We start from the raw sequence: 112889 nt of genomic DNA on the forward strand, positions 1-112889 counted from the left end.
ACCGCACTATGCCGTCGACCGCACCGATCGACGACCTCCAACTTTCGATGGATCAGCGAACCCAACCAATGCGCGATGCCGGGAATGTTGCCTTGCACGACACTGAGATGCATGTTCCTCGCTTTCCGTGATCTCCGGTTCGCCAAAGGTCGCTTCACGCTGATGACCTCGGCCCTGTTCCTCATTTCGCTGATGGTGGTCACGCTGTCGGGGCTGACCTCCGGACTGGGTAATCGGTCTATCGCTGCGATCGAGAACATCGGCGCCGACCACTTCGCATTCGGTGCTCCCCCCGATGGCCGCTCGGTCTCGTTCGCCGAGTCGACCGTGACGACGCGGCAGTATGCGGAACTTGCGGAGGCCGACGGTGTCGATGCTGCGTCGATCATCGGGGTGGCACCCGCTCGGATCAGCGTCGACGGTCGAGAAGTTGCCGCTTCTGCGTTCGGCGTCGACGGGCATTCTTTCGCCGCTCCGGTCGTGCTCGGTGCCGGCTCGGTAGCCGTGGACGCCGACCTCGCCAATGACAACGGATGGACGAACGGAACCCGGATTTCGATGAGCGGAAAGGTATTCACCATCACCGCTCTGGTCGACGACTCGTTCTACAGTCATCAGCCCGTGGTCTGGATGGACCACGACGCATGGATGTCACTGCCGTCGGCCGGTGGCAGTGACGGCACCGTCGTTGCATTGCGGACCTCCGCAGGGTTCGACGCCGATTCTGTCGGTGAGGCGACCGGGACGGCCGTCACCGACGGCCGCGGTGCGCTGAACGCGATCGGGTCGTACACCTCCGAGCGTGGATCGCTGCTGTTGATGCAGACGATGCTGATGATCGTCAGCGCCTTGGTCGTCGGGGCCTTCTTCACGGTATGGACCATCCAGCGCGGCCAGGACCTCGCTGTGCTCAAGGCTGTCGGTGCCTCCACCCGCTATCTGCTCCAGGACGCACTCGGGCAGAGCTCGATCGTGCTGGTACTCGGATCCGGACTTGGAGCCCTGGCCGCAGCCGGTCTCGGAACGGCAGCCTCGCAGTCGGTTCCGTTCTCGCTCACGATGTCCACCACCGTGGTTCCGTTCCTCGCCCTCGTTGTGACGGGCATGATCGGCGCGGCTGCTTCCCTGGTCCGTATCGCCAAGGTCGACCCGCTCGCTGCCCTTGCAGCCGCTCGATGAGTCATCTACCGAGAACGAAGGACTTCGACATGAGTATCTGCTTACGCAACATCGTCCTCAGCTATCCCGACGGTGACGGGCATCGACGCGTCCTCGACGACGTGGATTTCGAGGTCCGACGCGGCGAATTCGTGGCTGTGACCGGTCCGTCCGGGTCCGGCAAATCGAGCCTGCTCGCTGTCGCCGGCCTTCTCATCACCCCCGATTCGGGTCGTGTCGTTATCGACGGCAGCGACATGACGGGACTGGACCGTGACGAGCGCACGACCGTGCGACGCGAGAAGCTCGGATTCGTGTTCCAGCAGTCGAACCTGCTGCCCTCGTTGACCGCAGTCGAACAACTGCAGATGATGTCCCATCTCGCGGGCGACTCGGTCCGCGAGAGTCGTGCCCGTGCCACGGACCTGTTGTGTTCATTGGGTCTCGACGGGCACCTGGACCGGCGTCCCCACCAACTGTCGGGAGGGCAACGGCAACGGGTTGCGATCGCGCGAGGACTGATGAACGACCCCTCGGTGTTGCTCGTCGACGAGCCCACCTCGGCCCTCGACGAGAACCGCAGCCGCGAGGTCGTGGCCCTGCTCGCCGATCTGAGCCGGGATCGGGATGTGGCGATCGTGATGGTCACTCACGACCTGAGCCGGCTGACTCTCGTCGACCGCGCCTGTGCCGTGCGCAACGGGACACTGATACCCCTGCCTGGCTCCGTGCCGAGCGCAATTCACTGAAACAGCGGCGAACTGTTGTCACGCGGTATCGGGAATCTTCCTGACCGGGCCATGGCTTGGGCTTCGGCGGAGTGGGGTCGATTTTCCGGACCGCGGGAGGCATCGTGAACGACCCAGCGCCTGTGTCCGGCGACGCGCGGCGGAGTCTGCGCACGTCGGAACCGATCGAGACCGGTGTTGTTGTCGATTTCTCGCGGAAACTCGACAACAACACCGGTCTCGATCTGCTGGGAATCGGAATCAGGCGGCGGGACGCCCCTGATCGCGCAGGGCGGAGAGGGCGTCGATGCGCTCGACTGCCTCGGCGACGATGCGGTCGATCAGTTCCTGGCAGCTCGGCAGGTCGTCGAGCATGCCGACGACCTGGCCCGAGGCGAGCACACCGGCTTCGGTGTTGCCTTCCACGAGACCGGCCTTGAGGAGCATGGGGGTGTTGGCGGCCATGATGATCTGCTGCCAGGTGCGGTCGCTCGCCTTCTTCATGGCGAGGCCGTCCTTGACGATGGTCGACCACTTCATGCCCGTCATCGACTTGAACTTCGTCGCGTTCCGCGCGGCCGCGAGCAGTCCCTTCGCGTAGGTGGACTTCTCGAGGCTGTTCACCAGGTCGGTGTTCAGGACCCGGTGCGGCATGCCGTCGACCTTGAGTGACACCGTGGTGTCCTGCAGTCCCCGCGAAAGGTACTGCTGCTTCACCGAATCGGGAACAGCACTGTCGCTCGTGAGCAGGAACCGAGTGCCCATCGCGATGCCGGCCGCGCCGTAGGACAGCGCGGCGGCGAGCCCACGACCGTCGAAGAAGCCACCGGCGGCGACGACGGGGATGTCGACGGCGTCGAGGACACTCGGCAGCAGCAGGGTTGTCGCGACGGGACCGGTGTGGCCACCGCCCTCGCCGCCCTGCACGATCACCGCGTCGGCGCCCCACGAGGCGACCTTCACGGCGTGCTTGGCAGCACCGATCGACGGCACGACGACGATGCCGTGATCCTTGAGCTTGGCGATCAGCTCCTTCTTCGGTGCGAGGGCGAACGACGCGACCTTGACCTTCTCGCGGATCAGCAGGTCGATGCGCTCACCGGCGTCCGAGGCGTCGGCGCGGATGTTGACGCCGAACGGCTTGCCGGTCAGCGACTTGGTCTTCGCGACCGCCGCTTCGAGTTCGGCGTAGGTCATCGTCGCCGAGGCGAGGATGCCGAGACCACCGGCGTTCGACGTCGCGGCGGTCAGGCGGGGACCGGAGACCCATCCCATGCCCGTCTGAACGATCGGGTGCTCGATCCCCACCAGGTCGGTCAGGGCGGTGCGCAGGACGGTCACAGCGAGACCTCGCGGTCGCGCAGACCCTTGGGGTCGATCACCTCGCGGATCAGACGCAGTTCCTCGAAGGTCGGCTCGCGGGTCACGCCCGCCTCGTCCAGGCCGGCGACCTCGAAGGAGGTGTTCTCCGCGACGGTGGACGCCTCGACACCCGGGTGCAACGAGAGCGCCCGGAAGGTGTGGTCGGGACCGCCGAAGTCGAAGACACCGAGGTTGGTGACGACCCGCGCGATGTCCAGGAAGCGGTACGCCGGGTTCTCGGGATCGACCTTGTCGTATCCGACACCCGAGACGATATCGACCGTGTCGACGAAGACGCGCGAGGAGTGCTTGCCGACCCAGTAGCTGGTCGCGTGGTTGATCGTGTTGCCGGGAGCGCCGCGCACACCGAACATCTGGCGTGTCGGCTGCTGGAGTGGACCGAAGGCCGACAGGTTCTGGTTGCCGTACCGGTCGATCTGGTTGGCGCCCATCACCACGTGGCGGCGGCCCGAGGCGACGACGTCGAACACCTTGCGGAAGGGCATCCAGCCCTCGATCGGTGCCTTCGCGCCGAGGGCCGGGACGTCGGCGAGGATGAGTGCTTCACCGTCGGTGATCAGCAGGTCGGGCTCGGTGGTGAGCTTGGCCAGGCGTGCACCGATCTGCGGCAGTGTCGCCATCGGGCTCGCCATGATCTCGCCGGCACCCGAGAAGATGTCGGCGCATGCGATGGCGCAGTACTCGGCGCGGGTCACGGTCTCGGTGGTGGTCATGCCTGCTCCTGTGCGAACTTCTGGACTGCGGCCTGGTAGTCGTCCTCGCTGCCCGAGAGGAAGCGGTCGACGAATGCCTGCCATGCCTCGGGGTCCTTGGCGGACTCGGCGTAGTGGCGCTGGAACTTCTCGTCGCGGCCGTAGCTGTCGCCCGCGAGGGTGAAGTGCGCCCCGTTCGGTGCTTCGACGATTCCGTCGACCATCATGCGGTTGAGCAGGAGCTGCTGCAGCGGAACCTCTTTCACGAGCTGCTCGGTCTCGACGATCTTCTCGACGGAGACGTAGCGACGTTCGGCGGCCATGCAGTAGAGGTCGTCGAAGTAGGGGTCCACGCCCTGGTAACCGGAGTTGCCGTGCTTGTCGCCGATGTTGAGGTGCACGAACGACGCGTCGAGGTTCAGCGCCGGCATGGCGATGAGGGTCTCGGTGCCGTCCGGTCCGGGATACGGCGAGGTGACGGTCTTCAGTTCACCCTCCCAGAAGTCGACCACGGCCGAACCCAGGCCCGCGCGGAGGGGCAGGAACGGCAGGCGCGCGGCGGCGGCTTCCAGGCCGCACTTGATCATGCCCTCGTCCATCTCACGGGCGATGATCTCGCCGCCCGTGCGGGCCTTGGAGAACCACGGGTCGTAGAACGGTGCCGAGTCGAGCGAGACGAATCCGTAGTACGCCTTCTTCACCTTGCCCGCCGAACACAGCAGGCCCAGATCGGGACCGCCGTAGGTGACGACGGTCAGATCCTTCACGTCCGAACGGAGGATGGCCCGCACGAGGGCCATGGGCTTGCGGCGCGATCCCCAGCCGCCGAGGCCGATGGTCATTCCGCTGCGCAGCTCGCCGACCACGTCGTCGAGCGACATTCTCTTGTCACGCATGGTGTTCCGAACTCCTGGTGGTGTGAGGCGTCAGCTGTTGCTGCGCGGCTTTCCTGTTGCGACGAACTCGTCGCGGTGCTCGTCGGCGATGCCGGCGAGATTCAACTCGAAGGTGAAGCCCTGCTCGAGGCGGTAGCTCGTCTTCACGTCGACGGGGTCGATGCGGTTGATGGCTTCCTTCGCACGGCGGATGACGCGGGTGTCCTTCGCGGCGATCATCTCGGCGACCTCGCGTGCGGCGGCGTCGAGTTCGCTGCGCGGCACGACCTTGTACACCGAGCCGAAGTGCTCGAGCTGCTGCGCGGTGACGTTCTGCGCCGTGTAGTAGAGGGTGCGCATCATGTGCTGGGGGACGAGGCGCGCGAGATGCGTTGCGGCGCCCAGTGCACCGCGGTCGACCTCGGGCAGGCCGAAGACGGCGTCGTCGGAGGCGACGATGACGTCCGCGTTGCCGACGAGGCCGATGCCGCCTCCGACGCAGAAGCCGTTGACGGCGACGATGACCGGTACCTCGCAGTCGTAGACGGCGGCGAATGCCGCGGCACACCCGTGGTTGGCGGCGATCAGGGCGTCGAACCTTTCGGTGGCCTGCATTTCCTTGATGTCCACACCCGCGTTGAAGCCTCTGCCCTCGGCGCGCAGGATCACCGCGTGGGTGTCGAGACTGCGCCCGGCCGTGGTCACGGCCTCGGCCAGGTCGAACCAGGCCTGTGAGGGGAGAGCGTTCACGGGCGGGAAGTCGACGGTGACCGTGGTGATACCGGCGCTGTCGGAGGTCGAGGTGATGCCCATGGCATGTTCCTAACGTCTGTACCGAACCAAGCGATTGCTTGGTAAGTTAGCACAGGATAGCCGCCGGACCCAGAGGGTCGAAGGGCCGTAGGGTCGAAGTACGACCGATCATCGAGGAGAGAAGATGCCCGAAGCAGTAATCGTGTCCGCAGTACGGTCGCCGATCGGGCGAGCACGCAAGGGCTCGCTCGCGTCGATCCGCCCGGACGACCTGGCGACCCAGATGGTCGCTGCAGCGCTCGCGAAGGTCCCCGATCTCGATCCCACCGAGATCGACGACCTCATGCTCGGCTGCGGCCAGCCCGCCGGACAGTCCGGCTTCAACATCGCCCGCGTGGTCGCGGTGCAACTCGGCTACGACTTCCTTCCCGGCGTGACCGTCAACCGGTACTGCTCGTCGTCGCTGCAGACCACCCGCATGGCGCTGCACGCCATCAAGGCCGGCGAGGGCGACGTGTTCGTCTCCGCCGGCGTCGAATCGGTGTCGAGCTTCGTGACCGGCAACGCCGACGGTCTGCCCGACACCAAGAACCCGCTGTTCGACGACGCCCAGGCGCGTACCGCCAAGCTCGCCGAAGGCGGAGTGCCGTGGACCGACCCGCGCACCGAGGGTCTGCTCCCCGACGTCTACGTCGCGATGGGACAGACCGCCGAGAACGTCGCGTCCCACACCGGCATCTCGCGCGAGGACCAGGACCGCTGGGGCGTGCGCTCGCACAACCGCGCCGAGGAAGCCATCAAGAGCGGCTTCTTCGAGCGGGAGATCACTCCGGTGACCCTCGCCGACGGCACGGTCGTCAGCACCGACGACGGTCCGCGTCCGGGCACCAACTACGAGGCCGTCAGTCAGCTCAAGCCGGTCTTCCGCCCGGACGGCACGGTGACCGCCGGCAACGCGTGCCCGCTCAACGACGGTGCGGCCGCTCTGGTGATCATGTCCGACACGAAGGCGAAGGAACTCGGACTGACCCCGCTCGCGCGCATCGTCTCCACCGGTGTCTCGGGCTTGTCGCCGGAGATCATGGGTCTCGGACCGATCGACGCGACCCGCAAGGCTCTCGCCAACGCGAACATGGGCATCGACGACATCGACCTGTTCGAGATCAACGAGGCGTTCGCCGTGCAGGTGCTCGGTTCGGCGCGTGAGCTGAAGATCGACGAGGACAAGCTCAACGTCTCGGGCGGTGCGATCGCGCTCGGTCACCCCTTCGGGATGACCGGTGCCCGCATCACCGCGACACTCATCAACAACCTGCAGACCCACGACAAGCAGTTCGGCGTCGAGACGATGTGCGTCGGTGGGGGTCAGGGCATGGCGATGGTGCTCGAACGCCTCAGCTGAGCTCAGTCCTCCGAGTCGGTCGGGGGGTCGTCGGTCTGCCGCTTGCGCTCGTCCTGGCGCCGGCGGCGCGCGACCTCCCGGTTCGCGAGGACGGCCGCGAGCACGACCGGCCAGACGTACTTCGCCTTGTCTGCGACGGCCTTCACCCACTCGGGCACGGTGAAGTCGAACAGGGAGAATTCCGGCAGGGAGATGGTCGGCCACGGAATGTCGGGCCACGGAATGTCCGGCCAGGAAATGTTGATATCCCAGTCGGGCCAATCGATTTCGGGGATCGGGATCTGTGCGAGCAGCCAGAGCACGATCAGCGGCACGGCGACCCCGGCTACGGCGACCGCCGTGCGCTGGGCGGCGTATTTCCGGGGGTGCGCCCGGATCCATTCCTCGCGAACAGCCGCCTTGGATCCGGGCTCGGGGTCGAGGTCGACCCCGCCGATGCCGGTGAGGGCGGCTGCTGCCGCACCGAGTTCGGTGTCGCCGTCCCACCAGGTGACTCGTCGGGCCGGTCCGATGAAGGTGGGGAGCCTGACGGCGATCGCGCCGCGTTCGTGCCCGTCGAGGACGACCTTGTCGTCGGAGGTCTTCTTCGTGGCGATCTCCTCGCCGTCGATCGTCCAGGTGATCCTGCGGCCCAGCCCGGCATCGTCGATTTCCACGGCGTGCTCGGCGCTCTCCCAGGTGAGCAGCCAGCGCTCCGAAGTCTTCGGCATACAGTAATAATAGAGCGGACACTCCATCAATGGCATCCAGGGAGCCGGGGACATGGCACGTACGGTCGATCCGGTCCGGCACGAGGCGCGCCGCCTCGGGATCATCGACGCAGCTCTGACCTGCTTCGCCCGACACGGCTACGACGGCACGACCACGGCCGCGATCTGCCGCGAGGCCCGCATCGGGTCCGGAACCTTCTTCCACTACTTCCCCACGAAACTGTCGCTGATGGTGGCCGTTCTCGAACTGGGCACAGCCGAAAGCGTGGCGTGGTTCGAGGCGCAGAGCGGGCGAACCGACGCCACCCGTGTACTCGACGAATACGCCGTTCGGGCAGCAGAGGATGCGTCGGATCCCCGTACGGCCGGCTTCGTCCGAGCGGTCGGGGCTGTGATGACCCGGCCGGAGATCGCGGCTGCTCTCGACCGCGACGCCCGCGCGCTGCGCGACGGATTGTTTCCCTGGGTGCGGCTCGCGCAGCAGGCCGGAGAGATCCGGACCGACCTGCCCGCGGATCGGCTCGTCACCTGGCTACAGGCTTTGCTCGACGGCTACCTCGGCGTCGTCGCCGCCGAGACGTCCTTCGACCCCGTGCTCGAACAGGAAACGCTCCGCGACGCCCTGCAGCGCCTGCTCCGGCCGTAGATGTGCAGATCCGTCGTCACCAGTGGCCGTGGGTGTCGCGCCAGCCCTTGCGGATGATCTTCCCGGTGGCGTTGCGCGGCAACAGGTTGCACGTCAGCGTCCATTGCGTCGGCACCTTGAAGTAGGCGAGACGCTCGGATGCGAAGGTCGTCAATTCCTCGACGGTGACCGTGGAGCCTTCGACGAGCACGACCACCGCAGCCACCTCCTGGCCCCATTCCGGGTGGGGCGCGCCGGTCACCATGCATTCGCGGACCGCCGGGTGCAGGGCCAGGACGCGCTCGACCTCCGACGGGTAGACGTTCTCGCCGTTCTGGTGGATGAGGTCGGCGCGCCGGCCCACCAGACGCAGACGGCCGTTCTCGACCACGCCGAAATCACCTGTGCGCAACCAGCGGTCGGGAGTGATCGCCTCGGCGGTCGCCGCCTCGTCGTCCCAGTAGCCGAGCATGACGAAGGGGCTGCGCACACACACCTCGCCCACGCGGCCGTCGGGCAGCCAGGCGCCGCTCTGATCCCGGATCTCGAGGCTCACCGTGATGATCGGCGCGCCCACCGTGCCGGGGAACTCCTCGAGTTCGGCGGCGGAGGCCACAGCGATCGACGTGCTGCACTCGGTGATGGTGTAACTGTCGACCATGGCGTGCTTGCCGAACGGAAGCCCTTCGCGCAGAAGTTGTTTGAACTCCGGCGTCGAAGGTTCCGAGGACAGGGTGAACCGGCTCAGCGAGGTGAGGTCGTATCTGTCGAGATCTTCGTCCTCGAGCATCCGCGCCGCCATCGACGGCACGGCCATCCAGTGGGTGACCTGTTCCGCCTCGATGAGTTCGAGCACGGGACGCACGCCGTACCAGCCCTGGTTCATCACCACGGTGCTGCCGGTGGCCAGGCGCGGCACGATCGTGTTGTGCAGGCTCGTGATGTGGAACAGTGAGGACGTCAGCAGATAGCGGGAGTCCGATGGTGCGGACCGGTCGTATGTGCCGCCGGTCCAGATCGTCGCGATCGCGTCGAGGTACCGGTGGTAGTCGACCACTGCCAGCAGATTCCGCTGCGAGTGCAACGCACCCTTCGGATCCCCGCTCGTGCCCGAGGTGTACAGGAGGACGGCCGGATCGTCCTCGGCGACTCTCGGGGACGGCGGCTGCGCGCCGTCGAATTCGGCGATGAGGCGCGGTAGATCCTCCTCGATCGACAGCACCACCGTCTGCGCACGGTCGATGCCGGCCACGGCCGCAGCGCGCGGACCGTCGACGAAGAGCACCCGGGGTCGCGAATGACGGATACCGAATTCGAGTTCCGGTTGCACCCACCACGCGTTCAGGCCCACCGAGATCGCACCGAGGGCCTGCGTCGCCCAGAAGGCGGTGACCCACTCGGGCCGGTTCGCCGACAGGATCGCGACCCGGTCGCCCACGCCAACCCCGTACCGCTCGTGGAGCGCCGCGGCGAGGGCGTACGACATGCGCGCGTTCCGGGCGAAGGTGATCCGCTGATCGGTCGTGACCAGATACTCGCGGTCGCCCCAGGCGAGGGACTGCGAGAGCAGATCCGCCACGGCGACGTCGCGTCTGCGCATGACGGGTATCTCGGTGCCCAGGACGTCCTGCACGACGATCTCGAACTCGCCACCCGGACCGGTGAGTCGCGATACCAGCTGATCGAGGAAATGGGAGGGATCGGAGGGGATGGTCATCGCCTGTATCCCACCGGTGCCCCTGCACGCTTCACGGACGTCCCCTCCTCCATCGAGTGCGTACCGCCAGAATCTCACGACGGGTCACCCCGACTTCGAATGTACCGGTGAGTGGGACGGGCGGTGACGGTCACCATCGCTCTCCCTAGCCTGTGACCTGGGCGTCTGTGGAAAAGCGAGGTCCTGTCTCCGTCGGGCCGCCGCCCGGCGCCCCTGTGAGAAAGGACCGAAGACGAATGACCGCAACGACGCCGACGCCCGCGCAGTGGCGAGGCCACGACCTGGGTGCCCGCACGATCCGCTACGACGAGCGGGACGCGATCCTGTACGCGCTCGCGGTGGGCGCCGGCGCGGCGGACCTCGATCTCGTGTTCGAGGACCGGCTGCGGGTGTTGCCGACGTTCGCCCTGACGCTGGCCCAGTGGGCACCGGATGCGCTCGGTGCGCTCGGTGCCTTCGACACGGCCACCGCGCTCCACGGTTCCCAGAGCCTCGAGGTGCTCGCACCGTTGCCACGCTCCGGGGAGATCGCGATGTCGGCGCGCGTCGGTGAGGTCTGGGACAAGGGCCGGGCAGCGGTGTTCGAGGTCGTCGTCGAGAGCGAGTTCTTCATCGCGACGTGGTCGTTGTTCGCACCGGGAGCGGGAGGTTTCGGCGGCGAGCGCGGACCGTCGGCGCCGTCCGCGCCGGAGGGGGATGCCGACGTGGTCGGCACGCTCGCCACACGCGCCGACCAGGCGGCGCTTTACCGGCTGACCGGCGACCGGCACCACATCCACATCGATCCCGAGGCTGCGGCGCGCATCGGACAACCCCGCCCCATCCTGCACGGCCTGTGCACGCTGGCGGCCGCGACCCTGCCTCTGGCCGACATGCTCGGAGGGCACCCCGCCGACCTGAAGACGCTGTTCGGGCGCTTCGCGGCCCCCGTCTTCCCCGGCGATGCGGCACAGGTCCGCGCCTGGGGTGACGCAGTGGACGTCCGGTTCGACGTCGTCACGGCGACCGGCGCCGTCCTGTCCGGCGGTCGCGCCGTTTTTGCTTGATCGCCACAACCGTCTGGAGGAAAGACTTGGACACGTTCGCAGAAGTAGTGCGCGCTCGTCACGGTGACCCGAAGGTAGGGTTGCGTTTCGAGGACCAGCAGTGGACCTGGGGCGAGGTGGTTCAGGAAAGCGCCGATCGTGCCGCCGCGATCGTCGCGACCGTGCCTGCTCCCGCAGATCGGCAGCGCCACATCGGGGTGCTGCTCGAGAACGTCCCGGACTTCGTCTTCTGGATCGGCGCCGGTGCCCTGGCCGGAGCAGCCGTCGTGGGCATCAACGCCAGCCGCAGCGGCCCCGAGATCGCCCGCGACATCGCGCACGCGGACATCGACCTCGTCGTCACCGAATCCCGCCTCGCCCATCTGCTCGAGGACACCGGCCACGGACTGCCGGCCGACCGCATCCTCGACATCGACGACGATCGCTACGCGGAGTTCCTCGCGCCGTTCCGCGGTGCGGATCTGCCGGAGACGATCCCGTCCACCGACGACATCGCATTGTTGCTGTTCAGTTCCGGTTCCACCGGCGCTCCGAAGGCCGTGATCGTCGGCCAGGGCCGGCTCGCACGCCTCCTCGGTCCGCTCACCGAACGTGTTGGCATGCGCGAGGATTCGGTCGCCTATCTGTGCATGCCGCTCTTCCACGGAAACGCACTCATGCTCAACCTCGGCACGGCCATGCGGGCCGGCGCGACCGTCTGCATGATCCGGAGGTTCTCCGCGAGCCGGTTCTCCGACGACATCCACCGCTACGGCGCCACTTTCGTCAACTACGTGGGCCGGGCCCTGTCGTACATCCTCAGCCGGCCGGAAGACCCCCGCGACCGCGCGAGCACCCTCGAACTCGCGTTCGGCACCGAGGCATCCGAAGCCGACGTGGCCCGCTTTTCCGAACGCTTCGGCTGCACGGTCGTCGAAGGCTACGGGATGAGCGAAGGCGTCTTCCGCATCAACCGCACCCCCGACACCCCGACCGGATCGCTCGGGGTCGCCGTCGGAGGCGTCGATGTCCGGATCTTCGACGAGGACACCGGGCAGGAGTGCCCCCGCGCCCGTTTCGACGAGACCGGTCGCCTCCTCAACAGTGACGCCGTCGGACAGATCGTCGCGTGCGGTGCCGCCCACACCTTCGAGGGCTACTACAAGAATCCCGAGGCGATGGCCGATCGGGTCAAGGGCGACGACTTCTGGTCGGGGGACCTCGGGTACCGCGACGAGAACGGCTTCTTCTACTTCGCCGGAAGATCCTCCGACTGGCTTCGCGTCGACAGCGAGAACTTCTCCGCCACTCCCGTCGAGCGCATCATCCTGCGGGTGCCGGGCATCCTGTCCGCCCCGGTCTTCGCCGTGCCCGATCCCACGACCGGGGATCAGGTCATGTGCGCCGTCGAACTCGAGCCCGGCGCGGAGTTCGACCCGGCGGTGTTCGGGGCGACCCTCGCCGAGCAGCCCGACATGGGAGACAAGTGGTGGCCGCGATTCGTGCGCGTCACCGCGCAGATCCCGCTGACGGGCAGCAACAAGGTGAACAAAGCCCCGCTGCGGGCGGTCGCGTGGAACACCCCAGACACGGTCTACGTGCGTGTCCGACGGACCTCCGAGTACGTCCTGCTCGGCGACGCGGAACGCACACGCATCGAGCGGGAGTTCGTGGCCAACGGCCGGGCGGCCCTGTTGCCGACCCCCGAACCTGCGCCGGTCGCATGATCGCGGTCCGGCCCGGTCTCACGACATCGGAAGGTCTCGACCAGTGAGATGGCCTCATCAGGGGTGATACCGATCACCTAGCGTTTCGGTCGTATCGCGACGGAATGCTCCAGCGGACTCCGCCGCCTGACCTCCTCAACGCTTCCCTCCCGAAAGGACGGACGACCGTGAGCATCGGCACTTCCGAACAATCCGAGATCCGCGAGATCGTCGCCGGGTCGGCTCCCGCCCGCTTCGCCCGGGGCTGGCACTGCCTCGGCCTGTCGAAGGACTTCAAGGACGGCAAGCCGCACTCGATCGAGGCATTCGGGACCAAGCTCGTGGTGTGGGCCGACAGCAACGACGAGATCAAGATCCTCGACGCGTACTGCCGGCACATGGGTGGGGATCTCAGCCAGGGCACGGTCAAGGGCGACGAGATCGCGTGTCCGTTCCACGACTGGCGCTGGGGCGGCAACGGGCGCTGCAAGAACATCCCGTACGCGCGGCGTGTTCCTCCGATCGCCAAGACCCGCGCGTGGCACACTCTCGACCAGGACGGCATGCTCTTCGTGTGGCACGACCCCCAGGGGAACCCGCCGCCCGCGGACGTGACCATCCCGCACATCGAGGGCGCCACGAGCGACGAGTGGACCGACTGGGTCTGGTACACCACCGAGGTCGATACGAACTGCCGCGAGATCATCGACAACATCGTCGACATGGCGCACTTCTTCTACGTGCACTACTCCTTCCCGGTCTACTTCAAGAACGTCTTCGAAGGCCACGTGGCCAGCCAGTTCATGCGGGGTCAGGCTCGTATGGACGCTCGTCCGCACGCGGACGGACAGCCGAAGATGCTCGGAAGCCGCTCCGACGCGAGCTACTTCGGACCGTCCTTCATGATCGACGATCTCGTTTACCAGTACGAGGGTTACGACGTCGAGTCGGTCCTCATCAACTGCCACTACCCGGTGTCCCAGGACAAGTTCGTCCTGATGTACGGCATGATCGTCAAGAAGTCCGACCGCCTCGAGGGGGAGGAGGCGCTGCAGACCGCCCAGCAGTTCGGGAACTTCATCGCGAAGGGCTTCGAGCAGGACATCGAAATCTGGCGCAACAAGACCCGCATCGACAACCCGCTCCTGTGCGAGGAGGACGGCCCCGTCTACCAGCTGCGGCGCTGGTACGAGCAGTTCTATGTCGATGTCGAGGACGTTGCGCAGGAGATGACCGACCGCTTCGAGTTCGAGATGGACACCACTCGCCCGGTGGCCGCGTGGATGAAGGAGGTCGAGGAGAACCTTGCCCGCAAGGCAGCCCTCGACGAGCAGGCAGGCGCGCAGCAGTCCACCACGACGGGCTAGGAGCCAAAGACATGCAGAACCGGATGGAACCGTTGCGCTGCGGCGAATGCGCCGCGCAGGTGCTCGTCCAGAAGAACAGCTGGGAGCACACGTCCATCCAGTGGAACACCGATGCGCGCCGTCGTTGCCCTGTCGTGCAGGACGACGACGGGCGCGACGGGCGACCCGGCGCGCCCTGGATGTCGTGTTCGCATCTCGACGCCGCGATCGCCAAGGCGGCTGCTTCCGGGGTCATCGAGGTCTTCGACGACACTCCGATCCGAGCCCCCATCGTGCAGTGACCTCTTCAGCTTCCGACTACCTCCCGAAGGACCAGTGATGGCCGAAACCCTCGATCTCGACCGCTCGTACTATGGCCCGTGGGCCGTCATCGCCGGTGGCTCCGAAGGCGTCGGCGCGGCATTCGCCGACGAATTGAGCCGCGCGGGTTTCGATCTCGTGCTCATCGCGCGTAAGCCGGGCCCACTGCAGGAGACGGCGGACAAGGCACGGAGCAACGGGGTGCAGGTGCGCACCCTCGCGCTGGATCTGCTCGACGACGATGCCGTGGAAGAGATCCGCAAGGCGACCGAGGACATCGAGGTCGGCCTGTTCATCTTCAACGCCGGCGCGAACAGCTACGGCCACGAGTTCGTCACCGGCGACCTCGATGGGTTCCGCGGCGTGATCGAACTCAACGTCCACCGGCAGATCGAGTTGTCGCACCTGTTCGGTGGACCGATGAAAGAGCGCGGGCGCGGTGGCATCATGCTGCTCGGGTCGCTCTCCGGCTACATGGGTGCCGAACACCAGAGCATCTACGCGGCCTCGAAGGCGTTCAGCCGCGTCTTCGCCGAAAGTCTGTGGCTCGAGCTCGCACCGCACGGCGTGCACGTGGTCGAACTGGTACTCGGTGTCACCCGCACCCCGGCGATGGTGCGCGCGGGCCTGAACTTCGACATCCCGGGGATGCTCGTCGCCGAGCCGGAAGACGTTGCGCGTGAAGGTCTCGAACGCCTCCAGGACGGTCCCGTGTGGGTCGCCGGCGGCAACTACGAGGCTGCGGTCAAGCGCAGCGGATTCCCGCGCGACAAGCTCGTCCGAGGCGCGGCTGCCGCGATGCGAGCGCTCCTGAACCGCTGAGCTCTGCCGCTTCCTCTACGACTCGTCCCCGGCTGCGGAACGGCAGCCGGGGACGCTTCATTGTCGGGGGTCAGAAGTCGATGCGCACGTGCTTGCTTTTCGGCTTGGCCTGGCACGCGAGGACGTATCCGTTGGCGATGTCCTCCTCGTCGAGGATCGCGGACGGCGGGGTGTCGACGTCGCCTTCGACGACGGTGCACGCGCACGACCCGCACTCGCCTTCCCGGCACGAGTAGGGCACGTCCAGGCCCTTCGAGAGCATGATGTCCACGAGAGTCGCGCTGCGCGGCCAGACGAGGTCGTGTTCCTCGCCGTCGAGCTGCACCGTCACGGAGGCGGCGTCGGTGTCCGACTCGTCGATCTCGACGGCAGGTACGTCGGCGAACGGATCGCCGGACAGGGAGGTGAAGACCTCGGCGTGGATGCGGTCCTTCGGGACGCCGGCCAGCAGCAGGCCTTCGCGGACGGTATCCATGAACGGCCCGGGTCCGCACATGTACGCGCGGTGATCGGCGAAGGTAGAGACCAGGGTCGCGAGCTGCTGCGGCGTCGGCAGGCCCTGCACGCTCTCGAGCCAGTGCACGACGGTGAGGGCAGTGGCGTGCCGGGCGGCGAGTTCGCGCAGCCTCTCGGCGAAGATGACGGACTTCTCGTCGCGGTTGCCGTAGACGAGCACCACGTTGCGATTGCCGCTGTGGAGAGCCGACTCGAGGATGGACAACACCGGCGTGATACCGCTGCCTCCGGCGAACAGTGCGAGTTTCTCGGTGAGATCGACCGGAGTGAACACGCCCGCCGGGGGCAGCACCTCGAGGGTTTGCCCTGCAGTGATGTTGTCGCACAGCCAGTTCGATCCGTATCCGTCGGCGGTGCGCTTGACGGTGACCTTGAGAGGCTCGCCGGTGTGGGGGGAGCTCGCGAGCGAGTAGCACCGTGCCACGGAACCGGTCCGATCGCTCGGGATGCGCAGGGTGAGGAACTGTCCCGGTTTGTAGGCGAAGCCCGCGCGGCGCTCTTCTGGCACGTCGAAAACCAGCGAAACGGCGTCGGCGGTTTCCTGGACGACTGCACCGACGGTCAGTACGACGGAGCGTGAACCGACCGGTGTCTCAACGGCTGTCATCGCAGTGGTTCCCTTCGATACGAATACTTCTCGATCGGATCACCGTAGAACGCCGACGGACGCCGACGCCCGTCTCCTCCCGGTAATCGGGACACGGGAGGAGACGGGCGTTCGGATCAGGCGGTGCGCACGCTGCGTGGGATCAGCAAGGTGATCCCGATGGTCACCACGGAGAGCGCGATGAGCATGCCGCCGACCATGTTGATTCCCGCGAGTGGGGTCGCAGCGAACGCGAGCAGCATGGTCGCGATCGACGTTCCGACACCCTGACCCGCGGTACGCAGCACGGCGTTCGTGCCGGTCGTCTCGCTGGTGTTGTGCTCGGGCACGGACTCGACGATCAGGTTCGGAATCGCCGTGTAGGCGAAGGCGGTCGCGACCGACACCACGACGACCATCGCGGTCATGGCCACCACGGAGTGGTGCGCGGTGAGCATGACGACGACGCCGACGATGAACAGGGCGGTACCGAGCAGCATCGACGCGCGTGAACCCACCGCGGCGGAGATCCGGCCGCTCAGCGGAGTGCAGACGAATCCGAACAGGGAGCCGATGAACGAGAGCCAACCCGCGTGCGTCGCGCTCAGGCCCAGGCCGAAGTCGCCGGTGGACGGCGTCTGCATGATGATCGGAATGATCATGGTGACCACGCCCAGCGGTCCCACCGCGATCGCGACGGTGGCCAGCATCGTGAGCGAGAACTTGCGGTCGGCGAACAGGCGCACGTTGATGATGGGGGAGGGTGTGCGCAGTTCCCACCGCACGAGCAGGACCAGAGCGACGACCCCGCCCAGGATGAGACCGAGGGTCCGCGGGTCCGACCAGCCCCATGACTGGGACTTGTTGACGCCGAGCAGGATCGCGGCGACCGCGCCGGCGAAGGTGACCGCACCGATGTAGTCGATCTTCTCGGAGGTCCCGGTGGGCCGGCGCCACGGGAGGACGAACCAGACGAGCAGCAGGGCGAAGATCGCGTACACGGCGGCGACGACGAAGATCATGTGCCAGCTGGCGTTGTCGATCAGCAGACCGGCGACGAGCAGCGACGCCGAACCGGCGGCGACCGCCGAGCCGGAGATCAGTGCGACGGCAACGGGAACGCGGGAAGCGGGAAGATGCTCGCGCGCCAGCCCGATGCACAGCGGCAGGATCGCAGCGGCCACACCTTGGATCGCGCGGCCGATGATGATGCTGGTGAGGCTGTCACCGAGGGCGCTGACCATCGAGCCGAGCGCCGCGACGGCGAGCAGGACCATCAGGATCCGTTCCCGGCCGTACATGTCGCCGAGCCGGCCGCACACGGCGGCCGAGGCGGCCGAGACGAGGAGGAAGGCCGTCACCGCCCATCCGACCGTCGATGCGTTGCTGTCGAATTCGACGATCAACGTCGGGATCGCGGCGAACATCATCGATGTTTCGAACGCACTGATGATCTCGACGGCGATCAGGACCGACACGATCACCCATACCGGCTGCTGCCGGTCGAACCGGCTCCGCCCCTTCGGCGTTGCGGATTCCGGCTGGGAGAAGTCATTGGCGTAGGACGTCAAAGCGCATTCCAGACTCTCGGCGGCCCGATCGCGGGCCGTGTTTCCTGCCCCACGAATGGGAGTGGCTCGGATCACTTGGTATCGCAGGTGAGGGCTGTCACGCTGTTCTATCTCGCTGAGCGAGAACGATTTTGATGCGTCAGATGAGCGCGGCCTCGTGTACTGCGCGGTCGAACTCGGGCAGTTCCGCGCCGTTGCGAAGGGTCGTCGCGAGCGACGGGTCGGCGAGATGGAGCCGACCGATAGCGATCAGATCGAACTCGTCGTCGCCCAGGCGTCGTTCGAGTTCGGGAACGTTGTTGCGCACAGGTGCGCTGCCCTGGAGGCGGCTCTCCCGCAACGTCGTTGCGATTCCGACGCTGCCTACGGCCATCGAATGTGCGCCGGTGACCTTCTTGGCCCAGCCTGCGAGTGTCAGGTCGCTGCCTTCGAAGGCCGGCATGTCGAAGCGGCGGATGCTCGCGTCGAAGACGTCGACGCCGGCTTCCTTCAATGGGGTGAGGACGGCTTTCAGTTCGTCCGGGGTGTGGGCGATCCGGGCTTCGTAGTTCTGTTGCTTGTGCTGCGAGAACCGGTAGAAAATCGGCAGGTCGTCGCCGATGCGCGCGCGGATGGCGGCGACCACCGCGGCGGGGAAACGGGTGCGGCGCTCGAGGTCGCCGCCCCATTCGTCGTCGCGGAGATTCGTTCCCTCCCAGAGGAACGCGTCGAGCAGATAGCCGTGCCCACCGTGCAGTGCGATGCCGTCGAATCCGACTCGGGCAGCGGCGGCCGCCGCGTCGGTATAGGCCGCGACGACCTGCTCGATGTCCTCCACGGTCATGGCCCGCGTGGGCGCTGAGGCCCGGGAGATGTAGTCCTCGCCGTAGGACGTCACGCCGAGCTCGCCCCAGACTCCCGACGGCCGCATGGGGACGAGGTCGGGGTCGACATCTGCGGTCATCGCGCCCCAGAGGGGGCCGACGTGCCAGAGCTGGGGGACGATGCGTCCACCCTCGGCGTGAACCGCGTCGACGACGCGACGCCAGCCGTCGAGGGCTTCTTCGCCGTGCATGTGTGGCACGCGGGGATTGTCGACTGCTGTCGGGTGATCGATCGCGACGCCCTCGGTGAGGATCAGGGCCGTGCCGCCCGCGGCGCGTCGCCGGTAGTACTCCACGACATCCCGGCCGGGCACGCCACCCGGCGAGTGCGAGCGGGTCATCGGCGACATCACGATGCGGTTGCGGAGCTCGAGGGAACGGACCGTCAGGGGACGGAAGAGGGGGGACTCGGTATCCGGCATCGTGGTCTCGACTCTTTCGGCTCGTGCGGGCGACGGGTGCAGGCGGGTTCGGCCCACATCCGAGGTTGTACCCACCGCCCGGTCCGCGGGACAGGGACCTCCTGCTCAGTGAGACGTGCCGGCGGAAGCGCGAGGGGAGGGACGTAGATCGCGGGAGCATCGAGTCCGCTGATCGGGAATTGTGCGACAGGTCACTCGCCTTGTACTCTGGGCATCACTCACAAGAATCAATTTCAATTCTTGCTTTCGTGGGTGATCGGATTCCGGAGAAAGGGTGACGATGTCCGAGGCGCAACGTACGCAGGTCTCCCAGGCACCGAAGCGCGAACTGCCTGCATCGATGGTCGAGCGAATGACCCTCATCCTCGATGCCTTCGACGATCTCTCGTCGCGGCTCACCCTGGAAGAAGTCGCGTGCCGCACCCGGCTTCCGCGCTCGACGGTCCACCGCATCCTCGACCAGATGGTGCGACTCGACTGGATCGACCACGCGTCGTTCGGGTATTGCCTCGGCCGTCGTGCGAAGTCCATGGGAGAGGGCGACAGTGGGCACATCCGCGTCCGTGAGGCCGCGGCGCCGCTCCTCCACGAACTGCACATGACCACCGGGATGGTCGCGCACCTGTCTGTGCTCGACGGGCCCGACTGCGTCTACCTCGACAAGATCGGCGGCCAGCTCGCCGCGGCACTGCCGTCGCGGGTCGGCGGACGTGTCCCCGCCTACGCCACCGCCGGCGGCAAGGCGCTGCTCGCCGGACTCGAGCCGGAGCAGGTCGATGCCCTCTACCCCGGCCCGCAACTGCTGCGTCGCACCGAGCGGACCATCACCGATCTGTCGACCCTGCACCTCGAACTCAACCGCATCCGCCGTCGCCACGGTCTGGCCTTCGAGACCGGAGAGGCCACCGCCGGTATGTCCTGTGCGGGCGCCGCGATCCGCAGCCCTGCATCGCCGGTCGCCGCGATCTCCCTGTGCGGTCCCACCCGCCCCGGCCACCTCGAACGCATCGCGCCGCTGGTCGCCGATGCGGTCCGCACGATCTCGCGCGCGCTCTATCCCGAACTCGACACCCCTCGACGCAATCGCGCCGCACGCACGTCCGGAGCGTCGTGGTCGCCGCAGGTCATGGAGCGAATGCTCGCCACGCAGTCGAACGGCTGGATCTGACGGCCGGAGCCGGCAACATCACGCACCGCCCCGCGGCGGGCGGAACATCCCGGTGATCGGGAACGTTCGAGCCGCGTGAGGTGGATCACTGGAAACCTTCTCGTCATGACGACGGAATCGACTTTCGAGAACACGGCGAGAGAACTCGCGACCGACCGCGGCACCCTCCGCTACCACGAAGCCGGTCAGGGTGAACCACTCCTGCTGCTCCACGGCTCCGGACCGGGCGTCACCGGCTGGCGGAACTACCGCGGTGTGCTCGCCGATCTCGCCGAGCACTACCGGTGCCTCGTCCTGGAGTTCCCCGGCTTCGGCGTGAGCGACCCGTGCGAAGGACACCCGATGGCGATGGCCTCGGTCGCGGTGACCGACTTCCTCGACGGACTCGGCCTCGACCGCGTGTCGATCATCGGGAACTCGATGGGCGGCATCGTCGGGACGCAGTTCGCGATCGCGCAGCCCGAGCGGGTGAAGAAGCTCGTCACCATCGGAGGCGCCGGCCGTTCGGTCTTCGCGCCGTCGCCGGGCGAGGGCATCCGGCTGCTCATGGAGTTCACGGACGACCCCACGCGCGACAAGCTCGTCCGTTGGCTGCGGTCGATGGTCTACGACCCCGCGATCGTCACCGAGGAACTCATCGAGGAGCGGTGGGCACTGGCCACCGAACCGAAGACCCTCGAGATCGCCCGACGCATGTACAGCACCGCGGCCTTCGCTGCGGGCGCGAAGGCCGCTGCCGCCTCCGACGCCACCCCGTACTGGGCGCAGCTCCACAAGATCACCGCACCGGTGCTGCTGACCTGGGGTCGCGACGACCGTGTCAGCCCCGTCGACATGGCGATGCTTCCCATGCGCGAACTGCGCCGCGGCGAGCTCCACGTCTTCCCCAACTGCGGCCACTGGACGATGATCGAGGCGCGCGAGGCGTGGCTGTCGGCGGTGCTCGCGTTCCTTCGCCGCGACGACGCGTAGGCCCCCTCCGCGCGGACTCGTAACCCGCTCCCGCTCAGCCCCATCGACCGCTCCCGCTCAGTGGAAAAACGACGATACGGGAGCGGTCCACCTGAGACCGTAGGCGTCAACGGAACCGACGCTCACCACGCCGTATCGGGGGCGTCACCCTCACAGAGCTGGAGAGATCATGGGACAGGTGCTCGACTCCGTTTCGGAGTTCGCAGACGAGATCCGCGCGGACGGCGCCGAAGGCGACACGCTGATGCGGCTGACCGACCGCAGCGCGAAGAGGCTCCGCGACGCCGGCGTCATCCGTCTCCTGCAACCGAAGGAATTCGGGGGCCTCGAGGCGCACCCGCGCGAGTTCGCGGAGACCGCCATGGCCATCGGCGCCATGGACGGCGCGACCGGCTGGGTCAGCGGCATCGTCGGTGTCCACCCGTGGGAGATGGCCTTCTTCGACCCGAAGGCCCAGGAGGAGGTGTGGGGCGAGAACCCCGACACCTGGATCGCCTCCCCGTACGCACCGATGGGTGTGGCGACCCCCGTCGACGGCGGATACATCCTCAACGGCCGCTGGTCGTTCTCGTCGGGCACCGACCACTGCGACTGGGTGATGATCGGTGCGGCCGTGGGCGACAAGGACGGCAACCGCCTGAACCCGCCACAGAGCCTGCACGTGTTGCTGCCGCGGTCGGACTACCGGATCGACCACGACAGCTGGAACGTCGTCGGCCTGCGCGGCACGGGTTCGAAGGATCTCATCGTCGAGAACGCCTTCCTCCCCGAGTGCCGGACCCTGCGCGCCGAGCGCGTCATGGGCGGGGTGGCGTGGCAGGACGCCGGACGCGACGAGACGCTCTACAAGTTCCCCTTCTCGTGCATCTTCCCGCTCGGCATCACCTCGTCGCTCATCGGCATCGCCGAGGGTGCGCTGAACTGCTACATCGAGTCCCAGCGCGAGCGGGTCACGGTGTCCGGCACCGCGATCAAGCAGGACCCGTACGTGCTGTCGAACCTCGGTGACGCCGCAGCGGAGATCGCCGCGTCGCGCGCCGCCCTGCTCGAAACCGTCGACCGCTTCTGGGATCTGACCGAGCGGGGCATCGAGGTCACCTTCGAGCAACGCGCGATCGGACGCCGGACCCAGGTCGCCGCGGCATGGCGGGCCGTGCGCGCCGTCGACGAGATCTTCTCGCGGGCCGGCGGCGGCGCGCTGCAGCTGAGCAATCCGCTGCAGCGCTTCTGGCGCGACGCGCACGCCGGTCTGAGCCACGCCATCCACGTCCCCGGTTCGATCTTCCACGCCGCGACGCTCACCCAGCTCGGCGAAGAGCCGCAGGGCATGATGCGGTCGATGATCTGACATCACATCCATTACGGCGAAGGAACATTCGGATATGACGGATATTCGGGGCCTGGGTTATCTCAGGATCCAGACCACAGACATCGCACGATGGCGCGAACTCGTCGTCGACGGACTCGGCATGGCGATCGGTACCGGCCCGGAACCCGACGGCCTGTACCTGCGTGTCGACGAGCGGCGGGCACGCCTGATCGTGCTGCCCGGTGAGGTCGACAAGGCACTCGCCGTGGGCTGGGAGGTGCGCGACGAGTTCGCGCTGCGTAGCGTGCGCGAAGCGGTCGAGAAGGCCGGCATCGCCGTCGAGGTCCTCTCCGAGGAGGAGTCGACCTACCGCGACGCCGAGCAGGTCATCGCATTCGACGATCCGGGCGGCACCCGCACCGAGGTGTTCTTCGGTCCGGTGCTCGACCACAGCCCCCTCGTGACGCCGTTCGCCGGTGTCTTCCACACCGGTGAGGAGGGACTCGGCCACGTCGTCCTGCCCACCGCCGCGTTCGCGGAGTCCTACGAGTTCTACACCGAGGTACTCGGGTTCCTGCCGCGCGGAGCGACGCGGCTCGGTGGCCTGTCGGCACCGCCGCCCGTGCGACGCGTGCGGTTCCTGGGCGTCAACCGCCGCCACCACAGCCTCGCGTTGTGCCCGGCTCCGCCCACCGCCGAGCCCGGTCTCGTGCACCTGATGCTCGAGGTCGAGACGCTCGACGCGGTCGGTCAGGCCCTGGACCGAGTGAACAAGTTGGGCTTCTCGATCTCGTCGACCCTGGGCCGGCACACCAACGACAAGATGGTCTCCTTCTACGTGCGTGCCCCCGGCGGATGGGACCTCGAGTTCGGTACCGAAGGCATGCTTGTCGACGAAACCTTCTACACCGCAGAAGAAATCACCGCGGACAGTTACTGGGGTCACGACTGGTCGGGCTCCGAGCCGCTCGCGGCGTTCTCGCCTCCGGTGGGCTGATCGAGTTCGTCCACCCGGATGCCTTCCGACGATGCCACGGCGTACGACGCCGTGGCATCGTCGCGTCGGTGGCCCTGTCCGATCGCCTCGGTACACCCGGGAGGGCGGCTCCCGGTGAGCGGGACCGGAAGGCGGTGCGTCACAGGCTTCGGGGAGAGTGATGTGGATTACAGATCGTGCCGGATCCTCACGCATCTCGACGCGGGCCGTCCCTACGCATGGAACGTACTCGCATGGCACACAAGGTGATCGACCGCCTCGGTGGGGTCGAGGAGGCCACGGTGTTCGGCCGTTCGACCAAAGCGCCTGCTGCCGTTGCTGCTGCGTTCAACTCCGATATCACCTACGCGCTCGACGCGGACGACACACTCTTCGACTCGGCGCACTTCGCGACGATCGTGGTCTCCTCGGCCCGCGCCGAGGCCGAACGCGTCGATGCGTCCGGCGACAGCCTGCTCCATGCCGTCGCTGTCGGCTACGACATGACCGCGCGGCTCAACCTCGCATGCTCGTTCATGGAGGTCGTCGACGGAAAGATGAAGTGGTCGGAACTCTTCGGGAGCGGATACGGCACTCTCGGCACGGTCGTCTCCGCCGGCCTGGTGTCGGGTGTGTCCCGCGACCGGATGATCCACGCGCTCGCTGCGGCGACAGCCCCGACGGCCCGGAACACCCACAACACCGAACGCACGGAACCGGCCACCTACAAGCACTGCCCGAACATGCATGTGGTGCAGGCAGGAATGACGGCATCGACCCTTGCCGAGGCCGGCTATCCGGGGGAACCGGACCTGCTCGACCTCGAACCGGGATTCTTCGATGCCCAGGGATTCCGTTCGGTGCGGCGCGAGGCGATCACCGAGGACATCGGAGACCGCTGGTGGATACTCGACAGTGCCGTGAAGTACTGCCCGGCCTTGCTGCTACACGGGTGCCTCCATCGATGCGTTGCGCGCGCTCGTCCGTGAACACGGCCGGGGGCCGGACGATATCGAACACATCGAGGTTCGGCTCAACCCCGGCGCCTACAGCCAGCGGGAGTTCCACACGCCGGCAACGAGTATCGAACCCGACCATCGTGCCGCGGTCCACGGAGCCTTCAACCTCCCGGGCGGACCGGCCAGCTCACCATGTACCAGAACGACAATCAGGCGTTCCTGGTCATCGACGAACAGGCCTACGAGGAAGGAATGGCCACACCGACTTCGAGTCCGCAACTCCGTCGCCAGCCGACCTGGGTGTGAGACGGTGTCGGAGCTCGAGTCCGAAATGGGTCTTCCCGCAGGAACTCTCGGATCGACGGTGGGGCTCTACAATCGGCACGCCGAATCGGGGACGGATCCGGTCCTCGGAATGAAGGCGGAGTGGGTGCGGCCCCTCCGATCGCCGATCGCCGCGATCGATCTGCGTGGCATGACCGAAGGTTTCACCCTGGGGGACTGCAGACCTCGGTGGACTCGGAAGTTCTTCACGTGGGCTGAGATCCGATTCCCGGTCTGTATGCGGCGGGCCGTTGTACGTCCGGCCTCTCGGCGTGGGGCTACTGCAGCGGCATCTCCCTCGGTGACGGTAGCTTCTTTGGCCGGCGCGCGGGAATGCGTGCGGCGGCGAAGTGAGTGGCACCGGGATGTCCCCTCGGATGCGATGAGCGGAGCATTCCGGATCCGGGTCCAGGAGGGCTCCGCGTCTCGTGTCGTGCGAGCGTGCCACGGGGCGATGCCGGGTTCGCGACCCCTGCCGTGCGCCGGCTCTGCAATTCGCGCCGGCGGTCGGCGACCGGACCTCGGTGCCGGGTGCGCGGCCTGATCGGGTATTCGAGCACGCGAGGAGCGTTGTCGCCGTAGACGAAAAGGGCGGACCTCCTCACCGTCCTCCGCACGCATTGTGTATGTTCGACACCGCGAACAGGGGGGCATCGATGAACGAACACAGGACTGGGCACGGTTGTCGGGGGCCGGCGGGGGCGGGCTGCCGCCGGGATTCCTCGTCGTCTCCGGTGCGGAAGTGTGCGGTCCAGCCCTCGACGGCGGTGCTCGTCCTGCGGCGATCGACGGTTCGGCCGACCGGTTCGTAGGGAGCCGGTCCTCGGGCGAGGACGACCGGCACGGAATTCGTCTCCGTGCCCGGGACGAAGTACTTGCCCGAACGAGGATCTGGTGTAGAACGTTTCGGAAAGATGTAATTTTTGTCCGAAAAGCACGTTCTCTTCACCGTGAAAGGGAGATCCGAGAATTGGAGCCGAGCCGAACAGGTGCGCTGCAGATCGGTCGCTGGCGTCTCAAATACAGACTCGCGGCCGTGCTGTCGATTCCCCTCGTCCTCGCTGTCGCTCTCGGTGCCGTGCGCGTCACGACTCAGCTCGACGAGGCGCAGCGGTCGGCCGCATTGTCCGAGCAGACCGTTGTCGCGCCGGCGCTGCTCGACTTCTCCATCGCTGTGATCAGCATTACCGCCGCCACGAGCCTCGGATTCACGCCCAAGAGCGTGGCCGCGGACGATGTGACGCAGTCCATGGACACTCTGAGGGAACTCGCCGCAGGAAGCGATCTCAGCTCCGATGTCGCCGTAGAACTCGATGCGCTGCTCGCGCAGGGCGACCAGCTCTACGCCGCGGTCATGAACTCCTCCCTCGGAGCCGAGGAGTTCGGTCGCCTGACCACCGACTTCCTGGTGCGGTGCAGGATATCTTCCGAGATCTGTTCGATCAGTTCGAGAACCACGACGCTCTCGTCGACGCCACGAACCTGCTCCTGATGTGGGACGCGCAGCTCAACCTCCTCGACCAGATGGAGTCCTTCCGGCTGCTGGCCACCAACCCCGAAGCCGCCCGGATCCTGGCGACCGGCGCCATGAACACCGAAGAGTCGACGCTGCGGCTCCTTCGAGGATCGGGGCTCGATACCGGGCAGATCGACGGGATGCTCGGCGATATCGAAGCGCGCCGTAGGTTGATCGAGAACTTCACGCCGAGCAGGCAATTCGGGGAAGACCTTCGCAACGCCGTACTTTCGGCGTCTCGGTCTTATGCGGAAGGGATCGACAGCGCCAGCGCGCGTATCATCGGGACGCTCGAAGAACTGGCGGACGAGACACGTACCGCGGCCACCCGCGACGCGCTCTTCGTCACGGCAGCACTCGTACTCGCCCTGCTCCTCGCGATAGCAGTCATCCGTTCCCTGTCGGTGCCCCTGGGACGTCTGCGAGACAATACTCTCGCAGCGGCGAACACCGAGCTTCCCGCCGCCATCGCGGCGGTCAAGGACGGGGCCGACATCGACACCGTCCGTCTCGCTCCCGTCGGCACCGATACGGACGAGGAGATCGGCGAACTCTCCCGAGCGGTGGATTCGATGAACACGCAGGCGCTGCGTCTCGCCGGCGAGCAGGCCCACCTGAGGAAACAGGTGAACGTGATGCTCGAGACGCTGGCACGCCGCAACAAGACCCTCGTCGAACAGCAACTCTCGCTGATCGAATCTCTCGAATACGAGGAGAAGGATCCCGCCCGGTTGCAGAGCATGTTCGCTCTCGATCATCTGGCGACGCGCATGCGGCGTACCGGCGAATCCCTGTTGGTTCTCGCGGGCACGCGCCCGCGTACTCGCAGCGGGCCCGCACCGCTCGGCGACGTGCTCCGCGGTGCGGTGTCCCAGGTGGAGAACTACCAGCGGGTGCAGATCGGGAACACCCCGCGCGGATATCTCGTCGGTAAGGTGGTGAACGACGTGGTGCATCTGGTGGCCGAACTCGTCGACAACGCGCTGCGGGCTTCCCCGCCCACCACTCCCGTCAGGTTCGAGTTCTCCTCCGCCGTGGAGGGTGGCCTGCTTCTCGATATCGCCGATCGCGGAATCGGTATTCCCCGAGATACCATGGAGGAGATCAATATCCGTCTCGCGGCGGGTGAGAATGCCGATGTCGACGCCCCGCGTCAACTGGGATTGTTCGTGATCGGGCGTCTGGCGGCCCGCAACGGCATGAGCGTGCGTCTGAGGCCGACCTTCGACACCGAGACGAACGCCGGTGTCACGGCGTCGGTCTACTTCCCGGCCGCTCTCCTCAGCGAGGTGCACACGGTCCAGCCCACCGTGATGACGGAACGCCCCCGCCGGCTCAGGACCGAGGAACTTCCGTCCTTGGTGCCGTCGACGACGCCCGCCGGAGGTATTGCCCACGGAAAGCATCGTGGTTGACGTGTGACCGGAAGTGATGCCACCGCCGTCTCGACGGCGGTGGCATCACTCGTACCGCGGGTGTTCCGGTCTGCCGGTGGTCTCGGCCGGCCACCGAACCGTGTTCGCACGGTACCCCCGGCTCACATCCCCCCCGACGGACCCGTCGGGAAGATGCACTGCGGACCCGGGGGGCGCGGCCACGGATGCCCCGTCAAGCGTTCGATGTCTTGTTGAAGCGTTCGAGCCGGGGTTCGCGATCCGTTGATGGGATCGGTCCTGGGCCTGGCAGTCGTCGCCACGATCTGCAGAACGGGAGTCGGGTTCGCATACGGTGCGATGCCCGCCCTGATCATGGGGGAGGTCCCTGCCACGGAGACGGCATCCGCCAAAAGCGTGAACAGTCTCATGCGGTCGGTCGGCACGTCCTCCGCTTCCGCCGTCGTCGGTGTCGTCCTCGCACAGATGAGCGTGCCGTTCGCCGGTCATACCATTCCCACGGAGTCCGGCTTCCGGGTCGTCCTGCTGACGGGCGCAGGCGTCGCGCTTCTCGCGGCTGTCCTCACCGTCGCCGGTCCGCAGCCGCGCCGGGCCCGTCTCGCGAAGGTTGCCGCCGGCGCGACGCCCTCCGTGAGGGTGTGACGACGACTTCCTCCGCCCGTCGGTAGCGGCGGACGGAGGAAGTATCCGCGGAGTTACCGCGCGTCGAGCCCGAACGCCCCGCGGTAGAACACCATCGGACTCCGGTCGCCGACGCACTCCAGTTCGGCGACCCGGCCGATGACGACGTCGTGATCACCCGCGACGTGCACGTTCTCCACCGATGCGTGCACCCGCAGCAGGACATCCGGCAGCGACGGAGTGTCCCAGCGGGACAATTCCCAGTGGAGACCGTCGAACTTCGGACCGCGGCTCGACCCGAAACGCGCGCACAGATCACTCTGGTCGGCACCGAGCACGTTGACGGTGAACCGGCCGACGCGGCGGATCCGCGGCCACGCGCGCCCGCGGTGATCCGCGCAGAACAACACGAGGGGCGGTTCGAGCGAGACCGACGCGAACGACTGGCATGCGAAGCCGGTGGGCCCGTCCTCGTCGAGACCGGTCACGACGGTGACGCCGCTCGCGAACCGTCCCATGGCACGTCGCATCTCGTCGGGGCCCGGCAGTTCGATCCTGTGGTCGGTGTCGCGGGTCGGTATCCGGGTCTGCATGTGGCTCACTCCGATTCGATCGTGGAGGTCGACTCCGACCGTCCTTCTCCGACTCCGACGTTACGGCCCGAGAAAGTCGGGACGGACCGGCTTCTCGCTCAGTGGACGCTCGGATCCGATGCCGTCCCAGCACGACGTCCGGTGCCCGTGCTCCCACCGTTCGGGACCGTGGACGATCCGCGATGCGACAATCTGCCGGGCGGTTCGGTGCAGAATCGACGGGTCGTCATCGTGGAAAGGGGGACCGGTGCCCAGAATAGGTAAGGCGCGGGACGGAGCCGAGCCGACCTCGGTCGAACAACGGCGACGCCATGTGCGGATCCTCGAGGCTGCAGCGCAGCTGGGGTCCGAGCACGAATTGGCCCGCGTGCAGATGACCGAGGTGGCGAAGAACGCCGAGGTCGCGATCGGCACCCTGTACCGATACTTTCCGTCGAAGACGCACCTGTTCGTGGCGTTGCTGCTCCACCGGCTCGAGCTCGGCGCCGACCGGTTGCCCGAACGGAAACCGGGGACGAGCGCGCGCGAGGCGATCACCGAGACGCTCGTCGAGATGACCCGCCGGTTCGTCGACCGACCACGCCTGGCCTCCGCGATGTTGCTGTCCAACAGCACCGCCCCGGCCTCGGTGGTTCCGGACTCCACCGAGGTGAGGCGGACGTTCCACCGAATCCTGTTCGAGAGGGCAGGCCTCGACGAGCCGACAGAGGAGGATCGCAACGCCGTGCGGCTGCTGTCGATGTTGTGGTCCGGACTGCTGGTGACCTATCTCAACGGCGGAGCGACCCTCGAGGAGACCGAGGCCGATGTGCGGAGGAGCTGCGACCTGCTGCTCGCGCACCTGTCGGAGTAGGGCACCGGAAACGACGCGAGTCCCCCTCCGCGGTCTGCGGAGAAGGACTCACGTCATCGGTGCGAGAAGACTATCCGGCCGCACCGATCGGGGGTGCGGTGTCCAGGACGTCCCCGAGGGCAGCTGCCGTCGCGTCGGCGCCGCCGAAGGTGAACGCAAGCTGCCGGCCCCACAGGAAGTAGCGGTGGATGGGGTAGTCGATGTCGGCGCCGATGCCGCCGTGCAGGTGCTGGCCGGTCAAGCCCACCCGCACACCGCCGCGGGACGCCCACCACTTGGCGACCAGGGCCGCGGAGTCGGCTTCGTCCTCGCGTCCGACGTCGATCAACCACGCGGCCTTCCGCACCGTGAGTCGGATCGCTTCGGTGTCGAGGTAGGCATCGGCCGCGCGCAATGCGACAGCCTGATTCGTCGACAGCGGGCGGCCGAACTGTACGCGCGCGGACGTGTACTTCGCCGTTGCCCGCAGCGTCTCCTCGCACACCCCGAGCTGAACGGCAGCCAGAGCGATGCGGATACGACGACGGGTCCAGGTCGCGATCTCCTCACCGTCACCGGGCAGGACGTCCTCGGCTCCGATGTGCACGTCCGTGAAGCGCACCGCGGCTTCGGCGCCACGTCCGGTCACGGCGACCGGGACGGCCTCGACGCCGGTCGCGTCCACCGGTGCGACCACCACGGCGACCGAGTCGTCGTCGCAGCGGACCGGGACGACGACGCCGGCGATGATGGGAGCCCACGGAACGGACGGAATCTCACCGCTGATGACGAGATCGTCGCCCTTGCGGATCGCTGTCACCGTGGGGCTCGCGCCGGGGGTGTCGTCGAATGCGCCGGTCAGGACGACCGACCCGTCGATGAGCTTCGGAACGTAACGCTCGACCTGGGTTTCCGTGCCGAACTGTGCGAGCGGAAGAGCCGCACCGGCCACGGTGGACCACACGGGAACGGGTGCGACGCGGCGGCCCTGCTGCTGCAGGATCGTCGTGAACCCGAGCATGCCCATGCCGGCGCCGCCGACGGACTCGGGCAGAGCGAGTCCGAGGATCCCGGCGTCGGCGAGTGCCTGCCACAGGGTGGCGTCGAAACCGCCCTCCTTGCGCTCCACCTCGACCACACGCTCGACCTTGGCCAGCGAACCGAAGACCTGCGACGCGAGGTCCTCGACCGCGATCAGGTCGTCATCGAGTTCGAATTCCATGTCAGCTCCTCGTCTCGGCCGGCGTCTTCACCGCAGCCTGTGCCGTCGCGTCGGGGCGCCTACGGGCGCCCAGGGCCATTCCGAGGGTCTTCTCCGCCACGATCTCGCGCATCACCTCGTTGCTGCCACCACCGAAGGTGTTGTTCTGCGCGCGTCGACCGAGCGCTTCGACGCGGCCTTCGATCACGGCGCCGTGGCTACCGGGACGCAGCAGACCGCGGGCGCCGAGCACCTCCTGCAACATTCCGTACGCGGCGACGACACCCTCGGTTCCGAACACCTTCGCTGCGGCGGAGTCGCCACCGTCGAGGGTGTTGGCCGCGATGTCCGACACCAGGCGCAGGTTCACGAGGTCGGCTGCCGACAGCAGCGCGTAGACCTCGGCGAGAGTCGAACGCACCCACGGGACGTCGAACAGCACACCGGGGCCGAAGGGCTCCTGCTTCGCCCAGGCGAGGACCTCGTCGTACATCTCGTTGGCGATGCCACCGCGGGCGGCCAGCGCGACACGCTCGTGGTTGAGCTGGCTCGTGATGAGGGTCCAGCCGCCGTTGAGCTCGCCGACGACGTTGCTCAGCGGAACGCGGATGTTCTCGTAGTACGTGACCGCTGTGCTGATTCCGCCGACGGTCTGGATCTCGGTGGCGGAGAAGCCCGGCGACGAGGTCGGCACGAGCACGACCGAGATCCCCTTGTGGCGAGGCGCGTCCGGATCGGTGCGCACGGCGAGCCAGATCCAGTCGGCGAAGATGGCCGAACTCGTGAACAGCTTGTTGCCGTCGATGACGAGTTCGTCACCGTCGATGCGTGCCCGCGTCTGAAGTGCAGCGAGGTCGGTGCCGGCACCGGGCTCGGTGTACCCGATCGCGAACTTCAGTTCACCCGTGAGGATCTTGGGAAGGAAGAAGTCCTTCTGCTCCTGCGTGCCGTACTTCATCAGTGCGGGGGCGACGGTGTTGAGCGTGACCAGCGAGACCGGCGCGCCGGCGCGGATCGTCTCGTCGTAGAAGACGTACAGCGCCTCGGGATCCTCCCCGCGTCCGCCGTACTCCTCGGGCCACCCCAGGCCGAGCCAGCCGTCGGCGCCCATCTGCCGGTAGATCTTGTCGAAGACCGGTCCACCCTCGGTCTGATCGACCAGGGCGCGTCGATCGTCGTCGTCGATGATGCGGGCGAAGTACTCCCGCAGTTCGGTGCGCAGCCGCCGTGACGTGTCGGACAGCTCGGGATGCATGTGGTCTCCTGAGAGGTGGTCGGGGCCCGGGTTGCGGGCCTAACGGTCGGCCGAGAGGACGATCGCGCTGTGCGGCACCGGCGATCCGCCCGTGACGAGCACGTTGTCGAGTGTCTTCGCCGGCTGGTTCACGGAGGTGCGGCGGATGAGCCGGACGCCTTCGGCGATGCCGTTGACGCCGTGGATGTAGCCTTCGCCGAGCTGACCGCCGTGGGTGTTGATCGGCAGTCGCCCGTCCACCTCGAGGTTGCCGTCGGCGATGAAGTCCTTCGCCTCACCGCGACCGCAGAAGCCGTACTCCTCGAGCTGGAGCAGGACCATGGGGGTGAAGGCGTCGTACAGGATCGCGGCGTCGATACCTTCGGGACCGAAGCCGGCCTGTGCCCACATCTGCCGGGCGACGAGTTCGACCTCGGGCATCGCGTCGATGTCCTCGCGGTAGTAGCTGCTCATCGAGATCTGCTGAGGGCCGACGCCCTGCGCCGCGGCGGTGATGATCGCCGGAGGATGCGGAAGATCTCGCGCGCGTTCGGCACTCACGATGACCAGTGCCTGGCCGCCGTCGCTCTCCTGGCAGCAGTCCAGCAGGCGCAGCGGGTCGGCGAGCATCCGGGAGTTCTGGTGGTCGTCGATGGTGATGGGGCGCTCGTAGAACCAGGCCTTGGGATTGTTCGCCGCATGCTTGCGCGAGAGCACCGAGATCTGCCCGAAGTCTGCACTGGTCGCCCCGTACTTGTGCATGTAGGTGCGCGCCAGGAAGGCCTCTTGCTGAGCAGGAGTGAGCAGACCGTAGGGGTTGATCCAGTTCCGGTATTCCTGGTCGGTGTTCGAGTTGTACGCGAACGGCGGCGGACCGGCACCGAACCGGTGGCCCGAGCGCTCGTTGAAGGCGCGGTAGACGACCACGACGTCGGCGACACCGCTCGAGACGGCCAGCGCGGCCTGCTGCACGGGCGCGCAGGCACCGCCGCCGCCGTGAGGGATCCGGCTGAAGAACTTCAGTTCCGGGATGCCCAGCGCGCGGGCGACGGCGATCTCGGGGTTGGTCTCCATGGTGAACAGTGCGAAGCCGTCGACACCTTCGACACCGATCTGTGCGTCCTCGAGAGCGGCGAGGACCGACTCGCACGCGAGTTGCCATTCGCTGCGGCCGGAGTTTTTGGAGAACTCGGTGGCTCCGATGCCGGCGATGGCGGCGGCTCCGGAGAAGCCCTTGACGGTCATCGTGTCTTCCTCTCGTAGGGCTCCACCACGACCTCGGCAGTGACGTGGACGCCTCTGCTGTTGCGGCCCTGCACCTTCAGGGTGACGGCTGCGCCGTCGACGGCGGTCACCTCACCGTTCATGTGCATGGGGTCGCCGGGGAAACAGGGCACGCCCAGACGCAGCGACGCGCGGCGCACCCGCGCCGACGGCCCGGTCCAGTCGGTGACGTACCGGTCGACGAAACCGTTCGTGGCGTTGATGCTCATGAAGACGTCCGGTGTGCCGCGTCCGAGTGCGGCGTCCGGGTCGTGGTGCACGTCCTCGAAATCCTGCGAGGCGATCGCGGTAGCCACGATGGTGGTGCGATCCATAGGCAGGGCGAGTTGGGGAAGTTCCTGTCCGACAGTGCATTCGGCGAGGTTCATGCGTCTCCTCCGGGCTTGCGCAGCTGGGGCAGGATCTCGCCGTGTGCGTGCTCGGAGAATCCCACCTCGAGTTCCATGCCGATCTCGAGGGTGTCGTGGTCGGCGCCCGCGATGTCGGCGACGATGCGGATCCCCTCGTCGAGGTCGATCAGTCCGACGGCGAGCGGGTACTCGAAGGCCGGATCCTGCGGGTGGTGAATGACAGTCCAGCTGTGAAGCCTTCCGCGCCGTGAGGATTCGACGGTCTTCCATTCGAACGAGCGGCACGCGGGGCATGCCGGACCCGGAGGATGGCGCAGAGTGCCGCACTCGCTGCACTGCTGGATCTCGAGTCGGCCCTCACGGACGGCGTCGAACCAGAACTGGTTGTCCTGGGTGATGGTGAGCCGGGGGACGGCGGTCATCGCGTCTCCTTGTCGGTGTTCGGGTTGAACCGGAGCATCCGGAAGCGTTCCTCGGCGACGACTTCGCCGTTCTGGTCCTCGTAGCGCTTGTACAGCGTGAAGAATCGGCCGTGGCCGAGACCCGTTCGCTTGACCTCGGATACGGACTCGATCGTGTAGTGGGCGGTGATGTGGTCGCCCGGGACGAGTTCGCGGTGGTAGTCCTGCTCGACGTTTGTCGCGACGACGGAGGTGAAACCCTCCCGATCGAGGTCGGCAAGCATCCGGGAGTATGCGAAGTCCTCCACGACGCCCTCGGCGCGCTTGCGCTGCACGTCACGCCAGCGGCGGTAGCCGGCCATGATCCAGGTGGAGATCATGGCGGGCGGGCACACGACGGAGTCGCGTCCGGTCTCGCGCGCGGCCTCGGCGTCGACGTAGATCGGGTTGAAGTCGTCGTGGGCCTCGACCCAGTTGCGGATCATGGCGTCGTTGACGGCGTATCGGGCCACGCGGGATGGTTCGGCCACCTGCCCGACGTACTTCTCGTAATCCTGCTCGACGGTCTGCATGGCCCAGTCACTCCTCTTCGACGCGCGCGTTCGTCGTCACGCTAAGTGGGGCCGACAAGCGAGTTCCCGTGATTCCCACTGAGCAGGAGCAGTGGCGGGGTGAGGGGGAGCCGGTACCGAACCAAGCGATTGCTTGGTAAGTTGTCGACGTGAGACCCGCGCATCCCGCGGGATGAATGACGTGGAGGCAGCGAATGGATCTGGGACTCGACGGCGCGGTCGTGCTCGTCACCGGGGGAATACGGGGAGTCGGTGCAGGCATCACCAGGGTGTTCCTGCGTGCTGGTGCGACCGTCGTGACGTGCGCTCGCAACGAGCCCGAACAGCTTCTCGAGGTGGACGGGCGGACCGCGGAGTTCCTGACGTGCGACGTCCGCGATGCCGATCAGGTGGCCGCGCTGATCGAGACCATCGTCGACCGCCACGGGCGGCTCGACGCCGTGGTGAACAATGCCGGCGGGTCACCGTACGCGCTGGCGGCCGATGCCAGCCCGAAGTTCCACGCCAAGATCGTGGAACTGAACCTGCTGTCCCCGCTGCTGGTCGCGCAGGCCGCCAACGCGGTGATGCAGAAGCAGGACACCGGCGGCTCGATCGTCAACATCTCGAGCGTGAGCGGATCCCGCCCCTCGCCGGGCACCGCGGCATATGGTGCGGCCAAGGCAGGCGTCGACAGCCTCGCACAGTCGCTCGCCGTCGAGTGGGCCCCGAAGGTACGGGTGAACTCGGTGGTGGTCGGCCTGGTCGAAACCGAACAGTCGCACCTGTTCTACGGAGACAAGGCCGGCGTCGCCGCAGTCGGCGAGACCGTTCCGCTGGGACGGCTGGCCCAGCCCGAAGATATCGGCCACTGCGCCGCATTCCTGGCCTCTCCGCTGTCGGCCTACGTCAGCGGATCGACATTGACCGTCCACGGCGGCGGTGAACGCCCTGCCTACATGGCAGCGGCCGAAACGAAGGAGACGAAGTGAGTGGACTGCTGGACGGGCGCGTCGTCATCGTGACCGGCGCCGGACGAGGACTGGGTCGCGCCCACGCCCTGGCCTTCGCCGCGGAGGGTGCGAAGGTCGTCGTCAACGACATCGGTGTCGGTAGTGACGGAACCGCCACGGGGGAGAGCCCCGGTGAGCTGGTCGTCGAGGAGATCCGTGCGGCCGGGGGAGAGGCCGCCGTCAACGGCGACGACGTCGCCGACTGGGCCGGCGCCGAGAACCTCGTCAGGACCGCCCTCGACAACTTCGGCCGGCTCGACGTGCTCGTCAACAACGCCGGATTCCTGCGCGATCGCATGCTCGCCAACATGAGCGAAGAGGAGTGGGACGCGGTCATCCGCGTGCACCTCAAGGGGCACTTCGCGCCGATGCGTCACGCCATGACCTACTGGCGCGCCGAGGCCAAGGCCGGCAACCCCGTCGACGCCCGCATCATCAACACCAGCTCGGGTGCCGGCCTGATGGGCAGCATCGGCCAGGGCAACTACGCCGCCGCCAAGGCCGGTATCGCGACGCTCACGATCCAGGCCGCAGCCGAATTCGGCCGCTACGGGGTAACCGTCAACGCGATCGCACCCTCGGCACGCACCCGCATGACCGTCGGGGCCGGTGGCGCGATGGCCGAGATGATGGCCGCACCCGAAGAGGGTTTCGACGCCATGGCGCCGGAGAACGTCTCGCCGCTGGTCGTGTGGCTCGGCAGTGCCGAAGCGAAGGACGTGACCGGTCGCGTGTTCGAGGCCGAGGGCGGCAAGGTGTCGCTGGCCGACGGATGGCGCCACGGTGAGGCGATCGACAAGGGCGACCGTTGGGATCCGAAGGAACTCGGTCCCGTCGTCGAGAAGCTGATCGCAGCGTCGCAGCCGCCGACGCCGGTCTACGGAGCGTGATGTCCCCGCGCGTTTCCGGTGGTCATCACCGGAAACGCGCACGGACGGCGTCGCCGCTCTAGGCGGGCGTGCGGACGATGAGGGTGGAGCCGGGGAAGTAGGCAGCGAGTTCGGAACGTGCCTGCTTGAGCGTGGCGGTGCCGTAACCCTGCTTGCGGAACTCGGGATGCACCCAGATCCGCACCTCGACCTCGTTGCCGGTCAGCTCGCCGAACGCGAACCCGATGGCCTTCGGCTCGTCGCCCGAAAGATCTTCGGCCACAAGCCACATGCCGGACTCGTCGTCCATCAGCTCGCTGCCGCGCTGCCGCTCGGATTCGACCTGTTCGTCGCTGTCGTCACCCAGCTGGTCGGCGCAGCGCTGCTTGAACAGCGCCGTGTCGGCCGCGCTGTGGGAAATGGGCCGCAACCGGAAATGCGCGCCGGTCGCGTACGGACGCGCCGCCGTCGTCCACTGCAGCACCGCATCGAGATCGTCGAGTTCTTCACGGATCTTCTTCCGTTCCGCCTGGGTCAGACGGCGGAACGGAAGGTTCAGCACGGCCTCCGCGCAGAACTCGTCGGTGTCGAGCAGCGAGGCGAGCTTCGCGACCGCGTCGCCCCGATCCTTGCTCTCGACGATCACGTCGAGCACTTCGTGGCGTCGTTCGAGCGCCCGGAGCAGCGCGGCCGCGATTTCCCGCCGGTCGAGCACCTTGTCGTGATCGGTGGTTTCCATCGTGCGACATCCCTTCGTCGAGAACCTGGACGTACGAGACTCAGTATTCCCGCACGGGACCGTCCCGGCGAACCGTGCCGGGCGGGACGCTCACTCGCACACGACGACGGGAATCACACGGTCGGTCCACGACTGGTAGTTGTCGAAGTCCGGGTACATCGCCGTCAGACGTGGCCAGTAGGCCGCTCGTTCCTCGTCGCTCGCGACCCGCGCCCGCATGGTCCGGATGCGCGACTTGATCTGCACCGTGGTCTCCGGGTTCGCCTGGATGTTGCGGAACCACAAGGGGTGCTTGGGCAGTCCTCCCTGGGAGGCGACGAGGACCACCTTGTCGCCGTCCTCGAGGAACAGCAGCGGGACCGTTCGCGGTTGCCCGGTCTTCCGCCCGATCGTGGTTACCAGGCACACCGGGATGCCCCACGGGAAGGCGCTTCCCACGCGCCACTTCCCGCCGATGCGACCGCCGGTCGCCCGGTACGCCGCGACGTTGAACCGCGACATCCACTTGATGATCGAGATCGTGGCCTTCGAGTCGAGGCCCTTCGGCGCCGCTTCGGTGCCCATGTCAGATGCGCTCGATGATGGTGCCCGTCGCCAGCGCTCCACCGGCGCACATCGAGACCAGAGCGGTCGACGCGTCACGCCGCTCGAGCTCGTGCAGCGCGGTGGTGATGAGGCGGGAGCCGGTGGATCCGACGGGGTGGCCGAGCGCGATCGCGCCACCGTTGACGTTGACCTTGTCCATGTCGGGTCCGTGCACCTGGGCCCAGGACAGCAGCACCGACGCGAACGCCTCGTTGACCTCGAACAGGTCGAGATCGCCGACGCGCATGCCCGCCTTCTCGAGAACCTTCGCGGTGGCCTGGACCGGGCCGTCGAGGTGGAACTCGGGTTCGGCGCCGACGAGAGCCTGCGCGACGATCCGCGCCCGCGGCTTCAGTCCGAGTGCCTTCGCGCGGTCGGAATCCATGAGCAGCACGGCCGCGGCTCCGTCGGAGATCTGCGACGAGGTGCCGGCGGTGTGGATGCCACCCTCGAGCACGGGCTTCAGCTTCGCCAGCGACTCGGCCGACGTCTCGCGCAGACCCTGGTCGCGGGTGACGGTCGCCTTCTCGCCGGTGAGGTTGCCCTCCTTGTCGACGACGGGTGCGACGACCGGCAGCACCTCGCGGTCGAACCGGCCCTCGTCCCAGGCCTGCTTCGCGAGCTGCTGTGAGCGCACGCCGAGTGCGTCGACGTCCTCGCGGGTGATGCCGCGGCGCCGCGCGATGCGTTCGGCGGCCTCGAACTGGTTGGGCATGTCGATGTTCCAGGACTCCGGCCGGCGCGGGCCCGCCTGGTCGCCGACGTTGGCGCCGAGGGGCACCTGGGTCATCGCCTCGATGCCGCAGGCGATGCCCACGTCGATGGCGCCGGTGGCGATGAGGCCTGCGATGAGGTGATTGGCCTGCTGCGCCGATCCGCACTGGGCGTCGATGGTGGTCGCGCCGACCTGCCAGGGCAGCCCCGCGTTGAGCCATGCGGTGCGGGTGATGTTGTTGGACTGGGCGCCCGCCTGGGTGACGCAGCCACCGATGACCTGTTCGACGAGCTCGGCGTCGATGCCGGCGCGTTCGACGAGTCCGGCCTGGACGGCGCCCAGGATCTCGGCAGCGTGCAGGCCCGCGAGCCATCCACCCCGCTTGCCGATCGGGGTCCGTGCGGCCTCGACGATGACTGGTGTGCCCACTTCGGGCTCCTTTCTCCTACGTTCTTCGCAAAATAGAACAGGTTTCTCCGAGAGGCAACAGAACTCGATTATCCACGGGACGTGCAGATCTCTTGGTCGCGCGGCGCGCCTGTGTTTGAATGGTTCTAGAACGTGTTACAAATCACGCGAGCGGTACTCGCCAGGGCAGGAGAGATATCAGTGGCGCAGCCGAACATCCCCGAAGACATCGACTTCACCGATCCCGATCTGTACGCAGACCGTATGCCGTTCGAAGAGTTCGCGGAACTGCGTAAGACGGCACCGGTGTGGTGGAACAAGAAGTCTCCCGACGTCGGTGGTTTCCACGACGAGGGTTTCTGGGTTGTCTCCCGGCACGAGGAGGTCCGAGAGGTCTCCCGCCGGAGCGACGTGTTCTCCAACTGGGAGAACACTGCGATTCCGCGGTTCAACGACGACATTCCTCGTGAGGCCGTCGAGCTGCAACGTCACGTCCTGCTCAACAAGGACGCCCCCGAGCACACCAAGCTGCGCAAACTCGTCGCCCGAGGCTTCACGCCCCGTGCGATCAACGGCCTGCGCGACGAGCTCGACCGTCGCTCCAAGATGATCGTCCAGGAGGCCTGCCAGGCCGGTCGGGGCGACTTCGTCACGCAGATCGCCGCGGAACTGCCGCTGCAGGCCATCGCCGACCTCATCGGTGTGCCGCAGGAGGATCGCGCCAAGCTCTTCGAGTGGTCCAACCAGATGACGGGCTACGACGATCCGGACAACACCGCCGATCCGGCGGCAGCGTCCATGGAAGTCCTCGGGTACGCCTACCAGATGGCCGCGGCCCGCAAGGAGAACCCGGCCGACGACATCGTCACCACCCTCATCGAGGCCGACATCGACGGTGACGAACTCGCTCCCGAGGAGTTCGGCTTCTTCTTCATCGTGCTCGCGGTGGCCGGCAACGAGACCACCCGCAACGCGATCACCCACGGCATGGTGGCGTTCCTCGACAATCCGGAGCAGTGGGAGATCTTCAAGCGCGACCGGCCGAAGACCGCCGCCGACGAGATCATCCGCTGGGCCACCCCGGTCACGTCGTTCCAGCGCACCGCCCTCGAGGACACCGAACTCGGCGGGCAGACGATCAAGAAGGGCGATCGCGTCGTCATGCTGTACGCGTCGGCCAACAACGACGAAGAAGTGTTCGACAACCCCCGCGAGTTCGACATCCTTCGTGATCCCAACCCGCACCTGGCATTCGGTGGAACGGGCGCGCACTACTGCCTGGGCGCGAACCTCGCACGTATGGAGATCGACCTGATCTTCAACGCGATCGCCGATCACATCCCGGACATCACGAAGATCGGCGACCCGCACCGTCTGCGGTCGGGCTGGCTCAACGGCATCAAGGAATTCCAGGTCGACTACAAGACCTCGGGTGGGTGCCCGGTCCAGCACTGACCGAACCGAACACCGACCGAACCGAACATCGAGGTCCCCGGCCGCCCCTGCGCGCCCGGGGACCTCGCACATCCCGTGTCGTCTACAGGACCTCGGACCTGCGGCCGATCCACCACATCGCGGCCCCCGCCGCGAGCACACCGGCTACCGATACACCGGTCGTGAGAACCGTCCACGAGTCCGGCGTCCACCCGGACGGAGAATCGGTGAGAGGCGTGTAGGCGGTCCATCCGAATCGGGTGAGCAGAGGCAACGCCATCACGGCGGGCAGCGAGAAGGACGCGGCGGTGACTGCGCTCGTCGACGGTAGTGCCGCGCTGATCGTGTACGCGGCTGCCACCGGAAGAACGAAGAAGGTCGCCAGGAGGTGGACGTTGTCCCAGGGCGCACGAGTGAAGATCGCCGTGATCGTGACGAACGCGAGCACGCCCACTCCGGCCGTCGGCCTCGGCGCGCGACGGCCCAGCCACGCGCCGACGGCGGCGAGCACGACCATCACGGCCGGCAGGAACCATCCGCCGGGAATCCACGAGGGAGCGGTACCCGCGGCGACGGCCACCGCGAAGGCGGCGAGCAGGACCGCTCCGCTTCTCTCGCGCAGCCACAGGGCAGCACCGATCACGAGTGGGACAGCGACGATGCCCCACAGCCATCGCCCGTTCCCGCCGGGACTCGCATCCGGAGACCACACGGCACTGTGAAGAGACCGATACAGCACGACGGCGACGAGCGGTAGGCCGATACCGACCACCGTTTCCCTCACATCCCATCGTCGTTCGTCGACCGAATCGGGAGCACCGGCACGCATCACGAGAGCCGCTGTTGCCACCGCGATGACAGTCACCGAGAGAACCGTCCACACTGTGTTGGCGGGCTGCGCCGACACCTCGAGGTACACGGCGCTTCCGGACGAGGAGGCCGCGAACTCCCGGTATTCCGCGACGGGTTCCGCGGTGAGCAGCGCGGCAACGACGCCACCGGTCATCACCGCGGGGAGCCGGGTGCCCGCAGTTCGGGCGCAGCAGACGACGAGGGCACCGAGCACCAGGCCTGCACCGACCGCCGAGACGTACATGTCGAACCGCCACGCACCCGGCAGGGCGACGACCGCCACGAGTGCGGCTCCGGCCACGACGGCGCCGAGCGCGCCCACCCGGTGGCGTAACCACAGCGCGATCGACGCGGCGACGAGCGCTCCCGTGGCAGACGCGGTGATACCCGAAGTCTCCACGGCACCGAAACCGAACCCGGTATCGAGTGGATAGGTGTCGACGCTCGGCGCGGCGAGGACGGTTCCGGCGGTGAAACTGCCGACGGCTGCGAGTGCGTAGAGAATCCAGGAGGGCACCCCCTACCTTCTCCGAGCGGTCACCGGGACGCGGCGCCGACACGCCGGGCGACGATGCGATCAGGTCAGGCGGCGAAGATCCTCGGGGGTATCGACGTCTCCGGGGTCGGCGAGCCCGGTGCAGTCGAGACGCCGCACGCGTTCACGATTGCGGGCGAGGAAGGACCGCGCGCCCTCGTCGCCGGTGGCGTCGGCGGCGGCGCCCAGCGCATCGGCGATGTCGAAGACCACCGGGTGACCGGGGTGATCTCCGAAGGCGGGGAGCGTCACCGTCCCCGTGTGGTGCACATCCAGGAGATGGCGGACCAATTCGGCTGTGATGCCGGGAAAATCGACGACGGTGAGCGCAACCCTCTGGTGGGCTCGTGCCGCGTCGACCCCGCGGCGCAGGGATGTCGACATGCCGACGGTCCAGTCGGGGTTGTAGACCGTTGTCGCTCCGGTAGGGCACGCGGCGGCCACATCGTCGCCGAATGCGCCCACGACCACGATCACGTCGTCACAACCACCTTCGAGCAGTGCCTCGACGACGGTATGCAGCAGGGGACGGCCGCGGTGGGGGAGCAGCGCTTTCGCCCGTCCGCCCAGTCGCGAGCCGTCCCCTGCCGCAAGAACGATCCCGGCTGTGCCCATGGCCCGACTCTACGAGACGGGGCGCACGGTTTTCATCGCGCGGTCCACTTCCCAGAACGCACGCAGCGAGACGATCCTCCCGTCGTCGTCCACGCGGTAGACGAACACGCCCTCCGCATCGATCAGATTGCCTGCCATCGTCGTACGGATAGTGCCGATGTTGACGCATTCGTCGCCGCAGACCAGCACGTCGTCGACGAGGAATTCGAGCTTGTCGGTGTTCGCGATGGTCATGTCGTAGAACTTCGCGATCGCCTCGGCACCGTGATGCCCCTTGCCCTCCGGATCGAAGCCGGACGGACCCACCGGATCCTCGACGCACGCGTTCTCCGCGAACAGCGCGAGCCACTCGTCCTTGCGTTTCCCGCTCGCCGCCGCCTGCGACGCCTTCGCTGCGATACGCGCCGGGTGTTCCTCGCTCATGCGGCATCCCTTCCGGGAATGTACTTGTCGGCGAACTTCCGCAGCGATTCCTGCTTCGCCTCGAGCGGGGAGTCGAAACCGTGGCCGTCGAAGATCCACGGCACCACGATGATGTCGGTGACCCCGGCGTCGGCCAGTTCGGCGTAACCGGAACCACCGAACCTGTCGACACACACCGTCTGGATCTCGAACGGCAGGTTGCTGCGGCCGTACTCGGCCCGCAATTCGCGCAGTCGGGTGATGACCCCGACCAGATCGTCGAACCCGATCATCGCCGACGTCCAACCGTCACCGACCCGGGCCGCACGACGCAGTGCCACCTCGGTGTGCCCACCGACGTAGAGCGGTACCGGTGCGGTGGGCGCGGGACTCATCTGCAGCCGGTCGAAGTCGTAGAACTCGCCGTGATGTTCGACCATGCCGCCGTCGAGGATCAGCTTCAGAACGTCGATCATCTCGTCGACGCGCTTGCCGCGCTTCGCGTAGGGCACACCGCACCACTCGAATTCTTCCGGCGCCCAGCCGATTCCGACACCCAGTCCGAACCGGTTCCCGGTGAGGTTCGCAACGGATCCGACCTGCCGCGCCAGCAGCACCGGATTGCGGGAGCCGAGCTTGAGCACCTGGGTGTAGAACCGGATCGTCGACGTGGCGGCCGCCATCGACGCCGCGGCGATGAGCGGATCCACCCAGGGGGTGTCGGGCGTCCACATCCGCGAACCGTCGGGGGTGTACGGATAGTCGACCGTCTGCTTCTCCATGTAGAACAGGGAGTCGGGCAGTGCGATCGAGGTGTATCCGCACTCCTCGGCGGTCTGCGCGATGCCGGTGAGCTGGTCGAGTGGGGTCATCGCGACCCCGACGGTGAACGAGACCATGATGCCTCCTAATTCGTGGGCCGGTCGGAGCCCACCACCCACATGGAGAAGTACTGGGATCCACCGCCGTAGGCATGTCCGAGTGCCTTGCGGGCGCCGTCGACCTGGTGATCTCCCGCCGTGCCCATCACCTGGATCGCGGCTTCGGCGAACCGGATCATGCCCGATGCCCCGATGGGGTTGGAGCAGAGCACGCCGCCGGACATGTTGACCGGAAGCCGACCGCCGATCGCCGTCTCGCCGGCCTCGGTGAGTTTCCACCCCGACCCCTCGGACGCGAAACCGAGGTTCTCGAGCCACATCGGCTCGAACCACGAGAACGGCACGTAGATCTCGGCGCAGTCGATCTCGCCGAGCGGATCGGTGATACCGGCCTGCTTCCACAGTGCTGCGGCAGCGACCCGTCCGGCCTCCGGATTCACCTGATCGCGCCCGGCGTAGGTGGTGGGTTCGGTGCGCATCGCCGTGGCATGGATCCACGCCACCCGGCGGCCGGCCTGCTCGGCGGCCTTCGCGGTGTCCTCGTCGCCGAGCACGACCGCGCACGCACCGTCGGACGACGGGCACGTCTCGTCGTACCGGATCGGATCCCACAGCATCTGCGAGGCCTGCACCTTCTCGAGGGTGATCTCGGGCTGCTTCAGATGCGCGTACGGATTCTTCGCGCCGTTGAGGCGGTCCTTGACCGCGACCATCGCCCCGATGTGCTCGGGCGCACCGGACCGGCGGATGTACGAACGGACGTGCGGCGCGAAGTAGCCGCCCGCGCCGGCACCGACCGGCATGGTGAACGGGACCGGTGTGGACAGCGCCCACATCGCGTTCGACTCGGACTGCTTCTCCCAGGCCACCGCGAGTACCCGGCGGTGCACGCCGGCCTGGACGAGGCTTGCCGCGACGTTCGCCGTCGAGCCCCCGACGGACCCGGCGGTGTGCACGCGCAGCATCGGCTTGCCCGTGGCGCCGATGGCGTCGACCATCGACAGTTCGGGCATCATGACGCCCTCGAACAGGTCGGGGGCCTTGCCGATCACCACGGCGTCGATGTCGTCCCAGCCCACCTGGGCGTCCGTCATGGCGCGGTCGATCGCCTCGCGGACGAGGCCGGACATCGACACGTCGTGCCGCTTGGCGACGTAATGGGTCTGCCCGGTTCCGAGGACAGCTGCGGGTTGCTTCGCCATCAGTTGCGTCCCTCCAGAACGGCTACCAGATTCTGTTGCAGCACAGCACCGCTCGTCGCGTGCGCGAGTGCACGTCCGGCCGTGCCGTCCATGATCGCCTGCGCTGCGTAACCGATGCGCTCGAGACCGCCGGAGAACATCGGGTTGCCCGTCAGCGGCCCACCGGACGGGTTGATCGTCGTCGACTCGCCCAGGCCGATCGCCTCGCGCAGGATGAGTTCCTGGTGCGTGAACGGTGCATGCAACTCGGCGACGTCGAAGGCGGTGTCCCCGCCGGTGACGGCCTGCGCTGCGGCCCGGGTCGAGGGTGAGACGGTCAGATCGAGTGCGCCGAAGTTCGGTGAATCGGTGCGATGCTCGATCCCGGTGATCCACGCCGGGTTCTCGCACAGCTCGCGCGCCCGGTCGCCGGTCGCGAGGACGATCGCGGCCGCGCCGTCGGTGACGGGGGCGCAGTCGTGCTTGCGCAACGGGTCGGCGATGTACGGCTGGGCGAGCAGTTCGTCGATGTCGAAGTCGCCGGAGAGTTGCGCCTTGGGATTGTCCTTGGCGGCGGCGCGGCTACGGACCGCGACCTCCGCCATCTCGCGGTCGGTCCACTTACCGGATTCGAGACCCAGGCGGGCCTGCAGGCCCGCGAGCGAGACGGAGTCGACGCCCAGAGGGGCCACGAGGTACGGATCGAGCTGCAGGGACAGGGTTCGGCGCAGAGTGCCGGCCGAGGACTTGCCGAAGCCGTACACGAGGGCGGTGTCGACCTCACCCGTGATGAGCTTGACCCACGCCTCGTAGAGCGCCCAGGCCGCATCCATCTCGACGTGCGATTCGTTGATGGGCGGGACGGCGCCGATCGCATCGATCGCCGAGATGAACGAGAATGCTCGTCCGGCAAGGTAATCGGAGGAACCCGAACACCAGAAACCGATGTCGGACTTGGTGATGCCGAGCTTGCCGTACAGCTCCTGGAAACACGGGACGAGCATCTCGACGCCGTTGGTGGTGCCGAACGTCTCGCGCACGTGCGGAGCGTGCGCGAAGCCGACGACTGCGATGTCTGTCATGTGTCCGCCGCTCTCAGAGGTGGTGTTCGAAGGTGTCGTAGTCGGCGTCGGGTTCGCCGGTGGGACGGAAGTACTCGATGTTGCGCAGCGTGTGATCCCACTCCTCGCGAGGACGCCATTTCGCTTCGACACGCATGCCCATCCGCACCTCGGACGCATCGCATTCGAGGATCAGGTGCAGGAACGGGATGTCGGCACCGTCGAGCAGTACGTAGGCGGCGACATAGGGCGGCTCGATCTGCTGGCCGAGGAACGGCACGTTCACGATGCAGAAGGTGGTGACGATGCCCTTGTCGGACACTTCCACGGGTTCCTTCGTCGGTACACCGTCGGTGGGGCTCGCACCGCGCGGGGGCACGTAGACCTTCCCGCCCGGGCCGGTGCGGCCACCGATGATCCTGCCGTCCTTCAACCCTCGCAGGTACCAGGATTCCTCGGGGGAGGCGGAGTGCCGGTAGTCCAGGTCGACGGGAGTGGTGATCATCGTGACCGGATCACCCTCGGCCGCTGCGACGGTGATCGTCGCCTCGCCGGGTTCGAACGCCTCGATGTCGTGGATGTCGCCGGTGCGTTCGGCGGCCCACCGCACACGTACACGCAGACCCGTCTCGATGTCGTCCGGGGAGCCGACGTCGACGGCGTGCAGGAGTGCGGTGTCGGTGCCGTCGAGGCGGATCAGTGCCCAGGCGAAGGGCCGGTCGAAGGGCTGTCCGGGCAGCGGTTCGGCGTTCCACGTCCAGCTCATCACGGTGCCGGTCTGTCCGACCTCGACGACATCGGTGAGTGGTTCATGGGTGACCGCGTCGTATTCGGGGGGTGGGACGAGGACCCGTCCGTCGGATCCGCGGGCGCCGAGAATGCGGCCGTCGCGCAATCCGGTGACGAAGGCTCCGACGGTCGGCCCGGTGGATCGTGTGTAGTCGAACTTCAGATTCAGCGGTGCGCTCAGCGGTGGCTCGGCAACCGCGCTCTTTCCCAGGCTCACAATTTCGAGTAGAACAGGTTCTAGTGGTGCTGGCAAGAGCGGCGCGCGAACTGCATCTCTCCACGATTCGCCCGACAGGAAAGGCGTCCAATGAAACTGGGACTGCAACTCGGCTACTGGGGTGCTCAGCCGCCCTCGAACGCACCGGAAGTCGTTGCTGCGGCCGAGGCCGAAGGATTCGACGCCGTCTTCGCCGCCGAATCGTGGGGATCGGACGCGTTCACGCCGCTGGCCTGGTGGGGCTCGTCCACGGAACGGGTGCGGCTCGGCACGTCCGTCGTGCAGATCTCCGCGCGTACTCCGACGAGTTGCGCGATGCACGCGCTGACGCTCGATCACCTCTCGAAGGGCCGGCACATCCTCGGTCTCGGCGTCTCGGGGCCGCAGGTGGTGGAGGGCTGGTACGGCCAGCCGTTCGCCAAGCCCCTCGCACGGACCCGCGAGTACGTCGACGTGATCCGCAAGGTGCTCGCGCGCGAAGCGCCGGTGACCGGCGACGGACCGCACTTCCCGCTGCCCTACGCGGGCGCCGGATCAACCGGGCTCGGTAAACCGCTCAAGCCCATCACGCATCCGCTGCGGTCGGACATCCCGATCTGGATCGGTGCCGAAGGTCCGAAGAACGTCGCGCTCACCGCCGAGATCGCCGACGGCTGGCTCGCGATCTACTACACCCCGCGCCTGGCGTCGATGTACGACGAATGGCTCGACGAGGGGTTCGCCCGGCCGGGCGCCCGACGCACCCGTGAGGACTTCGAGATCGCGGCGACCTGCCAGGTGGTGATCACGGACGATCGCGCAGGGACGATCGCGGCGATGAAACCGGTGACCGCGCTGTATGTCGGCGGAATGGGTGCGCCGGAGTTGAACTTCCACGCGCAGGTCTACCGGCGGATGGGATACGAGGCCGTGGTCGACGAGGTGACCGCGCTGTTCCGTGCCGGCCGTAAGGACGAGGCGGCGGCAGTGATCCCGGACGAGATGGTCACCGAGACGATGATCGTCGGCAATGCCGACGAGGTGCGCGAGGGTGTGAAGCGCTGGGAGGCGGCCGGCGTGACGATGCTGCTGGTCGGTTGTCGCGATGTCGACCAGGTGCGCACGATCGCCGAGGTGGTGCTGCGCTAGATGCCGCCGCGGGCGGAAACCCTTCCGTGAGGACGGTTTCCGCCCGCCGCGGGCGGGGCGTCAGGAGGCGTAGGCCGCCTTCAGCTTGCCCTTCACCAGCTTGCCCGTGGGGGTGCGGGGCAGTTCGTCGACGAAGTCCACCGACCGCGGCACCTTGAAGTGGGCGACCCGCTCGCGGACGTACGCGATGAGGTCGTCGGCGAGATCGGGTGATGTGGTGGCACCGGACGACACCTGCACGACGGCCTTGACCTCCTCGCCCATCTCCGGATGGGGTACGCCGATGACGGCGACGTCCTCGACGGCCGGGTGCAGGGCGAGCACGTTCTCGATCTCCTGCGGATAGATGTTCACTCCGCCGGAGATGATCGTGAACGACTTGCGGTCGGTCAGATACAGATAACCGTCCTCGTCGAGGTAACCGAGGTCGCCGACCGTGGTCCATGTGGGATGCTCGGGATGCTGCGACGCCGCGGTCTTCTCGGGATCGTTGTGGTACGAGAACGGAACCTTCTCGTACTCGAGGTAGATGGTCCCCACCTCACCGGCCGGGAGTTCCCGCCCTTCCTCGTCGCAGATGTGTGCGGGCCCGAGCACGCTCTTGCCGACCGAACCCGGGTGTTCGAGCCATTCCTGGCTGTTGATGAACGTGATCCCGTTGGCCTCGGTGGAGCTGTAGTACTCGTAGATCACCGGTCCGAGCCAGTCGATCATCGACCGCTTGACCTCCGGCGGGCACGGCGCGGCGGCGTGGACGAGCACGCGCAGACTCGACAGGTCGTGGCGGGCACGGATCTCGTCGTCGAGCTTGAGCATGCGGACGAACATCGTCGGCACCATCTGCCCGGCGGTGATCTTGTGCTCCTCGATGTGCCGGAGCGCGGTCTCGGCGTCGAACTTCTCGGCCAGGACCACCGTGCCGCCGAGCGCGTGGATCGCCCCACCCCAGCGCAGAGGCGCTGCGTGATAGATCGGGGCGGGGGAGTAGTAGACGTCGGAGTCGGTGAGGCCGAAGAGGAACTGTGCCACCGTCACCAGCGGCTCACCGGGTTCGTCGACGCGACGTTCCGGGAGATCCGGCTGGATTCCCTTGGGGAAGCCCGTGGTTCCGGACGAGTACAGCATGATGGCGCCGCACGGTTCCTCCTCGAGCCGCGGACCGGCCCCGGCGAGGGCGTCCTCGTACGACTCGAAACCGCGCACGGCGCCGCCGAACGCGAGTCGCGCGGAACCGATCGTGACCTTCTCGCCGACCTGTTCGGAAAGCTCACCCAGCGTCGTCGAGACGATCAGAGCCTTCGCGCCGCTGTCCTCGACGATGTACGCCACCTCGCCGGCGGTGAGGTGGCTGTTGACCGCCGTGATGTACAGCCCGGACCGCATTGCGGCCCAGAACACCTCGAATGCCTCCGGCCGGTTGTCGGTGAGGAGGGCGACGACGTCGCCGGGGCGGAGCCCGGCATCGTGCAGCACTCGGGCGAGCGCCGCTGACCGGTCGTCGAGTTCGCGGTAGGTCAGGCTCCGGCCACTGTCGGCCAGGACGACGGCGAGCTTGTCCGGGGCGGTGCGGGCGTGGACTCCTGGATACATGGGGGCTCCTCATTGCCTCGACATCGCCTCGACGAACACTGTGATCTTGTGGTCTGGATCACGGCCGACAATGTAGCAGAGCTAAGGAGATGGTTGTGACCGTGCTCTCACGGGTGGGAGTGCGGTCCACAGTGGCGCAGGTCAGGAACCCGAGAACTTCGGGGCACGCTTCTCCGCGAACGCCCGCGGCCCCTCCTTGGCGTCGGCGCTCTTGAAGACGGCGGCGCCCAGTTCGGCGTCGATCCGGAACGCCTCCTCCTCGTGCAGACCTTCCGCGTCGCGGATGGTCCGGAGGATGGCCTGCACGGCGACCGGGCCGTTGTTCGCGATCGTCTCGGCGATCTCGAGGGCCTTGTCGAGTGCGGTGCCGTCGGGGACGACGTAGCCGATGAGCCCGATCTCCTTGGCCTCGGCGGCCTTGATGTGGCGGCCCGTGAGCAGGATGTCGGCGGCGATCGTGTACGGGATCTGCCGGACGAGGCGCACGGCGGATCCGCCGAGCGGGAACAATCCCCACTTCGCCTCGGAGACGCCGAATTTCGCGCTCTCGCCGGCGACACGGATGTCGGTGCCCTGCAGGATCTCGGTGCCACCGGCGATCGCGGCACCCTCGACGGCCGCGATGAGCGGTTTCGTCAGGCGGCGGCCCTTCAGTAACGCCGGCAGACGCGACAGGTCCCAGCCCCCGTCGTTGCCTTTCCCGTCGCTCCGCTCGCCCTGCTCGAACTTGTCTCCGGGAGGCGCTGCATTCATGGCCTTGAGATCGGCACCCGCGCAGAACGCTCCACCGGTGCCGGTGAGGATCGCGACGCGGATCTCGGGATCGTTGTCGACGCGATCCCAGGCCTCGTTCATGATCGTCATCATTTCGCCGGACAGCGCATTTCGTGCCTCGGGGCGGTTGAGAGTGACGATCAGAACGTGGCCGCGTTGCTCGACGAGGCAATGCGGTGCGCGGGACGAAATGTCCGAATCGGCTGCGCCGGGGGCTTCGGTAGCGGACACTGGCGGGACTCCTCGCAGGATTGTGAACTGGATCATATTCAGGTCTTGTCAGAAACGGTAACACGTTCTACTTTTGTCAGTGTGGCCCTAAACATCGCAGACCTCGTCGAACACGCAATCGACCTCGTTCCCGAGCGCGTCGCGCTGGCCTCGGACGGACGTGAGGTCACCTACGCACAGCTGGAGGAACGAGCCAACCGACTTGCTCATTACCTGCGCGAACAAGGTGTGAAGCCGGGCGACAAAGTCGGCATCTACTCGCGCAACACCATCGAGGCCGTAGAGGCGATGATCGCGGTCTTCAAGATCCGCGCGATCATGATCAACGTCAACTACCGCTATGTCGAGAACGAGTTGCAGTACATCTTCGACAACTCCGACATGGTCGCGCTCGTCCACGAACGTCGCTACTCCGACAAGGTCGCGAACGTCCTGCCGAACACTCCGCTGGTGAAGACCGTCGTGGTGGTCGAGGACGGCACCGACGTCGACTTCTCGGCCTATAGCGGCATCGAATACGAAGCGGCACTGGCGCAGAGCAACCCGGAACGCGACTTCGAAGACCGCAGCGCCGACGACATCTACATGCTCTACACCGGCGGCACCACCGGTCACCCCAAGGGCGTGATGTGGCGTCACGAGGACGTGTGGCGCGTCCTCGGCGGCGGTATCAACTTCATGACCGGGGAATGGGTCAAGGACGAATGGCAGCTGGCGAAGGAGGGCGCCGAGAATCCCGGTCTCGTGCGCTATCCCATCCCGCCGATGATCCACGGTGGCGCCCAGTGGGCGCTGTTCCAGTCATTGTTCAGCGGCGGCAAGGTCGTCATGCACCCTGAGTTCTCGGGCCACGAGGTGTGGCGCATCATCGACGACCACAAGGTCAACGTCATCTTCATCACCGGCGACGCCATGGCCCGCCCCATGCTCGACGCACTGGAGGAGGGCAACCCGGCAACCGGTCAGCGCTACGACCTCTCGACCCTGTTCGCCATGGCATCGAGTGCGGCCCTGTTCTCCCCGTCCATCAAGGACCGTTTCCTCGACCTGCTGCCCGGCAAGATCATCACCGACTCCATCGGCTCGTCCGAGACCGGCTTCGGTGGCATCGGCATCGCCGAGAAGGGCAAGACCCTCGGCGGCGGCCCCACGGTGAAGATCGACGAGTCGACCACCGTCCTCGACGACGACGGCAACCCGATCGAACCGGGTTCCGGAAAGGTCGGCATGGTCGCGCGCACCGGCAACATCCCGCTCGGCTACTACAAGGACGAAGCCAAGACCAAGGCGACCTTCCGCGAGTACAACGGGATCCGCTACTCGATCCCCGGTGACTACGCGCGCGTCGAGGGTGACGGCACCGTCACAATGCTCGGCCGCGGTTCGGTCTCGATCAACAGCGGCGGCGAGAAGGTCTACCCCGAAGAGGTCGAGGGCGCACTCAAGCAGCACCCGGCGGTCTTCGACGCCCTGGTGGTCGGTGTGCCGGACGAGCGCTTCGGCGAGCGGGTCTGCGCCGTCGTCGCCCTGCGCGAGGGCGAGCAGACGACGCTCGACGAACTCATGACGACGGCACGGTCGAAGATCGCAGGGTACAAGGTGCCGCGCGCGGTGTGGTTCGTCGACGAGATCAAGCGGTCGCCGGCCGGCAAGCCCGACTACCGGTGGGCCAAGGACCAGACCGGATTGCGTCCGGCCGACGAGGTCTACAACAACGGCGACGGCAACGGCGCCGCGGCGACGGGATAGAAGGACGCATGCAGACCGGCCTCAGCAAGAAGTTCGGTATCGAGTATCCGATCTTCGGATTCACGCCTTCCGAACACGTCGCGGCGGCGATCAGCCGCGCGGGTGGACTCGGTGTCCTCGGGTGTGTGCGGTTCAACGACCCGGAGGAACTCGACGCCGTCCTGACCTGGATGGACGAGAACACCGACGGCAAACCGTACGGCGTCGACATCGTGATGCCCGCCAAGGTGCCCACCGAGGGCACCGCGGTGGACCTCGACAAACTGATCCCCGCCGAACACCGTGCCTTCGTCAACCGCACGCTCGAAGAACTCGGTGTGCCGCCGCTGTCCGACGACGTCGGCAAGGCGAGCGGTGTTCTGGGCTGGCTGCATTCGGTCGCGCGTTCGCACGTCGACGTGGCACTCGCACACCGGCCCGCCCTGATCGCCAACGCCCTGGGGTCGCCGCCGAAGGACGTCATCGACCTCGCGCACGAGAAGGGAGTGCCGGTCGCGGCACTCGCGGGTGCGGTCGAGCACGCGAAGCGGCACGTCGAGAACGGTGTCGACATCGTGATCGCGCAGGGCTACGAGGCCGGCGGGCACACGGGTGAGATCGCATCGATGGTGCTGTGGCCCGAAATCGTCGACGCGCTCGGCGATTCCGCGGCAGTGCTCGCCGCCGGTGGTGTGGGATCGGGACGGCAGGTCGCGGCGGCGCTGGCCCTCGGCGCCTCCGGTGTGTGGATGGGTTCGTACTGGCTCACCACCTCGGAGTACAAGCTCGGGGCGGCCGCGCACGGTCCGTCGTCGATCCAGCGCGCGTTGCTCGGAGCGAGCTCGTCCGACACCGTGCGGTCGCGGATCTATTCGGGAAAGCCCGCGCGTCTGCTCAAGACCAAGTGGACGGAGGCGTGGTCGAAACCCGGTGCGCCCGAACCGCTGCCGATGCCGCTACAGAACATCCTGGTGAGCGAGGCGCATCAGCGCATGTCGGCGGCCGATGACCCCGAGGCCGTCGCGATGCCGGTCGGGCAGGTGGTGGGGCGGATGAACGAGATCTGTCCCGTCGCGGAGATCATGGCCGACCTCGTGCGGGGCTACGACGAGGCCGTCGATCGGCTGAACGAGGCGCGATAGGACCACAGTGGTGGGGTGGCAGGTGCCCGGGGTGGAGTGATCCGCCCCGGGCACCGTCCCTTTCCGGGATCTGCGTCGGCCGGGGTGTCGCCGGACAGGGGGGCAGCGGCGGTCGGGGGTGGGGGTCGACGGCTGAGGTGTGCCCGATCCGGCACTACCCTGGGGTGGACGTGACGCGAGCGGTACCGGTCGTGAACCGCACCGCAGCGGACTCGAAGCGTTCACCGAGGAGGAGGCCGTTCACCTCGGTTACCGAGCAGAGGACGGAAGACGCAGTGACACAGGCCGAGTCGCAGGCAACCGGAGCGCTCACGGACATCAGGGTGCTCGAACTGGGCACCCTGATCGCCGGGCCGTATGCAGGACGCCTGCTCGGCGACATGGGCGCCGACGTCATCAAGATCGAGGACCCGAAGCGGCCCGACCCGCTCCGCACCTGGGGGCAGGGCGAGCGGGACGGGCATCGCTTCTTCTGGACGGTGCACGCGCGCAACAAGCGCTGCGTCACCCTCGATCTCCGGGCGCCCGACGGGCAGGAACTGTTCCGGCGTCTCGTCGCCGAGTCCGACGTGGTGGTCGAGAACTTCCGTCCCGGCACGCTCGAGAAGTGGGGGCTCGGCTACGACCTGCTCTCCGAGATCAATCCGGGCATCGTGCTGGCTCGCGTCTCCGGATACGGGCAGACCGGTCCCAAGGCCGGGCAGGCCGGCTACGCGTCCGTGGCCGAGGCTGAGAGCGGTCTGCGGCACCTGAACGGCTATCCCGGGCAGGCGCCCCCGCGACTCGCGCTCTCCCTGGGCGACTCCCTCGCCGGGATGTTCGCCGTGCAGGGCATCCTCGCCGCGCTGCTCGGCCGCGAACGGACCGGACGTGGGCAGGTCGTCGACGTGGCGCTCACCGAGGCGTGCCTCGCGATCCAGGAATCGGTGATCCCCGACTACGACGTCGCAGGCGTCGTCCGCGGCCCCTCCGGCACCCGGCTCGAGGGCATCGCCCCGTCGAACCTGTACCGGACGTCCGACGACATGTGGATCGTCATCGCCGCCAACCAGGACACCGTCTTCCGTCGCCTGTGCGCGGCGATGGAGCGCCCCGAGCTCGCCGACGACCCGCGCTTCGCCGACCACCTCGCGCGCGGCGTGAACCAGGACGAGCTCGACACCCTCATCGGCGAGTGGGCGGCGACGTGGACGCTCGACGACCTGCTGGCGCACCTGTCGTCGTCGGGTGTGGTGTCCGGGCCGGTGAACACCGTCGCGGAGGTCGTCGCCGATCCGCAGTTCCAGGCACGGGACATGATCGTTCCGCATCACGACGAGCGCACCGGCGCAGACGTACTCGGCCCCGGTGTGGTGCCGACGCTCACCGGGACGCCGGGTTCGGTGCGTCGTGCCGGCCCGCCCGTCGCGGGATACGACAACGCGGCGGTCTACGGCGAGATCCTCGGACTGAGCGACATCGAGCAGAAGGAACTGCGCGAGCGCGGAATCATCTGAGGTACGCAACGCGAGGCGAAGGCTCGCAACGTCGGCAGTCACTACCGGTGTTGCGAGCCTTCGTCCGTTGTTGCGTGCCTTCCGCGCAAGGTCACCCCGCAGGTGGAGGTGGCGCTGCAGCATCCGAAGGTCACGCTCATCGCCAACGCACTCGGCACCCCGCCGGCCGACATGATCGAGCACATCCACAAAGCCGGTCGCAAGGTCGCGGCGCTGTGCGGTTCGCCGAAGCAGGCCCGCAAGCACGCCGACGCCGGTGTCGACATCATCATCGCTCGGATTCGTCTCACGGGGAGGGACGAGGGTGCTCGAGGTTCGGTCCGGGTGCAATCCGGATCGGGCCTCGTGCCGTCTCCATGTCCACCGGCTCGCCCTTCTGCGTGATCACCACGTGGCCGCTGCGTTCGAGTTCGGCGGCCACCGAGCGTGCGGCGTCCATGAGGTCGCGCCACGAGTCGCCACCCGCGACCCGCGCGGCGTCGCTGGGACAGATGGTGGACGGATCCCGTTCCCGGAGCAGCGCGCAGATCGTGGCCGCCAGCCGTTCACGATCCGCATACTCGTCGCGTGGTTCCCACCACGGATGCCCGCGTTCACCGAGCGCGACCTTCGCGTCCTGGACGCGGTGCCGTGCGGAGTCGCCGTCGCTCTTCACGAGACGCCGAGCGCGCATCAACTCCGCCACGAGTTGCTTTTGCAACGGTTCAGGAATCGTGGGGTCGGTGGCACGCCAGCGCCGCCCGTTCACCACCACATATCTGCCGTCCGGCGTGCGCTCCGCCCCTCCGGATGACCCGTCGGTGTCCATCGGTCCCGCCCGTCACTCGACTCGACGGCGACGGAAGTCCTTCCGGACTTGTCGCCGAACAACCACCGTCGCGGCACAACTGTACGCGCGGGAGCGCGTCGGCCGAGGGGCGACGACGCTATCGCGCAGAAGTGCCGAGGGAGGCCGGTTCGAGAAGCTGCACCAGTTCGTCCGACAACAACCGGAATTCGGAATCGCCACGTTCCCGAAGCCACACCGGATCGCTGCAGGACCAGCGTTCGGCGGCCAGAGAACGGGTCAGGACCTTGAAGGTCGCGGTGCGGGGGAACTCGCTGCAGACACGGATCAGACCGGGCATCTGCTTGGGGCCGAGATCGGTCTGTGCATCGAGGAAACGCGCGAACGCGACCGGGTCGAAGTCGGAGCCCGCCGCAGGGATCACCGCGGCCATCACCCGGTCGCCGACGTTGCGATCGGGCACCCCGTACACCGCGACCTGAGCGAAGCCCTCGTACCGCATCAGGATGCGCTCGATGGGCGCCGCACCGAGATTCTCACCGTCCACCCGGAGCCAGCCCGAACTGCGCCCGGCGAAGTACACGAAACCGTTCTCGTCCTGGTAGGCGAGGTCGCCGCTGTGATAGCGCCCGTCGCGGAGGCGTTCGGCGTCGGCCTCGGGATTGTTGTAGTAGCCGTCGAACAGACCGGCACCGCGCACGTTGACGAGCTCGCCCGTCGCGGCGTCGGCGTTGGTGATCCTGCCGTTCGCGTCGAACACCGCTGCCGGGCAGCGTTGCCCCGTCTCGGGATCGAGGATCTCGATGCCCTCGGGAAGTCTGCCGAGGGATCCGGCCGGGGCGTCGGGTGCCGAGGCGATCGCGATGCCGCCCTCGGTCGAGCCGAAGCCGTCGACCACCCGCGCGCCGAAACGGCGGGTGAACTCGGCGACGGCGGTGGCAGACGCCTCGTTGCCGTACATGATGCGCAGCGGGTTGTCGTGGTCGTCGGGGTGTTCGGGTGTCGCCACGATGTACGACAGTGGTTTGCCGACGTAGTTCGCGAAGGTCACGCCGTAACGGCGGACGTCGGGAAGGAAACCCGACGCCGAGAACCGGCGACGCAGGGCGATGCTGCCGCGCGCGGCGAGTCCGATCGACCAGCCGGCGATCATCGCGTTGGAGTGGAACAGGGGCATCGACACGTACACGGTGTCGTCGGAGCCGAGACCGAACCGCGTGGCGAGCATCGTCGCGGGATCGGTGAACTTGCGGTGCGTGCACCGCACGGCCTTCGGGTCGCCGCTCGTGCCCGACGTGAAGATCAGCATGAACAGGTCGTCGGGGGAATGCGCGGCAGTCTCCACGACCGTGCCGGCGAACGGGGCGAGCATCGCCGTCCACTCGGGGGAGTCGACGTCGATCACCCGCACGTCGCCGAGATCCACACCGTCGAGCAGGGACGCATGTGCGGCCTCGGTGAACATGACCCGGCAGTCGGCGAGCGCGATGTCGCGGGCGAGCGCCGCACCGCGCCGGGTCGTGTTCAGGCCCACCACCACCGAACCGGAGAAGGCCGCGGCGCCGAGCAGCAACGAAAACTCCGGGACGTTGTCCATGAGGATCCCGATGTGCTTCGGTGCCGGGCCGTCGAGCAGGTCGCGCAGCAATGCGGCGCGTCGCCGGGACTGTGCGACGTGTTCGCGCCAGGACAGTTCGGTCTCCTCGAAGCGCAGTCCTCGATCGTCGACGTCGGCGAGTCGTTCGAGCAGTTCGGTGACGGTGAAGGCGGTCATGCGATCAGGCCGGGACGTCGGCGAGTTCGCGTCCGAGCGCGCGCAACTGGTCGGTGGCGGAGCCGAGCAGGAACTCGTGGTGCTTGGCCGCGAGGAAGTAGCGGTGCACCGGATGGTCCTCGTCGAGTCCGACACCGCCGTGCACGTGCACGGTGGTGTGCGCGACACGGTGTCCCGCATCGGCAGCCCAGAAGGCCGCGGTGCGCAGGGCGTCGTCGTGACGCTCACCCGAAACCATGCGGAAGGCGGCCTGCCACAACGTCAGACGCACCGCCTTGACGTCGATATAGGCGTCGGCGAGTCGCTGGGAGACGGCCTGGAAACTGCCGATCGGGCGGTCGAACTGGACGCGTTCGCGCGCGTACTGCGCGGTGAGCTCGAGCGCCTGCTCGAGGACGCCGCACTGGTAGGCGGCGGAGCCGAGCAGGCTGCGGTCGCGCAACCACGTCGCCACGGCGAGGCCGTCGGTGCCGAGGACACGATCGGCCGGGAGCGCGACCTGCTCGAGGGTGACGATGCCGCGACTGTCGAAGTCGGTGGTCTGCTGACGGGTGATCGAGACACCCGGATCGTCGGGTCGCACGAGGAAGACCGACACCGAGTCGCCGATGGTGGCCGGGACGAGGAAACCGTCGGCGACCGGCGCCGAGTCGACGACGATCTTCACGCCGTCGAGCACGTGACCGTCGCCCGTGGCCTGCGCCCGGGTCGCCGGGGTCGTGGGATCGGGGTTCAGTTCCTCGGCGAGCGCGGCGGAGAGGATCTGCTCGCCGGTCGCCGCAGGGCGTCCCCACTCGGCCTGCTGCTCGGCGGCGCCGAACTCCGCGATCGCCGACGCGCACGCGGCGATCGAGCCGATGTACGGGACGGCGGCGACGCCGCGGCCGAGTTCGCGCAGGATGCTCGCCTGCTCGAGCGGGCCGTAACCGTCTCCGCCCAGCGACTCGGGAAGAGCGGCGCCGAGCACGCCCGACGATGCGAGCGTGTCCCACAGGGTGCGGTCGAGGCGGTCCTCGGAGGCGTCGAGTGTGCGCAGGTGCTCGTTGGTGACGATGTCCGCGACGATGCTGCGGGTCAGTTCTGCGAGATCCTGCTGGGCCTCGGTAAGGGTGAAGTCCACGGTGCGCGTCCTTTTCTAACGCTTGGCGGGCGGCTGGCCGAGAGCGGTCATCGCGATGATGTCGCGCTGGACCTCGTTGGTGCCGCCACCGAAGGTGAGGATGAGGGAACTGCGGTGCATGCGTTCGATCCGTCCGCGGAGCAGCGCGCCGGCCGAGTTCTGCCGTACAGTCGCCGCGGGTCCGAGGACCTCCATGAGCAACCGGTAGGCCTCGGTCGCGAATTCGGTTCCGAACACCTTGTTGGCGGAGGCGGCCTCCGGGCCGAGCGGGGTCGTGCCGGCGCTCGAGGCGATGTCCCAGTTCATCAGCTGCAGGTATTCGGCCTCGGCGTGGACGCGTGCCAGGTTGATCTGGACCCATTCCTGGTCGATCACCCGTCGCCCGTCGGGCAGATGCGTCTCCTGCGCCCAGCGCCGGACCTCGGTCAGTGCGGTGCGCACGGGGCCGGCGGAGGTGAGCGCGACCCGTTCGTGGTTGAGCTGGTTGGTGATGAGCGCCCAGCCGCCGTCGACCTCGCCGACGAGTGCGGACGCCGGGACGCGTACGTCCTGGTAGTAGGTGGCGCTGGTGTCCGGACCGGCCATGGTGTGCACGGGGGTGTACGAGAATCCGGGAGTGTCGGTCGGCACGATGAAGACGCTGATCCCCTTGTGCTTCTTGACATCCGGGTTGGTGCGCGCGGCGAGCCAGACGTAGTCGGCGTAGGCGATCAGGCTCGTCCACATCTTCTGCCCGTTGATGACCCACTCGTCGCCGTCGCGCACCGCGGTGGTGCGCAGGGAAGCGAGGTCGGTGCCGGCGCCCGGCTCGGAGTAGCCGATCGAGAAGTGCAGTTCCCCTGCGGAGATGCGGGGGAGGAAGAACTCCTTCTGCTCGTCCGTGCCGTAATGCATGATCGTCGGCGCGACCGAGTCGATGGTGAGGAACGGGACGGGCGCGCCGGCGATGGCCGCCTCGTCGGTGAAGATCAGTTGGTCCATCGCGGAACGGTTCTGGCCGCCGTACTCCTCGGGCCAGCCGAGGGTGAGCCATCCGTCCTTGCCCATCTGCTGCACGACCTCGCGGTACACGTTGCCGACGCCGTACTCCCCGGTCGTGGCCGCGAGCGCCTCGCGGCGCTCGGGTGTCATGATCTGTGCGAAATAGGCCCGCAATTCCTCGCGGAGGGCTTGTTGCCCGGGGGTGTAGGAGATGTCCACGAACGCTCCGTTTCGTCGCTGCGTGTCCCCGCGAATCGTCTCTGTGGGATCATCGCGAATCATTGCACAGAATTGGAACGCGTTCTAGTCTGGACTCGATCGGTCGGCGCGAATGTGAAGCGAGGTCCCGGAATGGATGTCAAGGTCGACTTCGACCGCTGTGAAGCGAACGGCGTGTGCGTCGGGCTGGCGCCCGACGTCTTCGATCTCAACGACGACGACGAGCTGATCGTCACGCATCCCGTACCCGAGGGTAGCGAGGACGTCGTCCGCGAGGCCGTCGCCCAGTGCCCGCGTGCGGCCCTCGCCGAGGCATGAGCGTCGGACGGTGACCGGCACCGACCCTTGTCAGGAAAAATAACAAGTTCTACATTCTCGGTGCCCCCGGGTCCTGGTGGGGAGAGTACCGGCGTGCGGCCGGCAATCGGCCCGAATCTCGAGGAGTACGTGGATGAGTGCGGACGCCAACGGTGGCGCGGAGAACGACGATCGGGTGTCTCTCGAAGGGCGGGTCGCCGTCGTCACGGGAGCCGGAGCGGGACTCGGACGTGCCGAGGCGCTCGCGCTCGCGCGGGCCGGAGCATCGGTGGTGGTCAACGATCTCGTGGAGAACGACGCGGTGGAGGACACCCTCGCGCGGATCCGCGATCTTGGTGCCGAGGCGGAGTTCGTGCCCGGCAGCGTCGCCGAGCGTGAGACGGCCGATGCGATGCTCGCCGCGGCGCACGGCAAGTTCGGTGGTCTCGACATCGTCGTCAACAATGCAGGCATCACGCGGGATCGGATGCTGCCCAACATGTCCGACGACGAGTGGGATTCGGTGGTCGCCGTGCACCTGCGTGGTCACTTCCTGTTGTCCCGCAATGCCGCGGCCTACTGGCGCGACCGGTCGAAGCAGGAGGGTGGCCCCGTCTACGGGCGTCTGGTCAACACGTCCTCGGAGGCCGGTCTGCTCGGGCCGCCCGGGCAACCCAACTACGGTGCCGCCAAAGCCGGCATCACCGCGCTCACCCTCTCGGCCGCCCGGGGTCTCGAGCGGTACGGGGTCCGGGCGAACGTGATCTGCCCCCGCGCGCGCACGTCGATGACCGAGGCGGTCTTCGGCGACGCGCCGGACGACGGCATCGATCCGCTCTCGCCCGACCACGTCGCGAATCTGGTCGCCTATCTCGCCTCCCCGGCGGCCGATCGCGTCAACGGGCAGGTCTTCATCGTCTACGGACCCATGGTGGCCCTGATGGCCGCGCCGGTCGTCGAGCAGCGTTTCGACGCCGACGGGCAGTGGACCCCCGCAGCGCTCGCCGACGAGCTCGGCGGTTACTTCGCCGATCGTGATCCGGGCCGGACATTCTCGGCCTCGGCGGCTCTCGATCTGTAGTTCCGGCATCCCCTGCTGTTCCTGTTCGGGGACAGCAGGGGATGCCGTGTCTTCGTCTCCGGGCCGGGATCCTGCAACGACGGGTGACGGACACCGGGGTTCCGGTAGCGTCACGCCCACTCGGGCCGTTCCTCCGGCTCTCGCCCGGCCCCGCGTTTTGGCCTGGTACGTGTTCTAATTTTTTCCCCTCCTGCGATGACCCGATCGGGCCGTGACGGCCTCTCGTGCCGAGGTGATCGAGCTCGGGCCCGGCGTCGAGAATCTCACCGAAACCCCAGGGTAAAACCACTTATGAGCGTGTCGATGCGCGTCGGTCGACGCCCGTGTGTCCGTTCGGACGGAAATGGATCGAGATGCCTCTCGACGGATCTTTGACAGGTGAACACGTTCTAGTTAATATGACCCGGGTCACAGCACACGCCATCGATCGGCCGCGCGCCGACGACGTGAGGATCGAAGGGGGTACACGATGGTAGACCTCCTCGAGGTTCCCTTACGGGCCGTCGGCGGACTGTTCGCCATGACCGGCGAGACCGCCCGGGCGGCCTTCCGTCGCCCCTTCCAACGGCGCGAGTTCATCGACCAGGCATGGTTCGTCGCACGCGTCTCGCTCGTGCCCACCGTGCTCGTCGCGGTGCCGTTCACGGTTCTGGTGAGCTTCACCCTCAACATCCTGCTCCGGGAGATCGGCGCGGCCGACCTCAGCGGAGCGGGTGCGGCCCTCGGCGCGGTGACGCAGGTGGGTCCCATGGTCACGGTGCTCATCGTCGCCGGTGCCGGCGCCACCGCGATCTGCGCCGATCTCGCGGCGCGCACCATCCGCGAGGAGATCGACGCGATGCGTGTGCTCGGCATCGATCCGATCCAGCGTCTCGTCGTGCCCCGGGTGCTCGCGTCCACCGTCGTTGCCCTACTGCTCAACGGTCTCGTGTGCACGATCGGCATCCTCGGCGGGTTCGCCTTCTCGGTCTTCCTCCAGGACGTCAACCCCGGCGCGTTCATCAACGGCATCACCCTGCTCACCGGCTTCGGAGAACTGATGATCTCCCAGGTCAAGGCGGGGCTGTTCGGCATGATCGCGGGGCTGGTCGCGTCCTATCTCGGTCTCAATGTCAAAGGTGGAGCGAAGAGTGTCGGCGACGCCGTCAACCAGACGGTCGTGTTCGCGTTCATGGCGCTGTTCGTGGTCAACCTCCTCGTCACGGCCGTCGGCATCAAGCTGACCGCGGGATGAGGGGAGCGGAGATTTCATGGCAGTGATGTCCTGGCGCTTCCCCCGTGCGGTTCGGCGCATGACACGTGCGTCGTCCACGGTGGACCGGGTGGGGGAGCAGGCGCTGTTCTTCGGGCGCGCCCTCGCGACGGTCCCCCGGGCGCTGATGCACTACCCCAAGGAGACGGTGCGTCTGGTCGCCGAGATCAGCATGGGCACCGGCGCACTCGCCGTCATCGGCGGCACCGTCGTGATCGTCGGCTTCCTGACGCTCTTCACCGGCGGCATCATCGCCGTGCAGGGCTTCAGCTCACTCGGCAACATCGGTGTCGAAGCGCTCACCGGCTTCTTCGCGGCCTTCATCAACGTGCGTATCGCGGCCCCGACGATCGCCGGCATCGGGCTGGCGGCCACCATCGGCGCCGGCTCCACCGCCCAGCTCGGCGCCATGCGTGTCTCCGAGGAGATCGACGCGCTCGAGACCATGGCGATCCCGTCCATCCCGTATCTGGTGTCCACGCGCGTGCTCGCCGGGATGATCGCGATCGTCCCGCTGTACTCGCTCGCCGTGATCGCCTCGTTCGTCGCGAGCCGCTTCGCGACGGTGGTGCTCTACGGCCAGTCGGCGGGCGTGTACGACCACTACTTCACGACCTTCCTGATACCCACCGACATCCTGTGGTCGTTCGTCCAGGCCATCGTGATGGCGATCGCCGTGATGCTCATCCACACCTACTACGGTTTCACCGCAGGTGGCGGCCCCGTCGGTGTGGGTGTCGCGGTCGGCAACGCGGTGCGGGCCTCGCTCGTCGCGGTCGTCACCGTCACCCTGCTCATCTCGCTCGCCGTCTACGGCGCGACCGGCAACTTCAACCTGTCGGGGTAGGGCGCGCGACATGGACACTCCTTCGTGGAAGAAGAAGTTCGCCGCCTTCGGTCTCGTGGGCGGCCTCGCCGCGATCGTCGCGGTGGCACTGACGATGTTCGCCGGTGGGTTCACCTCGACGGTCCCGCTCACCGTCACCTCGACCCGGTCGGGTCTGGTGATGGAACCCGACGCCAAGGTGACGATGCGCGGCGTCGAGGTGGGCCGCGTGGCGTCGATCGAGCACACACCGGCCGGTGCGGTCCTGCATCTCGACATGCAGCCCGGGCAGATGCAGCTCATCCCGTCGAACGCACGGGTGGCGATCGAATCCACCACCGTCTTCGGTGCCAAGTTCGTCGACATCGTCGTCCCCGACGATCCGTCCTCTGTTCCGATGCAGGAAGGCGCCGTAATCGCGGCCGACAACGTCACCGTCGAGTTCAACACGGTCTTCGAGCACCTGTCCGACGTGCTCGCCCAGATCCAGCCCGAGAAGCTCAACGCCACCCTCGGCGCGCTGTCGGAAGCGCTCAACGGACGCGGCGACGCCCTCGGTGCCGCCCTGGCCGAGGCCGATGCGTATCTCGCCGAGATGAATCCGTCGCTGCCGCAACTGCAGGCCGACCTCGTCTCGGCTGCGCAGGTGACCGACGTCTACGCCGACACGGCCCCCGACCTCATGACCACGATCGGCAACGCCATCGACGTCGGCAACACCGTCGTCGACGAACAACAGCAACTCGATCTGCTACTGATGAACCTCACCGGTCTCGCGAACACCGGACGGGACGTCCTGGGGGAGAACGAAACACAGTTGACCACCGCACTCGACAGCCTGAGCCGCACCACCGGCCTGCTCGGTGAGTACTCGCCGCAATTGACCTGCTTCATCGTCGGTCTCAACGACGCCCGGGTGGCGTTCGAACCGATGGCCGGCACCGGGGAGTACGCCGCGCTGATGCTGAGCACCAGCTTCATGGGTGGCGCGACGCCGTACAACGACGCCCAGGATCTGCCCGTGGTCGGCGCGACAGGCGGACCGAACTGCTGGGGCCTGCCGAACTTCGACCCGCGCCGCGACGGTCACGCGCCGTTCGTCGTGTCGAACACCGGCGAAACGCCCTACAAGCCCGCAACGGAAGCCTGGATCCGCTACCCGACGATCTTCCAGTACCTGTTCGGCGACCATCTCGCGGGCGGGCGGTGACCATGAGAGCGACCACCGTCAAGTTCCTGATCTTCGCCGTCACGATGACGTTGATCTTCGCCGGGCTGGCCGTCGTGTTCAGCCAGGCGCGGTTCACCGGCACCGAGAACTACCGGGCCACCTTCACGGACGTCTCCGGTCTCGGTGCCGGCGACAAGGTCCGCATCGCCGGGGTGCAGGTCGGTTCGGTGAAGAAGGTCGACATCGGCCTCGACAACACCGCCGAGATCGAGTTCGACGTGGATGCGAAGCACACGCTGTTCACCGGCACCCGCGCCACCGTGCGATACGAGAACCTCGTCGGCGACCGGTATCTCGAACTGCTCGAAGGTGCCGGCAGCGTCGACGTCCTGCCCGCCGGTGGCAACATCCCGATCGAGCAGACCGAACCCGCCCTCGATCTCGACCTGCTCCTCGGCGGGTTCAAGCCGCTGTTGCAGGGCCTCGACGCGCAGCAGGTCAACGACCTCTCCGGAGCTCTGTTGCAGGTCTTCCAGGGGCAGGGCGACACGCTCGTGTCGCTGCTGGGGAACACCAACTCGTTCACCAACTCACTCGCCGACCGCGACCAGCTGATCGGCGACGTCATCGACAACCTCAACGCCGTCCTCGGCACGATCGACGATCACGACCGCGAGTTCGAGAACACGATCGAACAGCTGCACACCCTGGTGGGCGGGCTGTCCGCCGATCGTGATCCCATCGGCGCGTCGATCCCGCCGATCGCCTCCGGCACCGCGGATCTCGCCGCGCTGTTGCAGAACAACCGGCCCGACTTGCAGACGGTCATCGCCGAGACGAACCGCACCATGACCCAGCTCGACCTCGGCAAGGATGACATCAACCGCACGCTCGAACGCCTGCCCTCCGACTACAAGAAGCTCATCCGCGTGGGTGCATACGGAAACTTCTTCCAATTCTTCCTCTGTGCCAATACTTTCAAGTTCTCCGGACCGGACGGAACCACCATCCGGTACACCACGGCGAACCACGACACGGGAAGGTGTGCGAAGGTCGAATGAGTGCACCCCGTGACCCCAACTACATCCGGACGGGCATCATCGGCCTGGCCGTGTCCGCCGCGATCGTTCTCGCCGGTCTGCAGTACGACCAGCTGCACTTCCTCTCCGGGGGTCTGAGCTACTCGGCGCGCTTCCAGGACGCCGGCGGTCTGGTGCCCGGCGACGACGTCATGCTCGCCGGCGTGAACGTCGGCGACGTCACCGAGGTGCGCCTCGACGGTCAGGCCGTGCTGGTGAGTTTCCGCATCCGGGACGGTATCGGGCTCGGCGACACCACCGGAGCCGACATCAAGACCAACACCGTGCTCGGCCGGAAATCGCTGGCGCTGCGCCCCGGTGGCGACGGTGTGATGCGCCCGAACTCGATCATCGGTATCGAGCACACCAATTCGCCGTACTCACTGACCGACGCACTCGGCGATCTCACGACGACCGTCTCCGAACTCGACACCGATCGCATCAACGACTCGCTCGACGCGCTGTCGCAAACCCTCGAGAACACCCCGCCCGAGATCCAGGGCGCCCTGGAGGGCATGACCCGCCTGTCGCAGTCGATCAACGCCCGCGACGAGTCGTTGCACCAACTGCTCGAGCGTGCCGAGAGCGTGACGGGCATCCTGGCCGAGCGCAGCGACCAGGTCAACGCGCTCATCGTCGACGCGAACGCCCTGTTCGGCGAACTGAGCCTGCGCCGCGACGCCATCACCGAACTGATCGCGAACATCTCCTCCGTCTCACGTCAGCTCACCGGGCTCGTGCAGGACAACCAGGCGCAGATGGCACCGACACTCGAGAAGCTCAACCTCGTGACGGCCAACCTGCAGGCGAACAAGGAGAACATCGCCGGGGCGCTCGACGGCCTGGGCCCGTACATCAGCGCACTCGGGGAATCCGTCGCCAGCGGACCGTTCTTCAACGCCTACGTGTCCAACATCCTGCCGGCGCCGTGGTGGAAGGCCATCGTGGACAGCCAGGTCGCGCCCGATCTTCTCCCCGAGGATCTCCAGGACGTGATCCCGGACGGGCCCCCGACTATCAAGAGGGACGGCGAATGAGTACCGATACCGCCCCGACGACCGCCCGCCGTCGCCCACCCCTGCTGGTGCCGGTGATCATCGGCGCCGTCGTCGTGCTCGTGCTCGGCGCCCTCGCCGTGTTCGTCCTGCCGGACCTCGGCAAACGCACGATCCACGCCGAATTCGCGTCCACCAGCGGCCTGTACGAGGGCGACGACGTGCGGGTGCTCGGCGTCTCGGTGGGGCGCATCAGCGACATCGAACCCCGCGACGACCTCGTACAGGTGACGATGAAGGTCGACGACGGCGTCGAGATCCCGTCCGATGCGAGTGCCGTCGTCATCGCGCAGAGTCTCGTCTCGGCGCGCTTCGTCCAGCTCACCCCTGTGTACTCGGGTGGCCCGACGATCGAGGACGGCGCGACGATCCCGATGCAGCGCACGGCCTCTCCCGTGGAGTGGGACCAGATCAAGACCGAACTGATGCGATTGTCCGAAGCGCTCGGTCCCGAGGAACTCGATCCGCAGGGATCTCTCGGCCGGTTCATCGACACCGCGGCCGAGAATCTCGAGGGCAACGGGCAGACCGTGCGCGAGGCCCTTCGGGAGCTGTCGGACACGATGCGCACGCTCTCGGAGGGACGCACCGATCTGTTCTCGACGATCCGCAACCTGCAGACCTTCGTGTCGGTCCTCTCGTCGAGCAACGAACAGATCGTGCAGTTCGGCGGTCGTCTCGCGTCGGTCTCGGACGTGCTCGCGCAGAGCTCCGACCAGCTCGGTGTCTCCTTGTCCGAGTTGAACATCGCCGTCGGCGACGTACAGCGGTTCGTGCAGGACAACCGGGCCGAGCTCACCGAATCGGTGGAGCGGCTGGCCGATGCGACCGAGGTGCTGGTCCGCAAACGTCCCGAGATCGAGCGGGTGCTGCACTCCGGCCCGACCTCCCTCGCGAACTTCTACAACATCTACAAGCCGGCGCAGGGGTCGCTCACGGGCGCGCTCGCGATCAACAACCTCGCCAACCCCGTCGAGTGGATGTGCGGGTCGGTCGCGGCCGCCGCGAACGCGACCTCCGAGCGCAGCGAGGAACTGTGCCGCCAGCAACTCGGCCCGGTGCTGTCGTCCATCAACGCCAACTACCTTCCGCTGCTGGTCAATCCGCTCGCCGGTGTGCAGGCCTTCCCCGACGACATCGTCTACACCGAAACCTGGCTCGAGGAGGCGTCGGCAGGTCGTGGCACCGCGCCCGAGCCGTCGTCCTCGGAGACCGCGTCGCCGGTCGACGGGATCCTCGGTGGCCTGCCGTCGCTGCAGGTCCCGCAGGATCTGGGTTCTCTGCTGCAGCCGGGAGGAGTGCGATGACCGGCCGCTCGATGTTCCGCCGCCTGGGCGTCGCGGCCACCGCGGTCGCGGTGAGCACGACGCTCACCGCCTGCGAGTGGGACGGACTCAACTCGATTCCCATGCCCGGCAGCGCCGGCCGCGGGGAGGGTGCCTACGAGGTGCAGATCGAGATGCCCAACGTGACGACCCTGACCCAGAACTCGCCCGTGCGGGTCGACGACGTCACTGTGGGGTCGATCTCGGGGATCGAACTCGACGGCTGGCACGCGCTCGTGACGGTTTCGCTCGACGAAGGCGTGATCGTTCCGGCCAACTCGCTCGCCCGGATCGGGCAGACGAGTCTGCTCGGGTCGCAACACCTCGAACTGATCCCGCCCGTCGGCGAACCCCCGCAGGGCCGGCTCGAGGACGGCGACGTCATCCCGCTCGAACGCGCCGGTGCGTATCCGACCACCGAACAGACACTCTCGTCGCTGTCGGTGGTGCTCAACGGTGGTGGACTCGCGCAGATCAACGACATCACCACCGAACTGAACGCGGCGCTCGTCGGCCGGGAGGACTCGATCCGGAATCTGCTCCCGCGCCTGGACGAACTGGTGTCCACCCTCGACACGCAGCGCGGCGACATCATCGCGGCGCTGGAGGGCATGGACCGGCTGGCCGCGACCGTCGACGACCAGAACGCGACACTCGTCCGCGCCCTCGAGGAGTTGCCACCCGCGCTGGAGGTGCTCTCGGATCAGCGTTCGAACCTCACCGCCGCGATGAGTTCGCTCGGTGAACTGAGCACCGTGGCGAGCCGGATCGTCGAGACCTCGAACGACGATCTGAAGGCGAATCTCGAAGGGCTCGCGCCGACGTTGAAGGCCCTGGCCGATTCGGGCAGTGCCCTGACCGAGGTGCTCGGTGTGCTGCTCACCTATCCCTTCCCGCAGGCGGGCATCAACAACATCATCCGCGGCGACTACGCGAACCTCGCGATGACGATCGACCTCACCCTCGACCGCCTCGACCTGAACTTCCTGTCCGGGACGCCGCTCGCGGGACGCCTCGCCGGCCCGGAAGGTATCCTCGGCCGCGACGCGGGACTCGCCGCACAGGCGACGGACCCGTTCCGCGCACCGCTCGAACCACCCCCGCCGCCGCCTCCCGGTCCCGAAGGGAAACTGACGATCCCCGGCATCGGTGAGATCACCATTCCCGGCCTGCCCCTGGGGGTGCCCGCACCATGATGCTCACGCGGTTCGTCCGCATCCAGCTCACGATCTTCGCGATCCTCACGGTCGTCGGACTCGTCGTGATGTCGCTGATGTACGTGAAGTTGCCGGCGCTGTTCGGGATCGGACGGTACGAGATCGTCGTCGAACTGCAGTCGACCGGCGGTCTGTATCCGCACTCGAACGTCACCTATCGCGGAAACACCGTCGGCACCGTGCGGAGCGTCGCCCTGTCGCCGACAGGGGTCGAGGCGTTGCTGTCCATCGACAGCGACGCGAAGATTCCCGCCGATGTGGACGCGGCGGTGCGCAGCGTCTCGGCTGTCGGCGAACAGTACGTCGATCTCGTTCCCCGAGCCGACGGTTCGGGCGGCGAACGCCTGGCCGACGGCGACGTGATCCCGATCGACCGCACGAGCGTGCCGCAGGAGGTCGGTGCCCTGCTCGACCAGGCCGACGTGTTGCTCGCCTCGATCAGCGACACCCGGCTGCAGACCGTGGTGGACGAGGCGTTCGACGCGTTCAACGGCTCCGGACCCGAACTGCAGGAACTGATCGACTCGACGCGCCTGTTCGTGCAGGAGGCCTCGGCGAACAGTGCCGAGACACGGCAGTTGATCGACCAGATCGGTCCGCTGCTCGACACGCAGGTGGTCACGAGCGATGCGATCCGGTCGTGGACACGCGACATGGTCACCTTCACCGACCGCCTGCGCGAGAGCGACCCCGACCTGCGAGCACTGCTCGACGTCGGACCGGGTGCCGCTGCCGAAACCGAATCCCTGTTGCAGGAACTGAAACCGACCCTGCCGTTGCTGCTTGCGAATCTGGTGAGCGTCGGAGAGGTGGGTGTGGTCTACAACGCCGGCATCGAGCAGATCCTGGTGCTGTACCCGCCGATGACGACGGCCCTGATCACCGCGGCCGGCGCCGGCCCGCCCGAGGACGGTGCCGTGGTGGACTTCCACCTGCAGGTCAACGATCCGCCGCCGTGCCTGGCAGGCTTCGTGCCGCCGGAGCAGTGGCGCAGTCCGGCCGATACCTCCGTGGTCGACACACCCGGCGACATCTTCTGTCAACTGCCACAGGACTATCCGAACGCGGTCCGCGGCGCCCGGAACGTACCGTGCATGGAGTACCCGGGCCGTCGCGCACCGACGCCCGACACGTGCCGCACCGGGTACAGCCCTACCTATTCGGACAATCCGTGGACCGGACCGCCGACACCGGTGGCCTCGGAGAACGTCGCACCCACACCCGCTTCCTACGGCGGGGGAGACGACACGGCTCCCGCGGGGGTCGCGGCGCGACGGATCGATCCGCAGACCGGGACGTACATTGGTCCCGACGGCACCGTGTACACGCACGCCGATCTCGGTGGAGATCGGAGCTTGGAGAGTTACATGAAGGCGCAGCAGGGTTGATGGCAGACGAGATCGACAAGAAGACGAAGCCGGCATGGGCCAAGCCGGTCGCGATCATCGCGTCCGTACTGGTCATCGCGCTCGTCGCGGCCGGTGCCTGGCTCATCGTCGACAGGCAGTCCGCGAACGAACGCGACGAGAAGCGGGAGGCGTACCTGCAGGCCGCGCGGCAGACGGTGCTCAACCTGACCACCATCAACGCCGATACCGCCGACGCCGACGTCGCACGTCTGCTCGAAGGCGCGACGGGCGATTTCAAGGCCGAGTTCGAGGGCCGCGAAGGGCCTTTCGTGGAGGTCGTGCAACAGGCCGGCGTCGACACCACCGGTGAGGTCCTCGAAGCGGGGATACAGAACGAGGACGGCACGTGCGCGTCGTCGCTCGTCGCCTCCCGCGCGATGGTGAGCAACGCCGACCAGACCGAACCGGAAGCACGCGACTTCCGTCTGCGGGTGACGATCTGCGACGAGAACGGCAGATTGCTGGCGTCGAAGGTGGAGTTCGTGCCGTGACCGACGAGAAGGACGATCGCGTGACGCTCGACAAGACGACCGACGACACTGTGGCCGGTGGGACCGCAGAGAAGGACGGATCCACCGCCGCCGAGACCTCGGCCGCCGACACCTCCGTCCCGGACGCGATTTCGGATCCGAAGGCCTCGTACCTGCCACACATCGCGATCGGATTGTCTTTCGTGGCAGTGGTTTTCGCGGTCCTGGTGGGATGGCTCGCCTACGGCACCGTCCAGCAGTCCGCCGCCGAGACGGCACGGACGGAGGCAAGGGTCGCTGCGGAGGAACAGGCGGTCGCGATGCTCGCCTACACCCACGACCAGGTGGACGCGCAGACCGACACCGCCGCGGAGGGTCTCACCGGCGACTTCCGCGACGAGTACACGAATCTGATGAAGAACATCATCGCGCCGGGCGCCAAGGAGAAAGCGATCAGCGTGCAGGTGAGCGTGCAGGCGTCGTCGGTGGTCTCCGCCGACGCCGACAACGCTGTGACCCTGCTGTTCCTCAACCAGATCACGACGAGTTCGGAGAACCCCGAAGCGGTGAGCAGCGGCAGTCGGGTGCGCGTCGAACTCGAAAAGCAGGACGGGCGTTGGCTCGTCAGCCGGTTGACCCCGATCTAGAAGAGAGCCGTCAGGTGGGGTCGGGTTCGCCGGCCTCACCCGGCGCGATCAGCGCGCGTCCGGCGGCGCCGGTGTTGGCGAGGGTGTCGAGGAACGAACGGGCCCAGCGATCCACATCGTGCGTGAGCACCTGACGGCGCAGCGCACGCATCCTCTTGCGGCCGTCCTCGCGCGGCACCTCGATCGCGGCCTGGATCTTGTCCTTGACGTCCTCGAGGTCGTGCGGATTGCACTGGAACGACTGCCGCAGTTCGGCTGCGGCACCGGTGAACTCGCTGAGCACCAACGCGCCGCCGAGATCGCTGCGGCACGCGATGTACTCCTTGGCGACGAGGTTCATGCCGTCGCGCAAGGGGGTTACCAGCATGACGTCGGCCGCGACGAAGAACGCGATGAGCTCGTCGCGGGGGACCGGGCGGTGGATGTAGTGCACCACCGGACGCCCCACCTCGGCGTACTCACCGTTGATGCGACTGACCGTCCGCTCGATCTCGCCGCGCATGTGGACGTAGGAATCGACGCGCTCCCGGCTCGGGGTCGCGAGCTGCACCATCACGGTGTCCTTCGGGTCCATGCGACCCTCGGCGAGAAGTTCGTGCACCGCATCGAGCCGCACGTCGATGCCCTTGGTGTAGTCGAGGCGATCGACGCCGAGCAGAATCGTCTTCGGGTTGCCGAGTTCCTTGCGCAACGCCTTGGCTCGATCGCGGATGGCCTTGCTCCGCGACTGCTGGTCGAGCCGGCCCGATTCGATGGAGATGGGGAAAGCGCCGACGCGCACCGAGCGGAAGCCGACCTGGACCACGCCGAGCTTGGACCGGATGCCGATGTTGCCGCGTGAGGTCTGGGCACCTGCCAGACGTCGGGCGAGATACAGGAAGTTCTGGGCACCCCCGGGAAGATGGAAGCCGATGAGGTCGGCGCCGAGGAGACCCTCCACGATCTCGGTGCGCCACGGCAGCTGCATGAACAGCTCGATCGGCGGGAACGGGATGTGCAGGAAGAAGCCGATCGTCAGATCGGGACGGAGCATCCGCAGCATCTTCGGCACCAGCTGCAGCTGGTAGTCCTGGATCCAGACGGTCGCGCCCTCCGAGGCGGCCTTCGCGGTCTCCTCGGCGAAGCGGCGGTTGATCTCGACGTAGGAGTTCCACCATTCGCGCCGGTACTCCGGACGCACGATCACGTCGTGGTAGAGCGGCCACAGCGTGGCGTTGGAGAACCCCTCGTAGTATTCGGCGATGTCCTCGGTGCTCAACCGCACCGAGTGCAGGGTCAGCCCGTCCTCGACGATGACGCCTGACTCGGCATCGGCCACGCCGGCCCAGCCGACCCAGGCGCCGTTGTTCGAACGCAGGATCGGCTCGAGTGCGGTGACGAGCCCGCCCGGACTGCGCTTCCAGCGGGTGGTGCCGTCGCGAAGCCGTTCGAGGTCGACCGGCAGGCGATTGGCGACGACCACGAAGTCCGACCCGGCGTGCGAGTCGTGGTTCCCCGCTGCGTCCGCTTCGCCTGCTGTCACGTTGTGGTCCTCTTTCGGGGCCGGTGCCGTCGCCGGCCCGGCAGTGTGGGTGCCGACATCGGCACCGGGATGGGTGTCGAGCTCGTCAGTGCTTGTCGCTGGGACCGATGCCGAGCATCGACAGCAGCATGCGGCACTCGTCCGCGTTCTCTGCGTAGGCAGCGACGACTCGCTGCGCCTGTCGTGCGGTTTCGTCGGCGACGGGTTCGAGATCCTCGTCGGCGATGTCGTTCGCGGTGGTCGGGTCCGCGGCCATGATGTCCTCCCGGGGTCGCTGCTCTGTGCGAGCACGCATCGTCCTTCGACTCTAGGAGAATCGGACAGCTCGCCGCCACCCGCCTTCCGAGGGCGGTCCTGGCACGGTCCTGCACGTCTACGTCGCGGTACCGTAGGACGGTCGTGCAGTAGGTACACCGTGTGTGTTTCCGGCGCACGACGTCACAGCGCCGACCCGCGGCGCACAACCGCGCTTTCGTCGAGGAAGGTATTCATGCCCATTGCCACCGTGAACGGCATCCCGCTGAACTACCAGGTCAAGGGAACGGGCGATCTCGTCGTCCTCATCATGGGAACGGGTAGTCCGGGGCGCGTGTGGGATCTGCACCAGGTGCCCGCGCTCGTCAAGGCCGGCTACCGGGTCGCCACCTTCGACAACCGCGGCATCGCACCGTCGGGCGAGAGCCTCGGCGGCATGACCATCGACGACCTGGTGAAGGACACCGCCGGCCTGATCGAACTGCTCGGCGGCCCCGCCTACGTGATCGGCACGTCGATGGGTGCGCGTGTCGCGCAGGAGCTGACGCTCGCCCGTCCCGAACTCGTCCGCAAGGCCGTTTTCCTGGCCGGTCACGCCCGCATGGACCAGTTCCAGCTGACGCTCACCGAGGGCGAGCGGCAGCTCTACGACAGCGGCGTCGAACTGCCGCCGAAGTACCAGGCCGCCGTCACGGCCGTGATGAATCTGTCGCCGGCCTCGCTGGCCGACGAGCACACCGCCCGCGACTGGCTGGACGTCTTCGAGTTCAGCGGCGGAAAGGTGTCGGCGGGCGTGCGCGCGCAGCTCGGCATGGACCGGGAGTTCGATCGGCGCGCGGCCTACCGCGGCATCACCGTGCCGTGCCTGGCCGTCGGATTCGCCGACGACCGGATGATCCCGGCCTATCTGTCGCGCGAGGTGGCGGACGCCATTCCGGGTGCGCGCTACGAGGAGATCCCGGACGCGGGGCACTACGGCTATCTCGAGCGGCCCGAGGCGGTCAACAAGATCCTGGTGGACTTCCTGGCTTCCTAGAGGAGTCCCTTCACACGGGAAATCGGCAGGCGGGCGCGGTGGGATCGGCGACGATCCACCGCGCCCGCCGTCGTCGAAATGCGACGAAGGTCCCTGTGATCCGGGAGATCGGGACGTCCCGCGGACCGTCGGGCACTGGTACGCTCACCGAACAAAGGTTAGCCTGAGCTACCTTCGAGTCTCGTACGAACCGATCACGGGCCCCTCCGGACCCCCTAGTACGGAAGTTGAGTGATGACCGACCGTTCCAGCCTTGTCGCCGATGACGCGGGGAGGTCGGAGGGCAACTCGCAAGGAGACGTCTTCGACCTCGTCGGTATCGGTTTCGGCCCCTCGAACCTGGCGCTCGCGATCGCCGTCGAGGAGCACAACACCGACAACCGCTCCTCGGCGATCCGGGCACGTTTCTTCGAACGTCGGTCGGCCTTCGCCTGGCACCCGGGCATGCTGCTCGAGGGCGCCACGATGCAGATCGCGTTCCCCAAAGATCTGGTCACCTTCCGCAACCCCGCGAGCTCGTACAGCTTCTTCTCCTACCTGCACGACCGTGGCCGTCTCGTGGACTTCGTCAACCACCAGACGTTCTTCCCCACACGTCACGAGTTCCAGGACTATCTGCAGTGGGCGGCCACGCGCGTCGACGCCGACGTCCGCTACGGAACCGAGGTCGTCTCGGTCGAGACCGTCCGCAACCACAACGGGGTCGCCGATCTGTTCGCCGTGCGGACCGCCGACGGCGCCGTCGTGTACGCGCACAGCGTCGTGGTCGGAGTCGGACTGCGTGCCCGGCTCCCGAAGTGGGCGACCGAGTCCGCCCGCTGCTTCCACAACCACCACTTCCTCTTCCACATCGAGGACATGCCGGAGCCGCAGCACCAGCGCTTCGTGGTGGTCGGTGCCGGGCAGAGCGCGGCCGAGGTCGTGCAGTACCTGCACACGCACTACCCGCAGGCCGAGGTCCACAACGTCTTCAACCGCTTCGGGTACAGCCCGGCCGACGACAGCCCGTACGCGAACCGCATCTTCGACCCGCAGGTCGTCGACGAACTGCACGCGGCCCCGCTGTCCGAGCGTGAGCGTCTGCTCGCCCTGCACCGCAGCACCAACTACTCGGTCGTCTCGCCCGAACTCATCGAGGCGCTCTACGCGACCGAATACCGCGAACGGGTGAGCGGTCGTCGCCGCTTGTTCATGCGTCGTGCCTCGGAGGTCGTGTCGGCGATCGAGAGCGAGGCGGGAGTCACCGTCGAGATCCGCGACAATCTCGAAGGCGACACCGAGACCCTCGAGTGCGATGCGGTGGTCCTCGCGACCGGCTTCGAGCCCACGCCTCTCGCGCCGCTGCTGGGTGATCTCGCGCCCGAGGCACCCGTTCTGTCCGTCGCCCGCGACTACCGTCTGCCGCTGCCCGAGAACGTCACGGCCGACGTCTACCTGCAGGGCGGAACCGAGAAGACACACGGTCTGACCGCGTCGTTGCTGTCCAACGCAGCGATCCGCGCGGGTGAGATCCTGACCTCGATCGTCGAACGCCGAGAGCTCCGTCTGCCCGGAGCCGGGGGAGGAATCGACGAGCTTGGTAGGATATCGGACCATCACACCTACGCAACAAGTGAGGCGAGATGAGCACGAATCCATTTGACGACGAAGACGGCCGCTTCTACGTCCTCATCAATGATGAGGAGCAGTACTCGCTGTGGCCGACCTTCGCCGAGGTTCCGCAGGGGTGGCGGGTGGTATTCGGCGAAGAGTCGCGCGCCGCTTGCGTCGAGTACGTCGAGCAGAATTGGACCGATATGCGTCCGAAGAGCCTTCGCGACGCAATGGAAGCCGACGAGAAGGCCCGCCAGGGCAGCTGAACGCTTCCGTCAGATCCGCCGAGAGTCACGCCCGCGCCGAAAGCGCAGCGTGGCTCTCGTCGTTTGTACGGACGATCCTGCCTCCCGGCCCGACGACGACCCGTGTGGGTCGAGAGGTATCGGGCCCGTGGCCAGGGGACCCGACGCGATCGGGCCCGTCGGTATCGGGCCGGTGGCGATCGGACCCGTCGCGATGGGGCCCGTCCCGGGAGCTGTGGGTATCGGGCCGGTGTGCAGCGATCCCACCGGGATGGGGCCCGTGGCGGGGCCGGGCGCCGGACGCCACACCGGGCGGTTCTTGTCGAGCCGGATCCGGGGGATCCGCCGCAGCTGCGGGCGACGCAGCGCGCCGACGCGGAGGACACCGCGCGGGTTGCGCGTGCGGCGGGCGAGCCATTCACCGAGCGTGACACCCGCGGCGAGCGCGCACCCGATACCGAACGCCGAGAACAGTGCCGTCATGCCGGTGGCCATCTGATTGCGGAGCATCGCGTACAGGCCGCGATAGAGGGCGAGACCGGGCAGCAGCGGCGTGATGCCGGCGACCGCGACGACCAGCGGTGGCGTGAGCGCGCGGCGGGCCATCAGACCACCGGCGAAACCGATGACGGTCGCGGCCAGCGCCGACGAGATGATCGGACCGAGCGACAACCCGAGCGCGAGCTGGTAGCCGAGGCTGCCGGTGGCGCCGGCGAGCGCGGCGACCGTGAGAGCGCGACGTTCGGCGTAGCAGGCGACGGCGTAGAACAACGCCGCCGCGGCACCGGCGAGGATCTTCGTCGGCAGCTGTGTGAGGTCGGGAAGTGCCTCGTAACTGATGAGAGGGAGTTCGGCGCCGAACACCGACGCGACCCGCAGGGTCGTCGCGACACCCGCGACGATGCCGCCCGTCATCATCAGCACTTCGAAGAAACGCGCCGACGCCGTGATGGGGGCCCCGGTGATGGCGTCCTGCACCGAACCCACGAGCGACAGACCGGACAGCAGCACCGTCACGCCGGCCGCGATGATGAGTCCCGGTGACACTTCGATCCCGATCGTCTCCCGTATCCCGTACAGCGTGATCGCCGGGGCTGTCGCGACGATGCCGCCCACCAGATGCTGGAAGAAGAACGGCAACCCGGCCGCGTTGAGTTTGCGGTTGACGCGGTCGATCACGAACGTCGAACCGAAGGCGACGAGCGCAACCAGCGCGTCGCCGCCGAGGAGCACGGAGATCGAGGCGGCCATCGCCGACCACGCGATCGTCGCCACCCAACGGTTGTACGGATGCGCCTTGGTGGTGATGGCGAGCAGTTCTTCGTGCGCCTGCGCCGGGGAGATCGCGTCGCGGCGGACGCGGCGGGTCAGACGGTCGACGGCCGCGAGCCGCGTGAAGTCCATCGAGCGGTAGTGCACCACCCGCATCGTGCTCGACGGCGGCATGGTCGGTCCGCGGTAGGCCGACAGCACGATCGAGTTGTAGGTGACGTCGACGTCGCACTGCGCCAGACCGTAGGTGGCAGCGACGAACCGCACCTGTTCGGCGGTGTCGATCGCGCCGGTGCCCGACGCGAGCAGGACCTCACCGACACGCACGGCGACGTCGAGCGCCTCGGCGACCACTGCATCATCGGTCAGATCGATCGGCTGCAGTGGCGCCGGCGCCTCGGTGACCGCGTCGATGGTCGCGCGGCGGGTACCGAGAACCCGATCGAGGAAGTCGTCGAAGCGGCTCACCGTCCGCGGCCTCCGGTACGGCTGGGGGAAACGGGGAGGGTGGGCATGCAATCCACCGTAACGAAGGCGGGTGGGTGCGCGCCGAGAGTGTGACGCGCTATATGATGGCGTCGCTCACGCGTCGTCCGCGACCGTCGAGTTCTGTGCCTCCTTAGCTCAGTGGTAGAGCACTCGCCTTGTAAGCGAGCGGTCGTCAGTTCAATCCTGACAGGGGGCTCCAGTAGGGCCCGTCGCGTACCGCGCGGGCCTGTTTCATCCGGTGCTGCTGTGAACCGCTGCGAAGACCACGAACACGGCGAACAGTGCCGCGACGCCGAGGCACGCACCGATCAGAGCTTCGCGGCGATGCGTCGCCGTGCCCCTGTCGACCCGTTCGAGACCGATCCATCCGCACACCACTGCGACCAGACCTGCGGGGATCGCGACGAAGTCGCCGATGACGGGTACGAAGGCGAAGACGAGCGCGACGATCCCTGCGGTCAGTGCCGTGTTTCCGGCGCCGTTGCGGGGCGGGACCGGGGTCAAGCGGTCTGCGGTCATCGTCCCTCGATCCGGGAGGCACACATGCACGGGCGGGTGTTCGCCCGGACCGGATCCCTGTCCCGTCGAAGGCGAGAAGGACAATTTACATCGGAAGACGGGGCTCCGGGAGGGTTGCCGGGCCGTTGCCGTCCTGCTCCGGCCGGTGGTGTTCACCGAGGCGGAGTGCTCGGCGCTCGGACAGGTCGATCACCGGCGCAATCGTGTGCGGCGCCTCGTGGAGGTCGTGCGCCGCGGCGACGCGCCCGAATACGAGGGCGACCACCGGGGATGCCGTGAGACATCCGAGCAGCGGCCAATCGATCCAGGTCATATCCGGAGAACGGTTCGGGCGCACGGAGCGTCAACGGATCCGCCGCAGTTCACCCGGTTGTTCACCCTCCGCATGTCACTGCAGGGGCGTGTGAATGCGGAAGTGACGAAATGGATCGGATATCAGGACTTCGAGGATTCGAATGCGTCCATATCGACGAATATCAGCCGTCCGTCGTCGAGTGCCACAGCCCAGCGGCGCACGCGCGCCCAGTCGCGACCCAGCTTGTCGCCCACGGCTTCCTGTGCTGGACCGAAGTCTTCGACGATCGTGCCGGGACAGGCCTTGGTGCCCGCGACACCCGCGCGTACGACGACCTTCGAGCCCACAGCAAGCTTCGGGGGAGTATTCGACGATCCGGCCATAACTCGAATCATGCCATCAGTGGAAAGAATCGACCGGGCAAACACGGATTATCCGCATCGGACGAATGTGGCGATTCGGGTGGAATATCCCTTTCGTGTTGTTCTTTCCATCGGAAGCGACTTCGCCCACGCCGGTCGGCGTGGGCGAAGAGGTTCTCGAATCGGAGAAACAATGGCCGGTCAGCGCAGTGCGAGCTTCTCGCGCGCCTGATCGACGAACTCGGAATCGACCATGAGGTCGTAGCGCGAGGCCTCGATGCTCTTTCTCGAGACGAAGTCGCGGCGTCCCCCGGTGCTCCAGTGGGTGAAGAAGCCGAGTGATCCGCCCCACACCGCGCCGAAGACGACAGCGGTGAGGATCACGGTGGCCATGCCGGTGGCAGGCAGGAGCAGTGCCAGGAGCAGACCGAAGAGCAGGCCCGTCCAGACGCCTGCGGCGGCGCCGCGAAGGGCGGCCTTGCCGTTGGTCATGCGGCCTTCGATGTGTTCGACGGTGGTGACTCCCTGGCCCACGACCCGCAGGTACTCGACGGGAAAGCCTTCGTCGGACAGGTGGTCGATGGCCCTCTCGACGGCGTCGTAGGTGCGGTAGCTCTCGAGGACGGTTTCGGATTCGGTGTAGTGCCCGGGTGTCGGTGCGTAGATATCTGTCATGCGTTCCCCTTCGTCGACGATTGGAACGATACGCTCATCGTAGCGTATCGTTTCGTAGTGTTTGATTCGGGGTCGCCTTGTCGGGGAGACTCGGGAATCCTGCGGGTGTATGCCCGCGCGAGGAGGATGTAGACATGGTGGGCGAGGTCGAGACGGAATCCGTGGCCCTGACGTCGCGGCGCCCCGTCAAGGAGCGTGCCGGGACCGACGCACGCATCGTGAAGGCCGCGCTCGAGATCCTGCGGCTTCACGGGCCCAACCGCGTCACCGTCGAGGCGGTCGCGGCGCTGTCGGGCGTCGCGAAGACGACGATCTACCGGCGCTACGCGAACCGTGAGGAGATCCTCGACGCGGCATTGCACTCCCAGGTCGCCTCACCGTGCGTGCCCGACGGGCTGTGCGTCTACGACCGCGTCAAATGGACCCTCGAGCTGATCCGTCGCGGACTGTCGAACGAAGTGGGCATGGGCAGTGTCGGCGCACTGCTCACCGACCAGGAACCCGAGTTCACCGAGTCGATCCGGGAGATCATCAATGCCCGGAGCGAGGTCGTCGCCGACGTGCTCCGCACCGCGATCGAGTCGGGCGCGATCCGCAAGGACATCGACGTCGACACCGCCGTCTCGATGCTCGTCGGCGCGTATCTCGGCGCCTACCTGCGTCACGGCGAGGTGGGGGAGTCCTGGGCGGACGAGGTCGTCCACATCGTCTGCCCCGAACTGGAACCGGACCCGCAGGCGCAGTGATCGTAGGCCCGCCCTTCGGGTCGATCGATCGTAGGCCCGCCCCGCGGGTCGATCGATCGTAGGCTCGACCCGTGACCGAGTCGAGTCGATGCGTGGTGGCGGTCGTGGGATCGCTGAACCTCGACTTGACGGTCGTCGTGGCACGTGCTCCCGAAGAAGGTGAGACGGTACTCGGCCGGCATCTGCGCACCTATCCGGGAGGCAAGGGCGCGAACCAGGCCATCGGTGCTGCCCGCCTGGCTCCCACCGCCATCGTCGGCGCGGTGGGCAGCGATCATGCCGCTGACGTACTGCGCGGCGTGCAACAGAGGGCAGGGGTCGACACCTCCCATCTGCGCACCACACCGGGCCCGACCGGCCGGGCCGTCATCCTCGTCTCCGACGACGGGCAGAACCGGATCGTCGTCGTACCCGAGGCCAATTCGTTGCTCGAGGCCGAGGACGTGACCGCAGCACTCGATGCCCTCGATCCCGCGGTGGTGCTCACCCAACTCGAGCTGCTCCCCGCAGTGACCTGGGCCGCCGCCCAGTGGGCGCGCGATCACGACCGCCGGTTCGTGCTCAATCCGAGCCCGGTGATCGACCTGGACGAATACGTCCTCGCCGGCGCCGATCCGCTCGTACTCAACGAGCAGGAAGCCCTGCACTACGCGGGTCTTCCCGCAGGGACCCCCTTCGACGCGATCGTGACCCGCCTGCTCGAACAGGTGCGCACCGTGGTGATCACCCGTGGTGGGGAGGACGTCGTGGTCGGAACCGAGGACGCGATCGAACATCTGCGGGTCCCGCAGGTCGACGTCGTCGACACGACGGGGGCGGGCGATCATTTCGCCGGCACGCTCGCCGCGTTGCTCGGCACGGGGGAGGACCTGTTCGCGGCAGCGCGCCGGGCATCGGCCGACGCTGCCCGGCTGGTCGCATCCCGCCGCTCCGATCGCTGACACGGCGAGGAACCACGTCAGGGCGGCGGAAGCAGCTCGCCCTTGCCGCTGCGCAACCAGCGCCCGGGAAGCCGGCCGGCGAGGTCGCCGAGCGGACCGACGGCCCCGCGCAGCAGCTCGACCGTTTCCTGCAACATGTCGATGCTCGCGTTCATCTGCGAGATGCCGGGCGTGAGATGCGCGAGGGTCTCCGAGAGCGAGACGATCTGATCGAGCGGACCGCCCTCGGCGAGCAGTCGTTCGAGGGCGCCCCGTTCGGAGAGCAGGACGTCGAGGACGCCGCCCTGGGCGAGGGCCCGCTCGACGACCCCACCGGGCCGGATCGCCACATCGACGATGCCGCCCGGCGCGGTGAGCCGTTCCACCGCGCCGTCCTGGGCGAGCAGCCGTTCGAGCGGGCCGTCGTGCGCGGTGAGGCGATCGAGCAGACCCCCTTCCGACACGAGGCGGTCGAGGGCACCGTCGTCGGCGAGGATCCGGTCGAGGGGACCACCCGGTGCGGTGAGCCGGTCGACGGGTCCGCCCGGTTCGAGCAACCGATCGAGCAGGCCACCCGGCTCGGTGAGCCGATCCACGGGACCGCCCGGCGCGAGCAGCCGGTCGAGGGGACCGCCGGGACGCAACGCGTGACCGAGTCCACGGTCCTCCGACGTGAGCTTCGAGATCTGCTGCAGCAGACCCACCGAACTGCGGGTGTCGGGCAGGCCGACCGCGCCGAGCGCGGAGTAGGTGGTGGGCGACACCGCGACCCGCACGGTGCCGACGACCGTCTCGGCGACGCTCAGGGCGACCTCTGCGGCGGTCAGACCCACACGCACCGGCATCACGAGTACGGACCCGAGGTTCATGGAACCGACTGTAACGGTCAGTGCTCGAGAACGTCAGTCCGAGAACGTGAGGCCTGAGAACGTCAGTGCACGAGTTTGAGACCGACCACGCACAGCACGATGCCCGCGATCAGTGCGAGCTTCAGCAGCGAGGCGGTCTCGGTGCCGGTGACCATCGCATATCCGACCGTGAGAGCGGCGCCGATACCCACCCAGATCGCGTAGGACGTCCCGACCGGCAGGGTGCGCAGGGCATACGCGAGCCCGGCCATGCTCAGGACGAGGGCGACGACGAACACCAGTGTCGGGGTGAACCGGCTGAAACCGGCAGATCTGCCGAGGGCTGTAGCCCACACGGCTTCGAGCACACCGGAGAGGACGAGAACGATCCAGGCCATGACGGACAACGCTCCTGCACCGTCTTGTCGCTGGCCGGGTACGGTGCGCTCGTCCGGGAGGCCGACCGGCGGCCACCTCCGTCGAGGTTAGGAATTCCGGGGGAGTATTGGCAAATTGCTCAGGACACGCGCAGTAGCTGCGATTCCTGCGCAATCACCGTGCACGAACATCCGCCGTCCAGTTCGATGCAGTCGAGAACGAGGGTGTGCCGCACGATCTCGAAGTCGACGCAGTCGGGTTCGGTGCAGTCGACCCGAGTATCGGCGTGGAGCACGAGAGTGCCGTGGCAGTGGTCGAGATCGTGGTTGCACTGTGAACACGTCATGCATCACTTGATAGCACTGCCGTCGGACAGGTTCTCCGAGCTCATACATGGGGATCACGGACGTGGTCGGGAAGGCCGCGCAGAACGCGTGGTCGTTGTTCGTCGCCGAGCCCGCACTCGGCCTGCTCGACGCCGTCTTCGGCGGGGTGCCCGCACCCATCGTCCGCACGGCCTACCGCCTCACCGTGATCGAACGCGAGATCCAGCATCCGTCCGGCAGCGCCGCACGCGACACCTCGTGGGTCGAACTGGACGCCTTCCTCCACGAACCGTGTGCGGACAGCAACGCGCCGGCCGCCACGCTTCCCGTCGAACAGGGAAGTCGTGACGACCGGCGCGTGAGTGCCGGGCGGTGTGTACTGCCGGCTAGTGCGTTCCGGCGGTCTCGGGGGCCGACACCTCCACCGCATCCGCCTCGGGCTCCGGGGCCCGTCGGACGAACAGGGAGCCGACGACTGCGATCACCGCGATCGCCGCGCCCCCCGTGAACGCGCCGTGGACACCGTCCGCGAGCGCACCGGCGGGATCGCCCGCGCTCTCGGCGCCCGCGACGGTCGTGCGGGTCAGCACCGTGATGAACAACGCCGTACCGGCCGCACCGGCGACCTGCTGCATGGTGCTGACGATGGCGCTGCCGTGGGAGTACAACCGCCGCGGCAGCGCTCCGAGTGCCGAGGTCAGCAGCGGCGAGAACATCAACGCGAGGCCGATGTTGAGCAGCACGTGCCAGGCGATGACCGTGCCGATCGTGGTGGTCGCGTCGAAGGTCGTCATGCCCCACATCGCGACGCAGGCGATGATCGCGCCCGGTGCGACGAGCGGCCGCGGACCGAACCGGTCGAACAGGCGTCCGACGATGTAGCCGAGCAGACCCATGACCAGACCACCGGGCAGCAGCATCAGGCCGGTGGTCAGCGTCGACTGACCCAGCACGTTCTGCAGGTAGATCGGCAGCAGGATGAGGGTGCCGAACAGCGACATCATGCTTACCGAGACGAGTGCAACCGCGAGCGAGAACGCCGGGGTACGGAACGCGCGCATGTCCAGCAGGGCGCCGTCGCCGAGGCGGATCTGACGCAGGACGAAGACCGTCAGCGACGCGATGCCGACGACCAGCGGCAGCCACGGCGGCATGAGCGGATCGCCCTCGGCGGCCTCACCGAGACTGCTCAGACCGAAGACGAGACCGCTGAACCCGAGGGCCGACAACACCACCGACGGGGCGTCGAGCGGAACCGCGACCGGTTCGGTGACGCTGCGGATCCAGCTCAGGCCGAGCGCCGTCGCGACGACCGCGATCGGCAGCACCAGCCAGAACATCCACCGCCAGCTCAGCTGGTCGAGCACGACGCCACCGATGGTCGGGCCGACCGCGGGAGCGACCGCGATGACGATCGAGATCACGCCCATCGTGCGACCGCGACGATCGGCGGGAACCAGGTTGAGCACCGTCGTGAACAGCAGCGGCAACATCACCGCGGTGCCCACGGCCTGGACGACACGACCCAGCACGAGGACCGGGAAGATCGGGGCGCTCGCGGCGATCAGGGTGCCGAGCAGGAAGCTGCCCATCGCGATCGCGAAGACCGTGCGCAGCGACAGCCGGGTGAGCAGGTAACCCGTGATCGGGATGACGACGGCCATGGTCAGCATGAACGCCGTGGTGAGCCATTGGGCGGTGGCTGCGCCGACGTCGAACTCGACCATCAGCTTCGGCAGCGCGACGCTCATGATCGTCTCGTTGAGGATGACGACGAATGCGGCCCCGACGAGAACGGCGATCAGAAGACCGGCGCGCGGTGCGGCAGCGGCCTGCGGCTCGGCCGTACCGGCCGGGGCTGGGGAACTCGGTGGAGTAGAAGACACGAGGAACACAACGGGATACCGGTCGGAATTGTTCCGCCGATATCCCGTCGAGCGGATCAGTCGGGGACGTGCTCGCCGTGACCCTGTTCGCGCAGGGCGTCCTTGATCTTGCGATGCGCGCGGTCGAGCGATTCGGGCGACGGATCCTTCTCTGCCGTCGCGAAATCGAAGTCGCCGAGGGAGTAGGCGGGGAAGACGTGCAGGTGCAGGTGGGGGACCTCCAGGCCGGCGATCATCAGGCCGGCGCGCGGGGCGTCGAAGGCGGCGGTGACGGCGCGACCGAGGATGCGGGCGACGTCGTTCACCTTCGCCCACAGGTCGTCGTCCACGCTCTGCCAGTGATCGACCTCCTGCCGTGGCACGACCAGCACGTGCCCCTCGGTGAAAGGGTTGATGGTCAGGAAGGAGACGACGTCGTCGTCCTGCCAGACGAAACGGCCCGGCAGTTCACCGGCGATGATCTTGCTGAACACGGAAGTCATACCGGGAGGATAAGGGACACCGGGTTCACCGGAGCTGTTCCCCGACATCGGCCGCCGCGACGGTGAGGACCAGCAGCGGCACGACCTTCTCCGGCGCGATCCGGTAGCGGTTTCGGCTTCCCTGCTCGACCACCCGCGCAGCCGACAGAGCCCGGAGATGGTGGTAGAGCCGGCCGGTCGACGTGAGGTCGGTGGCCTCCTGGAGTTCGGTGGCGGTGGCGGGCCCGCGCAGCAGAGTCCGCACGATCGCCAGCCTCGCGGGGTTGCCCAAGGCGTCGAGGACGGCGGCGACGGGAACGGGATCGAGTGCGAGGGATGCGCCCGCGTCGTACTCGATGTTCCAGCGGACGTTGCCGTGCAGGGAGACGAAGCCCCCGTAGGTCACGGACCCCGTGCTTCCTGCCACGTCCGCCACGGGACCGGTGCCACCGGGACCGTCCCCGGCGCCCCGGCGGGTCGCGTCGCCCTCGAGGATCCGCACACGGCGTTCGAGATCCGCGAGCCGGGCCTCGTACTCGTCGTTCACGTCGCCGTCGCTCACATCGCGCAGCGTATCCGCTCGAGAAAATCGGGATCGTTCGCTGCCGCGGCGAGCATCTCCTGATGGGCGAACGATTCGAGGGCTTCCGCGTAGTCGCTGTCCGACATGCCGGACGCGAGCATCACCGTGGTCGCGATCGTGTCGTCATCGCGGCGGAAGGTGACTGCGTCGGTGAGGATGCCGGGCAGGCTACCGCCCTTGAATCCGACTCCCTCGAATCCCGGAACCGTGGACGGTTGCCATTCGAGGTGGGTACGCGCGAGGTCGCCGCCGGCACCGAACGAACCGTCGGCGATCGCGCGATGCAGGGCGGTGAGCTCGGCGGCCGATCCGGTGTTGTCGAAACGCTGGACGCGGTCGACCCGGGCGAACAAATCCTCCGGCGCCGGGTGCTGCACCGCTTCGGCGCGGTAGGCGGGGTCGGAGGCGTAGCGGCGCGCGGCGTCCCAGACCGCCGACGAATCGTCGAGTGTCGGGTCGAGCAGCGCGAGTGTGTTGCCGAGCATCGTCGGCGGCGTGAAGTCGTCCCAGCCGCCCTGGGCGGCGGCCTCGCGCAGCGCGTCGTCGCCGAGGCGGTCGCGCAGGTAGTCGGGGACCGCGTTGTCGCTCTCCTGGATCATCGCCGACACCATCTCGTCGAGAGTGACGGTGTCCTCCGGGTCGTTCACACCGAGCCGTTCGAGAGCCCGGGGGTGTGCGCCGCCGTCGGTGTCCGGGAGATGCCAGCGTTCCCAGTCGGCGAGCGGTACGCGCTCGTCGGGGGAGAGTTCACCGGCTGCGACGGCGCGGGCATAGGCGGCGAGATGCACGACCTTCACAGCCGACGCGAGCGGTTGCCGCTCGTCGGGTCGTTGTTGGAAGGTCCCGCCGTTGCCGTCGTCGACCGCGATGGCGACCGTGTCGGGGTTCTCGGCGAGGTAGCCGATCCAGCCTTCGGCGGTGCTCACGTCCGCGGCGGGGGTGGGCATGCATTCACCGGCCGGGGCGGACGCGTCCGCCCCGGCCGGTGCAGGGATGTCGGACTCCGGTGGAGTGCTCTGCCCGCATCCGGCCAGAGCGATCACGACGCTCGTCGCGGCGAGGGTGGTTCCGATCCTGTTCGGCATGGCGGTATCCGTCCGTGTCGGGGTGACAGTTCGAAATTCCGAACTTTCGAAATAACGATAGATCAGTCGGGTGGGCGTGTCGAGAGCTCACGGCGACTCCGACGGTCGCGGGCGGTCGTATCGTCGGGCTCATGGAAGGTGACGGGAGCGTGCGGGAGGCGCCGCTGCGCGTGCTCGTGGACGAACTCGTCACACACGTCCTCGTCGGGCTTCCCGCGGATCGGCGCACGGTCGTCGGTCTGTGCGGGCCGCCGGGTGCCGGGAAGAGTCGCGCCGCGGCGCTGCTCGTCTACGCCCTCCGATGCGCGGGGGTCTCCACCGGACAGGTGCCGATGGACGGCTACCACCTGTCCAACCGGCAGCTCGACACCTTCGGCGCGCGGGACCGGAAGGGGGCGCCCGACACCTTCGACGTGGCCGGCTTCCGCGACATGCTGAGCCGGGTGCGGCAGTGCCGCGACGAGACGATCTACGCCCCGGACTTCTCCCGGCCGCTCGACGAACCGATCGCGGCGGTGCACGCTGTGCCGGCCGATGCCCGGGTGATCGTCACCGAGGGCAACTACCTGATGTTCGAGACCGGGGGATGGGAACACATCCGTCCGCTGCTCGACCTCGTCATCTACATCGACGCACCCCGCCGCACGCTCACGCGACGTCTCGTGCGCCGGCACCGCCACCACGGACGGGACGAGGACGGCGCACGCGAATGGGTGCGGACCGTCGATCTGCCCAATGCGGAAGCCGTTCAGCGCACGCGTTCCCGCGCCGATCTCGTGTGGAGACCGGTCCCGTAGTCTGTCCTGCGTGCGCGTACTCGTTATCGGCTCCGGTGCCCGTGAACATGCTCTTGCTCTCGCCCTGTCCCGCGACCCCGGCGTGACCGCCGTGCTGGCCGCGCCGGGCAACCCCGGTATCGCGAACGTCGCCGAGCTGTTCCCCGTCGATGCGGCCTCCGCCGACAACGTCGTCGCCCTCGCCACCGCGCAGAAGGCCGACCTCGTCGTCATAGGTCCCGAGGTTCCGCTCGTCCTCGGGGTCGCCGATGCCGTCCGCGCCGCGGGCATCCCCTGCTTCGGACCGTCCGCCGCCGCCGCACGCATCGAGGGATCGAAGGCGTTCGCGAAGGACGTCATGGCCGCCGCCGGTGTGCGCACCGCCCACAGCGAGGTCGTCGACACTCCCGCGACCCTCGACGAGGCGCTCGACCGGTTCGGACCGACCTGGGTGGTCAAGGACGACGGTCTCGCTGCCGGTAAGGGCGTCGTCGTCACCACCGATCGCGCCGCCGCCCGCGACCACGCCGCCGAGATCCTCGAGAACGGGCACCCCGTCCTGCTGGAGTCCTTCCTCGACGGCCCCGAAGTCTCGCTGTTCTGCCTCGTCGACGGCGAGACGGTCGTGCCGCTGCTCCCGGCGCAGGACCACAAGCGCGTCGGCGAGGACGACACCGGCCCCAACACCGGTGGCATGGGTGCCTACACGCCGCTGCCGTGGTTGCCCGAGGGTAGCGTCGAGCGGATCGTCTCCGAGGTCGTGGAGCCCGTCGCGGCCGAGATGGTGCGCCGCGGATGCGGTTTCTCCGGACTGCTCTACGCGGGTCTGGCGATGGGCGCCGAGGGCCCGGCCGTGGTCGAGTTCAACTGCCGTTTCGGCGACCCGGAGACCCAGGCCGTGCTCGCTCTGCTCGAGTCCCCGCTGGGCGAGGCCCTGAAGGCGGTCGCCGCCGGCACGCTCGCCGAGCTCCCGCCGCTGCGCTGGAAGGACGGCGCCGCGGTGACCGTGGTGCTCGCCGCCGAGTACTACCCGTCCACCCCGCGCACCGGCGATGTGATCACCGGCGCCGAGGGCGACACGGTGCTGCACGCCGGCACGAAGCGTCGCGAGGACGGCGCGCTGGTCTCCGCAGGTGGGCGCGTGCTCAACGTGATCGGTGTGGGTGCCGATCTCGCGTCCGCGCGCGAGGCCGCTTATGATCGGCTCGCCGACGTCAAGCTGCCGGGCGGTCACTTCCGCCGCGACATCGGTCTGGCGGCCGTCGAGGGCCGGATCTCGGTCTAGCCTTTCACTCTCGTCCTTCACCCTTGCACCTACCGGGTGTATGTTGCACACTCGGTGCATTTCGATGCCGCCAGGGGTGACTGCATGGTTTCTCGAAGACGAACGCCGACGCCGGACCCGACACCGCTACGGCACCACCACGTCGTCGTCCACGGGTTGCCGGACGACGTCCTCGTCGAGCGCGACGTGCCCATCCGCACGGGCGACGGCACCGTACTGAGAGCCGACGTCTACCGTCCTGCCGACTCCGGTGAGCACGACCGCTGCCCCGTGCTGGTCGCCGTCACCCCCTACGGCAAGGACGCCGGCGTCGACCGGTATCCCGTCGACTTCGACGACCTCGCCGAATCCGGCAACCACATCGGCGATCTCGAGATCAGTGACTGCACCTCCTTCGAAGCACCGGACCCCGCCTACTGGGTTCCTCGCGGCTACGTCCTCGTCGTCGCGGACATGCGCGGTCATCACGCTAGCGGCGGCCGTCCCCGCCTGCTGCTCGGCCGGGCCGCGCTCGACTGCGCGTCCGTCGTGGAATGGGCCGGTGGTCAGGAGTGGAGCAACGGCCGCGTCGGCCTCGCCGGCGCCGACTATCTCGCCACACTGCAGTGGTACACCGCCGCGCTCAACCCGCCCTGTCTCGCGGCCATCGCACCCTGGGAGGGTGTGAGCGATCCCTGCCGCGACATCCTCACCCAGGGCGGCATCCCCGAGACCCGCTACAGCGAGTTCTGGTACAGCGCGATGAACACCGGGGCCCGCTGCGGCGCCGCCTCCCTCCGGCGGTTCACCCCGTGGTTGCGGCGCCGTTTCCCCGACTTCTTCCGTCACCTCGCCCCGCCGCCCCGGCTCGAGGACGTCACCGTGCCCGCGCTCGTCGGCGTCTCGTGGTCCGATCAGGGCCCACGCGCCCGCGGGTCGGTCGACGGTTACCGCCGCATCGCGTCGGAGCACAAGTGGCTCTACACCCACGGCCGGAAGATGTGGCAGACCTTCTACGGCAACGAGGCCCTCGACTACCAGCGACGATTCTTCGACCGCTTCCTCAAGGACGAGGACAACGGCTTCGAGGACACCCCGCGCATCCGTCTCGAGACCCGCCACGACCTGCGCACCTATTCCGAACGCCTCGAATCCGAGTGGCCGGTCCCCGACACCCGTTACGTCGCATTCCACCTCGACCACGCGAACGCCGACCTGAGCACCACCCCGTGCGAGAGCCGCCAGTTCCGCCGCACCTTCCCCGTCGCGGGCGACGAACTCGTCTTCACCCACACCTTCGACGAGGACACCGAGATCACCGGGCACGCGGCGCTGCGTTTGTGGGTGCAGGCGAAGGACGCCAACGACATGGACCTGTTCGTCGGGCTCGCCAAGCGCGACGAGCACGGCCGCGACGTGTGGTTCGAAGGCCACGGCGGCTACGAGAAGGGATTCGTCGCCCACGGGTGGATGCGGGTCTCGCGGCGGGCGCTGGACCCGGAGGCCTCCACCGCCTACCGGCCCGTCCACGACCAGACGAAGTACTGGCCGTTGCTGCCCGACCAGATCGTGCCCGTCGACATCGAGATCATGCCGCACAGCACCTTCTTCGAAGCCGGATCGAGCCTCGTGCTCGTCATCGCCGGCCACGACCTCGACGAGAACCCACGCGTCGGGCACGATCGCACCATCAACAAGGGCTTCCACATCGTGCACGCCGGCGGACAGTTCGACTCGCATCTGCTGTTGCCGGTCGTGCCGCAACCGACGCCCGAACCCGACGCGGAGGCCACGCAGGTGAAGGTCGTCGATCGTCAGGACTATCCGATCGCGTGGGGTGCCCTCACCCGACTTCAGCGCGTCCGGCTCTGACGAACGACGCGGGGCGTACTACCGTCGTCGACGTGCGCCCCGAATCCCAACGCTCCGGTATCGAGACGTTCCATGTCATGGATGTGTGGAAGGCGGCCGCCGAGCGGCAGCGCAGCCACGGCGACGTCCTGAGTCTCGCCGCCGGACAACCGTCGACCCCCGCACCCGCTCCCGTGCTCCGGGCCGCCAACCTGGCGATCGATGCGGAACTGCTGGGTTACACGGAGACCTTCGGCATCCTGCCGCTGCGCGAGGAGATCGCGGCGTACCACCGCCACAAGTACGGCATCGACGTCGACGCGGACGACGTCGTCGTCACCACCGGCTCGTCCGGCGCCTTCACCCTGGTGTTCCTCGCGGCCTTCGACGTCGGCGACACCGTGGTCGTCGCCCGCCCCGGCTACCCGGCCTACCGCAACACCCTCGCCGCGCTCGGTTGTCGTGTCGTCGAACTCGACTGCGGTCCGCAGACCCGCTACCAGCCCACCGTCGCGATGCTCGAGGAACTCGACGCTCCGCCTGCGGGAATCGTCGTCGCCAGCCCCGCCAACCCGACCGGCACGATGATCGAACCGTCCGAGCTCGCGGCGCTCGCGCGCTGGTGCGACGAGCACGGCAGCCTGCTCATCTCCGACGAGATCTACCACGGCATCGAGTTCGGCACCGTCCGGTCCGAGACCGGTGAGGGCACCGGATCACCGGCGACCTCGACGGCGTGGGCGACCTCGCGCGACTCGGTGGTGATCGGCTCGGTGTCGAAGTACTTCTCGATGACCGGTTGGCGGCTCGGCTGGATGCTCGCGCCCGAGACGATGCGTCCGGCTCTGCAGCGACTCGCGTCGAACATGACGGTGTGCCCGCCGTCGGTCTCGCAGTTCGCGGCGGTCGAGGCGTTCGGGACCGAGGCCCGCACCGAACTCGACGGGCACGTCTCCCGCTACGCGGTGAACCGGGAACTGCTGCTCGAAGGGCTGCCGGATCTCGGCATCACGAAACTCGCACCGGCAGACGGCGCCTTCTACGTCTACGCCGACATCGGCCATCTGCTCGACGGCGAGAACTCGACGGCGTGGTGCGCGCGGCTGCTCCACGACACCGGGCTCGCGCTCGCACCGGGCGTCGACTTCGACACCGTGCGCGGCGGCGAGACCGTGCGGCTGTCGTTCGCGGGTTCGACTGCCGACGTCACCGCGGCGCTCGACCGGCTCGCGGCCTGGCTGCCCGTCTCCTGAACGCCGTGCCGGACCGCCGCGGCCGGGTCACCGCCCGTCGGCGATGATCCGCGCGATGTTCCGTTCGGCCAGCGCCGCGATGGTCAGCGACGGGTTCGCGGTGCCGGTGCTGCCCGGGATCAGCGCGCCGTCGACGACGTAGAGACCGGGATGGCCGTGCACGCGGCCGTAACCGTCGGTCGCCTCGCCGAGCACCGCACCACCGAGTGGATGCGCAGTGAAGGTCGCGTTGACGTCCTCGGCCATCGGCGATGCGCCCGGGATCGTGCCACCGGCCTGCGCCATCGCGTTGTGCACGGCCCGCAGGGCGTCGACGCTCTCGCGTTCGCCACCGGTCGGCCAGTTCAAAACCGCCCGATCGGCACCCGGGTCGTACGCGAAGTCGGCACGGGTGGGGTCGAGGGTCATGCCGAGGGAGGCGAGCATCCCGACGTCCTTCGCGGTGCCCGCGACGAACCAATTCTCGAGGCTCAGCGGCAGACCGGACTCGTCGACGATCCGCGACGCCGACGGCGCGCCCTGGTCGCCGCCGAAACCCTCGGTGAGCGCGAACGAGCGGACGAGCACCGCGTCGCCGTTGGTGCCCCAGCCCCGGCCCACGCGCTCGTCGAGGTTCGGCAGCGAACCGGTGTGCCGCGCCTTGACGAGCAGTTCGGTCGTGCCGATCGATCCGGCGCCGAGGACGAGGCGGTCGCACGTGATCGTGGTAGTGCGCAGCACCACCCCCGTCGGGTCGACGGCCTGCACGTCGAGCCGGTAGCGGCCGTCGCCGTTCTGACCGATCGCAAGCACCCGGTGACCGTGGCACACCAGGGTGCGCCCGGTCGCCTCTGCCGCCGGGATGTAGTTCTGCGTGAGATCGAACTTCGCGCCGTTCGAGTTGCCGAGATTGCTCTCGCCCGCGACGGCCGATCGGCGGACCGAGCCGGCGAGTTCGGCGCGCACGACGTCCCAATCCCAGATGCCGTCGATGCGGTGCGGGCTGTAACCGGCGGCGCGCGCGTCGTCGTCCCATCGCCGCGAGTGCGTGAACTCGGCGGCGTTGTAGATGTCGTCGGGCATCGGGTCGAGGCGCAGCATCGAGCGCACCTTCGGGTACCAGGTGGAGGTCATCTCGTCGTAGGACAGACGGCCGCCGAAGACGTGCTCGAAGAGGTGCCGTTCGGGAGCGATCATCACTCCGGTGAACACGATCGATCCGCCACCCACCGCCGCGCCGCGCCACACCGACATGTTCGGGTAGTCGACCACATCGAGGACACCGGCGAAGTCGTCGCACACCACCGGGATGCCCGTCGGTCCGGTGAAATGGGTGCGGTGGTGGTAGCCGCGACCATCGGCGAGCAGGTCGGTCGTGAAGATCTCGCGGTGCGGGTCGCGGGGCCAGCGCATGCCGCGCTCGAGCATCGTGACCCGGTTCCCGGCCTCGGCCAGGCGCAGCGCGGCGACGCTCGCACCGAAACCGGAGCCCACCACGACGACCTCGGAATGCTCCGGCGGGGCGGGCGGCGGAACGAACAGTTCGGGCACGAGACGGCGGTACTCGTCGACCCCGACGGGCAGCGCGTCCGCACGCGGGAGGCCGATACCGGACATGCCCGGCGCCGCGGCGCCGGCACCCGCCAGGGCGGCCCCGAGAAGCGATGCCTGCAGAAAGCGTCGACGTCTCATCCGGTACGGCTCCGATCGTTCGATGATCTACTCGCGGGGCTGCGCCCGCCGAGGACTCGACACGCGCGGGCGGGCGCAATGGTACCGGTTGGTCTCCACTTCCGTTTTCCCCTGGTGAGACGGTCGGGACTGTCACCATGAGAAGGTGTCGATTGCTGCGACCCCGAAGGGCGAACGGCGCCGTCAGGCGCTGGTCGAGGCAGCGGCCGACCTCATCCTCGAAGGGGGGATCGACGCCGTCCGCCACCGGGCCGTCGCCACCCGCGCGGGCCTGCCGCTCGCATCGACCACCTATTACTTCGAATCGCTCGACGACCTCGTCGCATGCGCGGTCGACTACAACAGCGAGCGGGAACTCGACGCGATGCGGGAGCGCGTCCGCGACATCGAGCCGCTCCCGCGCAGTCTCGAGGGCACGGCCGATCTCATCGTCGAACTGCTCATCGGACCGCGGGACTGCGACGGCGGCATCGACCGCGAACGCCTGATCTCCCGGTACGAGCGATGCGTCGCGACAGCCCGCTATCCGGAACTGCGTGACGTGCAGGTCCGCATGCGCGAACAGATCGACCACCTGCTCACCGACCTGCTCGAACGCTGCTGCCGATCGGTGCGGCCCCGCGAGGTGCGCCGGCTCGTGGCGGTCGTGGACGGCGCGGTCCTCGGCGGACTGGGCGAGCTCGATCCCGACCCGCGCTCGCTCGCGCGCGGCATCCTGCTCGACGTCGTCGAGACCGTCGCGCCCCCGGTCGAGGATTGAGGTCGGGGAATACGGGAGCAGACCCGGACCGTAAACTCACTTGTGTGAGCCACATCCCCAACGTCCTCGCCACCCGCTACGCCAGCCCCGAACTCCGGGACCTGTGGTCGCCCGAGTACAAGATCGTGCTCGAGCGGCAGCTGTGGCTCGCGGTGCTGCGGGCGCAGGCCGAACTCGGGATCGACGTTCCCGCCGAGGCGATCGCCGACTACGAACGCGTGATCGAGCAGGTCGACCTCGAGTCCATCGCCCAGCGCGAGCGCGTCACCCGCCACGACGTCAAGGCCCGCATCGAGGAGTTCAACGCCCTCGCCGGTCACGAGCACGTCCACAAGGGCATGACCAGCCGCGACCTCACCGAGAACGTCGAGCAACTGCAGATCGTGCGGTCGCTCGAGCACGTCCACTCCCACGGTGTCGCCGTGGCCGCACGCCTCGCCGAGCGCGCCACCGAGTACGCCTCGCTCGTCATGGCCGGTCGTTCGCACAACGTCGCGGCGCAGGCCACCACCCTCGGCAAGCGTTTCGCGTCGGCCGCCGACGAACTGCTCATCGCGCTGCAGCGCGTCCGGGAACTGATGGCCCGCTACCCCCTGCGCGGGATCAAGGGCCCGATGGGCACCGCACAGGACATGCTCGACCTGCTCGGCGGTGATTCCGCCAAGCTCGCGCAGCTCGAGCAGAAGGTCGCGCAGCATCTCGGCTTCGCGAACGTCTTCACGAGCGTCGGCCAGGTCTATCCGCGTTCGCTCGACCACGACGTGCTCTCCGCGCTCGTGCAGGTCGGCGCCGGTCCCGCGTCGTTCGCCCACACCATCCGGCTCATGGCCGGCCACGAACTCGTCACCGAGGGCTTCCAGCCCGGCCAGGTGGGGTCGTCCGCGATGCCGCACAAGATGAACACCCGCTCGTGCGAGCGCGTCGACGGCCTGCAGGTCGTCCTGCGCGGCTATGCCTCCATGGCCGCCGAGCTCGCCGGCGCGCAGTGGAACGAGGGCGACGTCTTCTGCTCCGTCGTCCGCCGTGTGGCCCTTCCCGACGCCTTCTTCGCGATCGACGGCCAGATGGAGACCTTCCTGACGGTCCTCGCCGAGTTCGGTGCCTACCCGGCGGTGATCGAGAAGGAACTCGTGCGGTACCTGCCGTTCCTCGCGACGACCAAGGTCCTTATGGCCGCGGTCCGGGCCGGGGTGGGTCGCGAGACCGCACACGAGGTCATCAAGGAGCATGCGGTCTCCGTCGCACTCGCGATGCGCGAGGAGGGTCGCGAACCCGATCTGCTCGACCGTCTCGCCGCCGACGACCGGCTGCCGCTCGACCGCGCCGCGCTCGACGCGGCACTGGCCGACCGGGAGGTCTTCGCCGGAGCTGCGGTCGCGCAGGTCGAAGCGGTCGTCGCGGCGGTGCAGGACCTCGTAACGCAGTATCCGGAAGCAGCGAAGTACACGCCGGCGCCGATTCTGTAGGAAGCCGATTCGACAGGAATCACGGGAACCGACTGCCGGGGGGAGTGTCCGATGGGGGTGGCGGTATCAGCAGGAGAGAACGAAGTGTCGGTGAAACCGGGAAATACGGGTCGGTTGCGTGACGCAGCGCGAACACGCACCGCGCTGCTCGATGCAGCGCGCGAGGTGTTCCTGCGCGACGGATACGCGGCGGCGGCCACGGAGGAGATCGTCTCGGTTGCGGGGGTGACGCGCGGTGCGCTCTACCACCACTTCGCCGACAAGCGGGATCTGTTCCGCGGTGTCATCGAACGACTCCAGTCGGAAACGGAGAGCTCCCTGGTCCCGGCCGAACCGGTCGAGGACGCCTGGGAGGGCTTCACCCAGGCCGTGCTCGCCTCGCTCGACGCGGTCTACGACCCCGCGACCCGCCGGCTGCTGCTCATCGAAGCCCCTGCGGTCCTCGGCTGGGCCGAGGTCCGCGAGACCCACCGGCACTCCTCGCTGAAGGCCATCGAGCGCATGCTCGTCACCCTCGATCCCGAGACCTACGAGGCGTCGCCCACGCGGACGTCGGTGCTCGCGCACCTGCTCGTCGCGGCCGTCGAGGAAGCGATGCTGTGTCTCGCGCACAGCGACGACCCGGCGCGCGCCCGTCCTACGGTGCAGGGCGAACTGCTACGCCTGCTCGAAACCGCCCGCGGACCCGCACGTGCGGAGGAGTCCACGCCACAGTGACGGACTGCATTTTCTGCGCCATCGTGGCCGGGCAGTCGCCGGCCAGCGTCGTGCTCGACGAACCCGACGTGCTCGCGTTCATGGACATCCGCCCGTTCACTCCCGGGCATCTGCTCGTGATTCCGAAGCGGCACGCCTCCGGACTGGCACAACTCGATCCCGACGACGGAGCGAAGGTGTTCGCCGCCGGGCAACGGATCGCCACGGCGATGCGCGCGTCCGGACTCCCGATCGAGGGCGTGAACATGTTCCTCGCCGACGGCGTCGCCGCCGGCCAGGAGGTCTTCCACGTGCACCTGCACCTCGTGCCGCGCAGCGCCGGGGACGGCTTCGGGATCCGAGCCGATTGGCGGACACCGAACCGGACCGTGCTCGACGGCACGGCCGCCAGCATCCGCACCGCCGTGCAGACACCCCGGTCGTGATGCAGTGACAGGTGCATACGTTCAGCCGATCGCGCCGGTCGGCGGGTCGCTCGCGTGGTCGGCACTGGTGGCGGTACTCCCGCTGCTGACCATGCTCGTCCTGCTCGCCGTCTTCCGACTGCGGTCGCATTCGGCCGCGGGAATCGCGGTGGTCGTGGCCCTGATCGTGGGCACCGCCGTCTACGGCATGCCGGTCGGGTCCGCGCTCAGTGCCGGTGTCGAAGGTGCGGTCTTCGGTCTCTTCCCGATCATGTGGACGGTGGTCAACGCCGTCTGGGTGTACCGGCTCACCGTCGAATCCGGGCACTTCGACGTCCTCACCCGCGCCTTCGGGCGAATATCCCCGGATCCGCGGATCCTCACCATCGTCATCGCCTTCCTGTTCGGCGCGCTGCTCGAGGCGGTCGCCGGTTTCGGCACCCCCATCGTCGTCGCGACCGTCGTGCTCATCGGTGCCGGTCTGCCGCCGGTGCGTGCGGCCGCGGCGTCGCTGCTCGCCAACTCGGTCGTCACCCCGCTCGGCGTCATGGGCACACCGATCCTGACGATGTCGCGCGTCTCGGAGATCCCGATCGACGAGATCGGACCGGTCGTCGCGCGTCAGGTCTGCCTGCTCGCGGTGTTCGTCCCGCTCGTGCTGGTCGCGGTGGTCGGCGGATGGCGCGGAGTTCGCGAGACGTGGCCGGTCGCGCTCGTCGTCGGACTTGCCTTCGGCGCCGCCCAGTTCGTGTGCGCGAGCTATCTCACCGTGGGGCTGAGCAACATCGCCGGTGCCGTGGCCGGTCTGCTCGTGCTGCTGGTCGCGGTGAAGGTGCATCCCATGCATCGGGAGGCCCGCCGGGCCGCATCCGACCGGATCCACGACTCGCGTCGACGCGTCGTCGAGGCGTTCGCCCCCTACGCCCTGATCGTGGTCGTCTTCCTCGTCAGCCGGTTCGGTCCGGTGGCGTCGCTGTTGTCGAACGCGAGCCTGTCGTTCCCCTGGCCGGGTGTGGACGTGACTACGGCCGACGGGGACGTTCCCACCGCGGAGACCTTCACCATCGATCTGCTCACTGCCCCGGGCAGCCTCGTCTTCGTCGCCGCGCTGCTGTCGATACCGGTGCTGAAGGTCGCGGTGGCCGACGCGGTGCGATGCTTCGTCGCGGCGGTCGTGCAGTTGCGGTGGTCGTTCGCGACGGTGACGGCGGTCCTCGCCCTCGCGTACGTGATGAACCTGTCCGGGCAGACCGCCACGATCGGCGGTTTTCTCGCCGGTGCGGGCGTGGCGTTCGCGCTGTTGTCGCCGGTGCTCGGCTGGCTCGGCGTCGTGGTCACCGGCTCGAACACCGCCTCCAACGCGATGTTCGGCAGCCTGCAGGTCGCCGCGGCCCAGCAGTCGGGACTCGACCCGACCGTGCTGGTCGCCGGGAACATGGCCGGCGGCACCACCGGCACCCCGATCGCACTGCAGAACCTCGCGCTGGTGTCGTCGGTGAAGGGACTGTCCGGCAAGGACGGGCTGCTCATGCGCCGGATCTGGCCGCTGAGCATCGCCGGTCTCGCGGTGCTCGCCGTCCTCGTGTGGCTGCAGTCCACCTCGGTGCTGGGCTGGATGGTGCCTTGACGCTGCAGTTGTGCAGTGACGAACGTCGGCGTGCCGCGAACGCCTGTTTCGTGCGGGGTGCACTAGCGTTGTCGGAGTGGTTCGTGCACAACCGATACTGACCCCGCTCACCGAAGCGGCGATCTTCCTCGTCGTCACCGTCGACGAGGGCGCAGAGGACACCGTGCGGGATCTGCTCGAAGATCTCTCGGGCCTGCGCCGCTCGGTCGGTTTCCGCATCCCGGAGGGCGGCCTGTCGGTCGTCACCGGCATCGGCTCGGATATGTGGGACCGGCTGTTCGACGGCCCCCGGCCCGCCGGACTGCATCCGTTCGTCCCGCTCGACGGCGGTCGGCACCAGGCCCCCTCGACCCCCGGCGACCTGTTGTTCCACCTCCGCGCGTCGACGATGGACCTGTGCTTCGAACTCGCCGCGAAGATCAACGATAGGCTGCGCGGTGCGGCTCGGGTCGTCGACGAGACGCACGGCTTCCGCTATTTCGAACGCCGCGACCTGCTCGGCTTCGTCGACGGAACCGAGAACCCCGAGGACGACGAGGCCGTCGAGGCGGCCCTGGTCTCCGACGAGGATCCGGACTTCGCCGGCGGTAGCTACGTCGTCGTCCAGAAATACCTGCACGACCTCGCGTCGTGGAACTCGTTGACCGTCGAGGAGCAGGAGCGGGCGATCGGCCGGACCAAGCTCGACGACATCGAGCTCGACGACGAGACCAAACCCGCGAATTCGCATGTCGCACTGAACGTGATCGTCGACGAGAACGGGGTCGAGCAGCAGATCGTGCGCGCGAACATGCCGTTCGGCAGCTTCGGCGCCGACGAGTTCGGCACCTACTTCATCGGTTACTCGGCCACCCCGGAGGTGACCGAGCAGATGCTGCGCAACATGTTCCTGGGCAGCCCGCCCGGCAACACCGACCGCATCCTGGACTTCTCCACCGCGGTGACGGGATCGCTGTTCTTCTGCCCCTCGCTGGAGTTCCTCGAAGATCTTCCGCCGTCACCGGCGGAAATTCCCTCCCACGAAGATCCGAGTGCCTCGACCGCCGGCCGGCCTGCCGACGGATCACTCGGAGTTGGCGCTCTGCGAAGGAGTTCGACCCTGTGAACAATCTGTATCGCGACCTCGCCCCGATTTCCGAGGCAGCATGGACCGAGATCGAGGAGGAGGCCGCACGCACCTTCAAGCGACACGTCGCCGGGCGCACCGTCGTCGACTTCTCCGGACCGCACGGCACCGACTTCGCGGCGGTGGGTCTCGGCCGCACCCGCGAGATCGAACCCCCGGCCGCCGGAGTGCGGGCGCGTCAGCACCGCGTCGCGCCGGTCGTCGAACTGCGAGTGCCGTTCACGCTGTCGCGCGAGGAGATCGACAGCGTCGAGCGCGGTTCCCGCGACATCGACCTCGACCCCGTCAAGGAAGCGGCCCGCCAGATCGCCTTCGCCGAGGACCGCGCGATCTTCGAAGGCTACGCGGCCGCGGGTATCGAGGGCATCCGGGCGTCGTCGTCGAACCCGTCCCTGCAGCTGCCCGAGGATCCCCGCGACTTCCCGGAGATCATCAGCCAGGCGCTGTCGCAGCTGCGACTGGCGGGTGTGGGTGGCCCGTACTCGATCCTGCTCGGCGCCGACGAGTACACCAAGGTCAGCGAGACGTCCGATCACGGCTACCCGATCCGCGAACAACTGCGCCGCCTCATCGACGGCGACCTCATCTGGGCCCCGGCGATCGACGGCGCGTTCGTGCTGACCACGCGCGGCGGCGACTACGACCTGCAGGTCGGCCAGGATCTGTCGATCGGCTACCTCTCGCACGACGCAGAGACGGTGAACCTGTACTTCCAGGAGTCGTTCACCTTCCTCGTCTACACCGGCGAGGCCTCGGTTCCGCTGGTGCCGACGACGCTCGAACTCCCGCACTGAGCCGGTCCCGGGGCGTCCGCGCGTGCGGCGCCCCGGGTCACCGACCGTCCGGCCGGATCACGACGGCGCGGGCGCGGGTTTACCTACGATCATCCTGCTGTGCTGGGCGGCCTTCGGCCTCGTCCTGGCGTTCGTGGCCTCCCGTCGAAAGCCGGTGTCGGAACCGGCGCGAACGGAATGACCTGAGACTTCTCATAGTAATTCGCTAGAATTATGTACATGACGACTCTTCCTGTTGCCGACGCGCGGGCGCAATTGTCACGACTGGTCGATGAGGCCGAGCGCACACACGAGCGATTCGAGATCACCCGCAACGGGCACCGCGCCGCGGTGCTTCTCGGTGCCGACGATTACGACGCGATGCAGGAGACGATCGCGGTGTTGTCGGATACGGATCTGCTGCGGGCGCACGTCGAGGGCCGAACGGAGGTCGAGTCGGGAGACGTCGTCGATGTACAGGAATTGACGCAGCTGATGCGTGATGCTCGGTCGTCCGAGGAATGAGCACTCCGGACCACCCGTATCGGCTGGTGATGGCGAGGTCGGCTGCACGCGCCATGGCGAGGTCGTTGCCGGAGAAGGTAGCAACTGCGGTATACGAGTTCGTCACAGGACCCCTTCTCGAGAATCCGAAGCGGGTGGGGAAGCCGTTGAATCCGCCTCTTGCGCCGGCGTACAGCGCCCGGCGAGGTGAATATCGCGTCCTGTATCTGATCGATGATGCGAACCGCACGGTCGAGGTCACCGCGATTTCGCACCGTGCCGATGCGTATCGATAGAAGACGGTCGGACAGTGCTGCCGCGAGCCGTCGGGGTTGCGGCAGCTACCGAGCTGTCAGAGTGCTCCGGCCTTCAACGCCGCCGCGTTGACGCGCACGAGCGCGGCGTGCAGGTCCTGGAGTTCGTCGAGCCCGACACCGAGGGCATCGACGACCTGTCCCGGCACCGACTCGGCCTCGGCACGCAGCGCCCGGCCGGCGTCGGTGAGCTCGAGGACGAGTTGCCGTTCGTCGGCCGCGCTGCGCGCGCGGGTGATCAGGCCCAGCGCCTCGAGTCGCTTGAGCAGGGGAGACAGCGTGGGCGAGTCGAGCTGGAGTAACTGCCCCACTTCCTTGCTCGTCAGCGGCGAGCGTTCCCACAGGGCGAGCATCACCAGGTACTGCGGGTGGGTCAGTCCCAGCCTGTCGAGGATCGGTCGATAGACCGCGAGCACGGCGCGGTTCGCCACGGCGAGAGCGAAACACACCTGCCGCTCCAGCGCGAGAGGATCATCACCGGAAGCAGGGAGGTGGGTGGCCGGGGACTCGACGCTCATGAACCGACGATACCGAACCGGTATATCCCGGCCCGGGTTCTCCCGGGTGCGACGATCCTCACGGGTCGTAGTCGGGATAGGTCGTGTGCAGCCTCAGGTAGCCGGTGACGTTCTCGCCCAACCACCCTTCGCTCTCCTCCGGTGTCACGCCGTCGCAGACCGCGTCGCCCTCGATGCAGATCCGTTCGACGGCGATCGTGCCGAAGTCGTCGCGACCGCCACCGAGCGTGATGCCCGGGACGACCTCGCCCGGGAACAGCGTTTCGACTCCCCGGGTGTCACGCGGGTCGGAGTACAGCACACCGCTGATCCGCTCCGGCGGCACCGAACCGTCGGCCGCGATCTCGGCGAGGACGTCGCCGGCGATCGACGCGCCCTGCGAGTAACCGAGGACGACGAGCTCGCTGTCGGGGCACGAACCGTGCCGGACGGTGATCGTCTCGCGCAGGCGCTGATGCCCGATCCTCTTGGACTCGTCGTACGCGAGTCGCCCCGATCCCTCGCTCGACCCGGACTCCGGCACCGGAACCACGACGGCGGGATAGCGGATGTGCTCGACCACCGTGCCGGGTGCCGCGTACCGCGCCGAGATCTTCGCGAGGGGTGAATCGGGATCGATCGAATCCGGGGTGTCGATGTTGCGGGTTCCGTCGACCGCGATGACGAACCGCTCCGGGCACGGACGGAAGGTCTCCGCGCCGGCGGTGGGCGCGGTGCCGTCAGTGGCGGCGGCGGCGACGACGGGTCCGGTCAGGCCGAGGGCGAGTCCTGCGATGATCGCCAGGACACGACGACAAGCGAAGTCGGGCATGGCAGTCTCCTGTGATCGACCCCGACACCGATGACTACCGCACGAGAATATCGTCCGATTTGACGTATTTCTCGCCGGCGAAACGCTACTCCGAGTGTAGTTGGTTACAAAGTCACAGACCGAACGTTCGGAATTTTCGAGCGGTTCGATCAAGCAAGTCCGGTACTCCGCAGGGTGATGTTGAGGCGCCCCGCGGTGAGTCCGCAGCGGGAACTGCCGGTGTCCGGATACACGACCGGCACCCCGTGATAGGCGAACCGCGACGGACCGCCGAAGACGAACAGATCGCCGGACTCGAGACGCACGTCGGTGTACGGCCGGCCGCGCGACTCGGTGTTGCCGAACCGGAACAAGCAGGCATCCCCGAGACTGAGCGACACGATCGGCGCGCTCACCCGCTCGTCCTTGTCCTGATGCATCCCCATCCGCGCGTCGCGGTCGTAGAAATTGATCAGAGCGGTATCGGGCTCGTACCCGCCCCCGGCCGCCGGATCGTCGTAGGCATCGGCGACGGCACGCCGCCCGAGTTCGACGAGCCGGTCGGGAAGCGGCGGAACGGGAGCGTCGTCGACATCGACCGCGGTGCGGGTGTAGCGGTACGGCGACCAGTGCCATCCGAGGCACACCGTGCTCACCGACATCCGTCCGCCACCCGGAAGCAGGGTGTGCCGCATCGGCGCCGGCGGGCGCGCCCAATCACGACACAGCTCGACGAGCTCGCGCTGTTCGCCCGGGTCGAGCCAGTCGGGCACATGCACGGCGCCCGGCGCGATCTCGCGTCGCGGACGGGAGACGGAGAACAATTCGTCCATCCCGGGTGCTCGACCTCCGTGCGTGTGAGCGGTACCTACAGCCGGTGATACGTGTAGACAGGTTCAGTACCAACTGTGCCGCACGGGACGGCACTGCGATTCGACGGGGAGGTATCAGCGATGAAGGTCGAAGGCAGAGTGGCCGTCGTGACAGGCGGGGGCGGCGGAATCGGCGGCGCCATCGCTGCCGGCCTCGTCGAGCGAGGTGCACGAGTGGTGGTCGCCGACCTCGACGAACACGCGGCGCAGCGCGTCGTCGCGACGCTCGAGGAGGAGACGCCGGGGAGCGCCGTCGCGGTGGCGGCGGACGTCTCCGACGACGAACACATCCGCGGCCTCGTCGAGCGCGCCGAAGCGGAGTTCGGTCCCGTGGACCTGTACTTCGCCAACGCGGGTGTCACCGGTGTGCCCGGCCTGGAGATCGAGGACTCGGTCTGGGAGCAGTCCTTCGACGTCAACCTGCGCGCACACATCCGTGCGGCGCGACTGCTGGTACCCCGATGGGTCGAACGTGGCGAGGGCTATTTCGTGGGCACGGCGTCGGCGGCCGGCCTGCTCACACAGATCGGCTCGGCCACCTACTCGGTCACCAAGCACGCGGCCGTCGGTTTCGCCGAGTGGCTGTCGGTGACCTACGGCGACAAGGGTGTGAGGGTGAGCTGCCTGTGCCCGATGGGCGTCAACACACCTCTGCTGTACTCGGGGGACGCATCCGGGCACGCACTCGGTGAACTCGCCACCCGGGCCGTCACGACCGCCGGTGCGGTGCTCGAACCCGTCGACGTCGCGGAGACGGTGTTCGCGGCAATGGAGGAGGAGCACTTCCTGATCCTTCCGCACCCGGAGGTCCTCGAGATGTACCGGAACAAGGGCGCCGACTACGACCGGTGGCTGCGCGGCATGCGTCGCTACCGTCAGGCCCTCGAGGAGTCGACTCCCACCGATTCGTGAAATCGATTGCCTCTGCCCACGTTGGTGTCCTAGCGTCACCGGTCATGACATCCGTCGACACCGTTCGCGGTCCTCTCGACACGGGCCGTCTGGGCAGAGTCCTCATGCACGAGCACGTCTTCGTACTCGGCGAGGAGATCCGCACCAACTTTCCCGACTACCCGAGCCCGTGGGACGAGGACGAACGCGTCGACGACGCGGTCGCGAAGTTGAAGGCGTTGTCGGAGCGCGGCATCGACACGATCGTCGATCCCACGGTGGTCGGTCTCGGCCGGTACATTCCGCGTATCCAGCGCGTCGCCGAACGGGTGGACATCTCCATCGTCGTCGCGACGGGCCGGTACACCTACAACGACCTGCCGTTCCAGTTCCACAACGTCGGGCCGGGGTTGCTGGTGGACGGACCGGAGCCGCTCACCGAACTGTTCGTGAAAGACATCCGCGAGGGCATCGCCGGCACGGGGGTGCGTGCAGGAATGCTCAAGTGCGCCATCGAGATTCCGGGACTCACGCCGGGCGTCGAGCGCGTGATGCGAGCGGTGGGGCAGGCGCACGTCGAGACCGGTGTGCCGATCACGGTGCACACCAATCCGCATACCGGGTCGGGGCAGGTGGCGCAGCGGGTGCTCGCGGAGGAAGGTGTCGACCTCACCAAGGTGGTGATCGGGCACAGCGGTGATTCGACCGATCTGGACTACCTGCGTCGCATTGCCGACGCCGGTTCGATTCTCGGGATGGACCGCTTCGGCCTCGATCTGCTGTTGCCGTTCGAGCAGCGCGTCGACACGGTGGTCGCGCTCGTGGAGGCCGGTTACACCGAGCGCATGGTGCTCTCGCACGATGCGTCGTGCTTCATCGACTGGTTCCCGCACGACGTGAAGCAGACCGCCGTGCCCAACTGGAACTACAACCACATCAGCGACGAGGTGCTGCCGGCCCTGCGCGAACGGGGCGTGACCGACGAGCAGATCACCACGATGCTCGTGGACAATCCGAGGCGGATCTTCGAACGCTGAAGCGGCGTAGGCCGCGTCGGGTAGCACCGAGGACGCTCAGGCGGCGTCGTGCAGTACCAGGCCGAGCGTGCGACGCAGGCCCGATCGGACGGTGCTCACGCCGTGCCGGACCGGCGCCCGCGACCATCCGCGCGCCGACCGGATCGGTCGGTCGCGGGTGGTGAAGATCAGCGCGTGGCCTTGCTCGAGCACGGTGACGGTGCCCCGCGACTGCGCGCGGGGCCGTTGTTCGACCAACAGGAACTCGCCGCCGGTGTAGTCGACGCCCGCCCGGTCGAGCCCGATCACGACCTGCAGTGGGAACACGAGGTCGCCGTAGAGATCGCGATGCAGGGCGTTCCAGTCGCCGGTGGCGTAGCGCAGCATCAGCGGGGTGGGGTCGGTCTGGCCGGCCGCGTGGCACATGTCGAGCCAGTCGTCGAAGTCGTCGGGCCAGGGTGCCGGATCGCCGAGGCGTTCGGCCCACGAGCGCGCGACGGGGAGCAGCTGCCGGTAGAACGCCGAGCGCAGGTGTGCGACGGCGTCGGGGACGGGTGAGCCGAAGTACTTGTAGGTGCCGTGCCCGTACCCGTAGCGGCTCATGTCGACCGTGGTGCGGAAGCGGGCGTCGTCGTCCCACAGGGCCGCGAGTTCGGTGCATTCGTCGTCGCTCAACAGCGGCCCGGTGAGGGCGCAGCCGTTCTCGTCGAGCTCGCTCGTCAGCTCGGGCAGGTTCAGTGCGTCGACGCGCGACTGCAGACTGTCGATGGTCTTCACAGGGCTCTCCTCGATCGGCACGGACACTCGTAGGGAAGACGTCGCTGCCGTCGGGAATGTGAGTACCCGGAACCGGAAGGGATCAGCGCGGCCGGTCGTCGACGAGTTTGTGCAGCAGATCGGACAGTCGTGCGCGTTCCTCGGCGTCGAGCCGGTCGAACATCTCGACGGCGTCGGCATCGCGGGCCGAGGCCAGCTCGGCCCGGATCCTGCGGCCCTCGTCGGTCAGCCGCACGCAGACCGCGCGTCGGTCGGCGGGATCGGGGAGTCGCTCGGTGAGACCCCGCGACTCCAGGCGATCGACGACCTCGGTGGCCGAGCGGGGGACGATGCGCAGTTCCTTGGCCACGACGCCGAGGCGGATGGGGTCGTCGGCGCGTCCGATGACGTCGAGCGCCCGGTACTCGTGGGGTGACAATCCCCACGGCTGGAGGAGGTCGTGCCAGCGTCGGCGCAGCGTACGCGTGGTGGTGAGGAGGAGATCGCGCAGTGCGACGGGTGAATCCGGCATGGTGGTCACAGTACCTCACTTGACGGTTAACACTCAATGAGGCAACCTCAACAAGTACGAGTCACGAACCACGAATCGAGGTGGCGCACATGATGCAGCCCCCACCCACTCTCGGCGGCAAGCCGGGCAGCCGCGGCAGGATCGACAAGAAGGATCTCGAGCAGCTCCGCGAGGCCCCGGTGAGCCTGCGCCGTATCGGCGCCCTCTTCGCGCCCTATCGGTGGAAGATCACCCTCGTCGTCGCGCTCATCATCGCCTCGTCGGTGATCTCCCTCGCGACGCCCTTCCTCGTCCGCGCCGTCATCGACGATGCCATCCCGCACCAGAACGTGAGCCTGCTGTTGTGGGCCGTCGGCGGCATGCTGGCCGTCACCGTCGCGAGCTCGCTCCTGTCCGTCGTCCAGACCTGGATCTCCACGACCGTCGGCCAGAACGTCATGCACGGTCTGCGTACCCGGGTCTTCTCCCACCTGCAGCGACAGTCGCTGAATTTCTTCACCCGCACCCGCGGCGGTGAGATCCAGTCGCGGCTGACCAACGACATCGGTGGCATGCAGTCCGTGGTCACCAACACCGCGACCTCACTGGCGTCCAACGTCACCACCGTCGTCGGCACGGCGATCGCCATGGCGGTCCTCAGCTGGCGACTGGCTCTGCTCTCCCTGATCGTGCTCCCGCCGGCCATCTGGCTCACGCGCCGGGTCGCGCTCATGCGCCGCGCCGTCACCGCCCGTCAGCAACGGCGCCTCGCCGACATGCAGTCGCAGATCGACGAAGGACTGTCGGTCAGCGGCGTGCTGCTCGTCAAGACGCTGGGCACCGGCCCGGCACTGTCCGACAAGTTCGCCCGCACGTCGGAGGAACTCGCCGATCTCGAGGTGCACGCGCAGTTGTCCGGCCGCTGGCGCATGGCCACGATGAACATCGTCTTCGCGGCGATCCCCGCCGTCCTCTATCTCGTCGCCGGTCTGCCGGCCACCTCGGGCGGCATGACGATCGGTACCCTGGTGGCCTTCACCGGCTTGCAGGGCGCGCTGTTCCGGCCGCTGATGAGCCTGCTCGACGTCGGTGTCTCCGTCACCAGTTCGCTGGCCCTGTTCAGCCGCATCTTCGAATACCTCGACCTTCCGGTCGACATCGACGACCCGCGCGATCCGGTGCCCGTCGACCCTGCGACCGTCGCCGGCCGGGTGCGGTTCGAGAACGTGAGCTTCCGCTACGAAGGAGCGCACCGCAACGCCCTCGACGGGATCGATCTCGACGTCCCGGCGGGGGCGCAGGTCGCGCTCGTCGGCGAGACCGGCTCGGGCAAGACCACGCTCGGCTCGCTCGTCGCACGACTGTACGACCCGGTCGAGGGACGCGTGAGCATCGACGGTGTCGACCTGCGCGACATGAGGCTCGCCGATCTCGCCGGACTGGTCGGCGTGGTGTCGCAGGAGACCTACCTCCTCCACGCGACCGTCCGGGAGAACCTGCGCTACGCGAAGCCGGACGCGACCGACGACGAGATCGAGGCCGCGGCCCGCGCCGCACACATCCACGACCTGATCGTTTCGCTGCCGGACGGCTACGACACCGTCGTCGGCGCCCGCGGATACCGCTTCTCGGGTGGTGAGAAACAGCGACTGGCGATCGCCCGCACGCTCCTGCGCGACCCGCGTGTCCTCGTGCTCGACGAGGCGACCAGCGCCCTCGACAACGACACCGAGCACGCCGTGCAGCAGGCCCTCGACGCCGCGCGCAGCGGACGCACGACCATCACCATCGCGCACCGGCTCTCGACCGTGCGGAACGCCGACGAGATCGTGGTCCTCGACCGGGGCCACATCGTCGAACGCGGAACGCACGACGACCTCGTCGCCCGCGGTGGCCGCTACGCAATCCTCGACGCTCGAGCCGAACGGGGTGAAGTCATCCCGTCGTCGCGGAGCGAGATCAGTCCTTTAGAGTGGCCGCGAGGGCGCGCCGCAGTTCGTTCCGGCTGATCTTGCCCACTCCCGTGACCGGGAAGGCGTCGACGAACTGCACCTTGTCGGGGATCTTGTACTCGGCCAGCCCTCGCTCCCTCAGGAACTTCTTGAGCGCGAGGGCCTTCGGCGCTTCCCCCTCGGTGACGACGAAGGCGCAGGTGCGCTCGCCGAGATACTTGTCGGGCATCGACACCACCGCCGCGTCGAGCACGGCCGGGTGCGCGATCAGATGATTCTCGACCTCCTCGGCCGCGATCTTTTCGCCACCGCGATTGATTTGGTCCTTCGCGCGTCCCTCGACGACGATGTAGCCGTGCTCGGTGAGCCGGACGATGTCGCCGGTGCGGTAGAAGCCGTCCGGGGTGAATGCCATCGAATTGTGTTCCGGCGCATTGTAGTAGCCCCGGATCGTGTACGGGCCGCGGGTGAGCAGGTGGCCGGTGGTGCCCGCGGCGACGGGCTCGTCCGTATCGTCGACGACGCGGATCTCGTCGTCGGGGCTGATCGGCCCGCCCTGGGTGGTGACGATGGTGTCCTCGTCGTCGTCGAGCCGGGTGTAGTTGACGAGACCCTCCGCCATACCGAAGACCTGCTGCAGCGTGCAGCCGAGTTCGGTGCGAACGCGTTTGGCGGCCTCGGCCGGGAACTTCGCACCACCGACCTGCAGCACCTCGAGCGACGACAGGTCGCGTTCGGTGCGGGCCCGCGCCGACAGCCACGCCTGCGCGAGGGGCGGGACGAGCGACGCCATCGTCACGCCCTCGCTCTCGATGAGGGCGAACGCGGTGTCGGGGCTCGGATCCGGAGCGAGGACGACGGTGCCGCCGGCGTGCAGCACACCGAGGATGCCCGGCGAGCTCATCGGGAAGTTGTGCGCCGCCGGCAGCGCGACCAGCATGCGGGTGTTCTCGTCCACTCCGCAGATCACCGCGGATTCGCGCACGGAGTACAGGTAATCGGCGTGGGTGCGGGGGATGAGCTTCGACGTTCCGGTCGTGCCACCCGACAGCTGCAGGAAGGCAACGTTTCCGGCGTCGTTCTCCGTGATCGGCGCCGCTTCGCGGTCGCGCAACGACCCGAGCGCAGTGAATTCCTCGGCCTCACCGGCGACCACGACAACCGGCGGATTCTCCATCTCGGAGGCGACCTGCCGGGCGAGCACGCGGTAGTCGAATCCGCCGTGTTCGGCGGCGATCACGTACGCTGCGGCGTCGCTGAACCGGCAGAAGTAGCCGATCTCCGACGCGCGGTGCGCGGGCAGGGAGAAGACGGGGAGCGCACCGAGGCGGAAGACCGCGAAGAGCACTTCGGTGTACTCGACGATGTTCGGCAACTGCAGGACTACTCGGTCGCCCTTCCGGACCCCGAGGTCGGCGAGACCGGCGGCGACGCGGGCCGAGGCGTCGTCGAGTTCGCGGTAGGTGATGCGCCGCCAGGTGCCCGTCGCGTCGTGTCCGACGACGGCGATGCGACCGGCGAACCGGGCGGCGCGGGCCGGGAGGAATTCGCCGAAGGTCTCGTTCGTCCAGTAACCGGCTGCGCGATACCGCTCGGCGAACTCCTCGGGGTAGCGGGCGGTGTCGGCGAGCGGCGTGCGCTCGAAACCGGTTGTCACGGAACGTTTCCTTTCGGGATCAGGGTCGATGCAGGTCTGTCGGTCAGGCGCGGAGGGTGGCGCCGCCGTCGATGTAGAGCGCCTGCATGGTGATGTGACGAGCACGATCGGACAGCAGGAACTCGATGGCCTCGGCGATGTCGGCGGGCTCGGCGATGCGGCCGAGGGGGATGCCGACCTTGAACTGCGACAGGTCACCTTCGATGGCGCTGCGTGCGCCGGCGTCGTCGTTGGGGTCCTCCCACAGCGAGCGCTGCATGGCGGTGTCGGTGGAACCCGGCGCGACGATGTTGGCGCGGATCCCGTATTGCGCCAGCTCGAGTCCGAGGATCCGGACGATCATCGTGGACGCGGCCTTGGACGATCCGTAGGCGCCCATGCCCATGCGCGGCACGCCCGCGGAGTTCGATCCGACGACGACGATCGAACCCGACCTCCGCTCCCGCATGGCCCGTCCGACCGAACGCAGGACCGACAGCAGGCCGGTGACGTTGACGTCGTACATGTGCTGCCAGTCCTCGGGATCGGAGTCGAGCACCGAGCCCGTGGTGAAGACACCTGCGACGTGCGCGAGATGCTCGATCGGTCCGTGCTCGGATTCGATGTTCTCGACGAGGTAGGCGACGGCGTCGTGGTCGCGGATGTCGACGGGGTAGGTGGGGACGGAGCCGCCGAGCAGCGCGACAGTCTTGCGCAGTCCTTCGGCGTTGCGGTCGGCGAGCACGAGACGGTGACCGGCACGCGCCAGGGCCTCGGCGGTCGCGCGGCCGATACCCTGCGCGGCTCCGACGACGAGCGTGACGGGGGATGGTGCGGTCTCGGTCATCGGAGTACTCCCAGTGCATCGAGGACGGTGCCGAACTTGACGGTCGTCTCGGCCAGTTCGTCGGCAGGGTCGGAGTCGGCGACGATACCGCCCCCGGCGTAGGCCGTGAGCCCGACACCGTCGGCATCGAGGACGGCGCAGCGGATCGTGACCAACCATTCGCCGTCGCCCGCGGCGTCGCACCATCCGAGGGCACCGGCGTAGAAGCCCCGGTCACCCTCGGTCGCGAGGATCAGATCGCGGGCGGCCGCGGTCGGCGTGCCGCAGATCGCGGGGGTGGGGTGCACCGCGAGTGCGAGATCGAGGGCCGTGACACCCGGATCGTGCAGGCGACCCTCGATGGGAGTGCCGAGATGCCACAGCTGGCGCGTGCTCGTCACGGTCGGCTGCTCGGGGATGTCGAGGTCGACACACAACGGTTCGAGCGCGGCGCGGATCGCATCGATCACGTGCGCGTGCTCGGCGAGGTTCTTCGCGGAGCCGGCGAGCCTGTCGGCCGTCGCCCGATCGATCCCGGGGTCGCAATGCCGCGGTGCGGATCCGGCGAGGGGGTGAGCGGTGACCCGATCTCCGCGACGGCGCACGAGCACCTCCGGGCTCGACCCAACCAGGTGACGTCCCGTCCACACGCCACCGGCTGCTGTGAGGTCGACGAGGAAGCCGTTGTGCAGCGGATCGTTTCGCGTGAGAGCGACGAGGAGGTCGTGCGGGGTGACGGGCCGGTCGGCGCGCAGGGCGAGTGCCCGGGCCAGGACCACCTTGAGAAGGTCGTTGTCGTCCGAGCGGAGCAGGCGCAGTACGGTCTCGACCCGATCGATGTGCTCGCCTTCCGACGGCAATGCGCCCGTGATCGTGATCGGGGGCAGGTCGGCGGCCGGTGCGTCGTAGTGCGCGGGGGAGTGATGGAGTGTGTTCGGAGCGGTCAGTGCGGCCGGACCGTCGGGTGCGAAGGGCAGTGCTCCGACGATCGCGGCGACCTGTCCGGTGCGCAGGGCGTCGGCGGCGGCGGACGCGCGGTCGAAGTGTTCGCTCACGCCTTCGGCGATCACCGTGCCGTGCGGGCGGGACAGGACGAACGGGTGCGCGACGGGCCGCTC

The 112889-nt window shown here is 67.8% G+C and carries 112 protein-coding genes, 1 tRNA gene, 3 pseudogenes and 1 riboswitch (1 of these 117 running past the window's edge); of the genes and pseudogenes, 61 read left to right on the plus strand and 55 right to left on the minus strand.

What is annotated here, in order from left to right; translation table 11 throughout:
• Nucleotides 1–111 precede the first annotated feature (111 nt).
• Both AC6CID_RS04445 and AC6CID_RS04450 read left to right on the plus strand, forming a co-directional pair.
• Nucleotides 112–1179 carry an ABC transporter permease gene (locus AC6CID_RS04445; protein ID WP_094979508.1) on the plus strand — a complete coding sequence of 356 codons (1068 nt, stop codon included), beginning with the start codon at nt 112–114 and terminating at the stop codon, nt 1177–1179.
• 29 nt (nt 1180–1208) lie between these two features.
• On the plus strand, nt 1209–1907 hold the full coding sequence (locus tag AC6CID_RS04450) for an ABC transporter ATP-binding protein (protein ID WP_019290135.1): 699 nt from the start codon (nt 1209–1211) through the stop codon (nt 1905–1907).
• Nucleotides 1908–2147: 240 nt separating this feature from the next.
• On the opposite strand, the gene AC6CID_RS04455 is transcribed toward AC6CID_RS04450, so the two are convergent.
• Genes AC6CID_RS04455 through echA20 form a run of 4 tightly spaced genes read right to left on the minus strand, consistent with a single transcriptional unit; the run spans nt 2148 to nt 5649 of the window.
• Nucleotides 2148–3227: an NAD(P)H-dependent flavin oxidoreductase gene (locus tag AC6CID_RS04455; RefSeq protein ID WP_006550419.1), complete on the minus strand. Its 1080-nt coding sequence runs from the start codon at nt 3225–3227 to the stop codon at nt 2148–2150.
• A complete protein-coding gene (gene ipdB, locus AC6CID_RS04460) occupies nt 3224–3982 on the minus strand; it encodes a cholesterol ring-cleaving hydrolase subunit IpdB (RefSeq protein ID WP_024102905.1) in 759 nt (252 codons plus the stop codon). The genes AC6CID_RS04455 and ipdB overlap by 4 nt, the downstream gene beginning before the upstream one ends.
• Nucleotides 3979–4857, minus strand: a complete 879-nt coding sequence (locus AC6CID_RS04465; protein ID WP_024102906.1) for a CoA transferase subunit A — start codon at nt 4855–4857, stop codon at nt 3979–3981. The genes ipdB and AC6CID_RS04465 overlap by 4 nt, the downstream gene beginning before the upstream one ends.
• Before the next feature lie 30 nt (nt 4858–4887).
• Entirely contained in the window at nt 4888–5649 is a 762-nt protein-coding gene (echA20, locus tag AC6CID_RS04470; RefSeq protein WP_498353627.1) for a (7aS)-7a-methyl-1,5-dioxo-2,3,5,6,7,7a-hexahydro-1H-indene-carboxyl-CoA hydrolase, read from the minus strand.
• A 124-nt stretch (nt 5650–5773) separates the two neighbouring features.
• On the opposite strand from echA20, the gene AC6CID_RS04475 reads away from it, so the two are divergent.
• Nucleotides 5774–6991, plus strand: coding sequence for an acetyl-CoA C-acetyltransferase (locus AC6CID_RS04475; RefSeq protein ID WP_006550414.1), 1218 nt, complete (start codon nt 5774–5776; stop codon nt 6989–6991).
• Nucleotides 6992–6993: 2 nt separating this feature from the next.
• Here AC6CID_RS04475 and AC6CID_RS04480 read toward each other — a convergent pair whose 3' ends face one another.
• On the minus strand, nt 6994–7701 hold the full coding sequence (locus AC6CID_RS04480) for a hypothetical protein (RefSeq protein ID WP_498353628.1): 708 nt from the start codon (nt 7699–7701) through the stop codon (nt 6994–6996).
• A 52-nt stretch (nt 7702–7753) separates the two neighbouring features.
• On the opposite strand from AC6CID_RS04480, the gene AC6CID_RS04485 reads away from it, so the two are divergent.
• On the plus strand, nt 7754–8347 hold the full coding sequence (locus tag AC6CID_RS04485) for a TetR/AcrR family transcriptional regulator (RefSeq protein WP_200359353.1): 594 nt from the start codon (nt 7754–7756) through the stop codon (nt 8345–8347).
• A gap of 16 nt (nt 8348–8363) precedes the next feature.
• Here AC6CID_RS04485 and casG read toward each other — a convergent pair whose 3' ends face one another.
• Nucleotides 8364–10043, minus strand: coding sequence for a steroid-24-oyl-CoA synthetase (gene casG, locus AC6CID_RS04490; protein ID WP_498353629.1), 1680 nt, complete (start codon nt 10041–10043; stop codon nt 8364–8366).
• 236 nt (nt 10044–10279) lie between these two features.
• Here casG and AC6CID_RS04495 point away from each other — a divergent pair, with 236 nt between their 5' ends.
• The 5 genes from AC6CID_RS04495 (at nt 10280) to AC6CID_RS04515 (ending at nt 15263) form a co-directional block, all read left to right on the plus strand.
• Nucleotides 10280–11089, plus strand: a complete 810-nt coding sequence (locus tag AC6CID_RS04495; RefSeq protein WP_039583877.1) for a MaoC/PaaZ C-terminal domain-containing protein — start codon at nt 10280–10282, stop codon at nt 11087–11089.
• A gap of 26 nt (nt 11090–11115) precedes the next feature.
• Nucleotides 11116–12795, plus strand: coding sequence for an AMP-binding protein (locus tag AC6CID_RS04500; protein ID WP_064061686.1), 1680 nt, complete (start codon nt 11116–11118; stop codon nt 12793–12795).
• A 167-nt stretch (nt 12796–12962) separates the two neighbouring features.
• Nucleotides 12963–14141: a 3-ketosteroid-9-alpha-monooxygenase, oxygenase component gene (locus tag AC6CID_RS04505; RefSeq protein ID WP_006551946.1), complete on the plus strand. Its 1179-nt coding sequence runs from the start codon at nt 12963–12965 to the stop codon at nt 14139–14141.
• Nucleotides 14142–14152: 11 nt separating this feature from the next.
• Nucleotides 14153–14422, plus strand: coding sequence for a hypothetical protein (locus AC6CID_RS04510; protein WP_006551945.1), 270 nt, complete (start codon nt 14153–14155; stop codon nt 14420–14422).
• Nucleotides 14423–14459: 37 nt separating this feature from the next.
• Complete coding sequence (locus AC6CID_RS04515; RefSeq protein WP_006551944.1) at nt 14460–15263, plus strand: SDR family NAD(P)-dependent oxidoreductase; 804 nt, start codon at nt 14460–14462, stop codon at nt 15261–15263.
• 70 nt (nt 15264–15333) lie between these two features.
• On the opposite strand, the gene AC6CID_RS04520 is transcribed toward AC6CID_RS04515, so the two are convergent.
• The 3 genes from AC6CID_RS04520 to AC6CID_RS04530 all read right to left on the minus strand — a co-directional run bounded on the left by AC6CID_RS04520 (nt 15334) and on the right by AC6CID_RS04530 (nt 19221).
• On the minus strand, nt 15334–16386 hold the full coding sequence (locus AC6CID_RS04520; RefSeq protein WP_220666500.1) for a ferredoxin--NADP reductase: 1053 nt from the start codon (nt 16384–16386) through the stop codon (nt 15334–15336).
• A 116-nt stretch (nt 16387–16502) separates the two neighbouring features.
• On the minus strand, nt 16503–17849 hold the full coding sequence (locus AC6CID_RS04525) for an MFS transporter (RefSeq protein WP_498353692.1): 1347 nt from the start codon (nt 17847–17849) through the stop codon (nt 16503–16505).
• A 226-nt stretch (nt 17850–18075) separates the two neighbouring features.
• On the minus strand, nt 18076–19221 hold the full coding sequence (locus tag AC6CID_RS04530; protein ID WP_220666501.1) for an oxidoreductase: 1146 nt from the start codon (nt 19219–19221) through the stop codon (nt 18076–18078).
• Between the two features lie 274 nt (nt 19222–19495).
• Here AC6CID_RS04530 and AC6CID_RS04535 point away from each other — a divergent pair, with 274 nt between their 5' ends.
• The 9 genes and pseudogenes from AC6CID_RS04535 to AC6CID_RS04575 all read left to right on the plus strand — a co-directional run.
• Nucleotides 19496–20389 carry an IclR family transcriptional regulator gene (locus AC6CID_RS04535; RefSeq protein WP_374107763.1) on the plus strand — a complete coding sequence of 298 codons (894 nt, stop codon included), beginning with the start codon at nt 19496–19498 and terminating at the stop codon, nt 20387–20389.
• Nucleotides 20390–20494: 105 nt separating this feature from the next.
• The gene (locus AC6CID_RS04540) at nt 20495–21361 is read left to right on the plus strand and encodes an alpha/beta fold hydrolase (protein WP_019290122.1); all 867 of its coding nucleotides are present in this window, start codon (nt 20495–20497) and stop codon (nt 21359–21361) included.
• 169 nt (nt 21362–21530) lie between these two features.
• A complete protein-coding gene (locus AC6CID_RS04545; RefSeq protein WP_498353630.1) occupies nt 21531–22709 on the plus strand; it encodes an acyl-CoA dehydrogenase family protein in 1179 nt (392 codons plus the stop codon).
• Between the two features lie 34 nt (nt 22710–22743).
• Entirely contained in the window at nt 22744–23667 is a 924-nt protein-coding gene (locus tag AC6CID_RS04550) for a VOC family protein (RefSeq protein ID WP_019290121.1), read from the plus strand.
• A gap of 218 nt (nt 23668–23885) precedes the next feature.
• The gene (locus tag AC6CID_RS04555; RefSeq protein ID WP_498353631.1) at nt 23886–24635 is read left to right on the plus strand and encodes an MmgE/PrpD family protein; all 750 of its coding nucleotides are present in this window, start codon (nt 23886–23888) and stop codon (nt 24633–24635) included.
• Nucleotides 24636–24773: 138 nt separating this feature from the next.
• A pseudogene (locus AC6CID_RS04560) lies at nt 24774–25283 on the plus strand (FAD-binding protein); the annotation flags it as partial.
• A 682-nt stretch (nt 25284–25965) separates the two neighbouring features.
• Complete coding sequence (locus AC6CID_RS04565; RefSeq protein WP_498353632.1) at nt 25966–26421, plus strand: hypothetical protein; 456 nt, start codon at nt 25966–25968, stop codon at nt 26419–26421.
• Nucleotides 26343–27860: an ATP-binding protein gene (locus AC6CID_RS04570; RefSeq protein WP_498353633.1), complete on the plus strand. Its 1518-nt coding sequence runs from the start codon at nt 26343–26345 to the stop codon at nt 27858–27860. The genes AC6CID_RS04565 and AC6CID_RS04570 overlap by 79 nt, the downstream gene beginning before the upstream one ends.
• Nucleotides 27861–28103: 243 nt before the next feature.
• Nucleotides 28104–28481: pseudogene (locus AC6CID_RS04575) on the plus strand (MFS transporter); the annotation flags it as partial.
• Between the two features lie 53 nt (nt 28482–28534).
• Here the strand turns inward: AC6CID_RS04575 and AC6CID_RS04580 are convergent.
• Nucleotides 28535–29053 (minus strand): flavin reductase family protein, encoded by a 519-nt coding sequence (locus tag AC6CID_RS04580; RefSeq protein ID WP_217580244.1) that lies wholly within the window; start codon nt 29051–29053, stop codon nt 28535–28537.
• Between the two features lie 256 nt (nt 29054–29309).
• On the opposite strand from AC6CID_RS04580, the gene AC6CID_RS04585 reads away from it, so the two are divergent.
• Nucleotides 29310–29906: a TetR/AcrR family transcriptional regulator gene (locus tag AC6CID_RS04585; RefSeq protein WP_255312751.1), complete on the plus strand. Its 597-nt coding sequence runs from the start codon at nt 29310–29312 to the stop codon at nt 29904–29906.
• A gap of 70 nt (nt 29907–29976) precedes the next feature.
• Here AC6CID_RS04585 and AC6CID_RS04590 read toward each other — a convergent pair whose 3' ends face one another.
• From AC6CID_RS04590 to AC6CID_RS04615, 6 genes are read right to left on the minus strand one after another with little or no spacing between them, the layout of a single operon-like run.
• A complete protein-coding gene (locus AC6CID_RS04590) occupies nt 29977–31107 on the minus strand; it encodes an acyl-CoA dehydrogenase family protein (RefSeq protein WP_498353634.1) in 1131 nt (376 codons plus the stop codon).
• Between the two features lies 1 nt (nt 31108).
• Nucleotides 31109–32341 carry an acyl-CoA dehydrogenase family protein gene (locus tag AC6CID_RS04595; RefSeq protein WP_498353635.1) on the minus strand — a complete coding sequence of 411 codons (1233 nt, stop codon included), beginning with the start codon at nt 32339–32341 and terminating at the stop codon, nt 31109–31111.
• Between the two features lie 39 nt (nt 32342–32380).
• On the minus strand, nt 32381–33565 hold the full coding sequence (locus AC6CID_RS04600) for a lipid-transfer protein (RefSeq protein WP_498353636.1): 1185 nt from the start codon (nt 33563–33565) through the stop codon (nt 32381–32383).
• The gene (locus tag AC6CID_RS04605) at nt 33562–33972 is read right to left on the minus strand and encodes a hotdog family protein (protein ID WP_019290114.1); all 411 of its coding nucleotides are present in this window, start codon (nt 33970–33972) and stop codon (nt 33562–33564) included. The genes AC6CID_RS04600 and AC6CID_RS04605 overlap by 4 nt, the downstream gene beginning before the upstream one ends.
• Entirely contained in the window at nt 33969–34376 is a 408-nt protein-coding gene (locus AC6CID_RS04610; RefSeq protein WP_498353637.1) for a Zn-ribbon domain-containing OB-fold protein, read from the minus strand. Before AC6CID_RS04610 ends, AC6CID_RS04605 begins: the two co-directional genes overlap by 4 nt.
• Nucleotides 34373–34927, minus strand: coding sequence for an FAS1-like dehydratase domain-containing protein (locus AC6CID_RS04615; protein ID WP_498353638.1), 555 nt, complete (start codon nt 34925–34927; stop codon nt 34373–34375). Before AC6CID_RS04615 ends, AC6CID_RS04610 begins: the two co-directional genes overlap by 4 nt.
• Before the next feature lie 194 nt (nt 34928–35121).
• Here AC6CID_RS04615 and AC6CID_RS04620 point away from each other — a divergent pair, with 194 nt between their 5' ends.
• Complete coding sequence (locus tag AC6CID_RS04620; RefSeq protein WP_094979498.1) at nt 35122–35898, plus strand: SDR family oxidoreductase; 777 nt, start codon at nt 35122–35124, stop codon at nt 35896–35898.
• Nucleotides 35895–36809, plus strand: coding sequence for an SDR family oxidoreductase (locus tag AC6CID_RS04625; RefSeq protein WP_006551923.1), 915 nt, complete (start codon nt 35895–35897; stop codon nt 36807–36809). The genes AC6CID_RS04620 and AC6CID_RS04625 overlap by 4 nt, the downstream gene beginning before the upstream one ends.
• Nucleotides 36810–36867: 58 nt before the next feature.
• Here the strand turns inward: AC6CID_RS04625 and AC6CID_RS04630 are convergent, their stop codons facing one another.
• The 3 genes from AC6CID_RS04630 to AC6CID_RS04640 all read right to left on the minus strand — a co-directional run bounded on the left by AC6CID_RS04630 (nt 36868) and on the right by AC6CID_RS04640 (nt 39256).
• Nucleotides 36868–37527, minus strand: a complete 660-nt coding sequence (locus AC6CID_RS04630; protein ID WP_006551922.1) for a GNAT family N-acetyltransferase — start codon at nt 37525–37527, stop codon at nt 36868–36870.
• Between the two features lie 90 nt (nt 37528–37617).
• Nucleotides 37618–38091, minus strand: coding sequence for a nitroreductase family deazaflavin-dependent oxidoreductase (locus AC6CID_RS04635; RefSeq protein ID WP_006551921.1), 474 nt, complete (start codon nt 38089–38091; stop codon nt 37618–37620).
• 1 nt (nt 38092) lies between these two features.
• Nucleotides 38093–39256: a steroid 3-ketoacyl-CoA thiolase gene (locus AC6CID_RS04640; protein WP_498353639.1), complete on the minus strand. Its 1164-nt coding sequence runs from the start codon at nt 39254–39256 to the stop codon at nt 38093–38095.
• A gap of 180 nt (nt 39257–39436) precedes the next feature.
• Between AC6CID_RS04640 and AC6CID_RS04645 the strand changes: the two genes are divergently transcribed.
• Complete coding sequence (locus tag AC6CID_RS04645; protein ID WP_064061700.1) at nt 39437–40690, plus strand: cytochrome P450; 1254 nt, start codon at nt 39437–39439, stop codon at nt 40688–40690.
• Between the two features lie 82 nt (nt 40691–40772).
• Here AC6CID_RS04645 and AC6CID_RS04650 read toward each other — a convergent pair whose 3' ends face one another.
• The 7 genes from AC6CID_RS04650 to AC6CID_RS04680 are packed head-to-tail and all read right to left on the minus strand — an operon-like array spanning nt 40773 to nt 47202.
• Complete coding sequence (locus AC6CID_RS04650) at nt 40773–42038, minus strand: hypothetical protein (protein WP_064061701.1); 1266 nt, start codon at nt 42036–42038, stop codon at nt 40773–40775.
• Between the two features lie 60 nt (nt 42039–42098).
• Nucleotides 42099–42671 carry a nucleotidyltransferase family protein gene (locus AC6CID_RS04655; RefSeq protein ID WP_220666505.1) on the minus strand — a complete coding sequence of 191 codons (573 nt, stop codon included), beginning with the start codon at nt 42669–42671 and terminating at the stop codon, nt 42099–42101.
• A 9-nt stretch (nt 42672–42680) separates the two neighbouring features.
• Nucleotides 42681–43094: a nuclear transport factor 2 family protein gene (locus AC6CID_RS04660; protein ID WP_006551916.1), complete on the minus strand. Its 414-nt coding sequence runs from the start codon at nt 43092–43094 to the stop codon at nt 42681–42683.
• Nucleotides 43091–43972, minus strand: coding sequence for a TIGR03619 family F420-dependent LLM class oxidoreductase (locus tag AC6CID_RS04665; protein ID WP_231781153.1), 882 nt, complete (start codon nt 43970–43972; stop codon nt 43091–43093). The genes AC6CID_RS04660 and AC6CID_RS04665 overlap by 4 nt, the downstream gene beginning before the upstream one ends.
• Nucleotides 43973–43980: 8 nt before the next feature.
• Nucleotides 43981–45156 (minus strand): thiolase family protein, encoded by a 1176-nt coding sequence (locus AC6CID_RS04670; RefSeq protein WP_006551914.1) that lies wholly within the window; start codon nt 45154–45156, stop codon nt 43981–43983.
• Nucleotides 45156–46217 (minus strand): thiolase family protein, encoded by a 1062-nt coding sequence (locus tag AC6CID_RS04675; RefSeq protein WP_019290103.1) that lies wholly within the window; start codon nt 46215–46217, stop codon nt 45156–45158. Before AC6CID_RS04675 ends, AC6CID_RS04670 begins: the two co-directional genes overlap by 1 nt.
• A 13-nt stretch (nt 46218–46230) precedes the next feature.
• Nucleotides 46231–47202, minus strand: a complete 972-nt coding sequence (locus tag AC6CID_RS04680; protein WP_220666507.1) for a Zn-ribbon domain-containing OB-fold protein — start codon at nt 47200–47202, stop codon at nt 46231–46233.
• A gap of 90 nt (nt 47203–47292) precedes the next feature.
• Between AC6CID_RS04680 and AC6CID_RS04685 the strand changes: the two genes are divergently transcribed.
• The gene (locus AC6CID_RS04685; RefSeq protein WP_019290101.1) at nt 47293–48330 is read left to right on the plus strand and encodes an LLM class F420-dependent oxidoreductase; all 1038 of its coding nucleotides are present in this window, start codon (nt 47293–47295) and stop codon (nt 48328–48330) included.
• A 60-nt stretch (nt 48331–48390) separates the two neighbouring features.
• On the opposite strand, the gene AC6CID_RS04690 is transcribed toward AC6CID_RS04685, so the two are convergent.
• Nucleotides 48391–49920, minus strand: a complete 1530-nt coding sequence (locus AC6CID_RS04690; RefSeq protein ID WP_006551910.1) for an AMP-binding protein — start codon at nt 49918–49920, stop codon at nt 48391–48393.
• Between the two features lie 141 nt (nt 49921–50061).
• The gene (locus AC6CID_RS04695; RefSeq protein ID WP_498353640.1) at nt 50062–50961 is read right to left on the minus strand and encodes a crotonase/enoyl-CoA hydratase family protein; all 900 of its coding nucleotides are present in this window, start codon (nt 50959–50961) and stop codon (nt 50062–50064) included.
• 45 nt (nt 50962–51006) lie between these two features.
• Here AC6CID_RS04695 and AC6CID_RS04700 point away from each other — a divergent pair, with 45 nt between their 5' ends.
• The 4 genes and pseudogenes from AC6CID_RS04700 to AC6CID_RS04715 all read left to right on the plus strand — a co-directional run.
• Nucleotides 51007–52674, plus strand: a complete 1668-nt coding sequence (locus AC6CID_RS04700; protein ID WP_220666508.1) for an acyl-CoA synthetase — start codon at nt 51007–51009, stop codon at nt 52672–52674.
• Between the two features lie 8 nt (nt 52675–52682).
• The gene (locus AC6CID_RS04705; RefSeq protein WP_498353641.1) at nt 52683–53795 is read left to right on the plus strand and encodes an NAD(P)H-dependent flavin oxidoreductase; all 1113 of its coding nucleotides are present in this window, start codon (nt 52683–52685) and stop codon (nt 53793–53795) included.
• A 275-nt stretch (nt 53796–54070) separates the two neighbouring features.
• A complete protein-coding gene (locus AC6CID_RS04710) occupies nt 54071–55291 on the plus strand; it encodes a CaiB/BaiF CoA transferase family protein (RefSeq protein WP_220666509.1) in 1221 nt (406 codons plus the stop codon).
• A gap of 93 nt (nt 55292–55384) precedes the next feature.
• Nucleotides 55385–55612 (plus strand): annotated as a pseudogene (locus AC6CID_RS04715) (nitronate monooxygenase); the annotation flags it as partial.
• Here the strand turns inward: AC6CID_RS04715 and AC6CID_RS04720 are convergent.
• The 4 genes from AC6CID_RS04720 to AC6CID_RS04735 all read right to left on the minus strand — a co-directional run bounded on the left by AC6CID_RS04720 (nt 55578) and on the right by AC6CID_RS04735 (nt 60172).
• The gene (locus AC6CID_RS04720; RefSeq protein ID WP_363887055.1) at nt 55578–55976 is read right to left on the minus strand and encodes a DUF3253 domain-containing protein; all 399 of its coding nucleotides are present in this window, start codon (nt 55974–55976) and stop codon (nt 55578–55580) included. The pseudogene AC6CID_RS04715 and the gene AC6CID_RS04720 sit on opposite strands and share 35 nt — an antisense overlap.
• 241 nt (nt 55977–56217) lie before the next feature.
• A complete protein-coding gene (locus tag AC6CID_RS04725; protein ID WP_064061059.1) occupies nt 56218–57852 on the minus strand; it encodes a long-chain-fatty-acid--CoA ligase in 1635 nt (544 codons plus the stop codon).
• Nucleotides 57853–57856: 4 nt separating this feature from the next.
• On the minus strand, nt 57857–58972 hold the full coding sequence (locus AC6CID_RS04730) for an acyl-CoA dehydrogenase family protein (protein WP_019290094.1): 1116 nt from the start codon (nt 58970–58972) through the stop codon (nt 57857–57859).
• Nucleotides 58973–58987: 15 nt separating this feature from the next.
• Complete coding sequence (locus AC6CID_RS04735) at nt 58988–60172, minus strand: acyl-CoA dehydrogenase family protein (RefSeq protein WP_006551901.1); 1185 nt, start codon at nt 60170–60172, stop codon at nt 58988–58990.
• A gap of 132 nt (nt 60173–60304) precedes the next feature.
• On the opposite strand from AC6CID_RS04735, the gene AC6CID_RS04740 reads away from it, so the two are divergent.
• From AC6CID_RS04740 to AC6CID_RS04795, 12 genes are all read left to right on the plus strand, one after another.
• Nucleotides 60305–60490 (plus strand): ferredoxin, encoded by a 186-nt coding sequence (locus tag AC6CID_RS04740; RefSeq protein ID WP_006551900.1) that lies wholly within the window; start codon nt 60305–60307, stop codon nt 60488–60490.
• A gap of 133 nt (nt 60491–60623) precedes the next feature.
• Nucleotides 60624–61550, plus strand: coding sequence for a 3-oxoacyl-ACP reductase (locus tag AC6CID_RS04745; protein WP_006551899.1), 927 nt, complete (start codon nt 60624–60626; stop codon nt 61548–61550).
• Nucleotides 61551–62019: 469 nt separating this feature from the next.
• Complete coding sequence (locus AC6CID_RS04750) at nt 62020–62784, plus strand: MlaE family ABC transporter permease (protein ID WP_006551898.1); 765 nt, start codon at nt 62020–62022, stop codon at nt 62782–62784.
• Between the two features lie 16 nt (nt 62785–62800).
• Nucleotides 62801–63649 carry an MlaE family ABC transporter permease gene (locus AC6CID_RS04755; RefSeq protein ID WP_024102955.1) on the plus strand — a complete coding sequence of 283 codons (849 nt, stop codon included), beginning with the start codon at nt 62801–62803 and terminating at the stop codon, nt 63647–63649.
• Nucleotides 63650–63659: 10 nt separating this feature from the next.
• Nucleotides 63660–64838, plus strand: coding sequence for an MCE family protein (locus AC6CID_RS04760; RefSeq protein ID WP_498353642.1), 1179 nt, complete (start codon nt 63660–63662; stop codon nt 64836–64838).
• A 2-nt stretch (nt 64839–64840) separates the two neighbouring features.
• Nucleotides 64841–65860: an MCE family protein gene (locus tag AC6CID_RS04765; RefSeq protein WP_498353643.1), complete on the plus strand. Its 1020-nt coding sequence runs from the start codon at nt 64841–64843 to the stop codon at nt 65858–65860.
• Complete coding sequence (locus tag AC6CID_RS04770; RefSeq protein WP_019290089.1) at nt 65857–66915, plus strand: MCE family protein; 1059 nt, start codon at nt 65857–65859, stop codon at nt 66913–66915. The genes AC6CID_RS04765 and AC6CID_RS04770 overlap by 4 nt, the downstream gene beginning before the upstream one ends.
• Nucleotides 66912–68240 carry an MCE family protein gene (locus tag AC6CID_RS04775; RefSeq protein WP_019290088.1) on the plus strand — a complete coding sequence of 443 codons (1329 nt, stop codon included), beginning with the start codon at nt 66912–66914 and terminating at the stop codon, nt 68238–68240. The genes AC6CID_RS04770 and AC6CID_RS04775 overlap by 4 nt, the downstream gene beginning before the upstream one ends.
• Entirely contained in the window at nt 68237–69454 is a 1218-nt protein-coding gene (locus tag AC6CID_RS04780) for an MCE family protein (RefSeq protein ID WP_024102958.1), read from the plus strand. The genes AC6CID_RS04775 and AC6CID_RS04780 overlap by 4 nt, the downstream gene beginning before the upstream one ends.
• Complete coding sequence (locus AC6CID_RS04785; protein ID WP_217580184.1) at nt 69451–70863, plus strand: MCE family protein; 1413 nt, start codon at nt 69451–69453, stop codon at nt 70861–70863. Before AC6CID_RS04780 ends, AC6CID_RS04785 begins: the two co-directional genes overlap by 4 nt.
• Nucleotides 70863–71375, plus strand: coding sequence for an Rv1363c family protein (locus tag AC6CID_RS04790; protein ID WP_006551890.1), 513 nt, complete (start codon nt 70863–70865; stop codon nt 71373–71375). Before AC6CID_RS04785 ends, AC6CID_RS04790 begins: the two co-directional genes overlap by 1 nt.
• Nucleotides 71372–72001: a twin-arginine translocation pathway signal gene (locus tag AC6CID_RS04795; RefSeq protein ID WP_217580183.1), complete on the plus strand. Its 630-nt coding sequence runs from the start codon at nt 71372–71374 to the stop codon at nt 71999–72001. The genes AC6CID_RS04790 and AC6CID_RS04795 overlap by 4 nt, the downstream gene beginning before the upstream one ends.
• A gap of 10 nt (nt 72002–72011) precedes the next feature.
• Here AC6CID_RS04795 and AC6CID_RS04800 read toward each other — a convergent pair whose 3' ends face one another.
• Both AC6CID_RS04800 and AC6CID_RS04805 read right to left on the minus strand, forming a co-directional pair.
• Nucleotides 72012–73523: an alpha,alpha-trehalose-phosphate synthase (UDP-forming) gene (locus AC6CID_RS04800; protein ID WP_006551888.1), complete on the minus strand. Its 1512-nt coding sequence runs from the start codon at nt 73521–73523 to the stop codon at nt 72012–72014.
• Nucleotides 73524–73608: 85 nt separating this feature from the next.
• Nucleotides 73609–73818, minus strand: a complete 210-nt coding sequence (locus AC6CID_RS04805) for a hypothetical protein (RefSeq protein WP_016692417.1) — start codon at nt 73816–73818, stop codon at nt 73609–73611.
• 195 nt (nt 73819–74013) lie between these two features.
• On the opposite strand from AC6CID_RS04805, the gene AC6CID_RS04810 reads away from it, so the two are divergent.
• From AC6CID_RS04810 to AC6CID_RS04820, 3 genes are all read left to right on the plus strand, one after another.
• On the plus strand, nt 74014–74814 hold the full coding sequence (locus AC6CID_RS04810; protein WP_016692418.1) for an alpha/beta fold hydrolase: 801 nt from the start codon (nt 74014–74016) through the stop codon (nt 74812–74814).
• Nucleotides 74815–75048: 234 nt separating this feature from the next.
• Nucleotides 75049–76440: a lysine N(6)-hydroxylase/L-ornithine N(5)-oxygenase family protein gene (locus tag AC6CID_RS04815; protein ID WP_006551885.1), complete on the plus strand. Its 1392-nt coding sequence runs from the start codon at nt 75049–75051 to the stop codon at nt 76438–76440.
• Nucleotides 76437–76673, plus strand: a complete 237-nt coding sequence (locus AC6CID_RS04820; RefSeq protein ID WP_006551884.1) for an MbtH family protein — start codon at nt 76437–76439, stop codon at nt 76671–76673. The genes AC6CID_RS04815 and AC6CID_RS04820 overlap by 4 nt, the downstream gene beginning before the upstream one ends.
• 9 nt (nt 76674–76682) lie before the next feature.
• Here the strand turns inward: AC6CID_RS04820 and AC6CID_RS04825 are convergent, their stop codons facing one another.
• A complete protein-coding gene (locus AC6CID_RS04825; protein WP_072740527.1) occupies nt 76683–78392 on the minus strand; it encodes a threonine/serine exporter family protein in 1710 nt (569 codons plus the stop codon).
• 145 nt (nt 78393–78537) lie between these two features.
• Here AC6CID_RS04825 and AC6CID_RS04830 point away from each other — a divergent pair.
• Nucleotides 78538–78612: transfer RNA gene (locus AC6CID_RS04830), tRNA-Thr, on the plus strand.
• 32 nt (nt 78613–78644) lie between these two features.
• Here the strand turns inward: AC6CID_RS04830 and AC6CID_RS04835 are convergent.
• The 4 genes from AC6CID_RS04835 to AC6CID_RS04850 form a co-directional block, all read right to left on the minus strand.
• Nucleotides 78645–78932 (minus strand): hypothetical protein, encoded by a 288-nt coding sequence (locus AC6CID_RS04835; protein ID WP_039585854.1) that lies wholly within the window; start codon nt 78930–78932, stop codon nt 78645–78647.
• 85 nt (nt 78933–79017) lie between these two features.
• Complete coding sequence (locus AC6CID_RS04840) at nt 79018–79245, minus strand: hypothetical protein (protein WP_094979484.1); 228 nt, start codon at nt 79243–79245, stop codon at nt 79018–79020.
• Between the two features lie 122 nt (nt 79246–79367).
• Entirely contained in the window at nt 79368–79610 is a 243-nt protein-coding gene (locus AC6CID_RS04845) for a hypothetical protein (protein WP_183079168.1), read from the minus strand.
• A 180-nt stretch (nt 79611–79790) separates the two neighbouring features.
• Entirely contained in the window at nt 79791–80264 is a 474-nt protein-coding gene (locus tag AC6CID_RS04850; protein WP_006551879.1) for a YflT domain-containing protein, read from the minus strand.
• A gap of 134 nt (nt 80265–80398) precedes the next feature.
• Between AC6CID_RS04850 and AC6CID_RS04855 the strand changes: the two genes are divergently transcribed.
• The gene (locus tag AC6CID_RS04855; protein WP_006551878.1) at nt 80399–81010 is read left to right on the plus strand and encodes a TetR/AcrR family transcriptional regulator; all 612 of its coding nucleotides are present in this window, start codon (nt 80399–80401) and stop codon (nt 81008–81010) included.
• 71 nt (nt 81011–81081) lie between these two features.
• The gene (locus tag AC6CID_RS04860) at nt 81082–81951 is read left to right on the plus strand and encodes a ribokinase (protein WP_080678535.1); all 870 of its coding nucleotides are present in this window, start codon (nt 81082–81084) and stop codon (nt 81949–81951) included.
• 17 nt (nt 81952–81968) lie between these two features.
• Here AC6CID_RS04860 and AC6CID_RS04865 read toward each other — a convergent pair whose 3' ends face one another.
• The 7 genes from AC6CID_RS04865 to AC6CID_RS04895 all read right to left on the minus strand — a co-directional run bounded on the left by AC6CID_RS04865 (nt 81969) and on the right by AC6CID_RS04895 (nt 87497).
• Complete coding sequence (locus AC6CID_RS04865; RefSeq protein ID WP_019290078.1) at nt 81969–82799, minus strand: hypothetical protein; 831 nt, start codon at nt 82797–82799, stop codon at nt 81969–81971.
• 62 nt (nt 82800–82861) lie between these two features.
• The gene (locus AC6CID_RS04870; RefSeq protein ID WP_498353644.1) at nt 82862–83176 is read right to left on the minus strand and encodes a DMT family transporter; all 315 of its coding nucleotides are present in this window, start codon (nt 83174–83176) and stop codon (nt 82862–82864) included.
• Between the two features lie 13 nt (nt 83177–83189).
• Nucleotides 83190–83255, minus strand: a riboswitch (guanidine-III (ykkC-III) riboswitch).
• Between the two features lie 40 nt (nt 83256–83295).
• Nucleotides 83296–83502 carry a hypothetical protein gene (locus AC6CID_RS04875; protein ID WP_006551874.1) on the minus strand — a complete coding sequence of 69 codons (207 nt, stop codon included), beginning with the start codon at nt 83500–83502 and terminating at the stop codon, nt 83296–83298.
• Between the two features lie 366 nt (nt 83503–83868).
• Nucleotides 83869–85368, minus strand: a complete 1500-nt coding sequence (locus tag AC6CID_RS04880) for an MDR family MFS transporter (protein ID WP_247848527.1) — start codon at nt 85366–85368, stop codon at nt 83869–83871.
• Between the two features lie 56 nt (nt 85369–85424).
• Entirely contained in the window at nt 85425–85850 is a 426-nt protein-coding gene (locus AC6CID_RS04885; protein ID WP_006551872.1) for an HIT family protein, read from the minus strand.
• A 25-nt stretch (nt 85851–85875) separates the two neighbouring features.
• Nucleotides 85876–86391: an ArsR/SmtB family transcription factor gene (locus tag AC6CID_RS04890; protein WP_231412891.1), complete on the minus strand. Its 516-nt coding sequence runs from the start codon at nt 86389–86391 to the stop codon at nt 85876–85878.
• The gene (locus AC6CID_RS04895; RefSeq protein ID WP_498353645.1) at nt 86388–87497 is read right to left on the minus strand and encodes a serine hydrolase; all 1110 of its coding nucleotides are present in this window, start codon (nt 87495–87497) and stop codon (nt 86388–86390) included. Before AC6CID_RS04895 ends, AC6CID_RS04890 begins: the two co-directional genes overlap by 4 nt.
• Before the next feature lie 131 nt (nt 87498–87628).
• On the opposite strand from AC6CID_RS04895, the gene AC6CID_RS04900 reads away from it, so the two are divergent.
• The 4 genes from AC6CID_RS04900 (at nt 87629) to AC6CID_RS04915 (ending at nt 92641) form a co-directional block, all read left to right on the plus strand.
• Nucleotides 87629–88294 (plus strand): nucleoside/nucleotide kinase family protein, encoded by a 666-nt coding sequence (locus tag AC6CID_RS04900; RefSeq protein ID WP_019290071.1) that lies wholly within the window; start codon nt 87629–87631, stop codon nt 88292–88294.
• 10 nt (nt 88295–88304) lie between these two features.
• Entirely contained in the window at nt 88305–89558 is a 1254-nt protein-coding gene (purD, locus tag AC6CID_RS04905; protein ID WP_006551868.1) for a phosphoribosylamine--glycine ligase, read from the plus strand.
• Nucleotides 89559–89642: 84 nt separating this feature from the next.
• The gene (locus AC6CID_RS04910) at nt 89643–91409 is read left to right on the plus strand and encodes a CocE/NonD family hydrolase (RefSeq protein WP_498353646.1); all 1767 of its coding nucleotides are present in this window, start codon (nt 89643–89645) and stop codon (nt 91407–91409) included.
• Nucleotides 91410–91441: 32 nt separating this feature from the next.
• A complete protein-coding gene (locus AC6CID_RS04915) occupies nt 91442–92641 on the plus strand; it encodes a pyridoxal phosphate-dependent aminotransferase (RefSeq protein WP_019290068.1) in 1200 nt (399 codons plus the stop codon).
• Between the two features lie 27 nt (nt 92642–92668).
• Here the strand turns inward: AC6CID_RS04915 and AC6CID_RS04920 are convergent, their stop codons facing one another.
• Nucleotides 92669–94312: a GMC oxidoreductase gene (locus tag AC6CID_RS04920; protein ID WP_006551865.1), complete on the minus strand. Its 1644-nt coding sequence runs from the start codon at nt 94310–94312 to the stop codon at nt 92669–92671.
• A 145-nt stretch (nt 94313–94457) separates the two neighbouring features.
• Here AC6CID_RS04920 and AC6CID_RS04925 point away from each other — a divergent pair, with 145 nt between their 5' ends.
• The 9 genes from AC6CID_RS04925 to AC6CID_RS04965 all read left to right on the plus strand — a co-directional run bounded on the left by AC6CID_RS04925 (nt 94458) and on the right by AC6CID_RS04965 (nt 101985).
• Nucleotides 94458–95072: a TetR/AcrR family transcriptional regulator gene (locus AC6CID_RS04925; protein WP_006551864.1), complete on the plus strand. Its 615-nt coding sequence runs from the start codon at nt 94458–94460 to the stop codon at nt 95070–95072.
• Nucleotides 95073–95116: 44 nt separating this feature from the next.
• Entirely contained in the window at nt 95117–96538 is a 1422-nt protein-coding gene (gene purB, locus AC6CID_RS04930) for an adenylosuccinate lyase (RefSeq protein ID WP_231412884.1), read from the plus strand.
• Nucleotides 96539–96652: 114 nt separating this feature from the next.
• A complete protein-coding gene (locus tag AC6CID_RS04935) occupies nt 96653–97255 on the plus strand; it encodes a TetR/AcrR family transcriptional regulator (RefSeq protein ID WP_498353693.1) in 603 nt (200 codons plus the stop codon).
• Entirely contained in the window at nt 97252–97680 is a 429-nt protein-coding gene (locus AC6CID_RS04940) for an HIT family protein (protein WP_498353647.1), read from the plus strand. Before AC6CID_RS04935 ends, AC6CID_RS04940 begins: the two co-directional genes overlap by 4 nt.
• Nucleotides 97681–97684: 4 nt before the next feature.
• Nucleotides 97685–99286 carry an L-lactate permease gene (locus AC6CID_RS04945; RefSeq protein WP_024102976.1) on the plus strand — a complete coding sequence of 534 codons (1602 nt, stop codon included), beginning with the start codon at nt 97685–97687 and terminating at the stop codon, nt 99284–99286.
• Between the two features lie 76 nt (nt 99287–99362).
• Complete coding sequence (locus AC6CID_RS04950) at nt 99363–100391, plus strand: Dyp-type peroxidase (protein WP_024102977.1); 1029 nt, start codon at nt 99363–99365, stop codon at nt 100389–100391.
• Nucleotides 100388–101206, plus strand: a complete 819-nt coding sequence (locus tag AC6CID_RS04955) for a family 1 encapsulin nanocompartment shell protein (protein ID WP_006551857.1) — start codon at nt 100388–100390, stop codon at nt 101204–101206. Before AC6CID_RS04950 ends, AC6CID_RS04955 begins: the two co-directional genes overlap by 4 nt.
• Before the next feature lie 213 nt (nt 101207–101419).
• Nucleotides 101420–101710: a type II toxin-antitoxin system Phd/YefM family antitoxin gene (locus tag AC6CID_RS04960; RefSeq protein WP_006551856.1), complete on the plus strand. Its 291-nt coding sequence runs from the start codon at nt 101420–101422 to the stop codon at nt 101708–101710.
• 53 nt (nt 101711–101763) lie between these two features.
• Nucleotides 101764–101985, plus strand: coding sequence for a type II toxin-antitoxin system RelE family toxin (locus AC6CID_RS04965; RefSeq protein WP_033096848.1), 222 nt, complete (start codon nt 101764–101766; stop codon nt 101983–101985).
• A gap of 56 nt (nt 101986–102041) precedes the next feature.
• Here AC6CID_RS04965 and AC6CID_RS04970 read toward each other — a convergent pair whose 3' ends face one another.
• The 3 genes from AC6CID_RS04970 to AC6CID_RS04980 form a co-directional block, all read right to left on the minus strand.
• Nucleotides 102042–102521: a MarR family winged helix-turn-helix transcriptional regulator gene (locus AC6CID_RS04970; RefSeq protein WP_006551854.1), complete on the minus strand. Its 480-nt coding sequence runs from the start codon at nt 102519–102521 to the stop codon at nt 102042–102044.
• Nucleotides 102522–102579: 58 nt separating this feature from the next.
• Nucleotides 102580–103332 carry a cutinase family protein gene (locus tag AC6CID_RS04975; protein WP_064060432.1) on the minus strand — a complete coding sequence of 251 codons (753 nt, stop codon included), beginning with the start codon at nt 103330–103332 and terminating at the stop codon, nt 102580–102582.
• 149 nt (nt 103333–103481) lie between these two features.
• On the minus strand, nt 103482–104144 hold the full coding sequence (locus tag AC6CID_RS04980; RefSeq protein WP_024102984.1) for an alpha-ketoglutarate-dependent dioxygenase AlkB family protein: 663 nt from the start codon (nt 104142–104144) through the stop codon (nt 103482–103484).
• 120 nt (nt 104145–104264) lie between these two features.
• Here AC6CID_RS04980 and AC6CID_RS04985 point away from each other — a divergent pair, with 120 nt between their 5' ends.
• Both AC6CID_RS04985 and AC6CID_RS04990 read left to right on the plus strand, forming a co-directional pair.
• Nucleotides 104265–105095, plus strand: a complete 831-nt coding sequence (locus AC6CID_RS04985) for an SDR family oxidoreductase (protein WP_064060431.1) — start codon at nt 104265–104267, stop codon at nt 105093–105095.
• 44 nt (nt 105096–105139) lie between these two features.
• Nucleotides 105140–106111, plus strand: a complete 972-nt coding sequence (locus AC6CID_RS04990) for a phosphotriesterase family protein (protein WP_498353648.1) — start codon at nt 105140–105142, stop codon at nt 106109–106111.
• A 36-nt stretch (nt 106112–106147) separates the two neighbouring features.
• Here the strand turns inward: AC6CID_RS04990 and AC6CID_RS04995 are convergent, their stop codons facing one another.
• Complete coding sequence (locus AC6CID_RS04995) at nt 106148–106867, minus strand: 2OG-Fe(II) oxygenase (RefSeq protein ID WP_064060440.1); 720 nt, start codon at nt 106865–106867, stop codon at nt 106148–106150.
• Between the two features lie 82 nt (nt 106868–106949).
• Nucleotides 106950–107378 carry a MarR family winged helix-turn-helix transcriptional regulator gene (locus AC6CID_RS05000; protein ID WP_033096969.1) on the minus strand — a complete coding sequence of 143 codons (429 nt, stop codon included), beginning with the start codon at nt 107376–107378 and terminating at the stop codon, nt 106950–106952.
• Between the two features lie 89 nt (nt 107379–107467).
• On the opposite strand from AC6CID_RS05000, the gene AC6CID_RS05005 reads away from it, so the two are divergent.
• Nucleotides 107468–109366, plus strand: coding sequence for an ABC transporter ATP-binding protein (locus AC6CID_RS05005; RefSeq protein ID WP_498353649.1), 1899 nt, complete (start codon nt 107468–107470; stop codon nt 109364–109366).
• Here AC6CID_RS05005 and AC6CID_RS05010 read toward each other — a convergent pair.
• The 3 genes in view from AC6CID_RS05010 to AC6CID_RS05020 are tightly spaced (at most 43 nt apart) and all read right to left on the minus strand, a layout consistent with a single transcriptional unit that may run on beyond the window.
• Nucleotides 109317–110966 carry a (2,3-dihydroxybenzoyl)adenylate synthase gene (locus AC6CID_RS05010; protein WP_498353650.1) on the minus strand — a complete coding sequence of 550 codons (1650 nt, stop codon included), beginning with the start codon at nt 110964–110966 and terminating at the stop codon, nt 109317–109319. The two genes, AC6CID_RS05005 and AC6CID_RS05010, sit on opposite strands and share 50 nt — an antisense overlap.
• Before the next feature lie 43 nt (nt 110967–111009).
• Nucleotides 111010–111792 carry a 2,3-dihydro-2,3-dihydroxybenzoate dehydrogenase gene (locus AC6CID_RS05015; RefSeq protein WP_220666526.1) on the minus strand — a complete coding sequence of 261 codons (783 nt, stop codon included), beginning with the start codon at nt 111790–111792 and terminating at the stop codon, nt 111010–111012.
• A protein-coding gene (locus AC6CID_RS05020; RefSeq protein WP_024102991.1) for an isochorismate synthase crosses the window boundary here: on the minus strand, nt 111789–112889 show its 3' portion. The gene runs 42 nt beyond the window's last position; only the last 1101 of its 1143 coding nucleotides appear in the window; its start codon lies off the right edge, out of view; its stop codon occupies nt 111789–111791. Before AC6CID_RS05020 ends, AC6CID_RS05015 begins: the two co-directional genes overlap by 4 nt.

Source organism: Rhodococcus sp. GQ147, assembly GCF_059759155.1.

Bases quoted from the DNA above. Each gene is read 5' to 3' on its own strand.
- AC6CID_RS04445 (WP_094979508.1), top strand. From the start codon at position 112: ATGTTCCTCGCTTTCCGTGATCTCCGGTTCGCCAAAGGTCGCTTCACG.
- AC6CID_RS04450 (WP_019290135.1), top strand. From the start codon at position 1,209: ATGAGTATCTGCTTACGCAACATCGTCCTCAGCTATCCCGACGGTGAC.
- ipdB (WP_024102905.1), bottom strand. From the start codon at position 3,982: ATGACCACCACCGAGACCGTGACCCGCGCCGAGTACTGCGCCATCGCA.
- AC6CID_RS04465 (WP_024102906.1), bottom strand. From the start codon at position 4,857: ATGCGTGACAAGAGAATGTCGCTCGACGACGTGGTCGGCGAGCTGCGC.
- echA20 (WP_498353627.1), bottom strand. From the start codon at position 5,649: ATGGGCATCACCTCGACCTCCGACAGCGCCGGTATCACCACGGTCACC.
- AC6CID_RS04475 (WP_006550414.1), top strand. From the start codon at position 5,774: ATGCCCGAAGCAGTAATCGTGTCCGCAGTACGGTCGCCGATCGGGCGA.
- AC6CID_RS04480 (WP_498353628.1), bottom strand. From the start codon at position 7,701: ATGCCGAAGACTTCGGAGCGCTGGCTGCTCACCTGGGAGAGCGCCGAG.
- AC6CID_RS04485 (WP_200359353.1), top strand. From the start codon at position 7,754: ATGGCACGTACGGTCGATCCGGTCCGGCACGAGGCGCGCCGCCTCGGG.
- casG (WP_498353629.1), bottom strand. From the start codon at position 10,043: ATGACCATCCCCTCCGATCCCTCCCATTTCCTCGATCAGCTGGTATCG.
- AC6CID_RS04495 (WP_039583877.1), top strand. From the start codon at position 10,280: ATGACCGCAACGACGCCGACGCCCGCGCAGTGGCGAGGCCACGACCTG.
- AC6CID_RS04510 (WP_006551945.1), top strand. From the start codon at position 14,153: ATGCAGAACCGGATGGAACCGTTGCGCTGCGGCGAATGCGCCGCGCAG.
- AC6CID_RS04515 (WP_006551944.1), top strand. From the start codon at position 14,460: ATGGCCGAAACCCTCGATCTCGACCGCTCGTACTATGGCCCGTGGGCC.
- AC6CID_RS04520 (WP_220666500.1), bottom strand. From the start codon at position 16,386: ATGACAGCCGTTGAGACACCGGTCGGTTCACGCTCCGTCGTACTGACC.
- AC6CID_RS04530 (WP_220666501.1), bottom strand. From the start codon at position 19,221: ATGCCGGATACCGAGTCCCCCCTCTTCCGTCCCCTGACGGTCCGTTCC.
- AC6CID_RS04540 (WP_019290122.1), top strand. From the start codon at position 20,495: ATGACGACGGAATCGACTTTCGAGAACACGGCGAGAGAACTCGCGACC.
- AC6CID_RS04545 (WP_498353630.1), top strand. From the start codon at position 21,531: ATGGGACAGGTGCTCGACTCCGTTTCGGAGTTCGCAGACGAGATCCGC.
- AC6CID_RS04550 (WP_019290121.1), top strand. From the start codon at position 22,744: ATGACGGATATTCGGGGCCTGGGTTATCTCAGGATCCAGACCACAGAC.
- AC6CID_RS04555 (WP_498353631.1), top strand. From the start codon at position 23,886: ATGGAACGTACTCGCATGGCACACAAGGTGATCGACCGCCTCGGTGGG.
- AC6CID_RS04580 (WP_217580244.1), bottom strand. From the start codon at position 29,053: ATGCAGACCCGGATACCGACCCGCGACACCGACCACAGGATCGAACTG.
- AC6CID_RS04590 (WP_498353634.1), bottom strand. From the start codon at position 31,107: ATGGAATTCGAACTCGATGACGACCTGATCGCGGTCGAGGACCTCGCG.
- AC6CID_RS04595 (WP_498353635.1), bottom strand. From the start codon at position 32,341: ATGCATCCCGAGCTGTCCGACACGTCACGGCGGCTGCGCACCGAACTG.
- AC6CID_RS04600 (WP_498353636.1), bottom strand. From the start codon at position 33,565: ATGACCGTCAAGGGCTTCTCCGGAGCCGCCGCCATCGCCGGCATCGGA.
- AC6CID_RS04605 (WP_019290114.1), bottom strand. From the start codon at position 33,972: ATGAACCTCGCCGAATGCACTGTCGGACAGGAACTTCCCCAACTCGCC.
- AC6CID_RS04610 (WP_498353637.1), bottom strand. From the start codon at position 34,376: ATGACCGCCGTCCCCCGGCTCACCATCACCCAGGACAACCAGTTCTGG.
- AC6CID_RS04615 (WP_498353638.1), bottom strand. From the start codon at position 34,927: ATGCAGACCGTCGAGCAGGATTACGAGAAGTACGTCGGGCAGGTGGCC.
- AC6CID_RS04620 (WP_094979498.1), top strand. From the start codon at position 35,122: ATGGATCTGGGACTCGACGGCGCGGTCGTGCTCGTCACCGGGGGAATA.
- AC6CID_RS04630 (WP_006551922.1), bottom strand. From the start codon at position 37,527: ATGGAAACCACCGATCACGACAAGGTGCTCGACCGGCGGGAAATCGCG.
- AC6CID_RS04635 (WP_006551921.1), bottom strand. From the start codon at position 38,091: ATGGGCACCGAAGCGGCGCCGAAGGGCCTCGACTCGAAGGCCACGATC.
- AC6CID_RS04655 (WP_220666505.1), bottom strand. From the start codon at position 42,671: ATGGGCACAGCCGGGATCGTTCTTGCGGCAGGGGACGGCTCGCGACTG.
- AC6CID_RS04660 (WP_006551916.1), bottom strand. From the start codon at position 43,094: ATGAGCGAGGAACACCCGGCGCGTATCGCAGCGAAGGCGTCGCAGGCG.
- AC6CID_RS04665 (WP_231781153.1), bottom strand. From the start codon at position 43,972: ATGGTCTCGTTCACCGTCGGGGTCGCGATGACCCCACTCGACCAGCTC.
- AC6CID_RS04670 (WP_006551914.1), bottom strand. From the start codon at position 45,156: ATGGCGAAGCAACCCGCAGCTGTCCTCGGAACCGGGCAGACCCATTAC.
- AC6CID_RS04675 (WP_019290103.1), bottom strand. From the start codon at position 46,217: ATGACAGACATCGCAGTCGTCGGCTTCGCGCACGCTCCGCACGTGCGC.
- AC6CID_RS04685 (WP_019290101.1), top strand. From the start codon at position 47,293: ATGAAACTGGGACTGCAACTCGGCTACTGGGGTGCTCAGCCGCCCTCG.
- AC6CID_RS04690 (WP_006551910.1), bottom strand. From the start codon at position 49,920: ATGTATCCAGGAGTCCACGCCCGCACCGCCCCGGACAAGCTCGCCGTC.
- AC6CID_RS04695 (WP_498353640.1), bottom strand. From the start codon at position 50,961: ATGATCCAGTTCACAATCCTGCGAGGAGTCCCGCCAGTGTCCGCTACC.
- AC6CID_RS04705 (WP_498353641.1), top strand. From the start codon at position 52,683: ATGCAGACCGGCCTCAGCAAGAAGTTCGGTATCGAGTATCCGATCTTC.
- AC6CID_RS04725 (WP_064061059.1), bottom strand. From the start codon at position 57,852: ATGACCGCCTTCACCGTCACCGAACTGCTCGAACGACTCGCCGACGTC.
- AC6CID_RS04740 (WP_006551900.1), top strand. From the start codon at position 60,305: ATGGATGTCAAGGTCGACTTCGACCGCTGTGAAGCGAACGGCGTGTGC.
- AC6CID_RS04745 (WP_006551899.1), top strand. From the start codon at position 60,624: ATGAGTGCGGACGCCAACGGTGGCGCGGAGAACGACGATCGGGTGTCT.
- AC6CID_RS04750 (WP_006551898.1), top strand. From the start codon at position 62,020: ATGGTAGACCTCCTCGAGGTTCCCTTACGGGCCGTCGGCGGACTGTTC.
- AC6CID_RS04755 (WP_024102955.1), top strand. From the start codon at position 62,801: ATGGCAGTGATGTCCTGGCGCTTCCCCCGTGCGGTTCGGCGCATGACA.
- AC6CID_RS04760 (WP_498353642.1), top strand. From the start codon at position 63,660: ATGGACACTCCTTCGTGGAAGAAGAAGTTCGCCGCCTTCGGTCTCGTG.
- AC6CID_RS04765 (WP_498353643.1), top strand. From the start codon at position 64,841: ATGAGAGCGACCACCGTCAAGTTCCTGATCTTCGCCGTCACGATGACG.
- AC6CID_RS04770 (WP_019290089.1), top strand. From the start codon at position 65,857: ATGAGTGCACCCCGTGACCCCAACTACATCCGGACGGGCATCATCGGC.
- AC6CID_RS04775 (WP_019290088.1), top strand. From the start codon at position 66,912: ATGAGTACCGATACCGCCCCGACGACCGCCCGCCGTCGCCCACCCCTG.
- AC6CID_RS04780 (WP_024102958.1), top strand. From the start codon at position 68,237: ATGACCGGCCGCTCGATGTTCCGCCGCCTGGGCGTCGCGGCCACCGCG.
- AC6CID_RS04785 (WP_217580184.1), top strand. From the start codon at position 69,451: ATGATGCTCACGCGGTTCGTCCGCATCCAGCTCACGATCTTCGCGATC.
- AC6CID_RS04790 (WP_006551890.1), top strand. From the start codon at position 70,863: ATGGCAGACGAGATCGACAAGAAGACGAAGCCGGCATGGGCCAAGCCG.
- AC6CID_RS04805 (WP_016692417.1), bottom strand. From the start codon at position 73,818: ATGCGTGCTCGCACAGAGCAGCGACCCCGGGAGGACATCATGGCCGCG.
- AC6CID_RS04810 (WP_016692418.1), top strand. From the start codon at position 74,014: ATGCCCATTGCCACCGTGAACGGCATCCCGCTGAACTACCAGGTCAAG.
- AC6CID_RS04815 (WP_006551885.1), top strand. From the start codon at position 75,049: ATGACCGACCGTTCCAGCCTTGTCGCCGATGACGCGGGGAGGTCGGAG.
- AC6CID_RS04820 (WP_006551884.1), top strand. From the start codon at position 76,437: ATGAGCACGAATCCATTTGACGACGAAGACGGCCGCTTCTACGTCCTC.
- AC6CID_RS04835 (WP_039585854.1), bottom strand. From the start codon at position 78,932: ATGACCGCAGACCGCTTGACCCCGGTCCCGCCCCGCAACGGCGCCGGA.
- AC6CID_RS04840 (WP_094979484.1), bottom strand. From the start codon at position 79,245: ATGACCTGGATCGATTGGCCGCTGCTCGGATGTCTCACGGCATCCCCG.
- AC6CID_RS04845 (WP_183079168.1), bottom strand. From the start codon at position 79,610: ATGGCCGGATCGTCGAATACTCCCCCGAAGCTTGCTGTGGGCTCGAAG.
- AC6CID_RS04850 (WP_006551879.1), bottom strand. From the start codon at position 80,264: ATGACAGATATCTACGCACCGACACCCGGGCACTACACCGAATCCGAA.
- AC6CID_RS04855 (WP_006551878.1), top strand. From the start codon at position 80,399: ATGGTGGGCGAGGTCGAGACGGAATCCGTGGCCCTGACGTCGCGGCGC.
- AC6CID_RS04865 (WP_019290078.1), bottom strand. From the start codon at position 82,799: ATGAACCTCGGGTCCGTACTCGTGATGCCGGTGCGTGTGGGTCTGACC.
- AC6CID_RS04870 (WP_498353644.1), bottom strand. From the start codon at position 83,176: ATGGCCTGGATCGTTCTCGTCCTCTCCGGTGTGCTCGAAGCCGTGTGG.
- AC6CID_RS04875 (WP_006551874.1), bottom strand. From the start codon at position 83,502: ATGACGTGTTCACAGTGCAACCACGATCTCGACCACTGCCACGGCACT.
- AC6CID_RS04885 (WP_006551872.1), bottom strand. From the start codon at position 85,850: ATGACTTCCGTGTTCAGCAAGATCATCGCCGGTGAACTGCCGGGCCGT.
- AC6CID_RS04895 (WP_498353645.1), bottom strand. From the start codon at position 87,497: ATGCCGAACAGGATCGGAACCACCCTCGCCGCGACGAGCGTCGTGATC.
- AC6CID_RS04900 (WP_019290071.1), top strand. From the start codon at position 87,629: ATGGAAGGTGACGGGAGCGTGCGGGAGGCGCCGCTGCGCGTGCTCGTG.
- AC6CID_RS04910 (WP_498353646.1), top strand. From the start codon at position 89,643: ATGGTTTCTCGAAGACGAACGCCGACGCCGGACCCGACACCGCTACGG.
- AC6CID_RS04920 (WP_006551865.1), bottom strand. From the start codon at position 94,312: ATGAGACGTCGACGCTTTCTGCAGGCATCGCTTCTCGGGGCCGCCCTG.
- AC6CID_RS04960 (WP_006551856.1), top strand. From the start codon at position 101,420: ATGTACATGACGACTCTTCCTGTTGCCGACGCGCGGGCGCAATTGTCA.
- AC6CID_RS04965 (WP_033096848.1), top strand. From the start codon at position 101,764: ATGGCGAGGTCGTTGCCGGAGAAGGTAGCAACTGCGGTATACGAGTTC.
- AC6CID_RS04970 (WP_006551854.1), bottom strand. From the start codon at position 102,521: ATGAGCGTCGAGTCCCCGGCCACCCACCTCCCTGCTTCCGGTGATGAT.
- AC6CID_RS04975 (WP_064060432.1), bottom strand. From the start codon at position 103,332: ATGCCCGACTTCGCTTGTCGTCGTGTCCTGGCGATCATCGCAGGACTC.
- AC6CID_RS04980 (WP_024102984.1), bottom strand. From the start codon at position 104,144: ATGGACGAATTGTTCTCCGTCTCCCGTCCGCGACGCGAGATCGCGCCG.
- AC6CID_RS04985 (WP_064060431.1), top strand. From the start codon at position 104,265: ATGAAGGTCGAAGGCAGAGTGGCCGTCGTGACAGGCGGGGGCGGCGGA.
- AC6CID_RS04990 (WP_498353648.1), top strand. From the start codon at position 105,140: ATGACATCCGTCGACACCGTTCGCGGTCCTCTCGACACGGGCCGTCTG.
- AC6CID_RS05000 (WP_033096969.1), bottom strand. From the start codon at position 107,378: ATGCCGGATTCACCCGTCGCACTGCGCGATCTCCTCCTCACCACCACG.
- AC6CID_RS05005 (WP_498353649.1), top strand. From the start codon at position 107,468: ATGATGCAGCCCCCACCCACTCTCGGCGGCAAGCCGGGCAGCCGCGGC.
- AC6CID_RS05015 (WP_220666526.1), bottom strand. From the start codon at position 111,792: ATGACCGAGACCGCACCATCCCCCGTCACGCTCGTCGTCGGAGCCGCG.